Raw genomic sequence first — 115,343 nt, 5'->3', positions numbered from 1 at the left:
CGCGGCCAGAACAATCTTCCAATCGCTGTTATCCCCAGATTTTTTGATCCCTTTTTTAAAGGGGAAATCCGGTGATAGCGTATGCTTCCGATGTAGCTTTCTTGCAGAAAGCTTTTAGGCGAACGCTTCGCTTCTCCAGATTTTTTCTGTCCTCTCCGTTTATGTGTAATTGTGTAGTTCAATTTAAATATTTTGTCTTATTAATGTTTCTTACGATTGGAGCGGTTAGCTGAATTACATATTTGGAAGGAGAATGATGATGACGAATTTTAAATATCCTAAAGACTTTCTGTGGGGTGGAGCCATTGCTGCCAATCAGGCGGAGGGCGCGTATCTGGAAGATGGCAAAGGACTGAGTATCGTTGACTTGCTTCCGACAGGAGAGAACCGCAGAAGTATTATGAAAGGCAATGTTCCGGCTTTTACGCCGCTTGCTACCGAGTTCTATCCTTCACATGAAGCGATCGACTTCTATCACCGTTACCCTGAAGACATTGCTTTGTTTGCCGAAATGGGATTCAAAGCACTGCGTGTCTCCATTGCCTGGGCACGGATTTTCCCGACAGGAGAAGATGCACAGCCAAATGAAGCCGGATTGCAATTTTATGATAACCTGTTTGATGAATTGTTGAAAAACGGCATTGAACCTGTGGTTACATTGGCTCACTTTGATGTGCCTGTGCATCTGATCGAGAAGTATGGCAGCTGGAGAAGTCGTGAACTGGTAACGCTATTTGAAACGTACGCTACAACGGTATTCACTCGGTACAAAGACAAGGTAAAATACTGGATGACATTTAATGAGATCAACATGTTGCTTCATCTTCCGTTTCTTGGAGCGGGGCTGGCGTTTAATGAAGGGGATAACATCAAAGAAATTCAATATCAGGCTGCTCACCATCAACTAGTTGCAAGTGCATTGGCAGTCAAGGCATGTCATGAGATTATTCCAGGTGCCATGATTGGTTGCATGCTCGCCGCAGGAAGCTTCTATCCGTATACTTGTAATCCGGAAGATGTTTTCCAGGGCATGGAAAAAGATAGAGAGTCCTATTTCTTCATCGATGTGCAGTCACGTGGGGAATATCCGGGTTACGCCAAACGTTTCTTCAAGGACCACGAATTGAATATTGTTATGGAGCCAGGTGATGCAGAAATCTTGAAGAATCATACCGTAGATTATATCGGGTTCAGCTATTATTCAAGTCGTACAACCAGCACCGATCCGGAAGTTATCAAAAATATGACCAGCGGTAATGTATTTGGATCGGTAGCCAATCCATATCTCGCGAAGTCCGAATGGGGATGGACGATTGATCCCAAAGGATTCCGTATTACTGCCAATCAACTACATGATCGTTATCAGAAGCCGCTGTTTGTTGTTGAGAATGGATTTGGAGCCAATGACGTGGTTACCCCGGAAGGTGAAGTGGATGATGCGTACCGGATTGACTACTTGAAACGGCGTGTAGCTGAAATGGGTGAGGCTATTCAGGATGGTGTGAACATCATCGGTTACACCAGCTGGGGACCTATTGATATTGTAAGTGCATCCTCAGGTGAGATGAGAAAACGTTATGGCTACATTTACGTGGATCGTAATAATGAAGGTCAAGGAGAGCTGACACGGCTGAAGAAGAAGAGTTTTGAGTGGTACAAAGATGTGATCGAATCCAACGGAACAAACCTGGGTGACGCTTAGTCATAAAGGTAAATCGGATTAGCTCTAATTATAAGCAATCGGAAGAACCATGAATTCACGGAACTTCCGATTGTCCTCACATTGAAAGCGTTGACATATAGTCAGGTTCGCGCTATACTTGACGCAATTATATCGTTTCTGGGATTGTTACTACTTGAAGTAGGCAAAACCTAAGCACCAAAAAAAGCAGACCACCATGTCTTGTTTATTTTGTGATGCTTCAGGTTTTTTTTGTATGCCCAAAAGACGATGTATAACTGCCAAGAGAGTGGAACGTGACGGGGGGATTGAAGTGAAAATAGCAAAGGTTATCAACAATAACGTCATTAGCATCTATCAGGCGGATGGAGCAGAGCTTGTGGTGATGGGGCGTGGGATTGCCTTTAAGAAAAAGCCGGGGGATACAGTAGACGAGACCCGCATCCAGAAAGTATTTGCATTGAAAAACAAACAAACTTCCGATAATTTCAAGATGCTGCTGCGCGAAGTTCCGATGGAACTGATTGAAATTGTGGAAGAGATCATCACGTATGCGCGTGAGAACCTGGGCCGAAAGCTGAATGAGAACATCTATGTATCTCTTACAGATCATATTAACTTCGCCATCGAACGTTATCGGGAAGGCGTGGAGATCAAGAACGCATTAATGTGGGAGATCAAACAGTTGTACAAGCCCGAATTCGAACTGGGTCTGAGGACGCTGGAACAGATCAACACCCGAATGAATATTGAGCTTCCACCAGATGAAGCCGCTTTTATTGCCCTTCATATTGTCAACGCAGAGATGAACGAAGAAGTTATTACAACGATGAATATTACGAAGTTCATCCAGCAGATTATTAATATAGCGAAATATCATTTCAAAATGGAATTTGATGAGGACTCTCTCAGTTATTTTCGCTTTATCACACATCTGAAGTTCTTCTCCCAGCGTGTGCTCAGTGGTACGCATTACGACAACAACTATGATCATTTCTATGACATGATTAAGGAGAAACATCCGGATGCCGCAGCGTGTACGGAGAAAATTGAGTTGTTTGTCAACAAGGAATACAACCATGAGTTGACCAATGAAGAAAAATTGTATCTGACGGTGCATATCGAACGAGTGGTTAATCGATAATATTTAAATGTTGACAAAAATGGTTTAATTATAATAATATGTGATTAACAGGAATTAAATACGATTTAACTGGGATTGTTACTGGTTATGCAGGCAAAACCTAAGTCATGAGAAGGTCAGGACCATTGTGTCCCCTTGCTCAAGGCTTAGGTTTTTTGCGTGCAAAAAAATCGGTAAGGGCCTGTTTGAGAAAAGGTGGGGGTGCAGATCATGAGTCAAGAGAAACTGGCCAAAGAGATTGTAGAACTGGTCGGCGGTGAGAAAAATGTGGAATCGCTGGTTCATTGTGCAACACGATTACGGTTTGTATTGAAGGACGATGCCAAGGCAGACAAAGCCAAACTGGAGAAAACAGAAGGCATCATCGCAGTCAAAGAAAATGGAGGACAGTTCCAGGTGGTTGTTGGTAACAAGGTGCCTGAAGTCTATAGTGCCATTGGACAGATCAGTAACATTCTGGACGATTCGTCAGATAAAGAAAAACCTCGCAAAGCAGCCAAAGGGCTCGGGGGGATTATCGATATCATATCCAGCATCTTTGCACCACTTCTGGGTGTTATGGCGGGGGCGGGTATTCTAAAAGGGTTATTGTTGATTGCAAGCAATATCGGATGGCTGGAAACGACAGAAACAACATATACGATCCTGTATGCAGCAGCAGATAGTCTCTTCTATTTCCTGCCTCTGTTGTTAGCGGTTACAACAGCACGTAAATTCCAGGGAAATATGTTTGTCGCGATGACGATTGCAGGAGCATTGATCTATCCGTCCATCGTCACGTTGAAATCAGAGGGAACACCAACGGATTTCTTCGGTATCCCTGTCATTTTGATGAACTATTCATCTACAGTTATTCCTATCATTTTAGCTGTCATTGTCATGAGCAAGTTGGAAAAGTTCTTTAATAAAACACTTCACGATAGTGTGAAAAACTTTGTTACACCATTGTTTTTGCTAGTGATTATGGTACCACTGACACTGTTGGTATTCGGACCATTTGGTGTCTACGTTGGTAATGCAATTGCAGCCGGACTCGTTGCCGCATTTGGATTCAGTCCATTACTCGCTGGAGCCGTTATGGGTGCAAGCTGGCAGCTGCTCGTGATCTTCGGAATACACTGGGGTCTCATTCCGGTATTTATCAACAACGTTGCAGTGTATGGACAGGATGGTGTTAAACCCGCTGCGACAGCTTCGATCTTTGCTCAAACGGGTGCTGCTTTTGGGGTTATGCTGAAAACCAAGAACAAAAAACTGAAAACGCTGGCTGGATCATCCACGTTGACCGCATTGTTCGGTATTACGGAACCGGCCATTTATGGGGTAACATTACCACTGAAACGTCCATTCATTGCAGGAGTTATCGGTGGTGCAGTTGGTGGAGCTATTATTGGTCAAGCGGGTACATTGGCATTTGCATCCGGCGCACCGGGACTGCTGACATTGCCAATCTTCTACGGACCAGGTGGACAAGGCTTCCCTGGATTGATTCTGGGTATCGTAGTATCCTTTGTTGTTTCGGCTGTACTCACGTACATTATGGGCTTTAAAGATCCGGTAGAAGAAGAAACAAAAACCGAACCTGCTGCATCTGCCGAGCAACCTGTTCGTGCAACGAATGCTTCGGACGAAAATGTATTTAGCCCAATCGAAGGAACAATTGTTGAATTATCGGAAGTTCCAGATCCGGCCTTTGCATCGGGAGCCATGGGTAAAGGTATTGCGATTGAGCCAGCTGTGGGCAGAGTCGTAGCGCCTTTTGACGGTACAGTTACCGTTGCATTTAAGAAAAAACATGCCTTGGCTGTAGTATCAGACACCGGTGCTGAAATATTGGTTCACGTGGGGGTTGATACCGTTAAATTGGATGGGCAGCATTTTGTTTCCCATATCAAAGAAGGCGATCGGGTCCAAGCGGGAGATCTGTTGCTTGAATTTGATATTGCACAGATTAAGGCTGCTGGTTATCATACGGTAACGCCAATTATAGTAACCAACTCAGCCAACTACGAGGATGTAATTCCACAGGCTACAGGTCAGGTTCATAGCCAGGAGCTTCTATTGAAGTTGAATAGCGGAAAGGGACAGGAATAAAAGTAGATTGATGTATTAATCTGATGGTGAAGTGTTTTCATCGTTCCGTTGACATGGTGGAATTGGAAAATTATAATTAGGATTGTACATCTATACATGATAATGAAAGGTGGATTATTGAACATGACACATGCGATGAGACTGCGTTTCCTCCCTTTGAATCGGTAATTGAATACGTTCAAAGGCTCTGACCATTGGTTCAGAGTAAACGGGATCAGTCTGTCATTTTCAATCATCCTGACCTTAAAATAAGTGTTTTACTCGCTTTCCCGTTTACGTTGAATCACAGGCCGTGGCCTGTGATTCTTTGTTTTTTTCTTCTGATTATCTTAATCAGGTAAATAATTAGGTAAAGGCGCTCAATACAGACTACTGGAGGTAACCGCTATGATGACGTTACTGTTCTATTGATACGAGCTGGCACGATAAGCTCGTATCGATAGAAGTGTGATTCGCTATCGATACGATATAAATCTTATTTCGGAGGTAGCGAATATGGAAAAGATATGTTTTGAATTAGAACAGGTTGAAATGACCTATATGGATAAAGTAATACTGAACATTGAGCGACTGGCTGTGCATCAACTGGATCGTATTGGTGTAGTAGGTGGTAATGGTCAGGGTAAAAGTACACTATTGAAACTCATTACGGGGCAGATCCAGCCAACAGCCGGAAAGGTAAAACGTTTTGCAGAGTTTGGTTATTTGGAACAAGTGGAACCACCCCAGTCTAACGAAAGTATTGAAGTTGATGGGGCTTTACTCAGTAAATTAGCCATACCTCAACACGATCAACCATGGAGTGGCGGAGAACAGACCCGTCTAAAACTGGCTCAAATGTTCACTCATTATCATGAAGTACTGTTACTGGATGAACCAACAACACACCTGGATCAAGAGGGCATTACATTTTTACTGGATGAATTGCGTTATTACTATGGGGCGCTTGTGCTGATCAGTCATGATCGTGCGGTTCTGGATGAACTGGTGACCACGATCTGGGAAATCCATCAGGGAGAAGTACACGTATATTCTGGCAACTTCAGCGAATACCAGGCACAGAAAAGGCTGGAGCGTGAACAGCAGAACCAGGCCCATGAACAGTTCTCAAAGGAGAAAAGACGATTGGAACTGGCCGCCCGGGAAAAGATGAAGAAAGCCGAGAAAATAACGCAGGCCGGAAGCATGTCCAAAAAAGAATCCAAGGCAAAGGCAAACCGTATGGTTGAAACGAAATCCAAAGGTACCAGTCAAAAAGCGGTGCACCGCGCTGCCAAAGCGATTGAACAGCGGATGCAGCAACTTCAAGAGGTGAATGCGGTACAGCAGGTTCGGCCAATGATCTTCCGTCAGCCGAAGACATTAAAGCTGCACAACCGATTTCCAATTATGGCTGATCGCCTTACACTTGAGGTGGAAGGTCACATATTGTTGGAGGATGTAAGTTTTCAAATTCCATTAAAACAAAAAATAGCGATAACCGGAGCCAATGGCAGCGGGAAAAGCACATTGCTTAACCATGTTTTCCATGCTGGGGATCACATCACCATGTCTCCAAAAGCAAAGCTCGGTTATTTTCAGCAAATGAGCTATCGTTTCATGACAAAGGAGACCGTATTACAATTCCTGAAGAATCGTTCGGAATATGAGGAATCAGAGCTCAGAAGTGCGTTGCATGCGATGCAGTTTACAGGTAATGACTTGCTGAAGAATGTTGGGACATTAAGTGGAGGAGAAGCGATTCGTCTTCAATTATGTCACTTGTTTCTGGGCCAATATAACATTCTATTGTTGGATGAGCCGACGAATTTTCTTGATATGCATGCATTGGAAGCGTTGGAGCATTTTATCAAGGCCTATGAAGGAACGATTCTGTATGTATCTCATGATCAGAGGTTTATTGAAAATACAGCGGATCAACAATTTCAGATTACAGAGCGTCAATTAATTCAGGTGAATATATAAGTTGAACTAAAGAATATTTACACTGGACACTACGATGACAGAACAACCTTCCGATCGCTGTTATCCCCAGATTATTTTGATTCCTTTTATAAAGGAGTAAATCCGGGGATAAAGGCGAACGCTTCGCTTCTTCAGGCTCTTTCTGTCCTCTCCGTTTCGTGTAAATGTTTATTTCAATTTATATAGAATATAAATTTATAGGGGATGAGAAGTAACGAAACCGCCAAAGTGATTTTGGCGGTTTTGTCGTTTTCAAAGATAGGCAGATCGGATGCCTTATGTAGCTTCTATTAAGACTCCGCTTTTACAACCGCTGAATGCATGTTACCTGTGAGACGTTGAGGTGGGAAAACCATGCGCACGGGCGCAATGATGATGGCAGCAAATACAGCTTTAATCAGATCCCCAATAATGTAAGGATAAAACCCTTGAATCATGGCCTCAGGTAGGTCCATTTTGTAAGCATAAGCAAGCCAAGGGACACCCGATACATACACGAGCAGTGAACCAAATAGTTCAAATACAACAAAAGCGAGAATGAATCCTGTGACACCTTTGATATTGATTCGTGCAAGCAACAGTCCAATTAATAAAGCGGAGATCGGCCACATCATCACATATCCTCCGGTAGGTCCAAGAAGTACCGCAAGTCCTCCGGTCCCATGCAGCAAGGGGAAACCAAGAGCGGTGAGCAGAACAACCATGGTAACGCTAAGGAAACCATATAGTGGACCAAGTAATCCTCCGGCCAGCATGACAGCCAAGGTTTGTAATGTTATCGGTACAGGGGAGAAGCCAATGGGAATGCTTATGTAACCAAAAAGTACTAAAATTGCGGCCATAAGTGCGCTGAATACAATACCTCGCAAAGATAATTTCATGTTTGAACAATCCTCTCCATTTTGGTAATATGATTGTTAACCAATTATATAAATGTGGTTGACGATTAGGATCGTACCACATAAAAATAGAAAGGGAAAGGACTAATTTACGATGCAAGGCAACCTGCCTATAATTACATTAGAAGATGTTCGGGTGCATTATGTTTCCGAAGGTGGTCAAGTGAGGAAAGCGCTGGATGGGGTCTCACTTATGCTGCACCAAGGAGAATGGATTAGTATTGTAGGAGCGAATGGCAGTGGAAAAAGCACACTTGCTGGACTACTGATTGGATTCATTCCACTATCTGGAGGGGTACGGGATATCTCGGATGAACTTACCGTTCGGGGTGTATTGCAGCAACCGGATGCACAGGTACTAGGCGATACGATTGAAGAGGAGTTTCATTTTGCACTGTCACCATTGATGGATTCTGTAGAAGAGCAATTGGAGCGCAGGCAGGATGCATTACATACTGTAGGACTTCAATACCCCCCGGAGAAGGCTGTCTCACAATTATCCGGTGGACAGAAACAACTGCTTAATATTGCTGTAGCGCTCGCAGCCAAACCGGATATATTGATTCTGGATGAGCCAACAGCCATGCTTGATCCCGGAGCAAGAGACCGTATCGAGGCCATCGTTCAGAAGATTACCCAGCGAGGGACAACGGTGATCTGGATTACACACCATCTGGAGGAAGCAACCCTGTGTCATCGAATCATTGCTATGGAGAGGGGACGTTGTGTGTACGACGGGGAGCCGGAGTCCTTTTTCTATGAAACAGAGCTGAATGAGAAGGCTACACGGGAAAATGTACAGCTATCCCCCTGTGAATGGTTAGGGTTGGATCCTCCTTTTACTGTAAAAACTGCGTTATTGCTCAAGCAAAAAGGTATGATGTCAGAAGCCATGCCACTGCGACCTGAGCAACTGGCTAAGGAGGTCGCACGTTGGAGATCGAGCTAACCAATATACGTATAGAAGCATCGGAATCGAGCAAACGTGCACTGCTTGAAGATGTGAGTGTCCAGTTGAACAGTGGGGAAATCACCTTGCTGCTGGGCTGTACGGGTTCAGGAAAAACAACTTTACTACAGACGTTGGCTGGTCTGAGACCGCCCGATGCAGGAAGTATCACATTGGATGGCACACCTTTCTGGAAAGAAGGAAAAGTGCCGCAGTCGATTTTATTGCAAATGGGACTATTGTTTCAATTTCCGGAACAACAACTGTTTGCCCGAAGTATTCAGCGTGAATTCACATATTCTCTACGTCCCTATCGACTTTCAGAGAAACAGCAACAAGAGCAGATCACAAAAGCACTGAAGCAATGGGACCCGCCAGTGTCCTCAGAGTTGGACCGACGTTTTCATCTGGACAGGTCACCATTTGCTCTAAGTGGGGGAGAGAAGCGCAGGTTAGGTCTTGCTCTCGGAAGTGTGACCAATCCACACTGGCTTCTGCTGGATGAGCCAAGCGCAGGGTTGGAAGCGCAAAGTGTCGGGCTTTTGCTGGATGTATTGGAGCAACATCGTCTGGCAGGTGGTGGGGGCGTGGTAGCAACCCATGATCTGGATACATTTTTGCCTTGTGCGGATCGAGTATTGTTGTTGCAGGAAGGCCGTTTAATCGCCGATCTTACGCCGAGAGAACTTCACAAAAGGCCTGAACTGTTGGAGCAGACAGGAATCGGACTGCCACCATCGATGAGACTGGCACAGCAGTTTAGAGCAGCGGGTCTTGAGCTGCCTTTGACCGCGATGACGCCAGAAGAGATGGCTGAGTGTATTGTTCAGTCCAAGCCAGTTGAAGTACAGATTCAAAATGAATCGATAGAAGCATCATGGACGGTAACGAAGGAAGTCAAGAGCGTTGCAATGAAATATGAAGAAGAAGCACTGATGCTGTCGTCCATTAAAACGGTAGATGATCCAAAGCTTCTTCCGAACACATGGACTCATTCAGGCGGATTATATGGCGTCATGGACCCGCGTCTGAAATGGATTCTGTATATCTTGCTGGTCACTGCTGCGATGCTTCAACAGCGCTGGTTGGAATTGACGTTAACACTGGTGCCGGTAATAGCAGCACTTGCCGTGCTCCCGCGTCAGACTTTGGCTGGATGTATGAAATTAATGAAGCCACTGTTATTCTTTTTCATCATATCAACGGCGTTATCTGGGACAACCCTTTCAACAGAGGGAGGAGGTCTGCACTTTGGCTTTTCCCTGATGCAGGCGGAGGGCACTTTGCTGAATGTGTATCGTTTGTTTATCGTCACGTTGGCAAGTCTATGGTTTTCACTGACGACGCCTTATGGGCGAATGGTAGAAGGGCTTAACTGGGTACTCGGTATCGGTAAAAAGATCAGGTTGCCCGTAGCTTCGTTCGCTCTAGCTGTTTCGTTAATCTTTCGGTTTATCCCGATGATCTGGAGTGAGTGGCAGCGATTCTCACTGATCGTACGGGCACGTGGAAAGGCAGCTTTAAGACCAAATACCGTTCGAATTCGTGACCTGGGTCCGATGGTGATTCCCTTGTTAATGGCACTGTTCCAACGTGCAGAGGATATGACCATTGCGATGGAAATGCGTAAAGTTAGAGAGCACTCTATGCTCGGAGGACGTTCATCGTTATTAGTATGGTCCAAACGTGATACCTGGATTAGCCTCGCTGGCCTCATTGTTTTTGTACTATTAATATGGATTCGCCAATTGTGATGGCGATAATGATCGTGATGGATCCGGTAATGGATCAAAACCTAAACGCAGTGTTTTCCAAAGATCATGCATAAATGCGTTTGTCCTCGCTCACAATAAGTGGACGTTGATCATCTGAAGTGGATCAGGAGGGATAAACGATGAAAGATAAGTTTTTGCGTGAAGAACGGCAAGAATATACCGATGTGTCTACGGTGGAGTCGCAGCGAAACGATATCACTCTTGAAGAATTCCCGGAGGGTCCTTACGGTTCATCTCTGTTATCCGAGTCTATCGGGAAAAGTTCTCCGTGGCGGGTGGATCAGAGGTCTGCACATCGTTTTGATTATGAAAATCATGAACTTCACGAGGGAGAAGTACGGGATTATCCAGGTCAGGATGTTTTTGACGAAACGGTTCCGGATAACGTGTCCAAACCTCAATACCCGGAAGAATCGTAATGACAATTTGAGATAAATTAGAGTATAGCCTCCGACAGGTTTTGTCCTGTTCGGGGGCTGTTTTCGTTTGTGCTTAAATAAAACAAATCTCCTCCAACTCCACATTATGGGTTATTATGTTTGTAGCTCGAAGTAAAAATCTGGTTAAATATGCGGGGGGCTTGGGATGAGAGAGATCGATTATAGTCAATATTTCTGGCAGGATGATAAGGTCAGATTACGTGCTTTGCGTGAGGAAACTTGGATGTGTTCAGGAAGGTGTGCGTCGCCAAGTGATCTACACCGATGGAAAATACCAGGATATGATCCTCTTTGGATTAACCAAAGACGAGTTTATGGCAAAAGAGGGCCTTGTTTGAAGTAAAGGCTAATAAGGTGTAATTAAATGTGTAGTAGGAGGAACTATGAACCAACCCATACTAACCGATGAGTTAATCATCGACTGCAAGGATATTTATTTGCGCGAGTATCGAATTGAAGATTTAGAGAAACTGCAAGAAATTACGTGGCAACCTGAGGTGTATGAATTCCTACCGGGATGGAACGCTACGATTGAAGACAGGACCCTGTGGCTTACCGAATATGAAATCCCTGAGAATCAGCATTTTAAACAAGCTGTGATGGCGGGAGGGGATATCGGAGAGTTATATTTACGTATGGCTATTGTACTCAAAGAAACTGACGAGTTTATCGGATGGTGCTGCTCAGGAATTAAGGATGAGTTACCAGCACCTAATCGGGAGATTATGTACGGTATTTCGAAACACTTTAGGAATCGTGGCTATACAACGCAGGCAGTAAAAGGAATGACACAGTATTTGTTTGAACATACAAACGTTGAAATATTAAATGCCATCGCTTTGATTACCAATCAAGCATCCAATAAGGTGATACAGAAATGTAATTTTGAACGGTTAAATTTGATCGAAATCGAGGATGAACCCTATATCCATTATCAACAGTGTAAGCGAGAAGGTCATTTTTGATTGAACTTTTATCCTCATTGAAAATAGCTATAATATCAAAATTTCGGATCAGGTTAGACAGTTATTGCTGGCGCCTGATTTTTTCCTTATAGGACAAGTGTTAATAATTTTCTCCACGATAATAGCGTTCCAGTTTGTTATCCAAATGAACAAGCTGTGCTTTTTTCTCCTCGATATCATTCAGCAACTTTTGCTTTTGATCCTCAATCAGCTTGGTTCTCTCCTTCAGGGTGGAGGTTCCTTCATTGACCTGATCATAATACTTTTTGATGTCTTCCACACTCATCCCCGTTTCGCGAAGGCATTTGATAAAAACCAGCCAGTTCAGATCATCCTCCCAATAAAGACGGTTATTCTGCTCATTTCGTGCAGCAGGTTTCAGCAGTCCCTTTCTTTCATAAAAGCGAATCGCTCCAATGGAAATTTCAACTTTTTTGGCTACTTCTCCAATCGTTAACATGTGAATCTCCCTTTTATAAAAATAATTTGACCTACACTAAGTGTAGCATAGTAACTTATACATTGTTAAATAAAAATCACATTAGGGAAAGAAGGATTCGCATGAAAAAGACTGTTTTTGTAACCGGAGCAAATAAAGGGATTGGATATGAAATCGTAAAGCAGTTGGGTGAAGCAGGTTGGAAAGTTATCCTCGGCGCACGTAGTGTTGAACGGGGTGAAAGAGCTGTTTCCGAGTTAACTTCCAGGGGGTTAGACGTAGAATTTTTACAAATCGACATGAGTGACTTGAAAAGCATCGAGCATGCAGCTGATACGATTAACAAGACTTATCCCACAATAAACCTTCTGATCAATAACGCGGGTATGCCGGGTGCGTTTTCTCATTCCTTCACGGATACAAAAGAGGAAGATCTGCGGAACGCCTTTGAAGTGAACTTTTTCGGTACCTTCCGTTTGAATCAGCGCTTGTTCCCGTTAATCAAAGACAATGAAGGCACAATCATTAATGTATCAACCGATATGGCATCTCTGGACCATATGCAAAATGCGGAATTTACTTTAAATGCCTTCGACTATAACTCATCCAAAACGGCCAACAGTGCCATGACACTTTCGATGGCTTATGAAGTCAAAAACAGCAGGGCTCAAGTCTTTGCAGTAACGCCCGGATTCACATCAACAGATCTTAACGGCAATGCCGAAGGCGGTAAATCAAAAGAAGCTGGCGCTGCGATTATCGTGCGCTATGCGACGGATGGTAAACGCCATAACGGAGAATTCCTAGATGTGAATGGCGTGTACCCTTGGTAATCCACACGATGATAGGGATGAGGGTCTAAAAGTTTGAGCTCCATTCTGACTGATCATGTCCCTTGGATGATAGCGGAAAATTAGATGAAGCTATTGGCGTGGTTCCGTTATTTAGGTAGCAAGGAATATGAGAATACAACGTCGAATAAGAAAAATAGGTTAGTTCTAACTTGTTTATTTGTTGTAAGTGAAACAAACACCAAACGTAGACGAACATCTTTCTTGTACCAAGGTAACAGAGCCGTACTATAAAATCATATTTCTAACCAGCGTATCAATCGGAGGTATATTTTAATGGAGGTTTCACTATATAAAGCAGATTTAAAAGATGCAGTGAATATTCATGAAATGAAAGTCAAAGCATTTATGCCCTTGTTGGAAAAATATCAGGATTTTGCAACAAGCCCTGCCAATGAAACCGTAGAAAGAATTATTACTCAAATCAATCAATCTTTCACAGATTATTTCATAATTCAACATCTTGAGATTGCTGTTGGTGGAATTAGAGTCGTGAAAAAAGATAATCAAATCTACAGTATTAGCCCAATTTTTATACTGCCAGAACATCAAGGAAAAGGAATTGCTCAAAAAGTCTTAACAATGGTTGAGCAGATATATGATGATGCAAAGTCATGGAAATTGGGTACCATCTTACTAGAGAAAGGGAACTGTTATTTGTATGAAAAGATAGGCTATAAAAAAACGGGTGCAACAAAAGCAATTAACGACAAAATGACAATGGTATTCTATGAAAAGCATATATAAGCTTCAAATCCTTGAATAAGACGTCTCAGATTCGTTAGCCCGAAACCCATTGGACTACCACTATACTAATCGGATACAACAAAAGAATCCCCCATTCATTTCTAAACCGAAATGAATGGGGGATTCGTCATGCAATGAAAAGCCAAAATTAAAATGGAAGAAAAGCAGCGTTTGGAGAGCTTGACTAGTGCATGAGTAATGATCAAGTAGATCTTACGTAGCTCTGCTTATAGCCACCTTTTAGCTTACGTAGCGCCGAAGCTCAGCCTAGACATCAGCCTTATGCAGCGGCAGCAAAATCATAAGTTCAGTTCCCAAGCCTATCTGACTTCGTACTGTAATTTTCCCACCATTGGACTCCACAATCGAGCGGGTAATGGCTAGACCGAGACCTGCACCACCTTGTTTGCGCGAACGAGAACTGCTTGTGCGGTAAAATCGCTCAAAGATATGGGGCAGATGTGCAGGTTCAATGCCTGTGCCGTTATCCTTCACTGATAATTCAGCCTTATGATGCGTGGCATATAACGTTATGGAGATGGCTCCATGCTCTGGATCGGTGTGTTGCACCGCATTATGGAACAGATTCAGCACAACCTGCTTCAGCTTGTAAGGGTCAGCCAGTACATATACTTCAGCCGTCAGATCGAGATGAATGGATCTTCGTTGAGCCATCATGGCAAGTTGTGGTTGCATTTCGAGCAGCAGACTATCCAGCTGAATGACCTCCCGCTCCTGCCTTGGAGCCTGATCCAGCTTGGTTAGTAACAGCAAATCTTCAACCAGCTTGTTAATTCGTACGGATTCGCCGTGCATGCTGTCCAGTGCTTTATACAATTGATCTTGATTGGTCGCTGCACCCCGCTGTAGAACTTCAATGAAGCCGTGAATGGAGGTGAGCGGGGTACGAAGCTCATGGGAAGCATCAGACAAGAAACGCTGCATCTGCTCTTTCGATTCCCGCTCCGCTTCAAACGAGTTCTCCAGCCTTTCAAGCATGCCATTGAATGAAACTGCGAGCTGATCCACTTCTTCTTGTCCCTGAACGATGGGAAGGCGTTCTGCGAGGCTGCCTGCATCGATCTGCTGTACTTTATTCACCATGTTGGACAGGGGAACCAGCGTCCGGCGTAATACTTTAGTGTATAGAATCAGACCGGCTACCATGGCCAATAGCGATAACATGATGAAGATCAGAAGCTGTTTAATAATCAAGTCTCTCAGTGGCTTTGTAGCCGTGCCCATCTGGACCATTGGTAAACCGCGATTGCGTGGACCCGGCGATGCGAATACAATCAATTGCTCATTCCCTTTGCTATCCGTGACGATCCGGTAGGGAATGTGTTTTTGTTCTTTCAACTCATCTGTAATGTCCTGATATTCTACGGTTGATAGTTGAGGGGCTTTCAGACCGTCTTCTCCAAAAACATCCTCGAAAGTACCTTGGTTATCAAACAGGGCCAGTGAACGGTCAGGAATAAACAGCACCCGGTTACCAGACCCTTTTCCTGCCTGTCCACCGAAAGGAGTGTTAGAAGAGCCGCTACGTGACTGGATTCCGAGCCAAACCGGGGGCATGGACATGAGCTGTTCTTCCATGGTTTTTGCCTGATTCCGGTAAAGAAAGCTTTCCATGATCCAGAATTGCAGGATACCGATTAACAATAACAGCCCAGCAAGCACGAACAGAGAACGTGAGAGCAATTGAGAACGTAATGAACGAGGCCAGATCCATTGTTGCAGATGTCTTAAACGAAGTTTATTTTTCTTAGGCAGCGAGTTCATCAGAGATCCACCCTGTACCCGACACCCCGAAGCGTGCGAATGAGTTTATGCTCTTTATCCCCGAGTTTGTCGCGCAAGGAACGAACGTAAACCTCCACAATATTTTCTTCCCCGCCAAAATCATACCCCCACACCCGGCTTAGAATGGTCGCTTTGCTCAGTACAATCCCATGATTAAGCACAATAAATTTTAGTAATTCGTATTCGGTGGGAGACAGCTCCAGGACCTGATTCTGATAAGTGATTTCTTTGCGCTGATCATCAATTCGGAAAGGACCGTGGGTGACGGCTCCTATTAATAAAGGAAATTGATTACGCAGTCTGGCCTGAATCCGGGCGAGCAGCTCGTCAAAGGCAAAGGGTTTGATCATGTAATCATCAGCACCAAGCCAAAGGCCCTTAACCCGATTCTCGACCTCATCCTTCGCTGTCAGCATAATCACGCCAACCTGGGCTCCAGTCTTACGCAGACGTTCGACCACTTCGAATCCATCCATCTCTGGCATCATGACATCCAGAATAGCCATATGTGGCTTGAATTCAAGCGCCAACTCAAGTGCAGCTGCTCCATCGGGGGCGGTGCGTACATCAAAGCCCTCATTGCTTAATCCAAGCTCTAGAAATTGCAAAATATGCGGTTCATCATCAGCCAATAGTATTTTAATTCCGCTGCTAAGCTTCATAATGCGGGGCTCCTCCTTGCTTGCTTCCATGTTAGTTCTCCCTCAATTGAGAGGGACTGTATGTTGTATTATCGCTTGCCAAACTGAAATATAGCTGAAAGGATTGTGAATTATCCTCAGACAACATTCAGCGGGTACTCATCCCAGTTTTATTTTGGCATGTCACAATATTAGACATGAAGAACTTTGAAGGAGTGATTAACATTGAATAACACCAAAAGAAGGATGGATCTTGTCCTTCTGCCGATTGTATTACTGGCGGCGTTTCTGAATGGTTACGGTATCTGGAACGATCAATATGCCAATTCCTACTATACGACTGCCGTTGGTAGTATGCTCAGCAACTTCCATAACTTTTTCTATGCTTCATTAGACTCGGCAGGCTCGGTCACTGTAGATAAACCACCTGTTGTCTTCTGGATCCAGACGGCCTTTGCCTATGTCTTTGGATTGCACGGATGGAGCGTTATTTTGCCGCAGGTATTAGCGGGAATCGGTTCGGTGCTCCTGATCTATTTCATGGTGAAACATACATATGGTCTTGCAGCAGCACGAATCTCGGCACTTGCGATGGCGACTGTGCCTGTCGTGGCGGCAGTAAGCCGGACCAATAATATTGACAGCATGCTGGTGTTTACACTACTGCTGGGTTCATGGTTTTTGTTCAAAGGCAGCAAACAAGGCAATGCTTGGCGCATACTGGTTGCCTTTGGGTTAATAGGCGTAGCCTTTAATATGAAAATGCTTCAAGCCTACATGATTCTCCCGGCTTTTTATTTGTTCTATTTGCTCGCTTTTCAGGCGAAATGGAGAAGGAAGATCATCCTGATGATCGGCAGCACAGCAGTTCTGGCGGTCGTTTCCTTATCCTGGGCCGTCACTGTGGATTCCATACCCGAAGACCAAAGACCTTATATCGGCAGCAGTGAAACGAACTCGGTCATGGAACTCGCCTTTGGATACAATGGTCTGGCTCGCCTAACGGGCCAGCAGAATACGGCAGGTAACCCAGGTATGCCAAATGGGATCGGACAGGGAAACAATCGTGGCAATCGAGGGGATTCGACCTCATCTCCTAATCAGACGGGTAGTGGTGTTCCTGGCGCGGGGCGAGATGTCAATGCACCGGATAACGATAATGCAAATGTTTCGAATGGCACAAACACCATGGGCGGCATGAATGGGACGAATGGTAATTTCCCGAACGGACAGATGCCAAATGATATGGAAATGCCAAACGGAAGAAATTTTGGCGGAAATGGTGGCGGAGGCATGGGAGGCATGTTTGGTACGGGGGAGAAAGGTCCTCTGCGTCTGTTCCAGACTGAACTGTCAGGTCAAGCCAGCTGGCTTATGCCAGTTGTATTGCTTGGGTGCACTGCCATATTTGCAGGATTAAGACGGAGAAATATAACCAGCAAGCACAAGGAGGCCTTGTTCTGGCTGGCCTGGCTGCTTCCCGTTGCTGCCTTTTTCAGTGTGGCAGGTTTTTTCCATCAATATTATCTGATTATGCTTGCACCTCCACTTGCTGCACTGACTGGCGCAGGATTTGTAGCGATGTGGAAGTCATATCGTGATCGCGTTGGATGGCAGGCATGGTTGCTTCCGGTGTCCGTGCTGCTGACGACGCTGTTCGGCTGGTTTATCATGCAGGAGTATAACGATACGATTGGTGCAGGCTGGTCCATAAGTGAATTAATCGCAGGCATTCTGGTCACGGTCATCCTGGTCGTTATGCTTCATCGCACACATCGATGGAAACAGGGCTTCATTATTGCGGGATTCATGGTGATGCTGATCGGTCCAATTTACTGGGCATTTACCCCAATTACTTATGGTGGCAACAGCATGATTCCGGCAGCAGGACCTACTGATTCCAATGGAATGTTTGGTCGAGCCGGAATGGGGATGCCGATGGGTAACGGTGCAGAAGTCACAGAAATGCCCACAACGGATGGCCGTGGCGGAATGGGTGACCGTAACGAAGAAGTGGATACAGCCACATTGAATTATCTGAAAGAGCACAATACAGGCGAAACGTATCTCTTCGCCACTACGGACTATAATCAGGCAGCACCCTATATCATCGATGAGAACGCAGCTGTGATTACGCTTGGAGGTTTCTCCGGTTCAGACCCAGTGTACACAACAGAGGAACTGGAGCAACTCGTCAAGAGCGGGCAAGTGAAATACTTCATGGTTGGTGGCATGGGTGGCCGCGGAGGAAACTCAGAAATTACCGATTGGATCAAACAGCATGGAACCGAGATTCCAACGTCAGAATGGAAGACAGGCACGGACAGCGGATCTATGGATAACGGAGACACCGGAAACAGAGCTGGCTTTGGATTTAGCGGACAGACCACCTTGTACGAAGTGAAATTGTAGCTATATAAATTGAACTTGTCATTTACACAATAACGGAGAGGACAGAAAAAACCTGAAAAAGCGAAGCGTTCGCCTACAAGCTTTCTGCAAGAAAGCTACATCGGAAGCATACGCTATCACCGGATTTTCCCTTTATAAAGGGAATCAAAAAAATCTGGGGATAACAGCGATTGGAAGGTTGTTCTGTCATCGAAGTGTGCAGTGTAAATATTCTCTAGTTCAATTTATATAGAGTGAAAATCTCGAACGAAGTCCATTGGAAAAGGGAGGGGACAAACATGGCTCACGCGTACCGATACAGTATTATTATTCCCATGTATAACGAGGAAGCGGTGATTGAGGAGACTTATCGGCGTCTGAAGAAGGTCATGGGCAGCACAGGAGAGAGCTATGAACTGTTGTTTGTCAATGATGGCAGCATGGATCGAAGTGCACAGATGATCCGTGATTACGCCCGTTGGGACGAGAGTGTAAAACTAATTGATTTTGCCCGTAACTTCGGACATCAGATTGCAATAACAGCGGGCATGGATTACGCAGTGGGGGATGCGGTGGTTATTATTGATGCGGATCTGCAGGACCCTCCCGAACTCATACTGGATATGATTGCCAAATGGAAAGAGGGCTATGAAGTCGTATATGCACGTCGCACCAGACGAAGCGGGGAAACACGCTTCAAGAAATGGTCGGCAAGTCTGTTCTATCGTGTCCTTCGTGCCTCAACCGATACGGATATCCCGGTAGACACCGGAGATTTTCGCCTGATTGATCGCAAAGTATGTGATGAGATGAAACGTCTTCCGGAGAAAAACCGGTTCGTGCGCGGGTTGGTCAGTTGGGTCGGCTTTCGTCAGACTGCGATTGAATATGAACGCGATGAACGTCTGGCAGGCGAAACAAAATATCCGCTGAAACGCATGCTGAAGCTGAGCCTGGATGGCATTACGTCATTTTCGCATAAACCGCTCAAGCTTGCAGGATATGTAGGCGCGATCCTTTCAGTAGGCGGATTCATCTACATGTTAACAGTTATTGGTTCGGCTATCTTTACAGATTCAACGATTAAAGGATGGCCATCCATTGTGAGTATCATGCTGATGTTTAACGGATTCATCTTGATCATGCTGGGCATTCTGGGCGAGTACGTTGGCCGAATCTATGATGAGACCAAGGCGCGTCCGCTATACATTGTGAGAGATGTGGTGCAGGCCGAGAGCCAGCAAGCACAATCCCGATTGACAGCCCGAGTTGCTCATCATGACTAAGCGTCTGGTGACACTCTTCAAGTTCGGTATTGTAGGTGTTGCGAATACGGTAGTGGATGCGTTGGTGTTTGCTATACTCGCAGTGGTCGGTGTGCCGGTTCTGATTGCCCAGGTAATCTCGTACAGCTGCGGTGTTGCGAACAGTTATTGGCTGAACGGCAGGTGGACTTTTCGAGATACGGCACGAGGAGGTGGCGATAGAACAAAACTTATTCGTTTTCTAATCACCAATCTTATCGTTCTCGCGTTATCCGCCCTCATTCTGATGACTTTGCACGATGTGCTGGGTTGGAGTCTTGTGATGAGCAAGATCCTGGCGACCTTGATGGGGATGGTTCTGAACTATATGGCCAGCAGATATTGGGTGTTTCGTACAACTAACATATGAAAGGAGTGTATGATGAAATGCGAATTAAAAAAGCAGTTATTCCGGCAGCGGGTCTCGGAACCCGGTTCCTGCCAGCGACCAAAGCACAGCCCAAAGAGATGTTACCGATTGTAGACAAACCGGCCATCCAATACATTGTTGAAGAAGCAGTGCAATCAGGCATTGAGAATATCCTCATTGTGACTGGACGCAACAAAAAATCCATAGAGGACCATTTTGATAAATCGGTTGAACTTGAACATTCTTTATATGCCAAGGGCAAACAGTCTTTACTGGAAGAGGTGCAGGCCATCAGCGAGATGGCCAATATTCATTTTATTCGTCAAAAGGAACCGCTGGGTCTGGGGCATGCGATTGGGTGTGCACGGCAATTTGTAGGAGATGATCCCTTCGCTGTACTGCTCGGAGATGACATTATGGTGTCTGATCCGCCTGCACTTGCACAGATGGTTCATCTCCATGAAAAGACAGGCAACCAGATCATTGGTGTCCGTCAGGTAGACGCGGCAAATGTGAGCAAATATGGCATTATTGATTCGAATGGTGCTGAGGACCGGGTTCACCGGGTCACCAATCTGGTCGAAAAACCTTCTCTTGCGGAAGCGCCATCCCGTACAGCTGTAATGGGACGATACATATTGAAACCTTCTATCTTTCCCATTCTGGATCAGATCGAGAGAGGGGCTGGAGGGGAATATCAGTTAACGGATGCCTTGAAAGAAGTGAGTCAGGTGGAGGAACTGTTGGCCCTTGAACTGGCGGGGCGCCGCTACGATATTGGTGATCAATTCGGATATATACAGGCGATCTTGGAGATCGGACTGATGCGCAAGGAATTACAGCCCATGCTGACAACCTATCTTCAGAAGCTTGCAACCCAGTGGGCATAGTGATTGATATGTAGCAGAGGTTTATATCTGCTGTAGGACGGGTTCTCCTTCGTGCCATGGTTCTGTCAAGATTCTAACATTGTACAATTCTGCCTGTAACGCTACAATGAGCAAGAAGTTTAAGTTGCTCTTTGAGGGGTGAGGAATCATGAATGAATCTATCATCAGGGACCTTATTAAGTATATGGACGTGGAGGACAACGCCGCTATTCAGTACATTCAGACTGAGCATCGGATGAAACTGGGACTCTTCTGGGGGATACAGGAAGGCAGCCGCGTTCTGGAAATCGGTTGTGGTCAGGGAGATACAACGGCCGTGCTTGCACATCTGGTGGGGGAACATGGGTACGTTCATGGTGTAGATATTGCACCTGAGGATTATGGCGCACCACTGACGGTAGGCGAAGCGGCAGCCAAGCTGAGGAGTTCTCCACTGGGTGATCGAATTCGAATGGATTATGATTTCGACATTCTAAGTGATCAAGTTCAATTCTCTGAGAATGAGTTTGATATTATCGTACTTTCCCATTGTTCTTGGTACTTGAAATCGTTTGACGAACTCGCCCAGATTCTTAGCAAGGTTAGGACGTGGGGGCATCAGTTATGTTTTGCAGAATGGGATGCACGAGTTACAGATGTGAGCCAGCTCTCACATTGGTTATCCGTTCTAATTCAATCCCAGGTCGAATGTTACAAGGAGAACAGCTTCTCCAATGTGCGGACGCTCTTTACACCGGAGGACATCCAAGAGCTTGTCTCTGCGGCAGGCTGGACGATTAAGGAAGAGACTTCGATCCATTCTCCCGAGCTGCAGGACGGTCGCTGGGAAACCGAAATGACACTGGCCGAAGCGCCTGTGGAATTGAAACTGCTTCCGATCCCGGACAAAGTAAAAACACTTCTTCTTTCCGAACTAAAATTACTTAGGACACATCATGCCTCGGGGCCTGGGAGTCCACTTCGAACGTATGCAATGGTTGCCAACAAACGGTAAGGAAATACGAATAAATTCCATGATCTAAAAAAATGTGTTTACTTCATCACGGTAATTTTGATATTATAATCGCAATATCAAATGCGACGAAGAGACGAGTAGATAAAAATCATTCTTTCAAAGAGAGCTCCGGCAGCTGAAAAGGAGTAAAGAACTTTTTATTGAATAAAGACTCAGAGCAGCACATCGGAACTTGACATAAGGGATGGTGTGACAGGAGCTCCTGTTATAGAGCTAGAGTATGAACGGTCTACAGCCAGCAACATGGTTGTGTAACCTTTACTTGAAGAGGCGGATATGGTGACATATTGGCGAATCTGGGTGGTACCACGAGAGTTCAATCTCGTCCCTGAGACTATTGTCTTGGGGATGGGATTTTTTGGTTTTTTCGGGGCTGTGACTACACGCTTTGGAATTGCCTGAATAGTGTTAATTAGGAAGTCAATTTCATAATACGTTTTTGGTGAGTTATGAAATGGATCAAAGAGAAGAATCACTTAAACCGAAAGGAAATGATGATTGAATGTCAGCAAAATTGAAAGTTGGTATCGTCGGTGGAACGGGAATGGTAGGTCAGCGTTTTGTGGACCTGCTCGATCAACATCCATGGTTTGAAGTAACAGCTATTTCTGCAAGCGCCAATTCGGCAGGTAGAACATATGAAGAATCCGTACAAGGCAGATGGAAACTCGCAGTTCCTATTCCGGAAGCTGTGAAGAAAATCGTGGTTCAGGATGCTTCGCAGGTCGAAGCTTTTGCCAGCCAGGTTGATTTTATTTTCTGCGCGGTTGATATGAAAAAGAATGAGATTCAAGCGCTCGAAGAGGCTTATGCCAAAACAGGAACACCTGTCGTATCCAATAACTCGGCTCACCGCTGGACGGCAGATGTACCAATGGTAATCCCTGAGATTAACCCGGGGCATCTGCACGTGATTGAAGCTCAACGCAAACGTCTGGGTACGAAAACAGGATTCATTGCCGTAAAACCAAACTGCTCAATTCAGAGCTATGTGCCGGCATTGCACGCCTTGCGTGAATTCAACCCGACTCAGGTCGTTGCTTCCACGTATCAAGCAATCTCGGGAGCGGGTAAAAACTTTACGGACTGGCCAGATATGCTTGATAATGTCATTCCATACATCGGTGGCGAGGAAGAGAAGAGTGAGCAGGAACCACTTCGGATCTGGGGCAGCATCGAGAACAATCAGATCGTCAAAGCTTCTGCACCATTAATTACAACACAATGTATTCGTGTACCGGTAACGGATGGACATCTGGCTACCGTGTTTGTGAACTTTGAGAAAAAACCAAGCAAAGACGAAATTCTGGAGCGTTGGTTGCAGTTCAAAGGTCGTCCGCAGGAACTGGCTCTGCCAAGTGCACCAAAACAATTCATTACGTATTTTGAAGAAGAGAACAGACCACAGACGAAACTGGATCGTGATATCGAACGCGGAATGGGTGTCTCCACAGGCAGACTGCGCGAAGATTCACTCTATGATTACAAATTCGTTGGATTGTCCCACAACACGCTCCGCGGAGCGGCAGGTGGTGCGGTTCTGATCGCAGAACTGCTTAAAGCTGAAGGATATATCCAGCCGAAATAAGCATCAAAGTATCATGAACAGCAACAGATTTTTGCAAAGAATGATTAGATGAAAACCATCACTTGTTGATGGTTTTTTTTGTGGGCTATATCGGAAAACGGAGTGGAGTCATGGAGTGGTATGAAATATGTAAAGTGAAAAACGCCGACAGGATTGTCAGCGTTATTTACTGCGCAGATGCCGGGCACTGACTCGAAGCTTTGGTTTCAGGAAGAATACGACTCTTTAGCCGAGAAGCCGGACAGCTACCTTCTTCGTCGCGTTTGGTTTCCCAATTAATAGGATTGGTCATATCCGGGATGCGTTGCTCCAAAATGGCCTGATATTGACGTGCTTTCTCTTCCAAATGAGCAACACGGCTCTTGGCTTCTTCAAGCTGAATCAGCGCTGATTCCTTGTACTCCATCATAAGTGCGAATCGTTGTGCAACGGTTGAATCTCCTTCAAGACAGAGATCGACGTACGTTTTAATGTTTTCAATCGGTAAGCCTGTCTGTTTAAGGCATTTGACGCCGTGCAGCCAGTTGATGGATTCTTCATCAAACACCCGAATGTTATTTTTATTGCGTTGAATGCTCGGAATCAAGCCCTTATCCGTGTAAAAGCGTACCGCGTGCTCTGTGAGTCCCGTAAGCTGTGCAGCATCCTGAACCGTATACATAATATGTAATCCTCCTTGTGAAAAAATATATTAGAGTGCTTGACTTCGTGTAACACGAAGGAGCTAGGGTTATTGTAACGCAAGTCGGACGGAAGTGGAATCCCGCTTAGTTGCAGGATTCCGGCATACGTAGCCGGTTGCGATTCACATTTGAACCTTAGGAGGAGTTAATATGCAAACGGTAACCTTAAATAATGGAGTGAAAATGCCGATCATCGGCTTTGGTGTCTATCAAGTTCCCGATGCGGATGAATGCGAGAATACGGTATATGAAGCATTGAAGGCCGGATACCGCCTGATTGATACCGCCGCCGGATATCTGAACGAAGAAGCGGTTGGACGTGCAATTAAACGCAGTGGCATACCGCGGGAAGAACTGTTCATCACGACCAAGCTTTGGATTCAGGATGCAGGATACGAAAGTGCCAAGCGGGCGTTTGCCAAATCGTTAAGTAAGCTGCAGCTCGATTATCTGGATATGTACCTCATTCACATGCCGTTTGGTGATTACTACGGCGCATGGCGTGCGATGGAAAAACTATACCGTGAGGGCAAGATCAGGGCTATCGGTGTCAGTAACTTCCTACCTGACCGCCTGATGGACCTCATCGTCCACAACGAAGTTGTGCCTGTCATCAATCAGATCGAAACTCATCCGTTTCAACAGCAGGTCGACAGCGCTGTTTTCATGAAAGAACAGGGGATACAGCACCAGTCATGGTCCCCGTTCGCCGAAGGTCGCAACAATTTGTTCAGCAACGAAGTCCTGGTTTCCATTGCTGAGAAACATAACAAATCCGTCGCCCAGGTTGTACTGCGCTGGCTGGTGCAGCGGGATGTTGTTGTTATTCCAAAATCAGTACGCAAAGAGCGGCTTATCGAGAACTTCGATATTTTCGACTTTGTACTAAGCCAGGAAGAGATTGCAACCATTTCCACGCTGGACACCAAGGAAAGTCTATTCATGAAGATTGACGACCCTGAAGTTGCCAAGATGCTAGGTAATATGAAAGTGGATTTGTAAAAACAGAAATGAATGACTAGGTTTACGAAGCGTATCAGTATCACAGCCATGTTAGTAATCATAGCAACACAAATCAAAACGCCGACAATCATGTCGGCGTTTTTTAATCATCCAGTATTTTGTTAGGCCGCAGATGTCTTATCTGACTTATGCAGAAGCTGAGAGCGACGACCGAGCAGATAACCTGTCAGTGAAGCAAGCATCTGTTGAAATACCATGCCAAGCACGACCGGGACAGCAACAGGTGGCGGAAAATAAGAAACAGCCAATACTGCACCTGCGCTGATATTACGCATGCCTCCATTGAACACCAGAGCGACCTGATCGGCCTCGTTCCAGCCCAGCAATCGGGCGATGAAGTAACTTAGCGCATAACCGAATGATGCCAGGAAAATAATGATGACCGCAAGACCAGCCAACTTCCAGTTGAAATCAGCCAAGTAGGGCGCAACGACAGATCCGTTAATCGCGACGACTGATGCCATGAACAATTTGGACAACGGATTCAACCTTGGTCCCCAGACCGGGACAATGGCGCCTTTGGTCCACTCATTCAGCAGCATACCGAGCAGGGACGGCACCACAATCATCCAGAACAGACTGCTCATCATGGCTGCCATGTCCAGTGTAACACTGGTGCCGATTAACAGGGATAACACCCCGGGCACTACGAAAGGAGCAAGCATGGTATCAATCAGGATGATGGAAAGTGTAAGTGCGATATTGCCCCGATAGATGCTGACCCAGATGAAGCTGCTTATTCCTGTCGGAATCACGGCTGCCAGAACAAGTCCGGTTATGGTGTACGCATCTGTAGGGAAAACCAGATGACCCATACCAAGAGCAATTAGAGGCATCGCCAAATGCAAAATAAACAGACATACAAACAAGGGAAACGGCTTTTTCAGCACGTTCACAAAATCCCGTATCCCAAGACTGATACTTCCAGCGAACGTCATGAACGCAAAAAGCCAAGGGGATAAAAAGGTATAAGAAGAAAGAAAACTCCCGCATAACACGCCAATAATAATACTGATTGGGGTAATCAGTGGCATGATGCGGTTCAAGCGTTGGTTCAAGGCTTGAAGCATAATCATGACATCCCTTTACCGTGTGATTTTACTATTATACATGTTAATAACGTTGGCTGCAGACCCATTTGCAATGCAGCAGTCTGAACAGGTATCATAGACTTGGAACAAGGATTCCGATTAGGAGAAGGGGAGATGATCATGTTTATAAGAAAAAGAAAGCACACATTAATGATGACAGGCCTTATTGCATCAAGTATTCTTTTGATTTCGGCCTGTTCTGTCGTGGAACAAGCTAATCAAAGTTTAAATTATGTGAGTGGGGCTACTGATTATATAGAACAGGTATCAAACGCTGGGGCTGATCTGCAAGAGCTCGCATCGGGTGCGGTGAATAATCCGGAGATTACAACGCAGATTCAGGAGAAAATCGATCTGATCCAAGCAGAAGCAAGCGAATTTTCTCAGTTGACTGCTCCTGCAATAGGAGAGAGCATTCATGAGAATCTGGTCAGCTATAATACTCAATTAACAGAAGTCGTGGACAATTTCGAGAATACAATTGCAGAGCAAGGTTTTACGGCAGAAAATTGGGAGAAGACAGGCATTCCTGAACTGATCACCAACATCAATAATTTGAAAGATCCGCTTAGCGGACTTCAGGGTGAATAAGTTGAATTGATCTTAGCACCTTAGACAATCAGTTTGTAATCGAATACTTGAGAAGGGCGAGATATCGGAATGATTGAATTACCGTTATGCTCGCTTTTTTATTTTCCGAAAACGGATGCATATTTAATATCACAGGAGCTAGACTATATCATGTAAATAGGAGATGTATATGACATTTATCTCATATTTATGTGAAGATGATCTATGGTTTGACAAGGTTGGGACAGAGGCGTATGATAAGTATACAAGTTAATAAAGTATAGTTACTTACTATAAGTTTAGAACTGCACCTAAATATATTTTGCCAAAGGAGAACGGAGTCATGACGGAGCACAATGGAAAAGTAATCATTATTACAGGTGGAGCAAGTGGTATTGGTAAAGAGACAGCACTTCAACTTTCGGATCAAGGTGCGACTATTGTGGTCGCTGACTATAATGAAGACGGAGCGAAGAAGCTTGCGGCAGAGATTGAAGCAGCAGGCGGAACAGCGGGCGCGTACAAAGTGGATGTATCCAAAGGGGACGAGGTCAAAGCCCTGATCGACTGGACCGTAGAGCAATATGGTACGTTAAGCGGTATTTTCAATAACGCAGGCATTGGGCTTGTGAAGCCATTTCTGGAGATGGACCCGGAATCCTATCACAGAGTCATTGATGTAGATCAGCACAGTGTATACTACGGTATGTACTATGGCGCGAAAAAAATGGTTGAATTAAATGTACAAGGTACTATTGTAAATACAGCTTCGATCTATGGAAGTGTTGCTGCAGTAGGCAGCTTCAACTACAACGCAGCCAAGGCTGCTGTTGTTATGATGTCCAAATCCGGTGCATTGGAACTTGCTGAGCATGGAATTCGTGTAGTTGGTGTAGCACCTGGCTTTATCGAAACACCGATTCTGGGTGATGACCAAGCCATGAAGGATGCGCTTGCTACTCAACATATGCGTGGAGAGCTTATTCAACCGGAGAAAGTAGCCAGTGTGGTTACATTCCTGTTCAGTGATGCAGCAAGCGCAATGAACGGTACAACCGTAGCCGTAGATGATGGATTCCTCAGCTTCAAAACCAAATAAGTACCCTTTTATAATCAAGGCAACTCATCTCAAAAAACAGAAAAAAACGGTGCAGAACGATTTATTCGTTTTGCACCGTTTTTGTATTTTCATTATAAAGTAATCGTAGCATGTGAGATGGAAATAAGTTTGTCGAATCATCCCGAAATTTCAGAGATCGTGATACAATTAACAAGACTATAGCTATTTATCATTTTGTGGTGTCATATACAATTCGAACTCCGAGAGAGCCATAACTCTCTTCTTTGTAATGACATTGAGAACAGGTTTTGGTCGAACATAACGCATCGTTATGAACTTGTAATTTTTCGTTGCACTGTGGACATTTATTTTCAAAAAGAGTCTTCAACACGTTAAACATGCTTAATCACTCATTTCGGATTAATTTACTTGGTTTTAATTATAACCGATAATATTCGCTGTGTATAGCACTTTTAAGTGATATCGAAATGAGATTTATATTGCACGAAAGGAAGCGCATAACCGATGGATCTTCTGCTTTTTGTCATCATGTTTATACTGGGTCTGGTCGGTTCATTCTTCTCCGGTTTGTTGGGTATTGGTGGGGCCATTATCAATTATCCGCTGCTGTTATATGTTCCATCCTGGGTGGGACTGGAGCCATTCTCAGCACATCAGGTATCTTCGATCAGTATGTTTCAAGTGTTTTTCGCTTCACTTGCCGGTGTGGTTGCATTCCGCAGAAAATTAAAGACGGGTAGAAGTGGTGGGGCGATCGTTCACCGCGGTTTGGTGCTGTACATGGGCTCCAGCATTCTTGCTGGCAGTCTGATTGGCGGGTTCATCTCCGGTCATCTGGACGGAAGGGTTATTAATCTGATCTATGGCATCCTGGCAATTCTGGCAATTGTGCTTATGCTGATTCCCGGAAAAGGAAAGCTTGATACCTCAGCACCACTGGTGTTTAATCGATGGATTGCAGCAGGCACAGCTTTTGCAGTAGGCATTGTATCAGGAATTGTTGGTGCGGGTGGTGCCTTTATCCTTATTCCCATCATGCTGACGATTCTCAACATCCCCGTACGAACGACGATTGCTTCTTCACTGGCGATTGTATTTATCTCCGCTATTGGCGGCGTTATAGGGAAAATTACGGGTGGAGACATTCCGATGGAACCCATCATCTATACGGTGATCGGCAGTTTGCTCGGGGCATCCCTTGGTTCACGGGTTAGTTCGATGATCAATGTGAGGGTACTTCGATATGCATTAATCGTACTTATCGCCATCACAGCGGTCAAAGTCTGGTCATCCATTCTGTAAAATCACATATATGGGAATGAACAATGACGATTTCGTAACCAAACGGTTGGATCGCCGTATAAAGGTTATGAACATGAGCTGAAGCGTTGGATACACGATCAAATGAGTTCAGTTTTCGTCCATGGAGCACCTCATCTCATTTTCATGGATACATGTTTAACATTAATAGAATTTGAGGTATCCACCCTATGAATAACGTACTTACAGAACAGGCTGATGCAGGATATCGGCTAGCTGAGCAGAAAGCATCTCAGTATTTTACTTCTCTTCATAAGCAGCTTATGGATAATACGTATACGACAGCACTTACCCAAGATATTCATGTATGGCAAAAAAAACATATTCATCGTTTTGCATGGCTTTCTCTTTTATCACCTAGCAAAAGAAAACCGGATCCCCGGGATGTTCATAGATATATCCATTGGCTGAATGCTACAGGAAAACTGGATGATTACCTGGATCGGAGTATCTCCTATATTTATATGCGGGATTTGGGGCAAGCCCTTGATTCTCCGGATACGCAGGCCCGAATTCAGCACATTGTCCAGAATACCAAAAAATACTTTATGGGCTCTGCCACTGGGCGCAAGGGACAGCCCGATTATATCAGTCTGACTGCGTTGTACCGGTGGGGACAGAAGGAGCACATTGAAGCAGCTGTCATCTGGGTGATGAACAAATTAAAGAATGTAGCATTCAACATCCCGAAGGAGCTGGATGCAGAGCAGGCGCAGCGGAAGCTCATCAAGATCATTCTCGGCGTGGTCCTTCATGTGGACGATGAGATGAATGAGCAGACGCCACCTGAAGAACGTGCCCGGAGATTTGATGCGGCGATTCGACTTGGTTATTCGTACGGTTTGACGTATCCATTTGTGGATGATCTGCTGGATTCTCAAGCATTGACTGTTCAGGAAAAAGAACAATATTCCCTGATGATACGCGATGCACTTCTTACCGGGGTCGTCCCTGATCTGGGGGATTGGAAAGGCAGCAACCTTGAAGTAATTGAATATGTACATTCCGAGCTTCGGGAAGCATTTGAGTACATCAAGAACTACCAGCATCCAGAGAAACAGCGCACGTTTTTAGAGCAATCCTATGTGTTCTTTCAGTCCCAGGAGATCGATCGCAACAAGAAATTAGCCAATGCGAATTATACCAATGAAGAATTGTACATTCCGATTATTATCAAATCTTCTTCTTCCCGATTAATTGTCCGGTCTGTTCTCAGTGCACCAGTGGATGAAGGATTTGATCTGCGGACGTTCTATTACGGGATATATAATCAGTTGGCCGATGATTTTGCCGATATGTTTGACGATATGGAAAAAGGGGCAGTAACTCCGTATACGTACTATTTGAAGTATCGAGATTTGCGTCCTGACTTGATTAATCCATATGAATTGTATTGGGCAGTCATCTCTCATTTAATCCATGATGTATATAACTCGGATGCCAAGACCCGCGAGGTCATACTGGATCGTGCCATTAACGGTCTGAAGCGTTGTAAAGAACGGTTGGGGCAGCAGAAATATGATGAAGTGATGACGATCTTTGCCTCTGGGCAGCCTGAATTCAATCAACTGGTTCAACAGATGGTGCGAAAAGCAGATGACGTTGATTTCCTTGATAAATTGTTACGGGATCAGGTCGTGCTTCAATTGAAAAATGACAAGCAGGAGAAAGAGGAGTTCAAACAAACCATTCGAACGGTTCGCGAACAGATTAATGTGGAGTTGCAGATTGCCAAGCCCGGTGGCCTTCATGAGATGAAAGAAACACTGATCGATGCAGCTAACTACAGCTTGCAGGGAGACGGAAAAAGGCTACGTCCGATATTAACTTGGGTTATGGGCGTGCGCGAGTATGGTCTACCTGAGTCATCCATCGTTCCGCTGCTAAGATCATTGGAGTACATGCATACCGCTTCCCTGATCTTTGATGATCTGCCTACGCAGGATAATGCTTCGACAAGACGTGGACGATCCACGCTGCACCAGGTACACAATAGCGCCACAGCAGAGCTTACGGGTCTGTTTCTCATTCAGAAGGCGATTGGAGAGCAATCCTCATTGAATCGCTTTGATGCGGCAACCGTGCTCACGCTCATTCAGTATTCGGCTGAAAAAGCAGAGGATATGTGTATGGGGCAGGCCATGGATCTGAACTCCAAAGGTAAGGCACTGACGCTTGAGCAGTTGAACATGATCTGTTTTTACAAAACAGGCATTGCCTTCGAAGCTGCTCTGGTCATGCCAGCGATACTTGCCCAAGTGAAGGAACCGGAGATGGCTACGCTGAAAAAGTTCGCTTATCATGCGGGGATCGCCTTCCAGATCAAGGACGACTTGCTGGATTTCGAGGGAAATCACCTCATTCTTGGGAAACCTTCAGGTCAGGATGAGCGGAACAACAATTCAACCTTTGTGTCCATTCTTGGTGATGAAGGCGCGAAAAAAGAGATGTGGGAGCATTATTGTCTTGCTACTGATGCATTGAACGAGATGCCGAAACCTATTCCCTTCTTGAGACATTTATTGGATTATCTTGTTGGTCGCGAGCGCTAACCTTTTTATTTACGATTCCGTGTTGCGTATGACTTATTATGATATATAATGACAAAGGTCGGGATTCCATATGAATGGATTCCGGGCCTTGTTTGGTTTGAAAGACACAGATCTCTTAAAAAGATTTGTTTCAACGGCTGAAATTCTGGGTATTAAGCAGGTACTGTTGTTTTAAATCTGACTAATTTTTGTAGAACATCTTATATCAGTAAAAACTTTAGATTTCGACAATCTTTATATGGAGTCTATATGCCAAAAGGAGAGCTTACAATGCAGGTTCAAAAGGTCGATCATCATGAATTGTTCGAGCAGATCTATAACCAAGCACCTATTGGAATTGCACTCGTTGCTCCAACAGGACAATGGATGAAAGTGAACCCTGCTTTTTGCTGCATGCTAGGTTATACAAGTGATGAATTAATGGATCTCACGTACCAGGATATTACACATCCGGATGATTCACCGCAAGATATGATCTGTAGTTACGAGCTATTTGAAGGTAAAATAAAAGAAAATCAATACGAAAAACGTTACATCAATAAAAATGGTGACATCTTATGGACGTCATTGCATGTTTCATTAGTTCGTAGCGAAATTACGGATGAACCTATTTACTTTATTTGCCACATTGTTGATATTACAGACCGCAAAATGTCTGAACAAAAGCTTCTGCATACTGAAGAGATGTTCAAACTTATTACGGATCATGCTCAGGAGATCATCTATATTGCCGATCAGGAGGGTGTTTGTCGATTCTGCTCACCCTCAGTTCAAGGTTTACTGGGTTATTCGCCAGAAGAAGTAATTGGTCAAAATAATGATGCATATTTTCACCCACAAGATCTGGAACGGATTTCACAGATGGACTTGACCAAAGGTAATCTGTTGAATACTAGGGTCCGTCATAAAGATGGGCATTATCTGTGGTTTGAAACCACTTACAAGGTCTTTGGTGATGCTGAGCATGGACAGCAGATTCTTTCAATTGGACGAGATGTATCAGAGCGAAAAAAACAAAAGGATATCAGTGCTGAGGCTGAACGTATTGCCTTAATTGGTAGTTGGGAATGGGATATGGTCAAAGACCACATTACATTATCAGATCAGATCTTTGAGATTTTTGAACTTGAACGCACCTGCAAACCATATCGTATAAGTGATGTTTTTGATGTTATGGACGCCGAAGATATAGCCTCTTTACAAAAACATATTACAGGGGTAAAACAGGGTGAACCGCTTGATTTTGAATACAAACACATCGGCTCTGATGGAAATGAGAAGTATCTTCACCTGCGTGGATTGATTACGCTTGATGAGCATCGTCAGCCAGTCCAGTTAAACGGAACACTACAGGATATCACTGAACGCAAACGCATCGAATTTAAATTGCAAGAATCTGTGGAGCGATACACTTCGCTTAAGAAATACAATCATGACGCCATTATCTCGTTTAACATGGATGGTAATATTATGAATGCAAATCCAGTAGCGGTGAAAATGACGGGTTGTCCCGTGGCTGAAATGATTGGTACAAGCATATGCAGATTTATCGGAGCCAGTAATCTGTGGCTGATTCTGGGCAGTGATTATGAGATGGCTGAAAAGGAGATCAACGCTGTTCGGCACACGGATGGATCTGAGACAGAAGTCTTGGCTACGCTTGCTCCAATTATTATTAATAAATCCAATGTCGGGTTTTACCTGATTGCGAAGGATATTACGGAGCAGAAAAAACTGCTGGTAGCCAAAGAGACAGCGGAGAGAATGAATAAGGCCAAAAGTGAATTCTTGGCGATGATGAGTCATGAAATCCGCACACCTATGAACGGTGTAATTGGGATGACGGATTTGCTTCTGGATACTCCTGGACTTAGCGGCGAACAAAAGGAATATATTGAAATCATCCAGAAGAGTGGAGATTCCTTGCTGGCCATCATTAATGATATTCTTGATTTTTCCAAAATCGAGTCAGGCAAAACCGATCTGGTGGAGGATCCTTTTGATCTCGTAGAAATCGTAACCGAGACGGTGCAAATCGTAAAACCACTGGCTCGTGAAAAAAAGCTGGATGTTCGTATGTGCGTAGAAGATGCTATTCCAACTCCGGTGTATGGTGATGCTTATCGTCTCAAACAGGTACTTATCAATATCATCGGCAACGCCGTCAAATTCACTTCAGAAGGCGGCGTAGAAGTTAAAGTGGGAGTTAAGCAGCAGTGCGGCAATAACGTACAGCTTTATTTTCAGGTAAAGGATTCGGGCATTGGGATTCCGGTTGAGAGGAAACAACAATTATTTGAACCTTTCTACCAACTGGAGAATTTTATGACCCGCAAACCTCAAGGTACTGGTCTTGGCCTTGCCATTAGTAAGAAACTGGTAGAGCTTATGCAGGGCGAGATCTGGATCGAGGAATCGGATGAACCGGGTACAATATTTATATTCACCGCCCAATTTAAATTAAATAACGGTGAAGAGAACAGCAGGTTGGATCAACAGCAGAAGAAGAGCAGAACATCAGCCTTGCGGATTTTAATTGCAGAAGACAATGAGGTGAATCAGCTCGTCCTTAGCAGAATCGTTGAGAAAAAAGGGCACTTCGTGGATCATGTGGCGGACGGTGTTGAGGCAGTCGAGGCGGTCAAACACAATTCATATGATATCGTCTTTATGGATGTGCATATGCCAAGGCTTAATGGATTCGAAGCCACAAAAGCGATTAAAAATTCTTTGCACCCCGAGAGTTGTCCATACATTATTGCGGTAACTGCAAATGCGGTAAGAGGAGACATGGAAAACTGCTTGAAGGCCGGCATGGATGCGTATATCAGCAAACCGATCAAAATCGAGTCCATTATGCAAGCGCTGGAGACCTATTATATCAAAAATAATCTCTGAGTGTCCTAAAAATGGATTCATGAGAAAAAAGCTGCTAGCCTATCGTAAATAGGCTAGCAGCTTTTTTTTGGCACAAATCTCTAAGGATTTTTGATCCACAATTTGGAAATGTCCAGATAACCGAATTCTGCTATCTGCATGCCGAAGATGCTCTGATCCAGTTCAGCCTGCTTGTTCATGTGACAGCCATGTAAGATCCAGCAGTGATCACGTAGCAAGGCTTCAGCTTCATCCAGGAGCGCAGTTCGGTCTTCCCGATGGAGCTTTGCGAAATGATCCAGTTTGTCATCCAGTAGAGACTGGAATGCAGGAGACATACACATATGAAAATGGTTGGACAGGTTTTTGAAAAAATGAATCATGCCGTACTGCCAATCTTCCTCCAGTATCTCTTCAGCGAGGATCAATTGCGCGTTCGTGGTCTCCTCTGAGTTGAAGTAATCCACAACGGCTTGCATGCTGATGTTCAGACCGATGGACTCTGCACGACGTTGGAACCACTCCGCAACGTCGGCATCCTTATTATGCTTATACGATAATGTTACCGTCTCACCCTGGTACCCACAGTTATGCAGTAATTCACGAGCATGTTCAAGAGAAGCAATGGTCCAGTCTTGGGCTGCACTTTTCCAGGGAAGGAAGCTGCTGGCCGGTGTGATCCGATTCCCGCCGAGATCTCGGACAAGCGCGACCGAATCATAGACGATACGCAGGGCTTGTCGAAATCGGGGATGATGATGGATGCCTTCCTTGTGAAAATTGAACAGCATATACTGACAACCCAGCGCCGGATAATTGATGCTGTTCGTCTGATCACAGCCTGTTGCGAGACTCAATCGATCTGTACCCGGTAGCTCATAATAGCGATCATTCGGACTCAGGTCAGGCACAAACCAGAAATGGACTTGATCCAGATGTGGCCGGATGCCGTAGTACGCATCAAAAGCGGTAAGCTCCAGCACATCTTCATTCAGCTCAGAGATCTGAAAAGGACCGGTACCTATCAATGTATTGGCTACATTGTAATCGTAGGGCAGGATTGTCATCCGAATACAACTGAACAGATGCAGGAAGAACCTATTAGGACGATGTAGAACAAACTTGATGCAGTAATCACCAGCTACTTCCGCACGTTCAATATCCCGATATAACCAGATGGAGGGACTATTCACATCAATTAATCGTTGCAACGTCGCTTGGACATCCCGGGATGTCATGATACGTCCGTTGTGGAAACGTACACCTTTTCGGAGATAAAAGGTCCATAAGCGATGGTCTTCGCTGCATTCCCACATGTGAGCCAGTGCTGGCAGGAATGATTCTGTCTTGGCATCATAGGTAATTAACGTATTACAGACCTGGCTTAATAGGTAGGTTTCAAATGCAGTATAAACAAAGGCTGGGTCCAAATCACCTAACTGGCGTGACCTCATGATGCGCAGGATATCCTGACCAGAGGCAGTTTCATCATGACTGTGAAACCCCATCTGTTGATGGAGGGAGAGCATGAGCTGTTCTCGCAGTGAATCATCCATCTGAATGGTTCCGATGAGTTCAATGGCATCCTTCATTTTGCCCTTAGCCAGAAGTTCGGTAAAACTCACTTCCAGCGCTTCATTCATGCTTCGCAGCATCGTTAACTCCGAATGATGTCCACGACCACGCCCGGGTTGCCAATGGATAAAGCCTTGTTCCTCCAATTTTCTGAGAATGAATTTCACATTACGAGGGGTGCAGCACAAGGCAGCGGACAGGCTATCAATCGTTACCGCTACAGGTTCATGAAGTTTGAATGAAAGTTGTTCGGCCCCAGCAAGCCTTATAAAGTGTGTATGCAGGGTATCCATGTTCATGACTCCTCTATTAAAGGTGAAAAGTGTGATCATATGTTTACACTTTTACTTCCCCCTTTTATCCTTACAATTATACATTAGTAGAAGTTGTTCAAAAAGTCCGCTTTTGATTACGAAAGATGCCTAAAGGCATCATCAGCATCGAATATGGAATACAGCCGAAATGTCCGTTGCTCACGTAGCTTTCCCTACGCTCCGCTACTCCATTTCTAGCTTTATCCCATCTTCTCGGTACTGAAAACCGAACTTTTTGAACACGAATTAGTAGAAGTTGTTCAAAAAGTCCGCTTTTGAATCACTTAGAAAGAATAGGAGAAGTTCGCATGAAGCAATATTTAAGGCAAATTCACCCCTTGGCATGGACGATCATTGTCGGAACCATGTTTGGACGTCTTGTGACGTCAATGAGTATCCCGTTTCTATCCATCTATCTGACACGTGTACTAGAGGCTACTCCGACCCAGACCGGTATTACTGTGGCCGTTAGCTCGTTGGCAGGTGTAATGGTCAGCTTTTATGGAGGTTATATTTCGGACCGGATCGGGCGCAAAATCGTGATGTTAATCTCGGTATTTAGCTGGGCAGGTGTGTTTTTTATCTTTTCAGCAGCAGAGCATCTGTGGGTGTTCTTTGTTGCCAATACGTTAAACGGATTATGCCGCGCAGTATTTGAGCCTACCTCCAGAGCGCTGTTATCGGATATTACTTCTCCGGAGAACAAATTGCTGGTGTTTAACCTCAGATATGCTGCAATTAATCTCGGTGTGGTCTTTGGGCCAATTATCGGATTTCAGCTGGGATCATCTGAATCGACGTTTCCGTTTGTGATTTCCGGCTTGGTATACATAGCCTATGGACTTGTATTATTTCTGCAATTCAAGCTACAGCATGCCAATCTGCCAGAGCGTCATCAGGCAACTGCACCACGTTTGCGTGAAGCACTTATGACCACCGGTCGCGACCGGGTATTTCTGCCGGTATTAATCGGCACCACATTTTGTGTGCTGGGTTACGGACACTTCAGTTCTACGTTGGCACAGTACTTGGCAAGGAGTCCGATCTTTGAGAATGGAAGTCAGATGTTCTCGTACATGCTTTCCCTGAATGCCGTGACGGTACTGATTATTCAGTATCCTCTTGTGCGAACCTTCCGAAACTTTCCACCGCTTGTCCCTCTGATTGTGGGTAACCTGCTGGTGGCAACCAGTCTGATGATGGTTGGAATCGCTGAAGGTGTACTCATGATGATGATGAGTGTCATACTATTTACCATTGGGGAAGTATTGTTGTTCACGATGATGGATATGCTCATCGACCGGATTGCGAAGCCGGAATGGAAAGGGACGTATTTCGGTACCATCGGATTCAATAATATCGGTAGTGTCATTGCTCCTGTCATGGGAGGGGTGTTGTTAAGTCAATTTGGAGCGGAGAATGGGCTCGCTGTCTTTCTACCGATTGCGCTGACGACTGCTCTGGGAGTACCTTTTCTTCTGATCGCACATAGACGTCTTGTTGTTAGAGAGAAGCAAACAGAGCCTACATCATTAAGTATGTAGCGAGAATTAAAAAGATTAATGCCATGAATTAAATAACAATTCAGTTAAAATTATCTTGACGGATGTTAGTCCAGCGAATACAATAAACAACAAATATGTGAAACGGGTGGGATGATGATTATGTTTATGCCTATACAGATTTCGAATCGATAACTGAATACGCATGAGCATAGTGACATTAATCCAATTTTTTTGCAATGATCGCGTTGGGACAGTCATGTTTGTGCACCTCTGTCGTGGACGCTCATCATTATTGCGATGCAGAGGAGATAAGGGAAATGCTTTGCATTTCATTCGATCTCTTTTGGCTACAAGCTGTAGATGAACATTAGTTCATCTATGGCTTTTTTGCATGCATTCCACCTAATTTGTTCACATGGAAAGGAGCGTTTGGAGCGTTATTTTATAAAAAAACAAACTTGTTAAAAAGGAGAGTGTACAATGGTCAACTTACGTTCTACATATCAATTATGGGCGGGAAATCCCGATTTTAATGTCATTATGTATGACTCATCCTAGTGATCGTAAATTTGCTGTCGTTAAGATTATCAACAAATATGAACAGGAAAGAACAATTAAATAAACTGATAAAGAGGTGGGACCTGTGCCCAAAACAGAGAAACGCTCCATGTCATGGCTGCTGCGTTATCTGAAACCCGTTAAAGGACGGCTGGCCTTACTTTTAATCATGTTGCTCACATCAACGGGGCTTCAGCTTTTGAATCCACAGATCATTAAACGATTTATTGATACAGCAGCAAGTGGGGGAGTCCTCACCAATCTTGTTCAGCTTGCAGGAATATTTCTGGTTGTAGCCGTGTTTAATCAACTCATTACGGTAGCGGTCAGTTATTTGGGGAACGACGTGGCCTGGCGGGCCACGAATCAACTGCGCGGAGATCTGCTGAAGCACTGCCTGCGTCTTGATATGCGTTTTCATAATGTGAAAACACCTGGAGAGATGATTGAACGTGTGGATGGTGACGTAACGAGCATCTCCAATTTTTTCGCGATGTTCATTGTGCAAGTGATCGGGAGTTTTGTGCTGCTGGCCGGAATTCTCGGATTCATGTTCAGTGTCAATGTGCCCATTGCTTTGGTGATGACCGTGTTCACATTATTATCGATCCTGTTCATGGTCTTCATCCGAAATCTGGGCGTGGACTCTTCCAAAAATGAACGGGCGGCAAGTGCCTCTCTGTTCGGATTAATTGAAGAGCGCATTGCCGGGATTGAAGATGTGCAAGCAAATGGTCATGTGCCCTATGTGATGAACCGTTTTTACCGCACGATGCGCACGGTGTTCCGTAAGGGGAGAAAAGCCTGGCTGCTACGGGTTATTCCGTGGAATACCACAGTAGTTCTGTTCGCACTGGCGGTCACTGCGGTGCTTTTACTGGGTGTGCATTACTATATGGAAGGTCTAATTAGTATCGGAACGTTATTTCTGATCTACCAATATACGCAGATGCTGAATGATCCGATTGAGATGCTTGGAGATCAGGTGCAGGAGTTCCAAAAAGCAAAATCAGGCATGCTGCGCTCCAGAGAGCTGTTGTCCATGCAGAGTGTGATTGAAGAGGGTACAGAAGAGCAATTGCCGGAAGGACCTCTTGGTCTGGAATTCAGTCAGGTGCACTTCAGTTATAACCAGGATAAACCGGTATTGCAGGACATTACTTTTGCTATTAAACCTGGAGAACGTCTGGGAATCATCGGTCGCACAGGTAGCGGTAAATCGAGTCTTAGTCGTGTTCTTCTCCGGCTTTACAATCTGGATCGGGGCACGATCCGTGTAGGTGGAACGGATATCACAAAGCTTTCTTTACAAGCGCTCTATCGCCGCGTTGGCATGGTGACACAGGATGTGCAATTGTTTGATGGCACGCTGCGTGACAATTTGACCCTGTTCAATGGGGATGTATCCGATCAGATGATCAATGAGACGACGGATCGCCTTGGACTTAGCCAATGGATTAATTCACGACCAGAAGGACTCGATACGTATCTGGCAGCAGGTGGAGCTTCATTGTCGGCAGGGGAAGCACAGTTATTTGCCTTAACCCGCGTATTCCTGACCGAACCGAGTCTGGTTATTCTGGATGAGCCTTCGTCACGTCTGGATGCTGCGACCGAAGGTATGCTTCAATCTGCGATTGACCAGTTAATGAAACAATCCACAGGAGTCATTATTGCTCACCGACTAGCTACGCTGGAGAAAGTGGACCGGATTATGGTGCTAGGTGATGGGAAGGTACTGGAGTTTGGAGCGAGAGAAGAACTTGCCAGTAACCCGGCATCTCACTATGCCAGACTGCTCATTACAGGCCGAGAGGAGGAATTGGCATGACTGTAGCAGGATTTATAGGCCGTTTGTTTCGATTCAGGCTTTTGTTATTTGTAATCAACGGATTGTTATGGTGTATATTTCACTCCTTGCCGCTAGCCATTGGTATTGGAATGCAATGGTTTTTTGATCGCACAACAGTGGGGTCAAATGACTACATGTGGCTTGCTGTGCCGCTTATCTTTATTGCTTTGGTCCGAATGGCACGGGTGGGCACATTTTTTGTAGCCTTCTATGCATGGGTTACGTATCTGTATCATGTTCAGGCGATTTTGCGAACCAACATGCTCGCAGCGATCATGCGCTGGCCTGGGCGTAATCTTCCGGCTTCACCAGGGGAGGCGATGAGTCGCTTTCGGGATGATGTCGATGAAGTCGTCGAGTATGTAGAATCATGGGTGGACTTCTGGGGACGACTTGTATTTGCTGTTGTGTCCATCGTCATTATGGCGAACATTAATTGGCAGATCACATTGGTTGCCGTGCTGCCATTGGTGGTCGTGACCTTACTTAATAACCTGTCCGGAAATCGGGCCCGGAAGTATGCACAGGTTAATCGTGAAGCGACTGGGCGAATTACCAGTTTTATTGCGGAAACATTTGGAGCAGTGCAAGCCCTGAAACTGGGTCAGGCCGAAGAGAATGTCTCTTCACGTTTTAACCAGTTGAATGAGGATCGTCGTCAGGCTGCACTCCGGGATAATCTGTTTAAGCAGTGGATGAGATCAATGAATCAGCATGTGTTAAGTATTTGTACTGGACTGATTCTACTGATGTGTGCAGCCGAGATGAAAGCAGGGAATTTTACCGTAGGTGATTTTGCCTTATTCACCAGTTATCTGGCCAATATCGGATTTAGCATTTCACTGTTTGGTTATATGGTGTTTCAGCACAAAAGGCTCAAGGTATCCTATGATCGTATGCGTAAGCTATTCCGTCCAGGGGAAGAAGATCAGATCATGGATTCGAGGGAAATCTATCTGTATGAAGATCCGCCGGAGCTTGTAAGTGAACAGAGGGACCCTAATGAGAAGTTGCAATCTCTTGAGGTGAATAAGCTGACTTATCAATATCCGAATTCTGCAAATGGCATAGAAGAGATCAGTTTCCGTCTGAAACGCGGACAATTTCTTGTTATTACGGGACGGATCGGGTCAGGTAAATCAACACTTGTACGCACACTTCTTGGACTGCTACCCAAGCAAAAAGGGGACATTCACTGGAATGGAGCAGCTGTTGATCCAGCAACGTTCCTGATGCCGCCTAGAGCAGCGTATACCCCGCAAGTGCCAAGACTATTTAGTGATACGTTGAAAGAAAATATCGTCCAGGGCAAACAGGGTAACACCGAGAAAGCCCTTGAAAAAGCCATTCGTCTGGCTGTGATGGAGAAGGATATCAAACATCTGGATCAGGGGCTTGAGACCCCGGTTGGTCCCAGAGGGGTGATGCTGTCAGGAGGGCAGATTCAGCGCGCGGCCACAGGACGCATGTTAATGACGGAGGCGGACCTGTTTATCTTTGATGACCTGTCCAGTGCACTGGATGTGGAGACAGAACAACAAGTATGGGAAGGGCTGTTCCAAGAGCCGGATGTCACCTGCATCGCAGTTTCTCACCGCAGGGCAGCACTTTCCAAAGCAGATCACATTATCGTGATGAAAGATGGATGCATTGAAGCCGAGGGAAGCTTGGCCGAATTGCTTGCCACCAATGAAGAGATGCAGTTACTGTGGCAAGGGGAGCAAACCCCAGCCAAAGTCGGATAGCTTTAAAAATTTAGAAAAGATAATAAGAAAGCAAAAAAGCCTTACAGACGACTCCTTGAAAGAGTACAGTCTGTAAGGCTTTTATCGTTATAACGAGTGGAAAGATGGACTATTTTTATCTCATCATTTGAGCAATCAAGGAATACGCAATGATGACCAGGAAGATAATAGTGATATGGTTAATGGAGAAGATAAACATCCGTTTGGACCATTTCTCTGTTTCTTTCTTATCAAAGGTAGCCACACTAAGAATGAGCCAAGCCAAGCTAACCAGAAATGCCACAATAGCGACAAAAGGGCTCATCGGCCAGAATAAAAAGCTGGAGATGAGTAACAGTACCAGATACACATTTGTCTGAATGTATGTCCGTCTAATACCTTTAACAACGGGTAGCATGGGAACACCAGCAGCTTTGTATTCGTCAAAACGACGAATCGCAATCCCGTAGAAGTGAGGCATTTGCCATAAGAGCATCGTAACGACCAATGCCCAGATCTCGAAATGACCCAGTTCCGGTGAAATGGCTGCCCAACCGATGAGTGGAGGCACAGCACCCGAAAGACTTCCCACTTCCGTGTTGTAGATCGTTGTACGTTTGGTCCACATCGTGTAAGGGAACACGTAAAGCAACAGACCCAAAATACCAAATACAGCAGCGGATGGGGAAGCGATGTACAACATGATGCCCCCGATGATGGTAATTGCAATACCGAGAATTAGACCCGACTTGGTATCTACGCGTCCCGTAACGGTAGGACGTTTCTTCGTACGTTCCATGATCGCATCGATATCACGATCATACAAGTTGTTAAACACCCCTGCAGCTCCAATAATGAGAGAAGACCCAATAAAGGAAAGGATGATTGGTACAATATTAGCTAAGATTGAAGCATCAAATACATATAAAGCCAAACTTAAACCCGCAAACATGGCGATCAGGTTGGACTTGATGATTCCGATTTTGATCGTATCGAAGAATACTTTCGGAATCGAGCTATACTCCAGGCTGATATTGGTCTGTGAACCATTATTCAATGTTTTCAAGAACTCACTTCCTATATCTATACTTATATATTATGTCGCTATTATACCATTCAATACACTATGTGATTTAATTAACGTTTTAGTATTTAAAATAATGTCATTTGATTGTGAACAATTTAAAAACAAGGTTGTTTTTAATTGTTAAATAATAATTTCTGTGTTACAGGAGAGAATCCAAAAATCCGGGTATAACAGTAATTTAAAGTTTGCTCTGTCATTGTAGTGTAAGTGTAAATAATCTTTTATTCAACTCACACAGGCTGGACTGAAGAGGGGAGTTAAAGTTATATGTTGCAAAATGGTCAGATTTTGTTTATTGTAGATATAAGATATCTTTAATAGTCTTGTTTGAATGTGTTCCTGTAATTCTCCGATATTACTTTCTTAAGAGAAAGCGGAGGTTATTTTTAAAACTTAATTAGAGATATTAAATGTCTGGAAAGGGTGAATAATATGAGTGATATGAATCAACTCTTGGATGTACTTATTATTGGTGGAGGACCAGCGGGGCTTAATGCAGCCCTAGTACTCGGCAGGGCCCGTAAGAACGTTGTGGTCATCGATGATGAGACACCGCGAAACTGGGTAACAAGGGAGACTCATGGGTTTGTGACGAGAGATGGGGCTAGTCCACGCGAATTCCGCAAAGCAGCCAAAGAACAGATTGCAGCGTATCCCTCAGTTCAATTTGCATCCGATACGGCAACAGCGATAACAGGTAACGATGGTGATTTTGTAATAAAGACTACTCAGGGGGCAAGTTATCGCACGAAAAAGATTTTGTTTGCGGTAGGTAAGAAAGACCTTCCCTTGGATATTAACGGATTAACAGAGATTTACGGTAAAAGTGCGTTTGTGTGTCCATATTGTGATGGATGGGAGTTAAGAGACCAATCGCTGGTCATCATCGTTAGTGGAGATAAGGCATTACATATGGCAAAAGTCATATCCGGCTGGACAGAACGTTATACGATCTGTACGAATGGATCAGATTCCTTAACTGATGAGCAGCGTGAAGAGCTTAAGCAGCATCATGTTACTGTATTCGATGCACCGATTCAATCCATTAACTCTGAAGAAGGGATGGTACAGCAAGTTGTACTAAATGACGGTACAGCGATTCCATGCACAGGAGTTTTCTTCCAACCGAAACTGTTTACCGGATCAGAACTGCCGAAGACCATCGGTTGTGAAATTACAGAGTCAGGAACGGTTATCGTTGATGCTACCGGCAAAACATCCGTAGCGGGTGTATACAGTGCTGGTGATGCAGCATCCGAGTTGTATCAGGCAATCACAGCTGCGTCTCTGGGGGCATTGTCTGCGGTAAGCATTAATAATGAATTGAATTTCGAGAAGTGGGATGAGCCAAGTCATCGTTAGAATACATTAAAAAGCGTCATAGAATCAAAGCGTCATTGGTTCATACAGTAGGGGATTGCATATGCAATCCTCTACTTGTTGTTTTCAGCCTAACGTTGAACGATCCCAATGAGAGGGAATGCACTCGGAAGAAAATTTGATATCAAGTTAAAATTGATTTATTATATTATTAAATGATAGATATTACTATCAATTATAAAATCATTAAAGGAGAGATCACTTATGAATGAAAGCAGAGCAGCCATCATATGGCTAACGAATACCTTGCTCCACGGTGTACAGTTAAGAGGTGATCATCATGAGTGATGCAACTTACATTCCACAACCCAAAATGTATGGACCACTTGGCAATCTGCCTTTGATAGATAAAGATAAACCAACGTTGTCGTTAGGTGTTCTGGCTGAACAGCATGGTCCAATATATCGACTTACCGTTCCCGGTTATTCCGGTTTAATCGTATCTGGGCCAGATCTTGTCGCTGAGTTGTGCGATGTGTCCCGTTTTGACAAATATGTATACAATGAACTCGAAAATGTACGTGCCTTTGGAGGCGATGGTTTATTTACAAGCAGAACATCGGAGCCCAATTGGAAAAAGGCCCATAACATTCTGCTGCCCACCTTCAGCAAACAGGCCATGAAAGGTTATCATCCCATGATGGTTGATATTGCCGAACAGTTGATCAACAAATGGGTACGCCTCAATTCCAACGATACGATTGATGTTGCCGATGATATGACACGCCTTACGTTGGATACCATTGGACTATGTGGATTCAATTATCGGTTTAACAGTTTTTACAGACAGGACCACAGCCCTTTTATTGAAAGTATGGTTCGGGCATTAAATGAAGCTATGCAGAAGAGTTCACGTTTGAAAATTCAGAATCTGCTTATGGTGAAAACCAAACGACAGTTCCATGAGGATATTCAGACGATGTTCTCTCTGGTAGATCAGATTATAGAGGAACGTAAAGCGAGTTCAGCACCTGGAGAGATCGACTTGCTCGCACGTATGCTGAATGGTAAAGATCCGGAGACTGGCGAAATGCTGGATGATGAGAACATTCGTTATCAGATTATTACGTTTCTCATTGCCGGACATGAAACGACAAGTGGTCTATTATCTTTTGCTCTTTACTTTCTACTGAAAAATCCGAAATCGCTTCAAAAGGCGTATGATGAGGTGGATCACATATTGGTCAGTGAATCACCACAGTACGAGGAAATTCTTCAGCTTTCCTATATTCGCATGATTCTAAGTGAATCGTTACGTCTCTGGCCAACCGCTCCGGGATTTGACTTATATGCCAAAGAAGACACCGTCATAGGTGGCAAATATCCCTTGAAGAAAGGGGAAAGCTGCAGTATTCTCCTGCCTCAGCTACACCGTGATAGAGAGGCATGGGGAGAGGATGCGGAGCTTTTCCGTCCGGAGCGATTTGAAGATACGGCGAAAGTGCCTCATCATGCGTATAAACCTTTTGGTAATGGGGAGAGAGCGTGTATCGGCATGCAGTTTGCTTTATATGAAGCAACACTTGTGCTTGGCATGGTCCTCAAACATTTTGAGCTGATCGATTATAGCAACTATGAGTTGGATGTCAAACAGACACTGACATTGAAGCCGGGAGACTTCCGGATCCAGGTGAAAGAGCGCAAGGTGTCACAAAAGATGAATAAGTCTAAAGTATCCGTGGAAGAGAAACCTGCTCCTGTTGTTCATAAAAATATAGCAAGTGACAGCCGGAGGGGAGAAATCCTGGCCGTTGAAGCAGATGGTAACCCTTCGCTCATGGTGTTATATGGTTCCAATCTGGGAACGGCAGAAGGCATTGCCCGAGAGCTTGTGGAGAAAGGGCGTTTGTATGGAATCCCAAGTGAAGCAGCCACTCTGAATGAGTGGGTTGGTCGCATACCTCGCCAAGGTGTCGTTCTCATCGTCACTGCTTCGTATAACGGTAAACCTCCGCAAAATGCTACGACATTTGTAGACTGGTTGAAGGGAGCAGAGACAGAGGAAGCAAGGGATGTAAACTATGCAGTTCTGGGCTGTGGAGATCGGAGCTGGTCGGGAACGTACCAGAGTATTCCTCGATTGATAGATGAGAAGCTTGAAGAATTGGGAGGTAAAAGACTGTTATCCCGCTGTGAAGCCGATGCCGGAGGTGATATGGAGAAACAAGTTGAGGCGTGGCAGCTTATGTTGTGGCCTCAGGTGTTGAGTGTCTTGGGGATTAACGAGGAAGCAATCAAATCCTCCAAGCCAAGCACAAGCAGACTTCAAATGGAGTTTGTAAGTGAGGAAATGGATATGCCACTTGCACGAACTTTTGATGCCAGCTATGCCACGATTGTAGTCAATGAAGAGCTTCAGGCGCTGGGAAGTGGAAGAAGCACGCGTCACATTGAAGTGTTACTGCCTGAAGGCATAAGTTATAGAGAAGGCGACCATCTCGGTGTGTTGCCAAGCAATCAGAAGCAGAATGTGGATCGGATACTCAGTCGGTTCGGACTACGTGGGGATACTCCGATCCAATTAACTTCGGACGTCAGCCATCTTACACACCTACCACTGAACAGACCCGTCAAGATTCATGAGCTGCTCGCTCATTGTGTGGAATTGCAGACACCGGTTTCCAGAACACAGCTGCAGGAGTTAGCTAATCATACGGTATGTCCACCTCATAAGCGTGAACTGGAAGGCATGTTGGATGAAAACAGCTACAAGGATTATATTCTTGCCAATCGAATCACGATGTTGGATCTGCTAGAAAAGTATGAGGCGTGTGAGCTGCCATTCGAAAGGTTCCTTGAACTATTGCCTCCGCTTAAGCCCAGATATTATTCAATATCCAGCTCGCCAAGCCTGAATACCGAGCAAGCGAGCATAACGGTATCGGTAGTAAGAGAGCCTGCATGGAGTGGCAAAGGCGAATACCAGGGAGTTACTTCATCTTACCTTGCCGGTTGTCCATCCGGAGAACGTATTCTGATGTTTGTACGTACGCCGGAATCCGAATTTTATTTGCCGAAAGAGACTGACGTACCCATGATCATGGTGGGACCGGGGACGGGGGTCGCACCGTTCAGAGGTTTCCTCCAGGCGAGATCGGTCATGAAACAGAGAGGTTTGCCACTGAGTGAAGCGCATTTGTTCTTTGGGTGCAGGAATGATTCAGATTTCATATATCGTCAGGAGCTTGAGCATTTCGAACGGGAAGGGATTGTTAAGCTACACACTGCTTTTTCTCGTGCGGATGGCAAGCCCAAAACGTATGTACAGCATCTGATGAAGGAGGATTCCGAACAGTTGATTCACATGCTGATGAACAAAGGAAAACTCTACGTATGCGGGGATGGAAGCCAGATGGCTCCTGCGGTAGAAGAGACTTTACAGCAATTATATCAGGAGGTGCAGGGAGCAACGATACAGCAAGCTAAAAACTGGATTATTCAGCTTCAGGCCGAAGGACGCTACGTGCAAGACGTGTGGGCAGGTAAACGAACGGTTGAATCCTCTCAACGTATCTATTAAAAATTAAAAATGAAAGAGTAGTTCACATAAATTGCATCAAATATTTTCACTATATGACAAATATTACATTTTATTGGGGTGTTATTCTATATGATGAAAATGTACTTAAAATACGAAAGGAAGATGAAGATGAAAAAGAAACTTATGGTCGGACTTTTAACTGTCGTTGCATGTTTCACGCTTGGCTCCACATCTTTTGCGGCTAGTGTACCTTCAACTTCAATCAGTAGTTTACCAGAAAGTACACAAGTAGTACCTTACGCACAAAAGTATATAACTTGGCAGACCATTCTACCTAAGTCTCAATTTCCAACGCTTGGTGATATTCCGATGACAAGTTATAATGTTGATCCATATCGGGGACAACTTACACTACAATCCGTTGATGGTCAGACAGGTTATACATGGACCGTGACCTACGGAGGTTATGTAACCTATTAATTAATAGTGGAATAATGCTCTACTCATCCAAAAACAGCCGTTCGATCTGGAGTTCCGCATCCAAATCGGCGGCTGTTTTGATTAGGCGCTTTGTAAGAACGAGTATTGATTCTTATCTGGAATCCTGAATCGTTGCCGTACTGTTGTTGGCGCTCAGGGCGGAAATCGGATCGAAAGGGGGCCCTGTTATTGTACCTACGAGCAGTGCAATATCCACCGCATTGGCCGGGCTTCCCCATGAATTCCCAGAGAAGACCATGACGGCCCGGTCATTAACAAATCCTCGGGTATTATAAACAACATTGCTAATAACTTCTCCAGTCGTATTAGGGTTAAAGTAGGCTGGCTGACGTAAGGAATAAAAAATATTATTTTGTACAAGCAAACCAGTCATATTTCCAGTCTGGGTCACGAGACCACGATTGACAACCCAACCTGAAGAAGGGCCAGCTTGCGGAGGACCGAATATGGTATTGTTTTTTACGGTGTGGTTGGTTCCGCCTAATTGAATAAACTCAACAGCATAAGGATTGTCACTAGTGATCGTTAATCCGTCTACAGTTACTCCGCTTCCGATGATGGTGAAAGGGATAACAGCAGCTTGTAACAGGATGATTGTACTAGGATAGCCTTTTAGAGTTATTCCTACTTTATTAATGGTAATGTTCGCAATGATTGGGTATGTGCCACCAAGAATATGAACGGTTCCTGTTGGAGATACCGCGGTTACACCTTGTTGAATCGTTCCAAAAGGGCTAGCCTGCGTTCCATTTCCGCCCACCGCGCCTTGTAAAACATATACGTTAAAGGGATCGGGCAGTACAGTACCCGTAGCTCCAGTGGCTCCAGTGGCTCCAGTAGCTCCAGTAGCTCCAGTAGCTCCAGTGGCACCAGTGGCACCAGTGGCTCCGGTGGCTCCAATGGTCCCCGTAGAACCAGTAACTCCGATGGCACCTGTTCCACCTGTATTACCCGTTGCACCCGTAGGGCCTTCTGGACCGCCTGATGGACCAGTATCACCCGTTGCACCCGTGACACCCGTCGGACCTGTATCCCCAGTAGCGCCTGTTGATCCTGTAACACCTGTTGAACCGGAAATACCTGTAGCTCCCGTAGTACCTGATGCCCCCGTAATGCCGGTGGCCCCCGTAATGCCGACCGCACCCGTGAGACCTGTCGCTCCTGTATCCCCAGTGGCGCCCGTCACCCCTGTAACACCTGTTGAACCAGAAATACCTGTAACTCCTGTAACTCCAGAAATACCAGTAGCGCCTGTGATGCCCGTTGCCCCAGTAGATCCTGATGCACCCGTAGCTCCAGTCGTGCCGATGGCACCAGTGAGCCCCGTTGCGCCAGTAGCACCTGTATTTCCTGTAGGTCCAGTAGGTCCTGTAAGTCCCGTAGTTCCTGTAACGCCTGTAGCTCCTGTAGCCCCGGCAGCTCCATTAAAATTCTCGCTGCCAAATAATTCGGAATAAACGAGTCGGTGAGCAGCAACCAAAGAGCCGGCACTGTTTTTCCCCCAAAAAGAAACCAAAATGTCCTCAGGGGTTGCTCCTGTAACTGTAATAACGTATTCGAAACTGTTAAGATCGGCAAAATAAGTTCGTGTAGCAACAGCACCGGGTAAGATTGTGAATTGCTCACTTACGTATAAAGCTCTGTTTGTAATTAATGAATATCCCTGGACAAGTATAGTTGCGGCGTTCATGGCATTCTGATTTTCAACTTTAATGGAAACAATCTGAGTTGGCCTTACCCCATTTACGGGGCTATTATCGATAGGTCCAGTTAGCAGGATTGCCAAGTTTCTCACTCCTTTTCTCAAAAATCGAAATTAAGGCGATTCGCACTGATGTATGTTTATTCGAAGACAGGGAAAAGTTCCCTACTTTCTCAGAAGGAAATGTATAAAAGGTAATAATTAAAAAAGAGGATGTTATGATGACTCTGATATGAAAATGCTTTCAAATAAATTTTGAAATAAAAATGATTGACAGTCCTTATCTGAACGAGTTTAATTATATAGACCGATTGTTATAATTATTTGAAGGAAGTGGCTTTCGTTGAGTGAAAAGTCTAATGCTAGAGAGTCTATTGTCAGCACAGCAGCGAGACTGTTTTTTTCACAAGGATATCATGCGACCGGTCTGAATCAGATCATCAAAGAGAGTAGTACGCCGAAAGGGTCGTTGTATCATTATTTCCCGCATGGCAAGGAAGAGCTCGCGCACGAGTGTATTCAAAAAGCCAATGAACATATCCTGCAGACATTTGAGAAAATATTTGCAGCCCATGACAATACAGGGGACGCCATTCAGAGATTTATTCATGATTTGGCTCATGAAACAGAAGCAGCCGGGTTTACCGGATTTCTGCCATTCAGCTTCTGGGCAGCTGTGGAGACATCGTGTATTAGTCAGCAGTTGCGTATTGCATGTCAGGGTGTATTTGCAGATTGGCAGGATGTCATTAAGAAACATCTGATTCTGGATGGCGTTGGTGAAGAAAAGGCGCGGGAGACAGCACTTCTGATCATTTCTTTGATGGAGGGAGCACTGATTATCAGCCTGACAAATCAGGATAAACAGCCTCTGCTGACGGCTGCTGAGTATTTGTCGGTTGTGACGAAGAACGCCAAACAGATTCAATAAGTTATAGCAAGAGACAGAGAAAAAGAAAGTTCGATACGTTTGAGGAGGATGGGATCGTGGAGGTTTCCATGAAGGCTGATTCTGCACAGAATCAACAAGAAACTAAGCAATACAAGGTATTTCCGATTTTGTTCGCAATGCTGCTGAGCGGCTTTATAGGTCTGTTTGGTGAAACGGCATTAAACGTGGCTTTGACACCACTTATGGGTCTGCTTGAAGTTGGACCTACAACGATTCAATGGTTAACCACAGGTTACTTGCTTGTGTTGGGAATCCTGGTGCCGGTATCCGGTATGCTGTTGCAATGGTTTACAACCAGACAGCTGTTCACAACGTCCCTGATTTTCTCCATTGCAGGAACATTTGTTGCTGCACTTGCACCTAGTTTCGAAATTCTGTTGGTGGCACGGGTACTACAGGCGATAGGTACAGCGCTATTGTTGCCACTGATGTTTAACACCATATTGGTTATTTTCCCGATTGAAAAACGTGGAGCGGCCATGGGATTGATTGGTTTGGTTATCATGTTTGCACCAGCAAGCGGTCCGAGTATCTCCGGTCTGATTCTGGCTAATCTGAGCTGGCATTGGATCTTCTGGATCTCCTTGCCGTTCTTCCTGATCTCACTGGTATGCGGCTTGTTGTTCTTGCCGAATATTTCGAAATTGACCAAGCCCAAAATTGACGTACTGTCCATTATCCTTTCTACCCTTGGTTTTGGTGGTATCGTATACGGCTTCAGTAGTGCAGGGGGACACGGGGAAACTGGCGGAGGCTGGACGAGTCCGGTCGTTGTTGCCACTCTCGTTATTGGTGTGTTGTCCTTACTGTTATTCAGTATCCGTCAGTTGAGAATGAAACAGCCAATGATGGATTTGCGAGCGTTCAAATATCCGATGTTTACGATTGGCTTGATCCTGATATTCATCTGTATGATGATGATGCTGTCATCCATGCTGATCCTGCCAATGTATCTGCAACAAGGTATGGCCGTTACAGCGTTAACTGCCGGACTGGTTCTATTGCCGGGCAGTTTGCTGAATGGTTTACTGTCCCCGGTTATGGGTCGACTGTTTGACAAGTTTGGTCCTAAGTGGCTTGTGATTATTGGTCTGGTTGTCGTAACAATTGTACTCTTCATGTACACTGGAATTACACCTACAACAACACTGGCGAAAATCATTACGCTGCATGTGTTCATGATGGTCGGAATCTCGATGATTATGATGCCTGCACAGACGAATGGTCTGAACCAATTGCCACGTGAGTATTATCCTCACGGTACTGCCATCATGAATACGTTGCAACAGGTATCCGGAGCGATCGGTACGGCTGTTGCGGTAAGTATTCTGAGCGCAGGACAATCCCGCTTTTTGAGCGGAGTGGCGAATCCGGAAAGTCCAGAAAATCAACTGGCAGGTTTCACGTCAGGAGTACAGAATGCGTTTGTATTCGCATTGGTTCTGTCGATTATCGGTCTGATTACTTCACTTTTCGTGAAACGGGTCAAAGTAGGATCAACGCCAGGACAACAAGGTCCTATGCATTAATCCATTCACTAACAATAATAATTAAATATTGTATAAGAGCGATGTGTCCCTTAACTCTAAGGACGCATCGCTTTTTGCATATTTATTCTATCTTTTTTGGTGTTGACGTGAAACGGGTTACAGCCTTTAGAGTAAAAATGTAGCCGGAATACGGCGGTTCAAAGAATGAATTTCAGAGCAAATACTTCATGTTCCGGCAAAATTGTATATGTTCATACTAATATAAAAGGGTAATATAGAATGTATTAGTACAATTTTTAACCAATTCGAAAACGGTTTATATTTTATTTTTACTCAAGGAGACATCGTTATGATCATCATCAATCCCATTGGCAATAACATTGAAAAGATGCTGTTGCACTACGAAAAAAATGGCCATCTCACTCTACAGGCTTCGCTTATTAGTAATAGCTCGGTTGTATATAGATTGCAAGACTATTGTCTCAAGGTATATGCTTCACGTGCAAGATTGGATGGGGAGATGGAAAGTGAAGCACTTAGGGCATTGCAGAGTAATTCTTATGCACCTAAATTGTATGCGTATTCACCAGGTGAGTACACCCTGACAGAGTGGATTGAAGCATACAAACTGAAAGAGTACCGTGTGACATATGGGCACATTCCTCCCAACTTGATATACGATATGTTTACGACGGAACTTCAGCAGATTCATGCTGGATATTGGGACTGGGATGTCATCCGATATGAGAATTTGCTCTGGACCAAGACAGGTGATGTGAAGAGAACGAACTTTTGGTTGTGTGAGCCTGTAAACTCCAGACGTGAGAGCTTATATAACCAAGTCATACGAAGAATTGATAACATCTACAATGGCGATCGAACCGAAATGGAGGCGATGCAGCAGTACTTTTACCGTCACCGGCTCACCTCATCTGAAATTGAACAAGCCTTCAGCGATTTCCGGTCTCAACGGCCAAGACTGGCGAAAGCACAATAAATCTCATACTTAAAACCCCAAAGATATTAGAGATCTTTGGGGTTTCTTTCATGATATAACATAGCCCTACTTTAGTAGAGGGGACGTTACTTCTTCACCAGGGCCAATATTTCATCGGCAACGAGGTCAGGATGATATTGATGGATGTAATGGTCGGTATCTTTGATGGTTACCTGTTTCGAATCATCTGACCAAGATTTGAATTCTACTTGTGTTTTATCCCATTCGGGCTCACTTGCACCAAAGTAATCAGCCGTCAGTATGGTGAGTGGAAACGGTAAAGTTTGCTTGTGATCTACAACCACTTTGCCATTTTCAGCTATTTCACGTAATTCATCCAACGTGTTTGCATTGCCATAGTTGTGCAACAGCGCAGTTGTATCCAATTTTTTCAGATCGTCGGGTACAAGTTTCAGTTCATTACGATTGGCATTGGATGTTTCGACAACCAAGTCAGATTGCATGGAGAGGCGGAATAGTCCGGTTTGGATACGGAATTTATTCGCAAAACCACCAATTGTGTCTGCCAAAGAGTCATCGTCATTCGAATAATATTCGGGGCTTCCGCCATCAATCATGACAATACCCTTGACGAGATCCGGGTATTTTTGTGCGAAACGGATGGTTTCCAGCGAGCCGAGCGAATGCCCAACTAATACATAAGGTGGCTTCTGTCCAGATACCTGCAACAACTCGTGTAATTCTTCAGCTATGGTATCGACATCACGTTTTTTATCGGTCTGATCACTATACCCATAGCCAAATCGATCATATACAGCGAATTTTGTGTTGGGAGCAAGCTTTTCATATAATGGATAATAATCTACATAGGGATTAGCGGTACCCCAGCCGGAGGCGAGCACGACTGTTACATCGCCTTCTCCACCAGTATATAGATGCATATTGTCTTCATGTACTTTGTAGAGTTTTCCAGGGGGTACGAGTATTTTGGCATCTTGCCTTAAACCCACTTGTTGGTAGATCACGCCTGTACCCAGAAGCAACAGAATTACCGCGAGGTCAAATATCAAAAACTTAACTAATCTTTTACGCCATTTCTTCATGTTCTCTCACATACTCTCCATGTATTTTTCTCTATCATATATGCCCAATCTTATAGGAGAGAAAACAGAGTCTTAATTCTATCTTAATTGAGTTTATTTCCGATCATGGGGAATGGGCGTGTTCTAGTGAAAATTGAATATCAACGGCCAATGAATTAATATATAGCTACGATATGAATATTTCTCATCCAAATATTGAACCTAGATTGATTATATAGAACAGAAGGTATGTATAATGACAAAATTCGAAAATCAGCTCCCGACATCAGCAGGCATGAACTTCAAGTCCCTGATCAGTATATTGAGAGATTCCATGCGTGGCAATGTAGAGCGGAGGCCATCTGGCACGATGCCCATGGAGGTATGTGAACCTGCTGAATCATTCAGTGCATCTGATAAACCACAGGTTACATGGTTCGGACATTCGGCTTTTTTGCTTGAAATTGAAGGTCACAGATTGCTCTTTGATCCGATGCTGGGCAATCGTCCATCCCCCGTATCCTGGGTGGGTACCAAACGTTACAGTACCAATCTACCAATTCAACCGGAGGATTTCCCAACGCTGGATGCAATCATTATATCGCATGACCATTATGATCATCTGGATTATGACTCCATTCGCAGATTAAAGGATAAAACAAAGCGATTTATCGTGCCGCTTGGCGTCCGTCGTCGGCTGATTCAACTGGGTGTGCCTTCGGAACAGATTACCGAGCACAACTGGTGGGATGAGTTATCGTTCAAAGGTCTAACATTGGCTTGCACGCCAGCAAGACATTTCTCGGGCAGAGGATTATTCGACCGTAATTCTACCTTATGGTGTTCGTGGGTTATCGCTGGACAACATACAAGGGTGTTCTTTAGTGGGGACAGCGGATACGGTCCTCATTTCATGGAAATTGGCAGTAAATACGGTCCATTTGACCTGACCTTGATGGAATGTGGGCAATATGACGAGCGCTGGTCCAACATTCACATGATGCCGGAAGAAACGGTACAAGCACATTTGGATGTAGGGGGTAAGTTGCTCATCCCGATTCATTGGGCCGCATTTACGCTGGCCTATCATGCCTGGAATGAACCGGTTGAACGGATTACGAAGGCTGCAAATGCCTTGCAAGTTAAGATTGCAACACCTAAAATCGGCGAGAAGGTTGTGCTTCATACGGAGAAATACCCTACACATCCATGGTGGAGACCGGAATTAGGATAAAAAAATAAAAGCGTTCAGCTCATCAAATGAGTGGACGCTTTTTCTATTGCATTTTACATCAGTATTGATAATGCACTGTAAATTAACAACATACCCATGACGATATTAACAGGACGCTCGTATCTTAATAAAAAGCTTTGGAATAACATGCCACCAAACGCCCAGGTCATATTGGCACTAATACCGATGAAGGTGAGCAGTAAGGAAAATAAGATTAATTGTACATGGGACTGCCCAAGAGGCAGAACAAAAACGGATATGGCAGTAAGCCCATACAGAATGACTTTGGGATTGATGAATTGCAGGGTGAACCCAAATAGAAATGAATAATGATTGACCTTGTTTTCTTGCGAATCTGCAGGTTTACTTCGCATGATTTTGAGCGCCAGATAGAGCATGTACACACATCCTGACACGTTTAAGACGGGTGTGATCCTAGGAATATATTGATGAAGAATAAGGTTGAAATAACTGGACAGAAACATAATTAGCAGGCAGCCGGCTGCAACTCCACCGATAAACGGAAGGGTCTTGCGGAACCCCTGATTTTTGGCATGCGTCATGGAAATGATATTGTTGGGTCCGGGTGTAAATGAAGCAATAATTGCATAGGTCACTAAAGGTATAATGTTCATGGTTCCTCCACGTTTTCTTAGTTGTGTGATATAATGACTTAAAATGTACGTTATAGCGTACACGGTCTTTATTATTGTACAATATGTGCGTTATGAAGCACAATATAAATATAAAATGAGGAGGATGGATTTTGAAAAACATTAATAGTATTCTTGCTCAGAACCTCAAACAGCTTAGGGAACAAAGAAAACTTAGTCTGGACAAGGTCGCCGAAATGTCTGGTATTAGCAAGACCATGCTTGGTCAGATTGAACGTGGTGAATCCAATCCATCCATTGCAACCGTATGGAAGATTGCTAATGGCCTGAAAATCTCCTTCACTGCTTTGATTCACGAGCCAAAGTCAGATACTACCGTTGTAACGGGGGATGATATTCAAGTATTGATGGAAGATGAGGGCAGGGTTCGAATATATCCCCATTTTTCTTTTGAAGAAGGACGCCGCTTTGAAATGTACATGATGGAGATGGATCTTAAGTCTGAGTTGAATGCTGAACCGCATATCGAAGGAACTGAAGAATTTATTACTGTCTTTGAAGGGGAAGTTACGATTCGAGTAGGGACGGAAGATTATACGGTGAGTTCAGGGGAGTCGATCCGTTTTGGAGCGGACAAGCCTCACGCCTATGTTAACTCCGGTGCTAAGACGAACAAATTAAACATGGTCATTCATTATTCGAAGTGACAATAAAGCAGCCTGATGTAATGAACTGCAACACCGCTGTTAGTCGTCTCTAACAAATGGATGCAGTTCTACATTGGCTGCTTTATAGGTTTGTTCGCTATGGAGTCCAACGCCTATGATAGGACTCTAACTTATGGCCTTTCTTTGGACTGACGCTGGATTTCCTTGGCTGTTAAAGCTTTATCATATACTTTTACATTATCCAAGCTGCCTTTGTAGAACGGATCAGCCGTATAACGACTCTTGCCTACATAAGCTTCGGTTACCTGCAGATCTTTCGGGTTAAAGGTGATCTCAGTGCTGCTTGCAACCGATGTACCATTCACATACAGAGTTCCCACATCACCCTGAAGGGTTACAGCGACATGAACCCACTCTTTAGAAGGCAGTGGATCTGCGGCAATGATGCTCTGATCCCGTCCCTCATTATGAATGGTGAATTGTAATGCCCCATTATGCTGGGATGGTGTAAGGAACATATGCCTCGTCAAGCCATTTCCAAAGTCGAAAATACGCTGCCAGGGCCCGCCGCCATCCCAATTAACCCAAGCGCTAAACGTGAAATCTGTTGTGTCTGTAACGAGTCCAGGTAACTGAATGTAACTGTCGGTTCCGTTAAATGTGGCAGCCTGATTTTTGCCACTTGCAGCAGAACTGACCACGTTAAAGGCTTGACCGTGATATTCGTTTTTGCTGTAATCCTGTGCGACTTTGCCAAGTTTCTTGTGTTCAAAAGTATACTCCCCGAGCAATGGGCTTAGCGCTTGCTGTGGAATGATAACGTTAAACGTTTTGAAGCTTACCGCAGTTCCTTTACGAATCGTGGCGGTTAATTTCACTTTGGCATCGCCCTTACCAGCGCGTGGTCGCTGCACTACACCTGTAGTGGATAGAGCCGAAGCATTGGAGCTTTTCCACGTAATGTCTGCATCACTTGTTCCTTTGGTAGGCAGATACAGATTGAAGAACACGTGATCCGTATTGCTAATGTTCAGATCCTTTTTCACTGCATCTACAATGTCTTGATCACTCCGTTCAACACCTTGACTTCCCCAGATAGCAATCCCGGAGGAGGAGAGGGCGCTAAAGGTCAGAACCGTACTTTGAGATTCCGAGTTCCATTCATGTGTGAAGACGCCTTTGTACACAACGTTATTCGAAGTGATCTGAACCTTGTTGTCTGCACCAAGACTCCATGTTCCTGTCACGGCACCATGAATCTGCCCATCTGCCGTGAACTGAACGGTCTGGGATGGCTTGATGTCCGCTGTGATGTCCTTACCATGATTTACCCATTGGTACTGACCAGCGATCTCCTGAGTTGTCAGCTGCGTGGTATCTTCTCCCAAAGCCGCATAGCGATATGGAGAAACGACGGGCCAACCGTCTGCATTCATATGCATCTCATGTACGCGAACTTCATGCTCTTCGCCACGCCCTGGAAAGCGGGTATGGAAGATGAGAAATTGTTTGCCAGTCTCCGGATCAACATAAGCAGAGTTATGCCCTGGCGATACATAGCCGCTACCTAGGCCTGTGCCCGGATCACCGATCTGTCTCTCGAACAGGAAGTTCCCCATCAATTTGACTCCAAAAGGCTCAATAGAACGATCATCAAACAACGGTTTATCCTTGTCCGCTTTAACGTTGATCATATCGTTTCCTTCCGCATCGAGGAAAGGCCCATCCGGTGATTGGGAGCGAGCAACACGAATGTTGTATCCTCCATCAGCACCTAGTCCACCGTAAGACAGGTACAGATAATAATAATCGGTTTCGGGACTGTAGAGCATATAAGGGGCTTCAATACGACTATGATTGCCTCCGGTCAGCTTCTTGCCATAACCTTGATTTGGCAGTGGTTTACCTGTCGTTGCATCCATCTCCAGAATGAAAATCCCTCCGGAATACGAGCCATACACCATCCATAACTTGCCGTTTTTATCATAAAAGACATCAGGATCGACCACATTGGGATGGATCGTTGCATCGTAAATGGTACCATCCTCACTGATCTGATCCCACATGCCGGATTTCAACAGAATGCCTTGATCCTTATAAGGGCCTTCGATATTGTCTGCGACAGCAATGCCAAGCGCTGATCGCGGAGAGTCCCCTTTACAAGCATTGTAGTACATATAAAATTTGCCGTCCGCCAATTGAATGACATCTGCTGCCCATAACGTATCTGTCTGCGCCCATTCCAGCGCTTCAGCGAATTCCTTGGTTACATTGGGGACAACAGGATTGTTATCCGTAACACCCGATGCGACGAGATCCCAGTTCAGAAAGTCTTTAGACTTGGCCACTTGCAAGTGTGAACCAAAAATATAAAACGTATCATCCACCCTAATGACAGATGGGTCATGAACGGAAACATTTTTGAATGATGTAGCAGGATTTGCGAGAGGTATGGTGGAAGTCTGCGAGTTAGCCACGGTTGCCCCTGAACCATTTGCGAACACCGAGACCGGTGCCAAAGTTGTTGCAGTAAGTAGAGTGGTGCTTAGCACAGAAATGTTAAGTACTCGAACCCAATAACGTTTCATACGTTTCCCCTTTCCTATTCCCCGGAATGAAAAATCAACCGATACTTGGCAGCACACGATAAAAGGTTCGGCAGACCTCCTTTGAGTATTTCATTATATCAAGCGCTTTCATTTGTTATATTATCAATTGATTTATATGTTTGTAAACCATAAATGTAATGTTTATAAGAGTAAAATGAAAAATAAATAAGAGACGGGAAGAGGCAATAAAGGTCATTACATTCAAATAAACCAGTTGTCTTTCTCAAATTTAGGATTGAAATGGGGATCGATGATGCGATATTATTACGTTTAAGAAATGTGTTTAACTATTTATCAATCATTTTATATTAATACGAATCAAAAGCGTGAACCGACAATTCCCAACTACATAGGAGGTAAGAACATGAGCACATATCAAAATCAATTAATCGCACAATACACGTTCGAAGATGCCGGTCAGATCGGGAAGGACAGCTCCGGTAAGGGACATGATGGTATAGCCAAAGGTGAGATCCTACCTGTGGTATCCGAGTTGAAAGGAAGATCCGCGGTGACTTTCAACGGGGGAGCGAATGGAACTTCTTATCTGCAACTACCCTCGAATCTGCTTCGGGATGTAAGCGATAACACAGGAGTTACGATTGCCACTTGGGTGTTTCTGGGCAAGGGGTCCAATGTGTGGGAACGCATTTTTGACTTTGGTAAAGGGGAGAAGGGACCGTATTTATTTTTGACACGTCAGCTTCTGGGTACGTTATATGCCGGAGATAATCTGGTTGTTCATCCAAGTGGGGGAGTTGCAAGCGGTGAATGGATGCATATTGCACTCTCCGTGGCAGGCAGTCAAGGGGGGACGCTCAGCAGTGCGGGTCCGATTGTATATGTGAATGGGGAGAAGGCCGCAGACGGCTCGATCAGTCAGACATCCAGTGGCAATTATGCCAAACTGCGCGAATGGTTTGATTCGTTCACTGATCCTGAGAATTATAGCCAGAATTATATTGGACGCTCCCAGTATGCAGCGGATGTGGATTTTGCAGGTTCGTTATCCGACTTTCGGATCTATGGGGCAGCGCTCACCATGGATGAAGTTATTGAAGTGATGTGTGAATCACTGACAGATGAAGCGATTGTGAAGCTTGCGGCAGACAAGTATTTGTCCTTCCCCAACCGAATTATCACCAAAGATGTGTCACTGCCCGCACATTTGCTGGGTGATAAAGTGACGGTTCAGTGGAGTTCCAGTAATCCGGAAGTCCTGTCTGAGAATGGAGAGGTTCAGGCAATTACATCCGCACAAGAGGTTACGCTCCGTGCGCTTCTGAACAGAGGTGATCGTAAGCTGTACCACAGCTTTGACGTGTCTGTTGTGCCGGCGCATCTTCCGCCTTATACGGTCACCATCCATGGAGATCAGAAGGTGGCTGACATCAGTGAAGTGATGTATGGTTTGTTCTATGAGGATATTAATAACGCGGCAGATGGCGGTATCTATGCGGAGCTTGTCCAGAATCGATCATTTGAATCTTTTGCATTCGATACATACTCGCATGACTCTGGAGAGTGTGGTTGTTCGACTGGTCGAAATCGTGAGCCTTTGTTTGCTTGGTCAGGCGATACGGATAAAATGCTCGTGCAGCATACGGATGGACTAAACGTTCACTTTAACGTGGAAGATCCTGAAGTAAATGCTTATTATGTCACGGTTCAGGATGGGGCAACGATTCGGAATCGTGGATTCTCAGACTCTAACCAGTATTGTGCCATGTCCATCAAGCAGGGTGAAACATATGACTTTACCGTATGGGCAAAAGCAGAATTGGCAGGAACGATCACTGTTCAATTGCAGGATAGAGAAGACACTTCCATCAGTGATTCGGTAACGTTACATGTTGAAGGCGGAAACACATGGAAGAAATATGGCTTGTCACTTACCGGAACGGAAACTGTACTTGGTCAATTGGCACTTACGTTTGCAGGTGATATCTCCGTCGATATGGTGTCCTTAGTGCCTCAGAATGTATGGGGATCTGATCCGACAGAAAAAGGGATATCCGCTACAGCACATGCCAACTACACAGGTAATCCGAACTATCGATTGAGAAAAGATCTAATTCAGGCACTCGCAGATCTGCATCCAAAGTTCCTGCGTTTTCCGGGAGGATGTATCTCGGAAGGGTCCTTCATATGGGACAACGTATATGATTGGAAGGATTCTGTAGGACCCGTTGAGCTGCGCAAAGAGAATTATAATGTCTGGGGTTACATGATGACGATGGGGCTTGGTTATATGGAGTACTTCCAGTTGGCGGAGGATCTGAATGCTGCTCCGGTTCCAGTGATGGCTTGCGGTGTGTTATGTCAGGCACGTTCGGATTATGCTCATCCTGCGGGTGGGGCTTTAAGGGATTATTATATCCGCAACTTCACAGACCTGATCGACTTTGCGCTCAGTACAGATTTTGAACACAACGAATGGGCGGGGGTACGAAGCCAGATGGGACATCCTGAACCGTTTGATCTTCGTTATCTGGGCGTAGGTAATGAGAACTGGGGCACTGAGTTTTTTGCCAACTTCGAAGTATTCAAACGTTCGATAGATGACTACATGAAACAGAACTACCCTGATCATGAGCTGCACATTATCTCGACGGTTGGTGCTCAGGCGGATGATAATGCGTACCAGGAAGGATGGAAATTCCTCAGCGGGAACCTCACCGGTTCAGCTCAAGTGGCTTTTGCCGATGGTACTGAGGTGATTGAGGAGACGGTAACCTGGTATGAAAATCAGGACAATTATATGGACACCATCGCAGATGAACACTACTACCGCTCCAATGAATATTTGCTGAATAACGTAGATCGATACAACTATTATGACCGGGCTTATCATGAAGATGGAAGTATCGATTGGAAAGAAACATCCAAAGTGTTTGTTGGAGAATATGCTTCCACGGACAAAAACACGCTGGCAGGTGCGGTTGCGGAAGCTGCGATCATGACCGGATTTGAAAATAATGCAGACGTTGTTCGTTTGGCTGCCTATGCGCCATTGTTCAACAAAGTACTAACGGACGGTACCTATCGCTGGACGCCAGACTGCATCTGGTTTGATGATGAAACAGTATGGTATACACCGAATTATTATGTACAGCAGCTTTTTGCAAAATATGTAGGGGATCAGGTGCTTGAAACTTCATTCTCCACCTATAGCAAAGGCAAACCGCTGAGTCTCATTCCGCGTGGCGGCATCGAAATTGCAACAGGGAATGCAGAGATTGTGGTGAAACGAGTCACCGTCACTTCCAATGTGGATGGCAGTTTGATGTTTGATGAAGATTTCAGGGAACGTACAGCGCCTAGTGAGGCATGGAACCAGATTCCCGGATCGGAAGGATACACGTTAACCGAAGGGAAAGGGCTCATTTTGAAGGCACAATCAAGTGGATTGAATGGATTGTACCTGCTGAATGACGAATGGACCAACTACAAAGTTCACGTTGAGGCTGAGAGAACCTCGGGTGAGGATGGTTTTTACATTGGCGTGGGACTGACGGATATCTCACCTGAGAACAAGGATGTTATCGAGTACGCAATCAGTTACGGCGGGAATGCAACAGGCGTGAAGGTGTACAAACAAGGGATTGAAGGTTATACACTGGGAGACTATTCATCCAGCTCGGCAGCAGGTAACCTGAGAGCGGCCAATTATGAACCACTCGAGAATGGGACCGATTATACAATCACGGTTAACTATGGTGGGGATACAGGAAAAAATCTGATTTGTTCCTATACAGACGGACGTAATATCAGCAAGGTTCTGGATTACAAGCTGGAAGCTTACAACCGGGAAGTATTCCACTCTGTTACGAAAGATGAACGTCATGTGTATGTGAAACTGGTCAATGCAGATGGTGTAGATAAATCAACCCGGATTTGCCTTCAGGATCTGAAGGTTGATGCTTCAGCCAGACTGATCACACTTACTGGAGAAGATCATTTGGTACATATTCCAAATGTGAATCAGAAGAATGATGAGAAAGTGATTCCCCAAGAACAGGAGATAAAATTGAATGGTGAATCAGTGATCGTTGGTTTGTCAGCTCATTCGGTAAATGTTCTTATTATGGATCTTCTGTAAGCAAATATATAAATAAAGGCCCCCTTAAGCAGACATCTGTCGTTTGCGATAAGGGGGCGTTTTGCTATTGAACTTGTTTTGAAATAAAAAGGAATTACTTTTCCGCAATAAGATTAACATGTCAGTAGTCAGGAATGTTAACCAATAAGGACATGGTCCTCTGCATAACCGATTTTGGATGTGCGTTTCTTCTGAGCCAGTGCGAAAGCCAGAGTTAACGGTCCCAATCGTCCTGCAAACATCGTAATAGAGACTATAATTTTACCGGCAACACTCAACTCACTTGTCAGACCCATCGAGAGTCCAGTGGTGCTAAATGCTGAAGTGGCTTCAAACAGAACATCCAGAAAATGATTTTCAAGAATGCCTTCGGATATGGATAGCAGAATGGAGATCCCAAGCACAAAGGCGAGAGAACTTAAGACAACAGCGAGTGCACGCATTACTGTTTCTTCTGCGATTTTACGCTCAAAAGCATGAATCTGTCCACCGCCCCGAAATGTTTGTATGGTTGCAAGAACAAGGACTACAAAAGTATTGATTTTAATTCCTCCACCCGTTCCGCCGGAAGAAGCCCCAATGAACATTAGGATAATAATGAAAAATTGGGATGTGGCCAACATACTTCCAATGTCAATGGTATTGAATCCAGAGCTTCGAGGAGCAGTGCCCTGAAATAGAGAAGCCCATATACGTTCACTGTAAGATAAATCAGCGAACGTAGAAGGATTCCAACTCTCAAGTAAAAAAATGGTGAGAAATCCAAACAAGTACAGAGAAAAACTACCGATTAACACAATTTTTGAATGAAGGGAGAGCTTTCTCCATGAACGTTTGCGGAATACATCCACAACCACAATATAACCCAAGCCGCCTATGATAAAGAGCGTAATGACTGTAAGATTAACAATCGGGTCACCAACAAATGGGGTAAGGCTATCACTCCAAAGAGAGAAACCCGCATTATTGAAGGCAGAGATGGAATGGAATATGGCGTAATAGAAAGCTTGTCCCCATCCCAGATCGCTCTGCCAGCGCAATGTAAGAACCACGGTAGCCAGAGCTTCAAAAGCAAAGGCTATAAGTACAATATACATGGATAGCTTAACCAGACCTTGAGCAGAGGAGGTATTGGTGGCTTGTTGAATAAGAAGCCTCTGTTTCAAACCAATCCGTTTCCCCAGAATAATGGCAACCATTACACCTAGTGTCATGAAACCCAGTCCACCAACCTGAATCAAAATCATGATGATGACCTGTCCGAATGTTGAAAAGACACTCCCTGTATCCAAGACAATCAGCCCATTTACACATATAGCGGAGGTTGCTGTGAACAAGGCATCAAGTAAACCGATGGAAGTCCCGGTACTTGAAGATATCGGCAGTGCCAGCAATATGGCTCCGATCCAGATGAGAGTGAAGAAGATCATCATGATGAGTTGTGGAGGGCTCATATTATTTTTTAACTTGTTTACAATTGATTCAATGTTTATCAGAGTCGGAGTTCCCGTCACGCGTTTATCTCTTTCGTTCATAATCACTCTCCAGATTTCGAATGTCATCGTTACTGCCTATTAACAAGAGCATATCTCCCGCACGGACTGTGTCTTCCGCCATGGGTGAGATATTCAGGTTATTCCCCGTTTTAATGGCGATAACCGTACATCCATATTCAGCCCGAATATTGAGTTCTAGCAATGTCTTCTGATTCATACTTAAGGGAGCTTTGATCTCGACCAGATTATAATCTGAAGACAATTCAATGGAATCAATAATGTTGTCTGAGCTAAGCTGATTTCCCAGCCTTGTGGCCATGTCACGTTCAGGATAAACGATCTGATCCGCACCAATCTTGCTAAGCACACTGCCATGGTTATCATTTTTTGCTTTGGCTGTTACTTTGGGCACATTAAGTTCTTTCAATAACAAAGTGGTTAGTATACTTGCTTGCAGATCTTCGCCGATCGCGACAATGGCGTGTGAAAAGTTGCTTGCCCCAAGCTCCATAAGGACTGATTTGTCAGTGCAATCTGCCTGTACCGCATGGGTTGCCACCGTTGAAATCTCCTGAACAAGAATTTCGCTTTTGTCTACAGCGAGCACTTCATGCCCATTTTTAATGAGTGTGTGTGTCAAGCTTGAACCGAATCGTCCAAGGCCAAGTACCATAAATTGTTTTTTCATAATATCCCTCATTGTAATCAAAATAAATAACGGTTTCCTCTACACCCTAATGGTAAATATTACATTACGTACACTGGAATGTAAGGTTTCATATCGTAGTTAGCAAATCCTGTCCGCCATGTCTATGTTAAGCATATCTCAAAAGAGTTCATTCTAAAGGCTTAAGAATAGAATTGCAACTGATTCGTTTCTTTTTTGGTATAGCGGCTGAACTGAACTGTGGAAAGCAGTCAACAAAAGATACCCAAAGTAAATAGCCCACACTATTGCGGTGATCTGGCTACTCCTATAATAAACGTTGAAGGAGGAGTCAGCTATGCGTTCCAACTACAAACAATTTATCCGAAACGTTCCGCTTCATCTCATGATTCTGCCCGGACTGCTGATTATTATTGTATTCGGTTACATTCCGATGGCGGGGCTCTCTATTGCCTTTCAGAATTTCTCTCCCATTGCCGGATTCAAAAACATGAACTGGGTGGGGTGGGATAATTTCAGGTATCTGTTCGATCTGCCCGGTTTCTCGCAAGTTGTATGGAATACGGTATTTATATCAACGATGAAAATTGTGTCCGGCTTGGTCATTCCGGTACTTGTAGCCTTATTGCTCAACGAGGTTCGCAAGACAGGTTTCAAAAGAACGATTCAGACTGTAATTTATATGCCTCACTTTTTCTCTTGGGTTATTCTGGCGGGAATCATCGTGGATGTGTTATCTCCCAGCACGGGGATCGTTAATATGTTGCTCAAAGCCCTCGGAATTGACCCAATTCAATTCCTGGCCAGTAACGAGTGGTTTCCATACATACTTGTCATTACAGACCAATGGAAAGAATTCGGATTTGGTACGATTATCTATCTTGCTGCCCTCACGAATATTGATAAATCTCTCTACGAAGCTTCTGTTATGGATGGAGCGGGAAGATGGAAGCAGACATGGCATATCACACTGCCCGGCATTCGCCCGATCGTGATTTTGATGGTAACGCTTAGTCTGGGTAACGTACTTAACGGTGGCTTTGACCAAGTGTTCAACCTCTATAATCCATTGGTATATGAATCAGGAGATATTCTGGATACGATGATCTACCGGATTGGATTGCAGGATGCACAGTATTCCGTATCCACAGCGTTGGGTCTGATCAAATCTGTTGTTTCCTTCATTTTTATCGGACTTGGTTATTTCTTGGCCTATCGGTTCGCGAATTATCGGATATTCTAGAAAGGAGGCAGAGTCATGCACCACGCTTCAAGAGCCTATCGGTGGTTCCTAGGGTTTAACTACGTCATCCTGACGATTCTTGCCTTGTTATGCCTGTTCCCGATTGTGAATATATTAGCGATTTCATTTAGTTCAAGTGATGCGGTCAAAGCGGGAAGCGTCACATTCTGGCCTGTGGATTTTACATTGTCCTCATATCAATACATTCTGGAAAATCAGCAATTCCTGAACTCATTTGGAACGAGCCTTCTACGTGTCATTCTGGGGGTTACGACCAATCTGATCTTCACGATTCTGGTAGCTTATCCGCTCTCCAAAGAGGCTGCCAAATTCCGTTCAAGAACGTTCTATGCCTGGATATTCGTATTCACCATGTTATTCAGTGGAGGATTGATCCCGGGTTACCTGGTGGTTAAGGAAGCGGGATTGTTGGATTCCATCTGGGCTCTGATTCTGCCGGGTGCCGTTCCGATCTTCAATGTACTTTTAATGCTTAATTTCTTCCGGGGATTACCGAAGGAGCTTGAAGAAGCTTCCTGGATGGATGGGGCAGGACATTTCCGCACCCTATGCAGCATTTATCTTCCAATCTCTTTGCCAAGTATCGCGACCATTACGCTGTTCGCCATGGTGGGACACTGGAACGCCTGGTTCGATGGCATGATCTACATGAAAAGCCCGGAAGGTTATCCGCTTGCTACCTATCTTCAGTCCATGTTGCAGCAGGTGACGATGATTCAGAGCGAGATGATGACGCTGGAGGATGCAACGCTCTTAAGTCAGGTATCGGATAGAACAACCCAAGCTTCCCAGATCTTTTTGTCCGTTATTCCGATCCTGCTTGTGTATCCGTTCCTGCAGCGGTATTTCGTTCATGGGCTTGTCGTCGGAAGTGTAAAGGGATAAGATCGATAGGAGGAAGACCGATTGATGGAAGGAGCCGATTTCTGGCTCCTTTTTTGCTATTGATGAGAGAGCGTGAGGAGAGGAGGAGGGAAACATTGCGATTCATCCGGGGAAGATGGAGAGAGTCATCCATTGTTGTCAAACTGATGATTGCTTTTGTACTGGTCATTCTGCCCTTGTATGGGATAAGCATTATGATTACGCAAGTCAGCTCCAAGCAGATGCAGACTGAAGTCGAGAAGGCACATGAGTCCAAATTGTACTTCTACCATAATCATCTGCAATTCGAATTGGAGCGAATGAGTGCGCTGGTTACCGAATTTTCATTTGATGAAACCATGTCCACACTAAGTACACGAGCCGCAATTATGAACAGGTATGAAGTCACATCCAGTCTGAACAATATCCACAATAAGCTGGGTCAGATCATGGTGACAAGTCCCTATATTAGTGATGTGGTGTACTATGTTCCTGCTCTGCACAAACGGGTCAGTGCCGCGGACGGGATTCGCGACGTGGAGGATAACGAATGGCAGAATCTGCTCGCCACGATGGGGAATCTAAATGGCGAATTATCACATTCCAATAACGATCTCTATTTTCTGAAAAGTAATCCATATAACATGAACCATGAGGAACCACCCAATTTCATATTAGGGATACGCTTGTCTGCTGAAGAACTGAAACATCGTTTGCAGCAGCTATCGGAAACGGGCGAAAGTGAGATTACACTGAGTTTTGGTGAACAGCAACATGTAGTGATTTCTTCTTCCGAGCAGTCAGCACCTGTTAAACCGCTTCGAACAGTTTCACCTGAACCGTCCGAATCCATGCAAGTTACAAAGTTTCAATCTGATCCATATCTCTATTATTCGTTGCATGATAAGAATCACTCGTTCACCCTGACAGCTACTATACCGCAGGATGTGCTGAGTGCGCCGCTGGAACAATACAACGTATGGTTATGGATGGTCACCTTCATGTCGGTTGTGATCATTATTGTCTTCTCGTTTTCGATCTACAGATCAATTCACCAACCGCTAGCGGTACTCATTCGAGGATTCAGGATGGCAGAGCAGGGCCAGACAAGCGTACATATTCCTTCAGCCAGAAGGGATGAATTCGGCTATTTATACTCTCGATTCAACCATATGATAGAGCGCTTACATATTTTGATCGATGAGAATTATGTTGCACGCATTCGAACAAGTGAGGCGGAACTCAAACATCTGCAATCCCAGATTCAACCTCACTTTTTATACAACAGTCTGTTCAGCATCAAGCAGATGGCTGAGGTAGAGAATGTGGAGCTCATTCAGGAATTCACCGACTATCTGGGTCAATATTTCAGGTACATGTCTCGGGATTCTCATACAGAGGTATCGTTGGGTGCTGAAATTGATCATGCGCTGGTCTATGCATCCATTCAGAAAATCCGGTTTGGCTCGAGGATTCAATTGCAATTGGAGGATCTGGATGCAAGGTACAGAATGATTTCGATTCCCAGAGTTATTATCCAGCCGATCGTGGAAAATGTGTTCGAGCATGCACTAGCCAAGCGTAGTCAGGGAGGGATTTTACAGCTTTCATACCAACAGGATCAGGACAACCTATCCATTCGCATTGAGGATGATGGGGATCAGTTAACCGACGAAACATTGAATTACCTGAAATCTGCCTTTGAGAAAATAGAGCGGAAACATGGAAACGAAGAGATAACCGGGCTCTTGAATGTGAATCAGCGATTAAGAATCAAATTCGGGGCTGCCTATGGTCTTACAGCGCAGCGAAGTGAGCTCGGTGGGTTGTGCATTATAGTGAAGATTCCATGGAAAGGGGAGTAGCGTTATGCAACGAATGCTTATTGTAGATGATGAACCCGTTATTTTAGATGGACTGTATGCTTTCTTTCAAAAGGCGAACTTTCAGGATATGGAGATAATCAAGGCATACTCTGCCTATGAAGCTATCGATTGGCTGAACTCGGTCAAGATTGATATTGTACTCAGCGATATCTGTATGCCTGGTATGGATGGCATGCAATTGATCGAGCAGATTATGGATCGGTGGCCACGATGCAAAGTTCTCTTGCTGACCGGTCATAACGAATTCGATTATGCACACCAAGCCATTCGCAATCCGTGCGTTGTTGATTACCTGTTAAAGACAGAGGGCATGAATCATATACGGGCCGCGGTAGAACGGGCATTAACACAGATCTCGGAAGAGAATGATTTTCGCTACCAAGCTGCCTGGTTTCGCAGTAAATTGCCAAGAGCGCTGCCCCAGTTACAGCGTCAATTGCTGCTGGATGTGCTTAAGCAAACGGATAGACATGATATTGTTTCACTTCAGGAAGAACTGGATGCTGTGCAGTTACCTTTCGAATCCGATCAACTCGTTATTCCTGTGATCATCCGGGTAGAGGAGTGGAACAACTATCAATCTCAGGCGGATCGCAGTCTCATCCGCTATGCCGTTGCCAATGTTGCGGAGGAGCTGCTGCAAGACAAGGCTAAGGTGAAGGCGATTGATCTGGACACTCAGGTGATCGCGTGTTTTATTCAATCGCAAGAGACATATCCGTCACACGTATCTGATACACAAGGGGAACGAGGTAGTCAGCTGGAGAGCTGGGTGCAGACCCTTCGTTTTGTCTATGGCACTTTGGAGTCTGTACAGCAATCCTGTGCAGACTGCTTGAACCTGTCTGTATCCATTATGGTCAGCGAGCAGGCGGTAGAGTGGAGCAGGGTTAATCAGGCAATCGGGCAGTTACGCCTGTCGATTCATGAGAGTCCCGGGCTTGGGATGGAGAAGCTGCTTCGTGTAAATATCCAGGATGAGTTGCCTTACACCCCTAGCATTATGAATCAACAGGGTGTTGTAACACTGCATCTGGATCAGATCAAACAGCGAATAACCGCCGGGGATCGGGAATGGATGGAGCCTTTCCATAAATGGACCGAGGCTGCGAAGGAAGGGCTTCAAGATCCGTTCTTTCGCATGAAAACGTATACGGGTGCAGCCAATGTACTCATTGAAGTCCTGCACGAACTGGGGTTGTATGAATCGGCAATGGAAGAAATATCGCTTTCCCGAATGCTGCATTTTGACATCCATACCGCATGGTCTGATCTGGTCATCTTTTATCAATCGGCATACGAATGGATGATCTCCAAACGAAGTGATGCCCGCCTAAACGACCAATCACAGATTCTGATCACGATCCATCATTATATCAAACACCATCTGGAGGATGACCTCTCACTCACACGGATCGCACAAGAAGTCTCGCTTAACCCTTCTTATCTGTCGCGTTGGTATAAACGAATTACCGGCAAAGGCATATCAGACTACATCCATGACCGCAGAGTGGAGCGAAGCAAAGAGTTGCTTCTGGGTTCTTCCTGCAAGATGCATGAAATATCCGCGAAAGTTGGATTTAGCGATCAGCACTATTTTTATCGTTTCTTCAAAAAAGCAACAGGCTGCACCCCTCAAGAGTATCGGGATCAGAAAAGTTAAATGATTTCTCAAATGGTAAATCAAAGATACCAGATGTCAACGGGATACACTCGAAGTGATAGCGCTTTCTTTGTAATATAAAATTATACCTCACGGGAGGAGAAAAAAGGGGGATTCACATGAATATATCATTCAAGAAGTTCTCATTATTAACATTAACCATGGTACTGGCCACCACGCTTGCTGCCTGTTCATCTGGTGCGGGAAGTGCCGAGAATGAAGCTGAACCGAACACACAGCAGGATGCGGGAGGACCACTTACGAAATATGACCCACCCATTAAATTGACTTCCACCATGAATGAAACAGGGAAAGAATCGCTTGCGCAAGGAGATACACACGCCAATAACATCTGGACCAGAGGGTACAAGGATGAACTTGGTATTGATGTAACGTATGAATGGATTGTTCCAGATGCCAATTATAACGATAAGATGAATGTCACACTGGCGAGTGGTGATCTGCCGGATGTCCTGAAAGTGAGTGCTGTTCAATTCGAACAACTGCATGAAGCGGGAATGCTGGAGGATCTGACCGAAGTATATGACAAGTATGCATCCGAACTGGTGAAGGAGTTCATGTCTGCTGAAGATGGAGCAGGTCTGAAGCCGGTAACGAAGGAAGGCAAAATATACGCCATGGTGAGTTTCCCAGGCTCGCTGGATTCCTCGGATATGATCTGGATTCGTCAGGACTGGCTGAAAAAGGTTGGTCTTGAAGCGCCCAAGTCCATGCAGGATGTCATCCAGATTGCAGAAGCCTTTACCTTCGAAGATCCAGATGGAAATGGCAAAGATGATACGTATGGTATTGCCTTGAACAAAGATTTACCTATAAACGCGTTCTTGCTCGGCTATCATGGTTATCTCGAAACCTGGATTAAGGATGCTTCAGGTCAAGTCGTGAATGGAACGATCCAACCGGAAGTGAAAGAAGGATTGCGTGAGCTTCAGACTCTGTATCAGAAGGGTGTGCTTGATCCCGAATTTGGCGTGAAGGATTTTGCTAAAATGATGGAGGATGTGAATGCAGGCAAGTCAGGCATGTTCTTCCTGCCACAATGGGCACCATTTCAGGTTAGCAGCATGATTAAGAAAGACAAGAACATCGACTGGATGGCTTACCCGGTTCAATCGATTGATGATCAACCAGCCAAAACACAGAATCATCTTAGTCTGGGCGGTATATTTGCCGTTCGTAAAGGCTACGAGCATCCAGAAGCGTTGATTAAACTTCTTAATTTCCAGGCTGAAAAAATGTTCGGTGAGTCTGCCAAGGAAGAACGGGCTGCTTATTTGAATGGACTGACAGGTCTTGGTTTTCATAATGCAACAGTGTCCAACCTGCCAGCCAACAAAAATGTGAAAGCACAGGACGAAGTAGAGCAGGCGCTCAAAACTGGAGATACGTCCGGATTGGAACTCGAAGCGAAGCTATTCTATGACGATATTATGGATTATCGGAATGGGAATCTCGACAAGTGGCATATGGAGCGTATCTTTGGCCCAGAGAGTTCACAAGGTGTGATTAAATATTATCGGGATAATGACCTCATTGTCATGAATGAATTCATCTATGCACCGACGAGAACAATGAATACGAAGCAAGCTACACTGGATAAACTGAGAGCCGAGACGTTTCTGAAAATCATCTATGGTAACTTGTCGATTGACGAGTTTGATAATTTCGTAGCCAATTGGAAGAAACTTGGCGGGGATCAAATCACACAAGAAGTAAACGATACCATCGCAGCTAACCAATAAAGGATTAATTGATATAATCCAAGAATGAAAAATGAGAAAATGGTGCTCTCCTAAAGGGAGCACCATTTTTTCGGGTCTAATTATTTGCGTTTCAATAACAGAACTCCACTGATTGTTGACGTTTTCTGGCGGTATACCACTTTGAATCCAATATCATTGTCCAGCAAGCAGTTCAGTGCATTGATCAACCGTGCACCAGGAACCAGTGTGAATGTACATGGAGACGTATTACCAATCACACGTACACTTTGGATTCTGCGCGCAGAACCGGGAATGAGCGGATTTCTAGACCAATAGATTAATACCAGATCGGGTTGTGGAACAGCATTGACACGAGCCATACTAATCATCTCTTTTCTATTAAGGGTTCTTAATAGTAGATGAAAAGTAGAAGAAAGGGTGTTAGACGGAAGTCATGCTGTTCAATAAATAGACTCTACTTATTCGTAGAATGCTGCTTCGATGGCAACTTGTCCCCTGGTGTTCCCTTGCCGTTGTTTTTATTTTGACGTGCTTTTTCGGCATTTTCGTTAACTTTCTTCACAAAATCTTGAGTGCTTTCCATTGAAAATTACAGCTCCTTCCACAAGCAAAATGTGTATTCCGATTCTTAATATAACCACTGGAAAGTGATTTTATTTTGGGGACATCGCTTTTAATTTTGATTCAACAATCCAAGGTCAGTTGGGACATACTGGACATGGGAAGTGTAGCCGTCTAAACTAGATAGACCAGACATAATAAGAAGGGATGCGCCGATCCAAATATGTTGCAGAAATTCGGTTTTACACAATATGAGAGCCAGGTATACGAGGCTATATTTGCACAAGATGAACCGCTTGATGCCACATCCATTGTTAATTACTCCAACGTTCCCAAAGCTAAAATTTATGAAGTACTTAATCGCCTGATCGACAAGGGAACGGTGCTGACAACGATGGATGGGAAGAAAAAATTATATATGGCTGTGGATCTTCAGTCCATTATTCATAAGATCAAGGCTGAATTTGAGAAAGATATTGAGGAATTGAAAAGTTACAAAATCAAACGTACATTTACGGATGAGCATATTTGGACGTTAAAAGATGAGTCGTCCATCGCATCGAATATCGAACAACTTATCGAGGAAGCAGATTCATCAATTCTTTTTCTGGCCTGGAATGAGCGAATGGAGAAATACCGTGAACTGCTGGAGCAGAAGGAAAAGCAGGGCGTGTACGTTGAAGTGCTTGCCGTTGGGGGAATGGAGACATCCTTAAATCGGATATACTCGTTGATTCCATTGCTTGATGCGCCGGAACCTTCACAACTGCTTATTGTGGATCATGCATATCTGCTGTTTGCCGGTGTGGAGCACGATTCATGGCGAGCGATCAAGACGATGTCCAAACCGATTGTCAAAGCGATGACTGATTATTTCTACCATGATGTTGCGCTTACTCAAATTACCAAAAAATACGGTGACCAACTGTTACAGGATGCTGAAATCGAGAAACTGCTCACCAGATTGATCTATTAAAACTATTCTCTTGGAGAATAGTTTTTTTGTTATATCTTTGTTAAAAATAATCATGAAAATAACTATTGAAACTTTCAATCTTATGGGTTACTATCGTAGTTGTAACTTTCGAGGAGGATTCAAAAATGAATAAGAAAGTATATGTGCTTGCTATCGCAGCATTTGTGGTCGGAACCGTTGAACTGATCTTGGGCGGAATTCTGGACCTGATTGCTACGGATCTTCATCTTTCCCTGGCGAAAGCCGGGTATTTAATCTCTATTTTCTCACTGGTCTATGCGTTATCTGCGCCGATTTTATTAAATATGACGGCCAGATTCGAGCGTAAAAAAGTATATATGTGTACGCTATTTGTTTTTCTGATCAGTAACCTGATCTCTGCATTCAGTACCAGCTTTTATATGCTGATGGCGGGCAGAGCACTCGGAGCCGCCACGGGCTCTCTTATTTTTGTGCTCTCCCTGACCCTTGCAGCGCGCATTGTGGAACCACAATATAAAGGACGCGCCGTGGGGATCATTACCATGGGAGGTAGTGCATCACTTATCCTGGGTGTACCTCTTGGAATCTTTGTAGGTAACTTGGCAGGCTGGCGTGAGGTGTTTATGTTGATCGCTGTTCTGACCGTAGTGGTTATGGTGGCCATCTGGATTGCGATGGATCGTGTGCAGTCTATTCCTGCTGTATCCCTGAAGAAACAGCTTACGGCTCTGTGGAATCCAAAAATGTTGGCGATCCATGCTACGACTTTGCTTGTTCTCGCGGGTCATTTGACTTTATATGCGTATTTCACACCGTTTCTGCAAGAAACGCTGGGAGCCAGCGCAACGATGGTTACCTTTATCTATATGATGTTTGGGATCGCTGCTGTTGCAGGTGGAGGCATAGGCGGCATGTTATCCGATCGTCTGCATCCTGCTAAAGCCATTGTCATTGTGCTGATTCCTTTTATCATAAGTATGGCTGTCATTCCGTTCAGTGTGGGATTACCTTTGATCGCCTTCTTGTTATTGTTAAGCATCTGGAGTGCACTGAGCTGGACCGTTACGCCTGTACAAAATAGTCTGATTATCAAAACGTCACCGGAAACAGCCGAAACGCTAATCAGCACCAACTCAGGTATTGCACATGCAGGTATTGCACTGGGTACTTATATCGGTGGCATGGTAATTGAACACTCATCGATTCTGAACACCGGATGGGTTGGTTCTGTTCTGATTCTGCTTGGTTTGCTGTCTGCCATCTATGCCATTAGCGTTAAGGAAAAAACCGTTCAGGCGGTTGCTTAGAATAAAGAAATTAGACAAAAGCTTGAACCTCTGCATTCCCATAATCTAATGGGTGTAGAGGTTTTTTTCTGTTTCGCTAGAGTACACGTCAGTAGATTAAACCATTTTCATATCAAGCAAAACTTGCTTTATTCATACTAATCTATATAATTAAAAGAGTTTTAAAAAGTGTTATTTAATGTGGATTACATGATGTGTATTGAGGGAGCGGTGATCATGACTACGAAGACGGAAAAACAAAAAATGCTGGATGGCGAGCTGTACATGGCTTCGGATCTTCAATTGTCTGAGGACAGAGAGTATGCAAGGAAAATGACTCGGACGTTTAATCAAACGACGGAAACGGACGGTGAGCTTCGCACCAAGTTATTGAAGGAACTGTTTGGATCTACAGGTGAACACCTGGGCATGGAACCTAATATTCATGTGGATTATGGATATAACATTCATGTAGGCAACCATTTTTATGCCAATTTTAACTGTACGATATTAGATGTGTGTGAAGTTCGTATTGGAGACCATTGCTTAATGGGACCAGATGTACATATCTATACAGCTACTCATCCACTCCATCCGCATGAACGCAATACGGGTGCAGAATACGGCAAGCCGGTCACGATTGGCAATAATGTATGGATTGGTGGTAGAGCCGTTATTAATCCGGGGGTTACCATTGGAGACAACGTGGTCATTGCTTCCGGGTCTGTGGTTATAAAGGATGTTCCCGATAATATGATCGTTGGCGGCAATCCTGCCAGAATCATTAGAGAGATTGAGCTTTAATTTATTTTAGATAGAAGATGGGAAGTGCTTACGAAATGATGACTGAAAAAGAAAAATCCCAATTAGGGCTCTTGTATAACGCCAATTATGATCAAGAGTTAATTGAAGAGCGTTTACATGCCAAAGGGCTTTGTTACGATTATAACCAGCTCCATCCAGGGAAGATCGATGAAAGAGAAGCGTTAATCAAGAAACTGCTCGGGAAAACGACGGATCGTTTCCTGATTGAACAGCCCTTTGTATGTGATTACGGCTATAATATTGAAATTGGTGAGAACTTCTATAGCAATCATAATATTGTCATGCTGGATGGAGGAAAAATCAGTTTTGGAGATAACGTTTTTGTTGCTCCCAATTGCGGATTTTATACTGCAGGCCACCCTTATGATGTTGAGCAGCGCAATGAAGGTCTGGAGATCGTTGGCTCCATCACGGTGGGCAATAATGTATGGATCGGTGGCGGTGTGACAGTTCTTGCCGGTGTGACGATTGGAGATAATACGATCATCGGCGCAGGGAGCGTAGTGACCAAGAGTATACCGTCTGGTGTGATTGCTGCGGGTAATCCTTGCAGGGTCCTTCGCAAGATAACGGAAGATGACAAAACAAAGTACAGCAGGGATGTAGTGAAGAACATATAGTGAAGAATAAATTGTAAACAACGTGATAGTAGCTAATGAGAATGCTCGATGTGTATCAGCGGGTGTTTCTTTTTGAAAAAATAAAATCCCCCAGACAGAAAACATGCCAAGGTATCGTATAACCGACACTCTTTCATGTGATATGTCTGGGGGATAGAAGGATGTGAATGTATCTGTTACATTTGCTTAAAGAACTTTAACGCTGCAAACTTTTCCCGTTACTGCTGATCACTTCTTTGTACCAATGGAAGGATTTCTTACGATAACGTTCGAGTGTTCCTGATCCATCGTCATGACGATCCACATAGATATAGCCATAACGTTTTTTCAATTGGGCAGAAGACGCACTGACCACATCAATGCAACCCCATGATGTATAACCCATAATTTCAACGCCATCTTCAATAGCTTCACCAACTTGAACCAGATGATCATTTAGATACTGGATTCGGTAGTCATCTTCAACTGTTTTCTCGCCGTCAGCACCCGTGATCAACTCATCAACAGCACCAAGACCATTTTCTACAATGAACAGTGGTTTTTGATAGCGGTCATAGAACATGTTAAGCACATAACGCAATCCTTGCGGGTCAATCTGCCATCCCCATTCACTTGCTGGCAGATAAGGGTTAGGTACACCCCCAAGCAGATTACCTTCACCTGCGATTTGTTTCTCCGGGTCTGCTGTCTGACAGATACTCATGTAATAACTGAAAGAAATGAAGTCTACTGTATTCAACAACATTTCCTCGTCGCCAGCTTCCATCTGAATCTCAATTCCATTTTCACGGAAGTAACGTTTCATATAACCAGGGTAGCGGCCTCTTACGTGTACATCACCGAAGAAATAGTTGCTGTGCTCGAATTCCATGACTTTGATCATATCGTCTGGATTCGGTGTCAGCGGGTAGGTAGGCATACTGAGCATCATACAACCAATCTGTGCCGTAGGAATGATCTCATGACAGAGTTTCACAGCGGAAGCACTTGCTACAAACTCATGATGGATCGCTTGATACAGATCTTGTTTGCTAAGCTTTTCCTTCGGCGTGTAGATGCCTCCACTCATGAAGGGTGCTTCAAGAATCGAATTGATTTCGTTAAAAGTAAGCCAATATTTTACTTTGTTTTTATAACGTTTAAAAACTGCAGTTACATAACGCTCATAGAATCCAACCATTTTTCGGTTAACCCAGCCGTCGTATTCTTTGGACAAGTGAAGAGGTGTCTCATAGTGGGATAGCGTAACCAGTGGTTCTATCCCGTATTTGTGACACTCGTCAAACAGATCGTCGTAGAATTGCAGACCTTCTTCATTTGGTTCCAGCTCGTCCCCTTTTGGAAAAATCCGGGACCAGGCGATGGAAGTACGGAATACCTTGAAGCCCATCTCGGCAAACAGTTTCACATCTTCCTTGTAGCGATGATACAGATCGATACCGATCAGTTTCATGTTATCTTCGGTTGGTTCTTCCGTGATTGGACCCATGATGCCTTTGGGAGCTACATCCTGAGTAGATAATCCTTTGCCGCCTTGATTGTATGCACCTTCAGCCTGGTTGGCTGCAATTGCGCCACCCCACAGGAAATTTTCCGGGAATTGATAGATATGATTTTGAGAGTTACTCATGTGTATCCGCTCCATTCATCAAATTTATATTTAAGATGATTCATGTATGACATAAAAAAGCTTAAACGTTGTAACGGGTTACACGTCAAGTTTTACTTTTGACCCAGATTTGAGGCATACTATTATTCAAAATAATATTGGTTGAAAATTATCTAGTTCGTTAGCAAGAAGGGAGTCTCCGATGTCCAAGTTTGATGAAATTATGAAGCGGTCCGGTTACTCAAAAGCGACAGTGTCACGAGTGATTAATCATTCACCGCATGTCAGTGATGAAGCAAGACAGATCATAACGGATATTATGAAAAAGTTGAATTATATTCCCAACCGGAATGCGGTATCGTTATCTACAGGGCAAACAAAGCAGATTGGAATTGTGACCTCTACCACAGGTGAAATCATTCTTACATTCATGAATCAATTCATTGATACAGCCATGGATTTTGGGTTTCAGACGATTATCTATACATCCCGTGGAGATCCAGAGATTGAATTGCAGGCATTCGAAGATCTGCGCAGTAAACGAGTAGATGGGCTAGTTATTATTGCTTGTGTCAATGACCCTCGGAAATTAAAGGCTTATATGGAGTATGGGCCCATTGTCTCTTGGCAGCGAATGGGGAATGACGAGATTCCGTCTGTTGCGATGGATCAGGCAGAGGGGTATAAGTTAGCTCTGGAGCATCTGGTAACAAGAGGATACACTCGAATTGCGAATGCATTCGGAAGGGCTGAAAGTCTGAATACCCAGAGCCGCCGTGAAGCCTATGAATCTTTCATGAAGAGCAGAGGGTTGCATGTGTGGAATGAAGCATATCAATATTCCGTATTTAGCTCCTCCGATGGCGAAGAAGCGATGCGAAGAATGGCTGAGGGGTCAGAACTTCCACAGGCCGTATTATGTTCAAATGATTATGCAGCTATCGGCATTCTGAGTGAAGCACGCAGACGGAATATTCAGGTACCGGAACAACTCGCCATTGTGGGGTTTGATGATATCGAGCTTTCCCGTGTTCTTGGAATCACGACCATACACAATCCGATAGCGGAGCAAGCCACCCAGGCTTTTCATCACTTGTGGGCTGTATTGGGTAAAACTGAGTTGAAGACAGAACAGCTAACATACCAGCTGATTGAGCGTGAGACGACTTGAATCCGTAAGACCTGATGTGGGAATCTGGTTTTATGGATTCAATAATTATTCAAATTTGAAGCATCTTCGAATCGGACACATACGTTATACTGAATATGAGCTTCAGAACGACATATCTGTACAGAGATGTGGCGTGAAGTTTTTTGTTTCATGTTTCATGTTACAAGTTACATATTTCACAAACGATTAGCAGGAAAGGTGAGAATGGACTTTATGAAGACAGTGACAGGCCGATTCAGAATTGCGGGCATTTGGGAGGGCGTATCCTTACTTCTGTTGATTTTTATTGCAATGCCTCTGAAATATTTTGCAGATATCTCTTCCGCTGTAGCCGTAATGGGCATGATTCATGGTATTTTGTTTCCTTTGTACCTTATTGCCCTAGTGCATTTGGCTCTGGTCAAAAAGTGGAAGATAACACGTTGGTTAATGGGTGGACTCGCCGGTCTATTGCCGTTTGGAACTTTTGTATTTGAATCTTATCTTCGGAAGAGAGATTGGAAATAAAAATCAATATGACTAAATGAAAGCAGGCGACTAATTCAGATGTTATCCGAATTGTCGCCTGTTACTTTCTGTACAAGAACTACTTTACAGTACCTTGCTGACGATCGGACAGCAGGCTTACTCCAATATCACCAGAGGCATTCGACACAGGCGTATACGCCGAGAAGGAAGTAACAACAACCAGGGCAGTGAACAGAAATAAAAATGATTTTTTCATACCATAACCTCTTTCATATGGGGATATATTCCATTTGATTCTAACGCACATAGGTTATACTTGAAAAGAAAAAGTTTAAATGGGCAAGCTATTGAATGACTGAAAGGATTGAGCTTTCATGAAAGATATTCATGAGTTAACATCCATAGAAATGATTGAAGAAGCTATTCAACAATATGAAGTGGTTTTTTTGTATGTATCTCGTCCAGAGTGCAGTGTATGTCACGCTTTACTCCCAAAGATCAGGGCGTTGCTTGAACCTTATCCATCAGTATACCTGGGTCACATTAATGCTAATGAAGTGGAAGAGGTTGCATCCAAGTTTCTTATTTTTACCGTTCCAACAATGATCATGATTGTAGAGCAGAAGGAATATATTCGAGCGGATCGTTTTGTTCGCTTGGAACGTCTGGAAGAGCAGCTGCAACAGATTCACTCCATGTATATCCAGGATGAGGAATAGAAAGCTAAAGCCTCATGAACAGCGGCTCATATGAGCCGTTTTTTTTTGCGCCCGCAGTGGGCATATAGCTATGAATAAAGTACATGACGCCTGAACTCACAAATTAAAGTGTTGCCATGAAAACGGTTTTATGATAGTTTAAACATTATAAAAACGTTTTTATAGTAAAGGAACAAAACTTATGGCAAAGATAACGATTAAAGATGTAGCAAGGGAAGCGGGCGTATCCATATCTACGGTCTCCAACGCCTTGAATGGTGTGGATGTCTTGAACCCGGAGACAAAATCACATGTTCTTAAGGTGGCAGAGCGTTTAAATTATGTGCCCAATCTGAATGGCAAGCTGTTGAAGTCGGGTCAAACCAAAATGCTCGGTTTTTTCACTACAAGTGTATCGGGTCCGTATTTCTATAAGCTGGTGGAGTCAATGTCTCGTGAATGTGATCGTCTTGGGTATGGTTTGAATGTATTTGTGACCAAGGATAAACACGTTATTATGAGTAATATTCTGGGTCGGCGGGTGGATGGTGTCATTATCTACGAAGAGCTTCGGATCGATGAGCAAGATATTATCGCCATGGAGAAAGACAAGATCAAGGCAGTTTTTCTGGATCGGGTCTATCAGAGCGATACGATGGGAAGTGTCATTTTTGACTCCTATGTGGCGGCTTATGAAGCAACCAAGTATTTAATTGGGCTGGGGCACAAGAAAATTGCTTATATTTCGGGTGTGGACACGATGTTTGACAGTGTGCAGCGTAGAGACGGCTATCTGGCTGCCCTGCGTGAGTACCAGCTTCCAATCGATGAAGATTACATTATACAAGGGTATTTTGAGGAGGAGAGCACGTATAGTGCGATAAAATCTTTTCTTCACTTACACCCTGGCAAGCGGCCTGATGCATTTCTTGCAGGGAATGACTTGAGTGCAATTGGCTGTATGCATGCGTTGAAGTCTGAGGGTTTTGAAGTTCCTCAAGATGTGAGTGTCGTGGGTTTTGACGATATTGATATCGCACAGTATTTTTCTCCACCGCTTACAACGGTAAGAAACCAAATTGCAAGACAGGGTATCCTGGCCATCAATCAACTGGTGGGTATGATCAAGGATAAAGAACAAGGGGCTGCACAGAAATTGGCGGGTGAGCTGGTGGTGAGAGGTTCAAGCCATGTGAAGATCGACCGGAAAGACTACCGTACATAAGTTGATTCAGCGTCTTCTCCGGTCTTTTTTTATATAAATATAAACAAAGGGGTTTTTTATGTCGAAAAATAAAAACGTTTTTATAAACATGCATGCATGATGGAGGGGAGTAAAAAAACGTGGATAAATTAGCCGTAGAGACATCAATCGGTAAAAATGCGATCAGTCCCAATGGGAAGAAACCCATCGGACAACGGATTAAAGAATTCATAGTCGATTATCGGAGACAATGGGAGATTCAATCGATGATTATCCCGGGCATTATCTTTATGATTATTTTTTGTTACATCCCGATTTACGGTTTAACAATTGCCTTCAAAAATTACACGGTCATTGATACGCTGGCAACCGCTCCTTGGGTAGGGCTTGATAATTTCAGAATCATTTTATCAGATAAATACTTCTGGGATGCAGTCGTGAATACGCTGGGGATCAGTTTTTTGAAATTAGGTATTGGGTTCGTCATTCCCATCATTCTCGCGATCATGATCTACGAGTTAAACAGCGGACGATTCAAGAAGTTTGTGCAAACGGTTTCATATTTACCTCACTTTTTGTCCTGGATTGTACTTGGGGGAATGCTGATCACCTGGTTTTCGACAACGGGGTTATTTAATCAGTTGTTACTTAGCCTGGGGGTGATCTCGCAACCGCAGAACATCTTGCTGGATGCAGGCAAGTACTGGTGGATTGCTACGTTATCGGATATTTGGAAAGAAGCAGGTTGGGGAACGATTCTGTATCTGGCAATTATGGCGAAGATTGATCCTACGTATTATGAAGCGGCCAAAATTGATGGTGCAAGCCGTCTCAGACAGATCTGGAATATCACATTGCCTAATATGAGATCCATTATCAGCCTAAATCTGATTTTAACTGTAAGCGGTTTATTAGGGTCGAATCTGGATCAGACCCTGGTTCTCATGAACTCCCAGAACCGCGACAAAGCAGAAGTCATCAATTCGTACGTCTATCGTATGGGGATGTCTCAGGGTGACTTTTCATATGCAACGGCCGTTGGCTTGGGTGTCTCAATCATCTCTGTCATTCTACTCGTCACGGCAAACAAAATCACAAGCAAATTAAACGATAATCAATCTGTGTTGTAGAAGGAGGCATCCCGCGTGAATGGAAAGGTGGCAAAAGAAGATCTCGATAGTCGGATCTTTGATACCTTAAACATGATATTGCTAATCATCTGTACGGTCGTTATTCTGGTTCCGCTCTGGAATGTCATCATCTCTTCCTTTAGTTCAGGCAAAGCGTTAGCGGAAGGTGGGTTCATCTTCTGGTCACCGGAATTCTCGTTGGAGAATTACAGAGCTGTATTCAATGATCAGGGCATCTGGCAGGCATTCTTCATATCGGTGTCCAAAACAACGATCGGCGTTGTTACACATGTGTTCTTTTGTGCCATGGTTGGTTACGGTCTGAGCAAAAAGTACATAAGAGGCCGTAAATTATACGTTGCCATGGGTGTTATTACAATGTTCTTCTCGGGCGGCATGATCCCGACATACCTATTAATCAAATCACTTGGATTATTAAACAGCTTCTGGGTATACATTATTCCGGCGTTATTCAGCTTCTATGATGTCGTGATTCTGATGAATTTCTTCCGGAATGTCCCGGATTCGCTGGAAGAATCGGCCAAGATTGACGGCGCAGGGGATTGGCATATTTTCCTGAAAATCTTCATTCCACTCTCCATGCCGGCTATGGCTACGATTGCGCTATTTAATGGGGTTGGGCAATGGAACGACTTCATGACAACCAAGTTATACATTACCGATCAGTCACTGTATCCACTCCAGATGATGTTGTACGAGATTATCGTTCAGTCCCAGACACAGTCCATGCAAAATGTCGGTGGTTCGGCTGTCATTGAAACAACGACCAAAGGCGTGCAACTAGCCACGATTGTCATTACAACACTACCTATTGTACTGATCTATCCCATCGTTCAGAGATACTTTATCTCGGGAATGATGCTCGGAGCAGTCAAGGAATAGGAGCAACAAATATCCCATTTTGAGGAGGAACAAAAACATGTTGAAGTTGAACAAGGCATCAGGGAAAAAAGGGGTTAAATTGCTCGCAACACTACTCACAGCCGTACTTATGATTACAGGTTGCAGTGGTGGATCGGGGGGATCCAGTGAAGGGAACTGGGTTTCCATTGAAGATCGTTATACGGTTGACCCGGAAAAGCCAGCTTGGCAGTTGGATAAAAAGGAAGAAGCTACAGACCTGACGTGGTACGTCAATGCTGACTGGTGGAACACCGATTTTGGCAAGGACATTGTCACGAAGAAAATTAAAGAGGATCTGAACATCAATATTAAATTTATCACGGGTGATGATACCAAGTTAAACACCTTTTTCGCCGGCGGAGATATGCCTGACCTGCTAACCGTATTTGACTCGAATTCTCCAGTGGTACAAAAAGCTGCTACCTGGGCTCTGCCGCTGAACGATCTGGCGGAAAAATATGATCCTTATTTCAATAAAGTTGCGGCTGCCGATACATTGAACTGGTTCCAATTAGCGGATGGCAAAACCTATGGTTACCCGAACTATTCCAATACACAAGAGGATTATGATAGCGGTAACATTCCTGCAAAAACGGCATTTATCATTCGTAAGGATGTGTACGAAGCTTTGGGTAGTCCGGTCATTGGAACGCCAGAAGAATTCCAAAGTGTAATGAAACGTATTAAGCAAGAGTTCCCTGCGCTGATTCCGTTTGGATTCAACTCCATAGGTGAAGGAACAGGTTCACTCGGGGATACGTTGCAAGATTTCATCGGCGTTCCGTTGGAGACCGAATCAGGAGAATTCTATGATCGCAATCTGGATGAAGATTACCTCACGTGGTTGAAAACATTGAACACTGTGTATAGAGACGGCAATATCAGTGATGACAGTTTTGCCGATGATGGAACTGCTTTTGAGGAAAAAGTGAAGTCCGGTAAATATGCGACCATGCTGCTTGATGGTACACCTCAACAAGGAGGAAACTTGCAAATCTACATGAGTGCGAATCCAGGCAAAGAATATGTTGCTATCGATGGACCGCAGAGTACCAAAGGCAATGCACCAACATTGAATCAATCCGGGATAACCGGGTGGATGATTAATTTCATCTCCAAGGATTGTAAAGATCCGGCCAAGGCCATTCAGATATTCACGTACTTGCTGAGTGAAGAAGGACAGACACTCATGAATTACGGAATCGAGGGGGAAACCTACCAAACCAAAGCCGACGGTAGTGTAGAATTGCTGCCAGCAGTGAAAGACCTGCAACTCAATAACGCGGATCAATTCAAAAAGGATTATCGGATGGGTGAATTTATGTTCTTCGGTCATGATCGCCACAAAGCACTCAGTGCAGATGCTTTTCCGGAAGCGATCAAACAGATGCAGGAGTGGGGCAAAGGCAAGCTGAAACCACATTTCATTCTGGAGAATATTAGCCCGGATCAAGGTACACCTGAAGCTCGTGCGTTGTCAGCAATCAATACGAAGTGGAATACAACGCTGGTCAGTATGGTGCGGTCCAAGGATGATGCCTCGTATGACAATGCACTGGCTTCTTACAAGTCATTTTTAGGTGAGAACCGTTGGGAAGAAATTGTGAAGGTACGCAGTGAAAAGATGAAACTGAACAAAGAGAAACTGGGCATTCAATAATAGAAATACAAAGGAGAATCCTATGACTACATTCAAAATGTACAAATCAACAGGAGAAAATGAATTATTTGTACCCGTGTCCTCGGATCAATTGCAACCTCATGCCCCTGAGCTGGAGACAACGACCATTCTTCTGGATGATAAGCTATCGTATCAGGAAATGGACGGATTTGGTGCTTCTTTCACCGATTCTTCTGCCTATCTGATCAATCAAATCTTGAACGAGGAGCAGCGGGATGAGCTCATGTCCCGGTTGTTCCATCCGGAGAAAGGGATTGGGCTCTCGGTCATTCGTAATCCGATGGGCGCTTCGGACTACGCCAGAACGGTATACAGTTATAACGATATGCCAGAACAGCAAACAGACGCGGAACTAACCCAGTTCAGCATTGCACATGATGAAGAGGACGTTATTCCTTTAACCCAACAAGCATTAGGATTGAATCCTGAATTGAAACTGTTTGCTTCACCATGGAGTGCACCCGGTTGGATGAAAACGAGTGGATCCATGATTACCGGACAATTGAAGACGCAATGGTATCCCGTATATGCCGAATATTTTGTGAAATACATTCAAGCGTATAGAGAGCATGGATTACCGATCCATGCCATCACACCACAGAATGAGGCGCTTTATGAACCGGGGCATTATCCCGGTATGTTGATGCCAGCCGAAGCGCAAGCGGACTTTATCAAAAACCATCTCAAACCAGCCTTTGTTCGTAACGATATTCAAACTAAAATTCTCTGTTACGATCACAACTGGGATCAACCGGACTATCCACTGACCGTGCTGGAACAAGCGGGAGAGGAAGTTGACGGCGTGGCCTGGCACTGGTACGGGGGCGATGCATCTGCTCAAACGAAGGTATACGAAGCCTTTGCAGGCAAAGAAATGCACTTCACCGAAGGCTCAGGCGGAGAGTGGATCCCGCCATTTGAACAGGCCTTCTCGAATGTGATACGAACGGGAATTCAGATTCTTCGTAATTACAGCAAGTCATTCGTACTATGGAATATGGCACTTGATGAGAACAACGGGCCAACCGTTCCGGGATTTGGTCGCAGTACGTGTCGCGGGATCGTTCAGGTGAATCAGCAAACCAAGGAACTTATGTACACACTTGATTATTATGCCCTGGCACACTTTAGTGCATTGATTCGTCCAAAGGCTGTTCGGATTGAATCAACGTCCAATAATGATGGAATTTATTCTGTGGCTTTTAAAAATGTCGATGGTTCCGTAGCATTAGTCCTCTTCAATGATGGGGAGGCGATGGGCAACGTACAGGTTCAGCTGCGCGACGATGTATTGATGAAGTTCCAGCTGGAAAGCAAGAGTGTCTTGTCCATATTAATTACAGATGTATAAATGGATGAGTTATAAGTAGGCTTCATCAGAAAAGAAACCAAAAGAAGCGATATCCAGAGTGTACACGGATATCGCTTCTTTTGCTGACATTGGTCTGTGGATGGATCGCATTATAACGGTTGAATGGCGAGATGGGGTGTCCCACTACTCTCATCAACGAACAGAATATATTGATTGCCAGCGGTTCCGGTTAAGACCAGACCGGGTTGACCCGCAACACCAGGATTGTAATATCTGAACTGTTGTAGAGTTGGTAGAGACACGGGAAGAGAAGGCTGATTGAGTGCCATTAATTGTGTAGCAGCCTTAACGCTATCTCCAGCTTGAATCACTCCACCTACACCCAAATGATTAACAATCGAGGAGCTGGCATTGATTTGAAGGCTGCCTGTTATGGTCTGGCTACCATTGACGTTTAGATTGACACCAACGGTTTGATTACCATTAACGTGCAAATTCTGATTAATCGTCTGATTGCCGGTGACAAGGATGCTATCAAATGTTGGCAAAGATATCATCTCCTATATCGTATTCATATATTCTATGAGGACAAGATTTGAACCGACCCGGGTGACCACACATTATATGTACGAGTTAAGGCCCGTTTTGCTATGAAGAGCGAGTGAAGCGCTCAATAAAAGAAACCATGCCACGATTTCGTGCATATTGTAGGCAGAGAATGTTTACGTATGGAACGGGAGGGTTTGTTATCCGAAAGAAGTCCAAAATGCAAGTTAAGTCCATCAAAAAGAATCGTTCAGTTCACGATGCAAACCAGTTATTTCTGAGACAGATGCATGCAGTACTGAACAGAAAACTCAAATCCATGCGCAAACATATGGCAGTACAGCAGTTGGATCTCAAGCAACAATGGTTGAAAATGATGCAGGAGGAACATGCATCTAACCGCGTAAAGTCCAAAGTGATCTATAAGGAGTTAAATGTGCTTCTGATTACACCGTGTAATGACCGGGAAATGTCATCACATTGTGTACTGATTGAACAAAGCCTTAAACATCTCGTGAGGCATGTAAATGAGATTAAATATATAGAATCCGTTTCAGCCAGTCTGTCTGCGATGGAGGTTGACCTGATTCTCATTGTTGGAAGTGATGAAAGTTTGCCGAATGAGAATATCACAGCGTTAAAAGCATCCACCGCAAAAAAAGCAATCTGGTTATCTCCGAATCAAAATGTAAATCAAAGCGATGAAATGTTGCCATGGTTGGATCACTTGTTTGTACAGCATTCATGGTCAATAAGCGACCATCAGCATCATATGGGAAGCACTGGTAGTCATGAACTTTTAATGCCGCCTGATCCACATATATTCTGTCCTCAAGCTGTTCCCCCGGAGTACGAATCGGATGTTTATATCATCGGGGATGCGGAACTGGATAATATCCAAACGACTTTTGCCAAATCTGGTCTTCTGAATAACAAAATAGTTCGGGTGGATGGGAAGGGTTGGGCAAAGCTTGGAGATTTTTATCCCGTTCGCAGACATGAAGCTCGCCAGATTTTATTTAACGGAAGCAAACTGGTTATTCATAGTGGCGAATCAATCAAAAACGTGATGGAAATTGCCGCATGTGGGACGTTTCAGCTCATAGGACCATCTGTGAATCAGAGCAACGGGATAGACCTTAGTAACTTTCAACAATACAACTCTTGTGAAGAACTCACTCAGAAGTTTGAACATTACTGGCAGAGTGTTGATGCAAGGAGACTGGCCGCTAGCCAAGCTCTGGCATACATGAAATATAATCAATCCCATCTGCAAAAAACATTGCGACTGCTGGATATCATATTCACATAAACCATCAAGAAGCACAGGATGTAGGCTGAATAATGTTGCTGCATTGGAGGAGTTCTGTTTGAAGGTAATTGCTCTGCATCTGCCCCAATTTCACCGGATTGAGGAGAACGACCGATGGTGGGGGGACGGTTTTACGGAATGGACCAATGTAAAAAAAGCCACGTCTTTATATTCGGGTCATTATCAGCCTAAGCAGCCGTTTCAGGGGAAATATTATGATCTTTCCGATCCAGATGTACGAAAGTGGCAAGCGGAAACGGCTAAACAGCATGGTATTTATGGATTTTGTTATTATCATTATTGGTTCAAAGGCAAGCGTTTGTTGGAAAAACCAGTGAATGAAATTTTGGATCGTGGGGAGCCTGATTTTCCGTTTTGTTTGTCTTGGGCCAATGAGACATGGACAAGAAAATGGGATGGGCAAGAATCCGATATTCTCATGGCCCAGAACTATGGGGATCGAGATGATTGGGAAGAACATTTTAATTATTTGGTAAAAGTATTTAAGGACAAACGATATATTCGAGTGGAAGGTAAGCCGTTATTTCTGATCTATCGGCCAGCCAGCATTCCTCGATGTGAAGAAATGATACGGTTTTGGCGAGAATTGGCTCTGGGACATGGTCTGGAAGGCATCCATGTTGTGCAGACCATTGGCGGGTTCCCTACATTTAATCATCAGATCTTTGATGCAAGCATGGAATTTGAACCGCATTACACGTTTGCACATGGACATATGAATGGGATCTGGATCGAAATGAGCATCAGGGGCCGACAGCATATTGCTGTGAATTACGACAAGGTATGGTCCTCCATTCTCGAACGAACACCACACCGTAACGGAGAAATTGTCTATCCAGGGGCTTTTGTCAATTGGGACAATACACCGCGGAGAGGTGTTGACGGACAGAGTACGCTCGGTGCTACCCCGGAGAAATTTGGGATGTATCTATCAAGACAGATGGAGAGAGCAAGGACACTGTACCAAAGTGAATATCTTTTTGTTAACGCCTGGAATGAATGGGCCGAAGGGGCATATCTTGAGCCGGATCAAAACTATGGTTACGCTTATTTGAGAGAGCTCAAAAAAGCAACTCAGCACGAACTAGTAAACAGAAACAGGTCTATAGGAGGGAGTTCCAAATGAGGGAACTCCAAATGAGGGAACTCTCTCTGAACTGAGCTTATTTATAAACCGTGTTTCATTGTGACTATCGTTTTTTGTCTGCGGTATTCCGTTGGCGTGAGTCCTGTATGCTTTTTGAACTGTCTGGAGAAATAGTACAAATCACTAAAACCGAGATGCTCCGCGATGGCAGTTATTGTGTTAGGGGTGCAGGTTAGCAGTTCCTTGGCTTTATCGATTTTTTTGCCAGCAATGTAGAGGATCGGAGGAAGGCCGATCTGCTGTTTGAAGAATCGAATGAAATAATTGGGATGCATGTAAGCAATCTGGGCCAGATCCTGTACCGAAATATTCTCTTCGATATTGGAATCAATGTAAGCCAGGATGGCAGATAATTTCTCCATAACAGGCACGTTAATAAAAGAAATCTGTTCCAGATCCAAGTTCATAAGATAGTGGGACAGTAACTCGGTCAGTTTGCTCTTGGCCATCATATGAGCATAGACTTCATCGGATTTTGCATATGTAAGGATGCTGCTGAAAATTTCTTGGATCAACTTAGGTTGATCTATCGTGCAGATATGTGGGAATTTCAGAATTTGGAACAAATTGATTCCCCCAACCTTCGCGCTAAAGTGACACCAATATTTGAGAAAAGGACGGTCATTAATGGCAGCGTAGGATTGTTTAATCCCCTCAGGCATTAATATAAGCTGATTAGGCGCAGGGTAATACTCCTCATCCCCAATCTTGAGCCAACCTTCACCTTCACATATGAAATAAAACTTGCTGTAATCGGGCGTGTAATCCAGATCCCGCCAATCCGTATCGCACCGATTGTAATTGACCATAAATAATTCGACTTGGAGATTAGACAGGTAGTTCGTAAGCAAAGTTTGGTGATTCATACTTTTCATCTCCATACAAGGTTATTATTGTCCATCTAAAAGTTAGTGTTCTGCATGTTTATCCTTCGGCCGCAGCACTACAATACAACTACAGACGATATCAGAAGGGATGAGAATATTTCATGGACAAACACGAATATATGCAACAGATTGAAGCAACAATTGCGAACGGTAAATTCAAGGACAACTGGAGTTCGCTAAGCGCTTTTCAAGTTCCCGAATGGTACCCCAAAGCGAAATTCGGCATATTCATCCATTGGGGACTGTATTCTGTCCCGGCCTATGATAGCGAATGGTATTCGCGAAATATGTACATACAAGGCACCAAAGCTTATGAGCATCACCTTGCGGTGTATGGACCTCATAAGGAATTTGGATATAAAGATTTCATTCCAATGTTTCGTGCAGAGAAGTTCGATGCAGACGAATGGGCAACGTTATTCAAAAAGGCCGGAGCCAAATATGTTATGCCAGTGGCTGAGCATCATGATGGATTTCAGATGTACAAGAGCTCTATCTCTCACTATAACACATATGAAATGGGCCCCAAACGGGATCTTCTGGGTGAGATGAAGACTGCGTACGAGAAGCAGGGGCTGACCTTATGTGTGTCGTCTCACCGCGCCGAGCACTGGTTCTTCATGTCTCACGGGAAGGAGTTTGATTCCGATATCAAGGAACCCCTAGAGCGTGGGGATTTCTATTGGCCAGCCATGCCTGAGCCGGATCATCATGATCTGTATGGTTCGCCTCCAACCGAGGAGTATCTGGAAGACTGGTTGATTCGCTGCTGCGAACTGGTGGATCAATATCAACCGAAGGTCTTCTATTTCGATTGGTGGATTCAAACGGTTGCGTTCAAACCCTATCTTAAGAAATTCGCAGCCTATTATTATAACAAAGGCGACGAATGGGGCGTTCCTGTAGCTATCAATTATAAACATGAGGCCTACATGTTTGGAAGTGCCGTTCCTGATGTGGAGCGGGGGCAATTCGCTGAGCTCAAGCCCTATTTTTGGCAAACCGATACGGCTGTCGCTAAAAACTCATGGTGTTATACGGAAAATAATAACTATAAAACGGCCGAAGAGATCATTCGGGATCTCGTCGATATTGTAAGCAAAAACGGAAATTTGCTGCTGAACATTGGACCTAAAGCAGACGGCAGTATACCGGATGAAGATCGCGACATTCTGCTTAGCATCGGCAAGTGGCTGGAAGTGAATGGGGAAGCGATCTATGATACGACATTCTGGCGCACGTTTGGCGAGGGACCAACAGAGGTGAAAGAAGGGCAGTTCACGGATGGAGATACAAAGATATTTACAAGTGAAGATATTCGATTTACGTTAAAAGAAAGCAATCTGTATGCCGCGGTTCTTGCCTACCCCGATAACGGAGTGATTCACATTAAATCGCTGAAGGAAGGTTCTCATCATTTTCAAGGCGTTATTCAAGACATTCAGGTACTTGGATACGAAGAAAAACCGCAATGGGAGAGAACTGCGGACGCACTGACGATCACAACGACAACTGTGAAGAGTAATGCGCCTATTGTTTTCAAAATTAAATTGGACTAAATCAACAAAGATCATTTTCAATACGGTTATATAAAAAAAAGGGCGCATCCAGGAGTTTCGTACTCATTGGATAGCGCTCTTTGGGCTGCTTACTTTTTAAAAACAATCGACAACTCTTCCGTTTGCTTTCTTCCGAATTCTGGGCAAGAGCAAGAAATGGTTGTTCACTCGCAGTTAGAAATATTCAGTTCATATTGCGAATATAATTCCTGTAAGTGCTGTCAGTTTGGCTCGACCGACTTCGTATTAAGTAGTAAATTGACTCACTAAGGAGGAGATCCCGACAGATGAAGCCAAAGAAACGTATAAGATTTGGTGGAAATATATTTAAGAAAAATAGAGGAGGAGAAGAACATCACAAGTGCTTTGAAATTGAAGCTAAAGAACTCTTCAAGCTGATTGGTGAATTGAAAGGAGCCCTTGTACAGGTTTTTGCCAATCCGACACCGCATAATGTTTCACTTCTGATCGAGGTATTGCGTAAACTACTGGCCCTAATTCATCATTCGGACCTGAAAAAGGGAACCCGGGCAGATCTCGAAGCAGTCTTGGAGCTCACAATCGTATCAGCAGAGGCCGTTCCATTTTCTCCGATCAGTGTAGGAACCAATTTGCAGCAATTGCTGGATGAGCTACTCTCTGTCATTTTACAGGGAAATATCGATCCAGCTGAGAAAGATCAACTGGTCATCTTGATCCGGGCGACCGAATTGGCTATCACAACAGGGCTTAGAAACGTAGGGAGTCAAGGTCCGGCTGGACCTGCAGGACCTGCGGGTCCTCAAGGCGTACCTGGTCCACAAGGCCCGGCTGGAGCTACTGGTTCTCAAGGTAGTGTAGGTGCTGCTGGTACAACGGGAGCAGCAGGTAACACTGGAGCTACCGGCGCAACGGGTGCGGCAGGCCCGGCGGGTGGTGCAACAGGACCGACAGGTGCCGCGGGAGTCACAGGCGATACGGGTGCAGCCGGAATTGCAGGAGTAACCGGGGCTACCGGAGCAACGGGGATTGCCGGAGTTACTGGCAGCACTGGTATTACTGGGGCTACAGGTTCAGGAGCTATAATACCGTTTGCTTCTGGCGGACCAGCCATACTTACAACTGTTGCTGGTGGACTTGTAGGAACGACAAGTCTCATCGGTTTCGGCAGTTCCGCAACAGGAATTAGCATTATCGGAGGCACGCTTGATTTAACCGGAACGCTTGTCGGACCTCTCATCAACTTCGCTTTCTCTGCTCCTAGAGATGGTGTGATAACATCCATTGCGGCCTATTTTAGTACCACAGCTGCCTTGACCTTAGTAGGTTCAACGGTGACGATCACTGCGCAATTATTCAGTTCTCCTGCACCAAACAATGCATTTACAGCAGTCCCGGGGGCTTTAGTGACATTGGCTCCGCCACTTACAGGTTTAATTGCTTTGGGGAGTATTTCTAACGGCATAACAACCGGATTGGCGATACCTGTGACAGCAGAGACACGTCTGCTGCTAGTGTTCTCCGCAACGGCGACGGGGCTTACTCTTCTGAATACTGTTGTTGGCTATGCAAGTGGTGGCGTAAACATTACATGATGCGATATAAATTTTGATCTGGGGCCGACTCAATCGTTTCTTTCAAAATCATAAAGTAACCCCATGACTCATGAGAGCCATGGGGTTTGAACTTTTTATACATAGCTGTGATATCTATTACTACCAAGCATTAATAGTAAATGTCATAGCTTCCACCATAACCATTGGGTGAGTAAGCCACAATTTTATGATACCCTTTCAAGTTCTCAAGAGTGATGCTTTTCGTTCCAAAATCAGACACCATTACTCTTCCACTTCCCTTCAGGGTTCCACTCATATCTTCAACATTAAACACATATTCCCCTGTTGTAAGAGGATTAAATCTAAAGGTGACACTTCCACTCAAGTAGATATCGGTACTATATCCTCCATTGAAATATTCTCTTATGGGATTTTGAGCAAAAATATTAATATCTTGTGCTTGTGACTGTTGTTGTGTCTGAACTTCCTGGGAAGAAGGGTTCATTAGCGTAAGAGCTTCATCAGCGAATACCGCTGGAACAGATGCTAAGAGCATCGCCATGGAAGAAAGAGCTGCAATTGCTGTTTTTTGATATTTTTTCACAATCCAACATCTCCTTAGGGTATATAAAATTTAAATTAGAGTAGAGTTCGTACTTTTCACAAAAAGACAAAAGATCAATAGAGCAGTAGCTTTCCTCACGGTCATTTCCTAGGATGAGAGTAAGGTTGATCTGGCGCCAAATGTATGTTACAAGATAATCGTACATTTAATTCCAAATATATACAATACGATTTGCTGGATTCTTTATACTATTTTTGTTAAATATATACTTTATTCATATATAGTTCACAAATTAACATTTATAAGATCAGGTGATTACGGAGAAGGGCCCCGCAACCCAAACGCACCATGAACGAAAAAGGTAACAGCAGGATAGATGTCTACTTGGCCCCTTGGTTTGAGTAGTAGCCTTGACCATCAAGACGTAGTTTCATAGAACTACTAAATTTGATCATTAAGCAAAATAGAATGCATAATTGCGAAAAAAGAGTATGAACGCGTAAGCGACATGAGACACATAAAAGCATTTAATAGGCTTAATTTCTATATTTTTCAATAAAAGTGCTTGTATATATCGAATAATGATTCTATACTATACCAATAAAATCCAATTAAATTCCTAATTGACTATTATATGTAATTTAAATGTTTGCACACTCACTCGAATCACGATCGAAAGTCATATTCACCACTCCTTAGAAAGCGTTCTGCTAACGCTCCTGATTACCCTTCCACATGAATGCTTATAGACATTCACACTCGTTTGCACAACTCAAACACTCAAACCTTTACTTTCTTGGCTTACCCGACTTATTCAATCTCCTAAACTTCCAAGTAAAAAAACATAGATTGATCTGTATATCTCTTCTTGACTCATATTGCTCCCTAACCAAACCTGTAAAGGAGGTGAGGCTTCATGTGATATCCAGGGCGTTTATTTCGTCCGCAATAAAGGCTAGTCTACCGTTTTATTCTCCAGAGAAGGGCATATGTACCAGACTAAATTACAAAACCGGGTAAAAGGAGTGGAAAAGTTTGATAAAGATTAATCGGTTACGCAAGCCTATCTCCATGGGGCTCTCGCTTCTCCTTGCATTTTCGATCATTCATCCGGTTTCAGCTGAAAACTCCACATCATCCAAATTGGATATGAAATCTGGACTTGCCAAAGTTTCGGAGTCCAAAGTAAACGCCAAGTTGACCAAAGAATTTGAGGGTAGTGAATATGTTACCTATCTGGTGAAAATGAAGGAACAGGTGGATACAGCAGCAGTCTCCAAGCAGGCCCTCGAAAAGGCGACCATCGCCAAACAAACGGCTTCAGCCACAAAGCTGTCTGTTCGGAATTCGGTCGTCAGCTCTCTGCGAGAAACAGCCTCACGTACACAATATCCATTGGAAACTTATCTGGAAAAGGAAATTGACCTGGGCAAGGTCAAAGAATATAAAAGCTATTTTATTGTCAATTCATTGGCAGTGACGAGTACCAAAGAAGTCATGGAACAGATTGCGCTGCTGCCTGAGGTGGAGAAGATTCTACCGAATGAGACACGATACTTACAGAAAGCCGAAGTGAGTAAAGAACCGGCGAATGTGGCACCAGGCAAAGATGCTGTACAAACGCCAGCTAAAGACTCTTCAGTCGGAGTTAAAGACAAGGAGCCTGCTGCCAAGGACAAGCTTGCGACTGAAAACGTGGAATGGAACCTGGATTACATCAATGCGCCAGCCGTGTGGGATCGGGGCATCGATGGAACAGGGATTGTTGTTGCCAATCTGGACAGTGGTGTGGATTATACCCACCCGGCGCTTCGCAGCAAATGGCGGGGACTGGATGCTTCGGGCAATATCGTTGATCCCGAACTAAGCTGGTATGATCCGCACAGTAATGCTTCCCTCCCTGCGGACGAAGACGGACATGGTACTCACACGATGGGTACGATGGTTGGCTCTGAAGCGGATGGCACCAACCAGATCGGGGTTGCTCCCGGTGCGAAATGGATTGGTGTACGGATATTCAATCCGGAAACAACGGATGCCATTATTCTGGATGGCGGACAGTGGTTGATCGCTCCAGTCGATGCGGAAGGCAATCTGCATCCTGAACTTGCACCGGACGTGGTAAACAACTCGTGGGGCGGAGGTGCCGGACTGGATGAATGGTTCCGTCCTATGGTGCAAGCCTGGCGTGATGCGCAGATTTTTCCGGAATTCTCAGCAGGAAATGTGAGACTGGGTAACCCGGGCGGACCTGGTTCTGTTGCTAACCCGGCTAACTATCCTGAAAGTTTTGCTACAGGAGCAACTGATATCAACGGAAATCTGGCTTCGTTCTCCCTACTGGGCCCATCCCCTTATGATGAGATCAAACCGGAAGTATCTGCCCCTGGTGTGAATATCCGTTCATCAGTTCCGGGCGGTGTATATGAGGGAGGCTGGAACGGAACATCCATGGCAGGTCCGCATACAACTGCCCTTGCTGCACTGCTGCTTCAGGCCAATCATTCCCTTACAGTGGATCAGCTGGAGCAGATCATTACAGATACAGCCACGCCGAGAACAGATAGTCAGTATCCGACCTCTCCTAATAACGGCTACGGTCACGGCATTATTAATGCCCTTGATGCTGTGGGTTCTGTACTCGAAGGAATCGGCACAGTATCCGGCAGAGTGGTTACAGCCGGAGATGATCTGGAAGAGCCAGTACTGGCACATACCCCTGTCAATTCAGCCTTTACAGGCATTGATATACCATTAACCGCTCATGTGACAGATAACGTCGCGGTAGTGTCCGTCGAGGCTTTTGCCAAAACGACAGGTACCAACCAGTACGTCTATCTGCCGATGAATCGAATTGCTGGAGATAACAAAGATGGGACGTATACCGCGACAATCCCTGCTTTTCTTATTGAACCGCAAGGTGTGGAGTATTATATCCGCGTAAATGATTACGGCAACAACGGATTCGAAAGTCAGGTATATAAAGTGGCTGTGTCCAATGGTGTTCAGCCAGGATACCTTCAGGATTTTGAAGAAGATCAGCTGGGCTTTACGACTGGCGGAATCGGAAGTACCTGGGTATGGGGAGCACCAAGCAGTGGTCCTGGAAGTGCATACTCCGGTGACAAGGTGATGGCAACCAATCTGCAAGGAACTTATGTGGCGAATAGCAATGCATATCTGCTTGCGCCGCCAATTGATCTCACCGAGAGTCCCGAAGGGGCATTGTTATCCTTCAAGCACTGGTATGACTTGGAGAATAACATCGACTTCGGCAAGGTATACATCGCTTCCGAGGATAGCGATTTTGTGTTCCAAGAACTGTTAACCTTCACGGGTACAGGTGGCAATTGGAAGACACAATATGTGGATCTTCGCGAATACGCGGGACAGCAGGTATTCATCAAGTTCAATCTGACGAGTGATAATTCATTGCAAAAGGCTGGCTGGTACATTGATGATTTCGCTGTAGAAGAGCTGGATGAGATTGCTCCGGGCGCACCTGCCGGATTGTCTGCGACGGCCGATATTCTTGGTAATGTAGCCTTGAGCTGGACTGGTCCGAACGATGAGGATCTCGAATCCTATATCGTATATCGCTCCACAACCGCAGGTGCAGGTTATGAATCCATTGGAACTGCAACAGGAACAACGTATACAGATACGGCTACGGTGACAGATACGACGTATTACTATACCGTTGCCGCACTTGATTATAGTGGCAATGAAAGCGATAAATCGAATGAGGTCTCCATTACAGTAGAGGTGCCTCAGGATATCTACATCGATCATTTCGATGGCAGTGATGATAATGGCTGGACTCATTCAGGAACCAAGGATGAGTGGGAACGCGGCATTCCGGTAACGGGACCAGCCAGCGCGTTTTCTCCACCGAATGTCTGGGCGACTGATCTCGACAATACGTACGAGAGTGGCTCCAACTATTCACTCGTATCTCCGGTCATTGATTTGACGGACGTGTCCGAAGGAACACTCACGTTTAATCATTGGTACGAGATTGAGAGTGGATACGACTTCGGGTATGTGGAAGTCACCAAGGATGGTGGAACCACATGGTCAGAACTGGGCAAATTCTCACATAGTACAAACGGTAAACAATGGACACCCGTATTTTATGATCTGGATGCACTTACCGGTAATGAAGTTCAATTCCGGTTCCGCCTGTCCTCAGATAACAGTGTTGTGAAGACAGGCTGGTTCATTGATGATTTCCGAGTACTGGGAGTTGCTGCGGAGACGGTAACGGAGGACAGTGCGGTTGTGCTTAACAATGACAAACCTAAACCGTCCTATGATAATCCATGGTACAAAATTTCGCGGACTGACAAAGCAGAATTTAACAAAACGAAACAGCAACAACCGGAAGTTGAAAAACCGGAAACAGGTTCGGTTAATCCACAAAGCCTGCCTGCAAGTGCAACGGTTACCGTACTGGAAACCGGACGTTCGGTGAAGACGGATTCAGCTACAGGCAAGTATAACTTCACACACGTAGCAGGTGATTACACGTTAAAAGCTGAAGCATATGGATATTATCCTCGAACTCAGCAGGTAACGATCACCGATGGCAGTGGAGCCAAAGCCAACTTTAATCTGGAGGCAATCCCGCATGGGCAGATTGAAGGTGTAGTAACGGATGAGCGGACTGGACAACCTCTGGCTGATGCTTCCGTTCTCGTGGTGGAAGATGCCAATGTAGGCGAAGTCCACACAGGTTCAGATGGCAGCTTCAATATTCAGGTACTGGAAGGAAGTTATACTCTGTCCATCCGTGCTGCTGATTACTACAGTAAAACCGTTACTGTAACTGTACCTGGTAATGGTACGGCAGAGGCGAATGTTGCCTTGAAACCGTTCATCGGTTTTCCAGGGGAAATTGCTTATGATGATGGAACAGCAGAGAACGCACGAGCTTTTAACGCTGCGGATAACGCATGGGCAGTTCGAATGACACCAGAGCTGGAGACCGCTCAACTGACAGGTGCATCGTTCCGATTTTGGAACACCGAATGGCCTGTGCCTGGAGGTACAACGTTCCAATATGCCGTATATGATGCATCGGGTGCGGGTGGAGCTCCGGGACGACAGCTGGCTGGACCATTTGATGGCACTGCACTTCGCAATGATCAGTGGACAACTGTCGAATTCCCGGAACCGGTCATTGTAACGGGTGATTTCTATATCGTGTATGTACAGAGCGTAGCCGGAACAAGCGCTCCGGGACTCGCTACCGATGAGAATGGTACGAATGCTGGCCGAAGCTGGCAGCGTGTAAGCGGAGCATGGAGTACTTCACCGATAGAAGAAGGCAACTACATGATTCGTGCAGTCGTGAGATATCCGGTAAATGCACCTGTGCTCACAGTACCTGCAAACACGTATACGAATCAATCGACTTTCACTGTGTCGGGAACGTCTCCAGCATCTGGAGCTCAGATCAAGATCTACAACGGCAAGGATCTAGCTGGCACCACAACGGTGGCAAATGGGAAGTTCTCATACGATGTGAAGCTCCGTTCTGGCATTAATGCGATTACTGCTGAGGCAGTGGTAGATGGAAAAACAACGGACCGTTCACTCCCCGTTGTCATTATTCTGGATCAGACCAAACCACAATTGACGATTCTCACGCCAGCTCAAGGGGATCGCATCAATGCAGAAGTTGTTCACGTAACGGGTAATGTCGTGGAACAATTCCTCGATAAGGTAACCGTTAACGGACAAACCGTACAAGTGGGTAAAGACAGAAGCTTCAGTCACCGTGTATTGGTCAATGAAGGCGAGAACACAATTACCATCACAGCAACCGATATCGCTGGTAACAAAACGACCGTAACCCGCACTGTCTATGTGGAAACGGCGTTGCCAGAACTTACGAATATCACTCCGGCTGAGGATGTTCGAATCACATCAGGGGAGAGTGTTACCGTTTCATTTGACAGTAAACCTGGTCTGCAAGCCTCTTTCCGTATTCAATTACCTTTGAATCTGAATGCCCAAGGGGCAGGAGAGATTCCATTGGTAGAGACTGAACCTGGTCGTTACACGTGTACGTACACAACACCTTCATCCCTTGTTCTGGATGGTGGAATCATTGTGATTCGCGCTCAGGATGCAGCAGGCAACAAAGTAGAGGCTGAAGCAGCTGGACGATTGTTCGTCAGCGCAGCACAAGAACAATCAGTTCCAGAACCAGATTCCAGCCCTGAAGAAACTGAAACGGAAGTGGGTCCACCGTCCGCTGAGGGTCTGCAACCTTAATTATGCAAAGTGTGACATGGATGAAAACTACGTTTTGACCATTTAAGCAAGAAGCCGATAAGCCGAGGTATCAGGGCTTGTCGGCTTTTTGTTGTATCTCGATTCACATCTGACGCCTAAGATTAATGAAGCATCCATCGGGATGCTTTTTCTTTTACTCTCACATGGCAGCAGGTGAGTCGTCTCTTTCTTCACATTAATGATATAACATGATATATTAGGATGTAGAACATGAGAAGTATGGGTATTTATGGAGGTGTTTGTATTGGGGAAAGACTCGGCATCCAAGCCGATGTATGAACAGATCTTTGAATCCTTGCGCGAACGGATACAGCTTCATCAATATCAAGTGGGTGAGCGTGTTCCTTCGGAAAAGGAATTATGTGATGAATTCGGAGTTAGTCGGATTACAACTAAAAAAGCACTTGAAATGCTGGCGAGTGAACAATTAATTGTTCGTCAGCCGGGACGGGGTTCTTTTGTAGCCGACACAGCAGATGTGTTACAAGAATCTAACAGGACTGCTCCGCGTGCTGCGATTAAAGATTCAGAGAAGAAGCTGCTCATTGGTCTGGTCATTACTAACTTCAGCGACATGTATGGTACAGAACTGTTATATGGGATGGAAGAAGCTTCGCGAGAGCATGATTGTTTTCTCGTACTTAGACGCTCTTTCGGGATTCCCGAGCAGGAGGAACAGAGTATTCAGGAACTGCTGGAACTGGGTGTGGACGGATTGATTATTTTCCCGGCACAGGGTGAATATTTCAGTGATGAGATTCTTAAACTGGTCGTTAACAAATTCCCATTTGTCCTGATCGACCGATACCTGAAAGGCATTCCGGCTTCATCTGTCAGTACGGATAATGTAGGCGCGGCGCGAGAAGGGATGAATTATCTATTCGATCTCGGTCACCGACATATCGCTTTTCTGACGCAGCCTCCGGCGAACACTACACCGATTGAAGAACGAATTGAAGGAATCATTGAGGCTCATCACGATCAAGGGGTGCTGGTGAACAGGGAACTGTGGTTAGAATCGTTTCTTTCGACACTGCCAAGTGTGTTCGATCCTCAAGTCGAGGTCCGTGATGTGGAGACACTGGTGGAACATTTACAGAAATACCCCCAGATTACTGCACTCTTTGCTGCGGAGTATCATATTGCTTTACTTGCAGAACAGGCTGCGGATCGGCTTGGTCTGAGGATACCGGAAGATATGTCCATCATTTGCTTTGACAGTCCAAACGCTGCCGAAGGAAGCCGTGTAACACATATGAGACAAAGCCAGTTTGATATGGGAAAGCAGGCGTTCGAGATGGTGCTTCAGAGTATGCAGAACAACGAAATGGCAGTGAACAGGGTTATTTTGCCTGCCCGTTTGGTGAAGGGTAAGTCAACGAGTATGGTGAAACAAAAGGGTTAATTTTAGCAACTTAATATTCATTGTGTTCAATCAGGGACTTCGTGTAAACGAGGTCTCTTTTTTGTGCGGATAAAATGGGGAGAACCGCTTTAAATGGTATACTATTTAGTGTCCTTAAATTAAAATAACATGCTAATATACAAATAAATATATTGACATAACATTATATTCGTTTTAGGATGATGAAAGCGGTTAACAAATTGGATTACATAAGGAGGACAACATGCTGACACCCAGAGATGATCAAGAAATTTCCCCCTCGATATACGACATGATTGATCAGGTTAACAAACGTATGCCGGACCATCCGGAACTTAATCAAATGTTCAAAAATTGTTTTACCAATACGATGGCGACCACAATTCAGCGCAAAGAAGATGGAACCACTTTTGTGATTACGGGAGATATCCCTGCCATGTGGTTACGAGATTCTGCCGCTCAGGTCAGACCTTATCTGATTCTCGCTTCAGAGGATGAAGATATCGCCGACATGATCGCTGGGCTGGTTGAACGTCAACTGAATTATATTCTCCTGGACCCTTATGCAAACGCTTTTAATGAGACGGAGAGTGGAAAAGGACATCAGGAAGACCTGACGCAGATGAATGATTGGATCTGGGAACGGAAGTATGAAATCGACTCACTGGCTTATCCGATTCAGCTCAGTTATCTCTTGTGGAAGAACACGGGAAGAACAACTCAATTCAATAATACGTTCCGTAAAGCAGCCCAGATCATCATGCAGTTATGGCAAGTGGAACAGCATCATGAGACGAAATCACCCTACACGTTCCAACGTCTGGATGCTCCCGAAACCGATACGCTCAGTCGTGAAGGGCGAGGTACTGAAACAGTCTATACCGGCATGACCTGGTCGGGATTCCGTCCTAGCGACGATCGCTGTGAATATGGTTATCTGATTCCATCCAATATGTTCGCCGTTGTGGCGCTTCGATATCTGCAGGAAATTGCTGAAGCTGTGTTCGAGGATAAAGCGCTGGCAGCGACTGCACAGCAGTTGGAGGAACAAATCAACAAAGGAATTCAGGATTATGGCACCGTTGAACATCCGGAATATGGAACCATATATGCCTACGAAACGGATGGGAAAAACAATCACAATCTGATGGATGATGCCAATGTGCCGAGTCTGCTGTCTTTACCTTATCTCGGATATGTGGAAGAGAACGACGAGGTGTATCAGAATACACGCCGTTTCATTTTATCCACGAACAACCCGTATTTTTATGAGGGAACAGCAGCAGCAGGAATCGGTAGTCCGCATACACCAGAAGGGTACATCTGGCATATCGCTTTATCGATGCAGGGGCTGACTACAGCGGATCGCAACGAAAAACTGCGATTGCTCCAGCTTATCCAACAGACGGATGCGGGCACCGGACTTACCCATGAAGGCTTTTCGGCTAACGATCCACATGAGTATACCCGCCCATGGTTTTCATGGTCCAACATGCTCTTTAGTGAACTGATGATGGATTATTGCGGATTCCGCGTAGAGAAATAGGATTGCGCACAGAAATAGATAGGAAAGCAAGAGAGAACCTGCAAGTACATCATAACGTTCGGAGTTCGTTGAATTCCGACAAGAGGAGAGCAAATCATGAGAAAAATATCATTGAAAATGCCGGTAGCAGCAGTTATGACATCCTTGCTCATTCTTACTACAGCCTGTTCGGGCGGAAGCTCGAGCACAGGCACAACCAGTGACGGTAAGAAGGAAGTAACTGTATCGTTCCGTTCTTCAGGATCTGAAGATACACTTACGAAGTTTTTCCAATCCGGTTTGGTGGATCAATTCGAGAAAGAAAACCCGGATATCAAAATCAACATTGCGCCCGTACTGGCAAGTGAAGGCGATTATACCTCCAAAATGGTTCTGCAAATGAAATCGCCGGATACGGCGCCTGATGTTATTGCCGAAGATACGTCCATCATCAAATCTGATGCTGCTGCGGGATATCTGGAGCCGCTGGACACACAGGTTCAGGGATGGCCCGATTGGGAAGAACATATCATCGACAACCTGAAGGCAGGGGTTACCGGAGAAGACGGCAAAGTGTATGGCGTTCCTGCTACCTCGGATACACGCGGAATCTGGTACAACAAGGAACTGTTTCAACAGGCGGGCCTGGAAGTTCCATTCAAACCTGCAAGCTGGGCAGAGGTACTCGAAGCAGCACGTACCATCAAGCAAAAGTTTCCGGGTGTGACGCCACTTAATATGATCGTGGGCAAAGCAAACGGTGAAGGTGTCACCATGCAAACACTGGAAATGCTGCTCTATGGTACTGCGGATACGCTGTATAACGACACGAGCAAGAAATGGGTCGTTAACAGCCCGGGCCTGCTGGATTCTTTCAAATTCATAGATCAAGTGTTTAACACGGATAAAACAGGTCCGACCATGCAGGTCGCTTTGAATGGACAAGCTGGCAGTATTGCATTCCAGCAACAGTTCCCGCAAGACAAATTGGCGATGGCTGTAGATGGCAGTTGGGCAGGTTCGACATGGGCCGAGAACGGTGCTGCTCCAATTGCCAACGTTGAAGAGAAAATAGGCTTTGCACCATTCCCAACACATAATGGCGAAGAACCTGGGGCAACTACGATGTCTGGAGGGTGGGCTTGGTCTGTTCCTGCACAAGCGAAAAATAAGGAAGCAGCTTGGAAATTTATCGAGTTCCTGATGAATAAGGAAAATGCGACTGCTCGTGTAGTGGCGGAAGGCAGCCTCAGCCCACGTAATGATTCCACGGAAGTTGAAGGTTATACGGATCGTCCATATACCAAAGAAGCACAGGAACTCTTGAATGTGGCCCACTTCCGTCCAGCGAACGATCAATATGCAGCGGTATCCGCGCAATTGCAAAGCATTGTTGAGAGTATTGCATCTGGCAAGCTGACGCCGGAAGAGGGAATTACACAATTGAAGGACAACGTATCCCGTTCCCTTGGCGCGGACAGCATCGAAGAGAAATAAGGATATCGATATATTCGGAGGGGGAGGCACAATCTCCCCTTTTTCCGGTTCGAATGGAGAGTGACTTATGAAAAGGAAAGCACCAGGCTCATTTCTGTTTCTCATGCCTTCCGTACTGTTATTACTTGTGTTTTTCATTGTTCCCATCATTCTGACGATCTGTTTTGCCTTTACGAATATGGCTCTGACCGGTGCGGCAGCCAAGAGTTTGGAGTTTGTCGGATTCCAGAATTTCATTAATATGTTCCATGATCCGGACTTTCGGATTAGTGTCTGGCGTACGCTGGTCTTTCTCATCTTCTCCGCAGTGATTGGTCAGGTATTGCTTGGTTTCATTCTGGCTCTTCTAATGAAGGAGAAAAATGTGACGTTCCGCCGGGTCATTGGCATCATCGTCATTGCTGGTTGGGTGACACCCGAGATTGTTGTGGCATTCTGTATGGTCGCCTTTTTCAGTGACAATGGTTCATTGAATCAGATCCTCGGCTGGTTTGGAGCGAATCCGGTCTCCTGGTTGTTCAGTTTCCCTATGGTGAGTGTCATTATCGCGAATATCTGGCACGGCACAGCCTTTTCGATGATGGTCTATCAGTCGGCACTGGATGATATCCCGAAGGAAGTTGAAGAAGCTGCGATTATCGACAGTGCCACCGGGTTCCAGATTGTCAGACACATTACGATTCCAATGGTAAAAGGGTCCATCGTGACCAACATGATGTTGGTTACCCTACAGACACTCGGTGTGTTCACGCTGATCTATACGATGACCGGTGGTGGCCCGGGTACTTCGACACAAACCTTGCCGATCTTCATGTACAATCAGGCCTTTGTGAATTACCAATTTGGATACGGCACAGCCATATCTCTGGTTCTCCTGTTCATCGGTATTGTCGCCAGCCTGTTCTACATGCGATCCATGAAAGTGAAAGTGTAACCATGAAGGAGGTTCGATCCCTATGGTCAAACATGGGCTTCAACGCAAAATCCAGTACGGGATTCTAGTTTTTCTAGGGCTCTGTTTTTTATTGCCGCTGCTCTGGATCATTCTGGCTTCATTTGACCCGAACGCGCAACAGGGTATCAAAATGCCCAGTACCTGGACCATTCAAAATTTCAAGGATGTACTCGGGGATTCGAGCAATCTTCGTTCATTTGGTGTGGGCCTGATTCTGTCGGGAGGGCAAGCGATATTGGTTGTTCTGGTATCTGTTCTTGCTGCGTATCCATTATCCCGTTATGAAATGAGATTCAAAAAAAGCTTCCTGTTATCTATTCTGTTCATGACAGCACTTCCGATTACTGCCGTGATGGTTCCGGTATTTCAGATGTTTCTGTTCTTCAAAATGCAAAATAGCATCATTGCCACGATGCTGTTCCTGACCGCATCTTCACTCCCTTATGGTATCTGGATGATGAAAAACTTCATGGATTCGGTGCCCATTGATTTGGAAGAATCGGCTTGGATTGACGGCGCGTCCGTATGGAATGGCTTGAGACGAATCGTAGCACCATTGATGCTGCCGGGAATTGCAACAATAGCGATATTTACCTTTTCGGGAAGTTGGGGCAACTTCTTCGTGCCCTACATCCTGCTCCAGACACCGGAGAAACTTCCGGCATCGGTCACGATTTATCAATTCTTCGGCAGCCACGGCATGGTTGAATACGGCAGATTGGCTGCATTTTCACTACTTTATACGACGCCATCGGTTGTGCTATATATCTTCTCCCAGCGTTACATGTCCAAAGGCTTCAGCATGGGCGGGGCAACCAAAGGTTAATGACAGGAGGTACACAACATGACAATCAAAAAGACGGCACATCTCATATCGCATACCCATTGGGACCGGGAATGGTATATGCCTTATGAACACCATCATGTACTGCTCATTGAGCTGATGGATAAACTGCTGGACACGCTCGATCAGGACCCGGAATATCGTTATTTCCATCTGGATGGGCAGACGATTATTCGTGAAGATTATTTGCAGGTTCGGCCCGAACAACAGGAGAGGCTCGACCGTTATATCCGCGAAGGACGCATACATTTTGGTCCATGGTATGTTTTACAGGATGAGTTTCTGACCAGCAGCGAGGCCAACTTGCGTAATCTGCTCATCGGTCATCGTGATGCTCGACCTTTGGGTGTGATATCCAAGACGGGATATTTTCCAGACTCGTTCGGAAATATGGGACAGGCACCGCAGATTCTGCAACAGGCGGATATTCATAACGCGATCTTCGGGCGAGGGGTTAAGCCTACCGGATTCAATAATGCCGTGGTTGATGCGGATAGTTACGAATCTCCCTACTCCGAGATGATCTGGCGTTCGCCGGATGGTTCGGAAGTGCTCGGCATTTTGTTCGCGAATTGGTACTGTAACGGGATGGAAGTTCCGGTTGATCCAGAGAAAGCCCAAGTATATTGGGATAAAAATCTGGAAGATGCCGAGAAATTCGCCTCAACCCCACATCTGTTGTTCATGAACGGTTGTGATCACCAGCCGATCCAGACGGATCTGCCCGAGGCTTTACGTACGGCAGCTTCCTTGTATCCGGATGTGGAATTTATTCACTCCAATTTTGACGATTACATTGAGGCAGTTACGAAAGATGTGCCTGAACATCTGGCGACCATTGAAGGTGAGCTTCGCAGTCAGCACACGGATGGTTGGGGAACACTGGTGAATACGGCATCCGCACGGGTGTATCTGAAACAGTTGAATCAGCAGGGGCAGACATTGCTTGAAAAGGTAGCCGAACCACTGGCCGCCATGGCCCACATAGCCGGGGTGAAACATTATCCGCACCATCTATTGACGCATGCATGGAAGATGCTGATGCAGAACCACCCGCATGATAGCATCTGCGGATGCAGTGTGGATGAGGTCCACCGTGAGATGGTGACCCGCTTCGCCAAGAGCAGACAGCTTGCAGAGAAATTGGTTTCCCAGAGCGCGCAGGCGATTGCTGAGTCCATTCATGTGCAACCTGCTGAGGTTTGGGGAGAAGAAGCGGTACTGTTCACTGTATTCAACACGAGTGGATGGAATCGAAATGGCATCATGGAGATGGATCTCATTGTGGACAAAGCCTTTTTCCTGGAAGGGCCTAATCCTCAGGCGCTTGCACAGAAGGTGGAGAAAGATGCACTTCCAGCGTATCAACTGGTCGATTCGGATGGACACACGTACTCGGCAGAAATCAAGGATTTGGGTGCACATTTTGGCTATGAACTTCCGAAGGATCGTTTCCGACAGCCCTATATGGCTCGTAAAGTAAGAGTGACTTTCCAGGCGGTGGATGTACCTTCGCTGGGTTATAAGACATATGCTCTCATTCCGGTTCAGAAGCAAACAGAGAGTGCTGAGATTGTTGAAGTACCCGATACGAGCGAAGTCATCCAGGTGCAGGGAATGATGATGGAGAACGGTCAATTGAGGGTGACTGTTGAAGAGAATGGTACGGCAACGATTGAAGATAAGGTCTCCGGTGCTGTGTACAGGGGATTGAATTCATATGAAAATACCGGTGATATCGGCAATGAATATGTCTACCGTCAACCTGAGGGAGAGACAACGCTGACCACGGAGCATCTGAAGGCAGACCTTCGGATTGTGGAGCAGTCTCCGTATCGGGTGGTCATGGAAAGTGTATTACGCTGGGATATTCCTGCTGGAGCAGATGAACTGTTCGAGCTGGAGAAACGCCATATGGTTCCTTTTACAGAACGGAAGGCACAGCGAGCCCCGAACACTGTTCCGTTGGTTATTACGACAACGTATACATTGGAAGCAGGCAGTAATATGGTCAAGGTAAAATCTGACTTTAACAATCAGGCCAAGGATCATCGACTGCGGGCACTCTTTCCATCGGGATTGGTGACAGAGGATCATTATGCAGATTCCATCTTTGAAATTGCCAAACGTTCCAATACACCGGCCAAAGAGTGGGTGAATCCGAGTAATGCGCAGCATCAGCAAGCATTTGTACATGTGACCAATGGTGATTATGGATTAATGATTGCAAACAAAGGGCTGAATGAATACGAGATTTTACAGCATGAAGAAGGTAGTACGATTGCGGTTACGCTGCTGCGCGCCTCTTCGGAACTAGGAGATTGGGGTGTGTTTGAAACACCGGAAGCCCAATGTCTGGGACCTCAGAGTGTGGAATATGCGATTATTCCATTTGCAGGTGATGCGGCACAGTCAGGTGCATGTGCATCCGCATACGTGTATCCGATTCCGTGGACGACTGTGCAGCTAGGGGCACTCGCGTATACATTTGAGCAAGAAGGTCATGCCGGAGCTAATGGGCAGAAGGTTGAATTACCTCTAACGAAGCAATGGTTAGCGTGGAATTCGCAAGGTTCGACACTGGCCTTCTCCACATTGAAGATCGCAGAGGAAACCGGAGATTTGATTGCTCGCTGGTATAATCTGAATTCCGAACCGCTTGAATTGAACGTACAGCCTGGATTTGAATGTGCCTCTGTTTACGAGAGTGATGTGCTGGAACGTGTTAAGGGTGCCTTGAAGGAACATAGGCAGATGGTATCCGGGTACAAAATTGTTACACAAGGTTACAAGCTTTGTTGAGTATGTAATTACAAACAGCAGAGCACTCTTTCATGATGGCGTAATGTCGATGAACAGATTTTTCTTCATTAGAAGTCACTATTCAAGCAGCTTTTTCGTATTATCAGGTTAGCCAGTAATTACTGGTTGGCCTTTTTTTTGGTTGGTTTACGATGGGGGGGTGTCGGGAGAACGTGGCGGCTTTAGGGACGTGGACCTTGTAACAAAAACAGTTCCCATGACCTACAAAAAATCATGTTTGGATATGTGAAGCCCCGTTGAACATGGGGCGATACGTTTACAGAGCTCCAGCATGTCACCCGGCAACATGAGTTTGTTACCGGACTATACGTTCAAGCCAGGTTGAACAGCAGGGCCTTGGGTATATGTTTGTATTGAAAACCAAAAGCAGTCCCATTCAAACACCTTCCTGCCATTGGCATTGTATGAAAACGAGCGTTTAAATAATCAAGAAGCCTTCGTTCAGTTGAGTACCAAACGAAGGCTTCTTGATTAATCTGGAATGAAGTATTTATCTTACTGTATATTCAAACGTTTGATCCTGAATTTTAATTTCTGCTTTCAACGGTTTATCGCTTTTGGCCACTTCATTCGGGATCTCTACAAGATAGTAAATCGTTCCGGTTTTGAGCGGGTCTATATCAGTAATGTTCGTCTAGGTAAAGTCTTCGCCGCCCCGTTTTTCGATCGTACTAAACGTATCATAATCATACTTATTGTCGTATTTCAGACCGACCTCCGCGATTTTGTCTGCGGTAATACCTTCCGTACTCAAGTTTTTCGCTTTGAGGATCAGTGCAAAATAGCTAGAGTCCGCTTCTTTTGATTGATAGTATGTATAAAATCTACCTGGTTTGGATGGCTCTATCTTTTTAGCAATCTTATTCGAAGTCACGGTTATGTCAGCGAAATCGTCGACTGGCTCAAGAGGGGAGTCCCCCCCCCAAGAATCTATAGGAGTTTTGGGATATGTACTCTGTAAATTCAGTCTTTAGTAGGAGGTGAACGACGATAATGTCCATATAATTAAGAATTGAAAGGAGACGTCATATCATTACTTAGGATGGGCATCTTTATGACAAATTGGAGGTTGAAAAGATTGAATAGGCATGAAAAGGGCACCAATGCATCAAGCCTGTTTCGCAATCGGTTTCTGCAGACGATTTTATTATCAAGCGTGCTCCTGCAGATCGGCATCTGGGTACGTAATTTCGCTATTCTCCTGTATGTTGCGGAAAGAACAAACAATGATCCATACGCCATTTCACTAATCAGCGTAGCAGAGTTCGCACCTATTTTTGTTTTTTCATTCATAGGAGGTACATTTGCCGACCGCTGGCGGCCGAAGCGAACGATGATCTGGTGCGATTTATTATCCGCGGTATCGGTATTCGTAGTACTTCTGACCATACATTACGGTTCTTGGCAATCCGTCTACCTTGTCGCATTCATCTCGGCAATTCTTTCGCAGTTCTCCCAGCCTTCAAGCATGCGATTGTTTAAGTATCATGTGGCTGAAGAACAGCTTCAGCAAGGGATGGCTCTGTTCCAATCGCTGATGGCCATCTTTATGGTGCTTGGGCCGATGCTGGGCACGTTCATATACAGCACGTTTGGTCTTGAAACATCGATCGCTGTCATGGGTGTGGTTTTTTTGCTCTCCGCACTCGTCCTTATCCGTCTGCCAGAGGATAATATGGAAGCACAAACGGCCGCTGTAAAAGGGCAGTTCCGTAAAGAATTCATTGAAGGCTTCCGCTATGTCTGGCAAAGCCAAGTGCTGCGCATGCTCGGACTCGCGTTTATTCTCGCGGGACTCGCTGTTGGCATCGCCCAAGCTCTCAACTTGTTTATTGTAACGGAGCGGCTGGGCAGGAGTAAGGAGTTCCTGCAATATCTGCTGATGGTGAATGGCGCAGCCATGCTGATTGGTGGCGGAATCGTAGCTGTCTTCGCGAAACGGGTTCCACCGCAGGTTCTTCTTGCGATAGGTATGATCGCAGGCGCTTTCTGCACAGCTATTGTAGGGTATTCGACGAGCGTTCCGCTCACCCTGACTGTTCAATTGCTGAATGGGCTTGTGTTCCCATGCATCCATATTGGGATTAGCACAATGATTCTGAAATGGTCACATGCTTCCATCGTTGGTCGGGTCAATGGGGTTCTGAATCCGATGTTCGTTGGCATGATGGTCATTTCCATGTCCTTCGCAGGCGCTTTAAAGGATGCTTTTTCGCTGAGTACGATCTATGGCGGTGCAGGATTATTATTTCTTCTCGGCGCACTAGTCATGGTGCCGATCATGAACCAAAAAGCCCCGAATAACGCACATACTGTTGTAGAGACATAATATCGCGATATCTATAAGATTTTTATGAGAAGAGCCAGCCATGAAAAAGTGGTCGGCTCTTCTTCATTCCCTGGTGGTTCATCAGGGATTAGCCATATTTTATATCTAATCGTAGTAACTCATTGCATCCCGATAGTAGAGCCTATAAGAAGACGCTCATTTTCACACCTAAAATAATAAACAAAATGAGTGTAAAGAGGGCGTCGATTATAAACAACATGAGGGACAATGATACTTGCACACTGTATTTACAGTTAGAACGAACAGCGAAGTTATTTCGGAGCAGATGACAACATTACAGCGGCTGTTTCAACACTATGCCAAGGTTTATGGCGAAGAGCACTTGAAGAGATGAGAATTGAGTTTCAATGACTATCTGCATTGTCAATCCTGAAATTCAAGTCAAATCCTGTTATTGAGCATTAACTTCTAACACTATAATATGTCGTGATTTTATACATTTATTGTCGTGAGTTTCTATTAAAAATACATTAAGTCTATGATAACTTATAGATAAATGTCAGAATATTATATAGTATGGAGGTAAGATACATTGACCATTCGAATTGGGAAAATTAGCTTATGGCATGTTCACGCATGGGATTACATCAAGCAGGCACAGGAACATGAAGATACAGTCATCGCCGCTGTGTGGGATGAAGATGCCAAGCGGGGACAGGAAGCGGCTGAACGTTTAAACGTACCCTTCTATGCTTCACTCGAAGATATGCTGGCCAAGGATGACATCGATGCCGTTATTGTAGATGCGCCAACCCGCATCCATGAAGAAGTGATCACCGCTGCTGCAAAAGCAGGGAAACACATCTTCACGGAGAAAGTTATTGCAGCGACACAAGCGGAATCCAACAGAATCCTTCATGAGGTAAAGGCAAACAAAGTCAAGATGACAGTCTCTTTACCACGTCTGAATGCAGGGTATACACTCACGATTCAGGATGTACTTAACCAGGGATTGCTTGGCAAAGTGACTTATGTTAGAGCGCGTTTATCGCATGATGGAGCGATTTCGAACTGGTTACCTGAACACTTCTATGATCTGAAGGATTGTCAGGGCGGTGCACTGATTGATCTGGGCTGCCATCCAATGTATCTGGCCAAACTGTTTCTGGGTCAGGAAGTAACAGCGGTTAATGCAAACTTCGGATACATTACAGGCAAAGAAGTTGAAGATAATGCTGTTGCAACCTTGTTTACGGATTCCGGAGCAGTTGGCGTTGTTGAAGCTGGTTTTGTGAACAGCCATTCTCCATTTACGATTGAGGTTCATGGTACGGAAGGTACCCTTCTGTACGGGACACCTGATGATAAGCTGTTGATTCGTACAAAAGCAGCACAGGGACAGTATGAAGAGTGGACTGAACTTCCTTTGGCAGACAAAAGGGAAAGCGCATTCAATCAGTGGGTCGCACATATACAAAATGATACAGATGCAACTGAAAACGTGCAAATCGCTATGGAGCTGACCCGTTTGATGGAAGCAGCGAATCTCTCTGCCAAAGAAGGGCGCAGAATCACTCTG

The 115,343-nt window shown here is 44.8% G+C and carries 86 protein-coding genes and 1 other annotated feature (1 of these 87 cut by a window edge); of the genes, 65 read left to right on the top strand and 21 right to left on the bottom strand.

The window, feature by feature from the left end:
• Window positions 1-259: 259 nt before the first annotated feature.
• The 4 genes from FE296_RS30065 to FE296_RS30050 all read left to right on the top strand — a co-directional run bounded on the left by FE296_RS30065 (window position 260) and on the right by FE296_RS30050 (window position 6,884).
• A complete protein-coding gene (locus FE296_RS30065) occupies window positions 260-1,702 on the top strand; it encodes a 6-phospho-beta-glucosidase (RefSeq protein ID WP_150367715.1) in 1,443 nt (480 codons plus the stop codon).
• Window positions 1,703-1,994: 292 nt separating this feature from the next.
• Complete coding sequence (gene licT, locus FE296_RS30060) at window positions 1,995-2,825, top strand: BglG family transcription antiterminator LicT (protein ID WP_150367419.1); 831 nt, start codon at window positions 1,995-1,997, stop codon at window positions 2,823-2,825.
• A 210-nt stretch (window positions 2,826-3,035) separates the two neighbouring features.
• Window positions 3,036-4,919 carry a beta-glucoside-specific PTS transporter subunit IIABC gene (locus tag FE296_RS30055; protein WP_150367418.1) on the top strand — a complete coding sequence of 628 codons (1,884 nt, stop codon included), beginning with the start codon at window positions 3,036-3,038 and terminating at the stop codon, window positions 4,917-4,919.
• A 495-nt stretch (window positions 4,920-5,414) separates the two neighbouring features.
• Window positions 5,415-6,884: an Msr family ABC-F type ribosomal protection protein gene (locus tag FE296_RS30050; protein ID WP_150367417.1), complete on the top strand. Its 1,470-nt coding sequence runs from the start codon at window positions 5,415-5,417 to the stop codon at window positions 6,882-6,884.
• 290 nt (window positions 6,885-7,174) lie between these two features.
• On the opposite strand, the gene FE296_RS30045 is transcribed toward FE296_RS30050, so the two are convergent.
• On the bottom strand, window positions 7,175-7,765 hold the full coding sequence (locus tag FE296_RS30045) for a biotin transporter BioY (RefSeq protein ID WP_124114451.1): 591 nt from the start codon (window positions 7,763-7,765) through the stop codon (window positions 7,175-7,177).
• Between the two features lie 112 nt (window positions 7,766-7,877).
• Between FE296_RS30045 and FE296_RS30040 the strand changes: the two genes are divergently transcribed.
• The 5 genes from FE296_RS30040 (at window position 7,878) to FE296_RS30020 (ending at window position 11,912) form a co-directional block, all read left to right on the top strand.
• Window positions 7,878-8,732, top strand: coding sequence for an ATP-binding cassette domain-containing protein (locus FE296_RS30040; protein ID WP_124114453.1), 855 nt, complete (start codon window positions 7,878-7,880; stop codon window positions 8,730-8,732).
• Entirely contained in the window at window positions 8,717-10,486 is a 1,770-nt protein-coding gene (locus FE296_RS30035; RefSeq protein ID WP_150367416.1) for an ATP-binding cassette domain-containing protein, read from the top strand. The genes FE296_RS30040 and FE296_RS30035 overlap by 16 nt, the downstream gene beginning before the upstream one ends.
• A gap of 140 nt (window positions 10,487-10,626) precedes the next feature.
• A complete protein-coding gene (locus tag FE296_RS30030; RefSeq protein WP_150367415.1) occupies window positions 10,627-10,926 on the top strand; it encodes a hypothetical protein in 300 nt (99 codons plus the stop codon).
• 230 nt (window positions 10,927-11,156) lie between these two features.
• A complete protein-coding gene (locus FE296_RS30025) occupies window positions 11,157-11,285 on the top strand; it encodes a GNAT family N-acetyltransferase (protein ID WP_223869096.1) in 129 nt (42 codons plus the stop codon).
• A 45-nt stretch (window positions 11,286-11,330) separates the two neighbouring features.
• Entirely contained in the window at window positions 11,331-11,912 is a 582-nt protein-coding gene (locus FE296_RS30020; RefSeq protein WP_150367414.1) for a GNAT family N-acetyltransferase, read from the top strand.
• Window positions 11,913-12,012: 100 nt separating this feature from the next.
• Here the strand turns inward: FE296_RS30020 and FE296_RS30015 are convergent, their stop codons facing one another.
• Complete coding sequence (locus FE296_RS30015) at window positions 12,013-12,372, bottom strand: MerR family transcriptional regulator (RefSeq protein WP_150367413.1); 360 nt, start codon at window positions 12,370-12,372, stop codon at window positions 12,013-12,015.
• A 101-nt stretch (window positions 12,373-12,473) separates the two neighbouring features.
• Here FE296_RS30015 and FE296_RS30010 point away from each other — a divergent pair, with 101 nt between their 5' ends.
• On the top strand, window positions 12,474-13,184 hold the full coding sequence (locus FE296_RS30010) for an SDR family NAD(P)-dependent oxidoreductase (RefSeq protein ID WP_124114461.1): 711 nt from the start codon (window positions 12,474-12,476) through the stop codon (window positions 13,182-13,184).
• A 294-nt stretch (window positions 13,185-13,478) separates the two neighbouring features.
• Complete coding sequence (locus tag FE296_RS30005; protein WP_150367412.1) at window positions 13,479-13,949, top strand: GNAT family N-acetyltransferase; 471 nt, start codon at window positions 13,479-13,481, stop codon at window positions 13,947-13,949.
• Window positions 13,950-14,216: 267 nt separating this feature from the next.
• On the opposite strand, the gene FE296_RS30000 is transcribed toward FE296_RS30005, so the two are convergent.
• Both FE296_RS30000 and FE296_RS29995 read right to left on the bottom strand, forming a co-directional pair.
• A complete protein-coding gene (locus FE296_RS30000; RefSeq protein WP_150367411.1) occupies window positions 14,217-15,734 on the bottom strand; it encodes a sensor histidine kinase in 1,518 nt (505 codons plus the stop codon).
• Window positions 15,734-16,417, bottom strand: coding sequence for a response regulator transcription factor (locus FE296_RS29995; RefSeq protein ID WP_124115540.1), 684 nt, complete (start codon window positions 16,415-16,417; stop codon window positions 15,734-15,736). The genes FE296_RS30000 and FE296_RS29995 overlap by 1 nt, the downstream gene beginning before the upstream one ends.
• A gap of 225 nt (window positions 16,418-16,642) precedes the next feature.
• On the opposite strand from FE296_RS29995, the gene FE296_RS29990 reads away from it, so the two are divergent.
• From FE296_RS29990 to asd, 6 genes are all read left to right on the top strand, one after another.
• Window positions 16,643-18,808, top strand: a complete 2,166-nt coding sequence (locus FE296_RS29990; protein ID WP_411860618.1) for an ArnT family glycosyltransferase — start codon at window positions 16,643-16,645, stop codon at window positions 18,806-18,808.
• Window positions 18,809-19,086: 278 nt separating this feature from the next.
• Complete coding sequence (locus tag FE296_RS29985) at window positions 19,087-20,073, top strand: glycosyltransferase family 2 protein (RefSeq protein ID WP_150367409.1); 987 nt, start codon at window positions 19,087-19,089, stop codon at window positions 20,071-20,073.
• Complete coding sequence (locus FE296_RS29980; protein ID WP_124114469.1) at window positions 20,066-20,461, top strand: GtrA family protein; 396 nt, start codon at window positions 20,066-20,068, stop codon at window positions 20,459-20,461. The genes FE296_RS29985 and FE296_RS29980 overlap by 8 nt, the downstream gene beginning before the upstream one ends.
• Before the next feature lie 17 nt (window positions 20,462-20,478).
• Window positions 20,479-21,351, top strand: coding sequence for a UTP--glucose-1-phosphate uridylyltransferase GalU (galU, locus tag FE296_RS29975; RefSeq protein ID WP_124114471.1), 873 nt, complete (start codon window positions 20,479-20,481; stop codon window positions 21,349-21,351).
• A gap of 148 nt (window positions 21,352-21,499) precedes the next feature.
• Window positions 21,500-22,345 (top strand): class I SAM-dependent methyltransferase, encoded by an 846-nt coding sequence (locus FE296_RS29970; RefSeq protein WP_150367408.1) that lies wholly within the window; start codon window positions 21,500-21,502, stop codon window positions 22,343-22,345.
• Between the two features lie 77 nt (window positions 22,346-22,422).
• Window positions 22,423-22,699, top strand: a binding site (T-box leader).
• A gap of 169 nt (window positions 22,700-22,868) precedes the next feature.
• The gene (asd, locus tag FE296_RS29965; RefSeq protein WP_150367407.1) at window positions 22,869-23,954 is read left to right on the top strand and encodes an aspartate-semialdehyde dehydrogenase; all 1,086 of its coding nucleotides are present in this window, start codon (window positions 22,869-22,871) and stop codon (window positions 23,952-23,954) included.
• 166 nt (window positions 23,955-24,120) lie between these two features.
• Here asd and FE296_RS29960 read toward each other — a convergent pair whose 3' ends face one another.
• The gene (locus FE296_RS29960; RefSeq protein ID WP_124114475.1) at window positions 24,121-24,615 is read right to left on the bottom strand and encodes a MerR family transcriptional regulator; all 495 of its coding nucleotides are present in this window, start codon (window positions 24,613-24,615) and stop codon (window positions 24,121-24,123) included.
• Window positions 24,616-24,787: 172 nt separating this feature from the next.
• Here FE296_RS29960 and FE296_RS29955 point away from each other — a divergent pair, with 172 nt between their 5' ends.
• Window positions 24,788-25,639, top strand: coding sequence for an aldo/keto reductase (locus FE296_RS29955; protein WP_150367406.1), 852 nt, complete (start codon window positions 24,788-24,790; stop codon window positions 25,637-25,639).
• A gap of 122 nt (window positions 25,640-25,761) precedes the next feature.
• On the opposite strand, the gene FE296_RS29950 is transcribed toward FE296_RS29955, so the two are convergent.
• Window positions 25,762-26,730 carry a bile acid:sodium symporter family protein gene (locus FE296_RS29950; protein ID WP_150367405.1) on the bottom strand — a complete coding sequence of 323 codons (969 nt, stop codon included), beginning with the start codon at window positions 26,728-26,730 and terminating at the stop codon, window positions 25,762-25,764.
• 141 nt (window positions 26,731-26,871) lie between these two features.
• Here FE296_RS29950 and FE296_RS29945 point away from each other — a divergent pair, with 141 nt between their 5' ends.
• The 5 genes from FE296_RS29945 (at window position 26,872) to FE296_RS29925 (ending at window position 35,172) form a co-directional block, all read left to right on the top strand.
• The gene (locus FE296_RS29945; RefSeq protein WP_127545763.1) at window positions 26,872-27,342 is read left to right on the top strand and encodes a DUF6376 family protein; all 471 of its coding nucleotides are present in this window, start codon (window positions 26,872-26,874) and stop codon (window positions 27,340-27,342) included.
• 322 nt (window positions 27,343-27,664) lie between these two features.
• Window positions 27,665-28,420 (top strand): SDR family NAD(P)-dependent oxidoreductase, encoded by a 756-nt coding sequence (locus tag FE296_RS29940; RefSeq protein WP_150367404.1) that lies wholly within the window; start codon window positions 27,665-27,667, stop codon window positions 28,418-28,420.
• 486 nt (window positions 28,421-28,906) lie between these two features.
• Entirely contained in the window at window positions 28,907-29,704 is a 798-nt protein-coding gene (locus tag FE296_RS29935; protein ID WP_150367403.1) for a sulfite exporter TauE/SafE family protein, read from the top strand.
• 188 nt (window positions 29,705-29,892) lie between these two features.
• Window positions 29,893-32,274, top strand: a complete 2,382-nt coding sequence (locus tag FE296_RS29930) for a polyprenyl synthetase family protein (RefSeq protein WP_150367402.1) — start codon at window positions 29,893-29,895, stop codon at window positions 32,272-32,274.
• A gap of 270 nt (window positions 32,275-32,544) precedes the next feature.
• Window positions 32,545-35,172: a PAS domain S-box protein gene (locus FE296_RS29925; RefSeq protein ID WP_190945638.1), complete on the top strand. Its 2,628-nt coding sequence runs from the start codon at window positions 32,545-32,547 to the stop codon at window positions 35,170-35,172.
• Between the two features lie 80 nt (window positions 35,173-35,252).
• Here the strand turns inward: FE296_RS29925 and FE296_RS29920 are convergent, their stop codons facing one another.
• Window positions 35,253-37,019 (bottom strand): ABC transporter substrate-binding protein, encoded by a 1,767-nt coding sequence (locus FE296_RS29920; protein WP_150367400.1) that lies wholly within the window; start codon window positions 37,017-37,019, stop codon window positions 35,253-35,255.
• 329 nt (window positions 37,020-37,348) lie between these two features.
• On the opposite strand from FE296_RS29920, the gene FE296_RS29915 reads away from it, so the two are divergent.
• The 3 genes from FE296_RS29915 to FE296_RS29905 all read left to right on the top strand — a co-directional run bounded on the left by FE296_RS29915 (window position 37,349) and on the right by FE296_RS29905 (window position 42,700).
• Complete coding sequence (locus FE296_RS29915) at window positions 37,349-38,584, top strand: MDR family MFS transporter (protein WP_150367399.1); 1,236 nt, start codon at window positions 37,349-37,351, stop codon at window positions 38,582-38,584.
• Window positions 38,585-39,188: 604 nt separating this feature from the next.
• Complete coding sequence (locus tag FE296_RS29910) at window positions 39,189-40,934, top strand: ABC transporter ATP-binding protein (protein WP_150367398.1); 1,746 nt, start codon at window positions 39,189-39,191, stop codon at window positions 40,932-40,934.
• A complete protein-coding gene (locus FE296_RS29905; RefSeq protein WP_150367397.1) occupies window positions 40,931-42,700 on the top strand; it encodes an ABC transporter ATP-binding protein in 1,770 nt (589 codons plus the stop codon). Before FE296_RS29910 ends, FE296_RS29905 begins: the two co-directional genes overlap by 4 nt.
• A 115-nt stretch (window positions 42,701-42,815) precedes the next feature.
• On the opposite strand, the gene cyoE is transcribed toward FE296_RS29905, so the two are convergent.
• Window positions 42,816-43,745: a heme o synthase gene (gene cyoE / locus FE296_RS29900; protein WP_036608378.1), complete on the bottom strand. Its 930-nt coding sequence runs from the start codon at window positions 43,743-43,745 to the stop codon at window positions 42,816-42,818.
• Window positions 43,746-44,207: 462 nt separating this feature from the next.
• On the opposite strand from cyoE, the gene FE296_RS29895 reads away from it, so the two are divergent.
• The 3 genes from FE296_RS29895 (at window position 44,208) to FE296_RS29885 (ending at window position 49,107) form a co-directional block, all read left to right on the top strand.
• Window positions 44,208-45,128 (top strand): NAD(P)/FAD-dependent oxidoreductase, encoded by a 921-nt coding sequence (locus FE296_RS29895; protein WP_150367714.1) that lies wholly within the window; start codon window positions 44,208-44,210, stop codon window positions 45,126-45,128.
• A 298-nt stretch (window positions 45,129-45,426) separates the two neighbouring features.
• Complete coding sequence (locus FE296_RS29890; protein ID WP_150367396.1) at window positions 45,427-48,666, top strand: bifunctional cytochrome P450/NADPH--P450 reductase; 3,240 nt, start codon at window positions 45,427-45,429, stop codon at window positions 48,664-48,666.
• A gap of 144 nt (window positions 48,667-48,810) precedes the next feature.
• Window positions 48,811-49,107, top strand: coding sequence for a hypothetical protein (locus FE296_RS29885; RefSeq protein ID WP_223869095.1), 297 nt, complete (start codon window positions 48,811-48,813; stop codon window positions 49,105-49,107).
• A gap of 112 nt (window positions 49,108-49,219) precedes the next feature.
• Here the strand turns inward: FE296_RS29885 and FE296_RS33995 are convergent, their stop codons facing one another.
• Window positions 49,220-50,914 (bottom strand): collagen-like domain-containing protein, encoded by a 1,695-nt coding sequence (locus FE296_RS33995; protein WP_150367394.1) that lies wholly within the window; start codon window positions 50,912-50,914, stop codon window positions 49,220-49,222.
• Window positions 50,915-51,173: 259 nt separating this feature from the next.
• Between FE296_RS33995 and FE296_RS29875 the strand changes: the two genes are divergently transcribed.
• From FE296_RS29875 to FE296_RS29865, 3 genes are all read left to right on the top strand, one after another.
• Entirely contained in the window at window positions 51,174-51,761 is a 588-nt protein-coding gene (locus tag FE296_RS29875; protein WP_124114499.1) for a TetR/AcrR family transcriptional regulator, read from the top strand.
• A 68-nt stretch (window positions 51,762-51,829) separates the two neighbouring features.
• Window positions 51,830-53,311: a DHA2 family efflux MFS transporter permease subunit gene (locus FE296_RS29870; RefSeq protein WP_150367713.1), complete on the top strand. Its 1,482-nt coding sequence runs from the start codon at window positions 51,830-51,832 to the stop codon at window positions 53,309-53,311.
• A 310-nt stretch (window positions 53,312-53,621) separates the two neighbouring features.
• Window positions 53,622-54,269 carry a protein kinase family protein gene (locus tag FE296_RS29865; protein WP_124114501.1) on the top strand — a complete coding sequence of 216 codons (648 nt, stop codon included), beginning with the start codon at window positions 53,622-53,624 and terminating at the stop codon, window positions 54,267-54,269.
• A gap of 86 nt (window positions 54,270-54,355) precedes the next feature.
• On the opposite strand, the gene FE296_RS29860 is transcribed toward FE296_RS29865, so the two are convergent.
• Window positions 54,356-55,333 carry an alpha/beta fold hydrolase gene (locus tag FE296_RS29860; protein ID WP_124114503.1) on the bottom strand — a complete coding sequence of 326 codons (978 nt, stop codon included), beginning with the start codon at window positions 55,331-55,333 and terminating at the stop codon, window positions 54,356-54,358.
• A 235-nt stretch (window positions 55,334-55,568) separates the two neighbouring features.
• Here FE296_RS29860 and FE296_RS29855 point away from each other — a divergent pair, with 235 nt between their 5' ends.
• Complete coding sequence (locus FE296_RS29855; protein ID WP_150367393.1) at window positions 55,569-56,546, top strand: MBL fold metallo-hydrolase; 978 nt, start codon at window positions 55,569-55,571, stop codon at window positions 56,544-56,546.
• 53 nt (window positions 56,547-56,599) lie between these two features.
• Here the strand turns inward: FE296_RS29855 and FE296_RS29850 are convergent, their stop codons facing one another.
• On the bottom strand, window positions 56,600-57,181 hold the full coding sequence (locus tag FE296_RS29850; protein ID WP_150367392.1) for a LysE family transporter: 582 nt from the start codon (window positions 57,179-57,181) through the stop codon (window positions 56,600-56,602).
• A gap of 131 nt (window positions 57,182-57,312) precedes the next feature.
• Here FE296_RS29850 and FE296_RS29845 point away from each other — a divergent pair, with 131 nt between their 5' ends.
• Window positions 57,313-57,867: a helix-turn-helix domain-containing protein gene (locus tag FE296_RS29845; RefSeq protein WP_150367391.1), complete on the top strand. Its 555-nt coding sequence runs from the start codon at window positions 57,313-57,315 to the stop codon at window positions 57,865-57,867.
• A 131-nt stretch (window positions 57,868-57,998) separates the two neighbouring features.
• Here the strand turns inward: FE296_RS29845 and abnB are convergent, their stop codons facing one another.
• Entirely contained in the window at window positions 57,999-60,416 is a 2,418-nt protein-coding gene (gene abnB, locus FE296_RS29840) for an arabinan endo-1,5-alpha-L-arabinosidase AbnB (protein ID WP_150367390.1), read from the bottom strand.
• 385 nt (window positions 60,417-60,801) lie between these two features.
• Here abnB and FE296_RS29835 point away from each other — a divergent pair, with 385 nt between their 5' ends.
• On the top strand, window positions 60,802-64,539 hold the full coding sequence (locus FE296_RS29835; protein WP_150367389.1) for an alpha-L-arabinofuranosidase C-terminal domain-containing protein: 3,738 nt from the start codon (window positions 60,802-60,804) through the stop codon (window positions 64,537-64,539).
• A 137-nt stretch (window positions 64,540-64,676) separates the two neighbouring features.
• On the opposite strand, the gene FE296_RS29830 is transcribed toward FE296_RS29835, so the two are convergent.
• Together FE296_RS29830 and FE296_RS29825 are read right to left on the bottom strand one after the other, a co-directional pair.
• Window positions 64,677-66,074, bottom strand: a complete 1,398-nt coding sequence (locus tag FE296_RS29830) for a TrkH family potassium uptake protein (protein ID WP_150367388.1) — start codon at window positions 66,072-66,074, stop codon at window positions 64,677-64,679.
• Complete coding sequence (locus FE296_RS29825; RefSeq protein ID WP_150367387.1) at window positions 66,058-66,723, bottom strand: potassium channel family protein; 666 nt, start codon at window positions 66,721-66,723, stop codon at window positions 66,058-66,060. The genes FE296_RS29830 and FE296_RS29825 overlap by 17 nt, the downstream gene beginning before the upstream one ends.
• 316 nt (window positions 66,724-67,039) lie before the next feature.
• On the opposite strand from FE296_RS29825, the gene FE296_RS29820 reads away from it, so the two are divergent.
• The 5 genes from FE296_RS29820 to FE296_RS29800 all read left to right on the top strand — a co-directional run bounded on the left by FE296_RS29820 (window position 67,040) and on the right by FE296_RS29800 (window position 74,142).
• Window positions 67,040-67,945: an ABC transporter permease gene (locus tag FE296_RS29820; protein ID WP_105598577.1), complete on the top strand. Its 906-nt coding sequence runs from the start codon at window positions 67,040-67,042 to the stop codon at window positions 67,943-67,945.
• Between the two features lie 15 nt (window positions 67,946-67,960).
• Complete coding sequence (locus FE296_RS29815) at window positions 67,961-68,851, top strand: carbohydrate ABC transporter permease (protein WP_124114516.1); 891 nt, start codon at window positions 67,961-67,963, stop codon at window positions 68,849-68,851.
• A gap of 95 nt (window positions 68,852-68,946) precedes the next feature.
• On the top strand, window positions 68,947-70,695 hold the full coding sequence (locus FE296_RS29810) for a sensor histidine kinase (RefSeq protein ID WP_223869094.1): 1,749 nt from the start codon (window positions 68,947-68,949) through the stop codon (window positions 70,693-70,695).
• A gap of 4 nt (window positions 70,696-70,699) precedes the next feature.
• Complete coding sequence (locus FE296_RS29805) at window positions 70,700-72,379, top strand: response regulator transcription factor (protein WP_150367386.1); 1,680 nt, start codon at window positions 70,700-70,702, stop codon at window positions 72,377-72,379.
• A 119-nt stretch (window positions 72,380-72,498) separates the two neighbouring features.
• The gene (locus FE296_RS29800) at window positions 72,499-74,142 is read left to right on the top strand and encodes an extracellular solute-binding protein (protein WP_150367385.1); all 1,644 of its coding nucleotides are present in this window, start codon (window positions 72,499-72,501) and stop codon (window positions 74,140-74,142) included.
• Window positions 74,143-74,222: 80 nt separating this feature from the next.
• Here the strand turns inward: FE296_RS29800 and FE296_RS29795 are convergent, their stop codons facing one another.
• Both FE296_RS29795 and FE296_RS29790 read right to left on the bottom strand, forming a co-directional pair.
• On the bottom strand, window positions 74,223-74,483 hold the full coding sequence (locus tag FE296_RS29795; RefSeq protein ID WP_105598581.1) for a hypothetical protein: 261 nt from the start codon (window positions 74,481-74,483) through the stop codon (window positions 74,223-74,225).
• 95 nt (window positions 74,484-74,578) lie between these two features.
• On the bottom strand, window positions 74,579-74,707 hold the full coding sequence (locus tag FE296_RS29790) for a DUF4023 family protein (protein ID WP_124114522.1): 129 nt from the start codon (window positions 74,705-74,707) through the stop codon (window positions 74,579-74,581).
• Window positions 74,708-74,908: 201 nt separating this feature from the next.
• On the opposite strand from FE296_RS29790, the gene FE296_RS29785 reads away from it, so the two are divergent.
• From FE296_RS29785 to FE296_RS29770, 4 genes are all read left to right on the top strand, one after another.
• Window positions 74,909-75,661: a TrmB family transcriptional regulator gene (locus FE296_RS29785; protein WP_124114523.1), complete on the top strand. Its 753-nt coding sequence runs from the start codon at window positions 74,909-74,911 to the stop codon at window positions 75,659-75,661.
• 125 nt (window positions 75,662-75,786) lie between these two features.
• Window positions 75,787-76,950 (top strand): MFS transporter, encoded by a 1,164-nt coding sequence (locus tag FE296_RS29780; protein WP_150367384.1) that lies wholly within the window; start codon window positions 75,787-75,789, stop codon window positions 76,948-76,950.
• 216 nt (window positions 76,951-77,166) lie between these two features.
• A complete protein-coding gene (locus FE296_RS29775; RefSeq protein ID WP_150367383.1) occupies window positions 77,167-77,733 on the top strand; it encodes a sugar O-acetyltransferase in 567 nt (188 codons plus the stop codon).
• Between the two features lie 38 nt (window positions 77,734-77,771).
• Entirely contained in the window at window positions 77,772-78,374 is a 603-nt protein-coding gene (locus FE296_RS29770; RefSeq protein ID WP_124114526.1) for a sugar O-acetyltransferase, read from the top strand.
• Between the two features lie 196 nt (window positions 78,375-78,570).
• Here the strand turns inward: FE296_RS29770 and FE296_RS29765 are convergent, their stop codons facing one another.
• The gene (locus tag FE296_RS29765; protein WP_150367382.1) at window positions 78,571-80,004 is read right to left on the bottom strand and encodes a glycoside hydrolase family 1 protein; all 1,434 of its coding nucleotides are present in this window, start codon (window positions 80,002-80,004) and stop codon (window positions 78,571-78,573) included.
• Window positions 80,005-80,185: 181 nt separating this feature from the next.
• On the opposite strand from FE296_RS29765, the gene FE296_RS29760 reads away from it, so the two are divergent.
• Window positions 80,186-81,154 (top strand): LacI family DNA-binding transcriptional regulator, encoded by a 969-nt coding sequence (locus FE296_RS29760; protein ID WP_150367381.1) that lies wholly within the window; start codon window positions 80,186-80,188, stop codon window positions 81,152-81,154.
• Window positions 81,155-81,358: 204 nt separating this feature from the next.
• Window positions 81,359-81,661, top strand: coding sequence for a DUF3817 domain-containing protein (locus FE296_RS29755; RefSeq protein ID WP_306068467.1), 303 nt, complete (start codon window positions 81,359-81,361; stop codon window positions 81,659-81,661).
• 79 nt (window positions 81,662-81,740) lie between these two features.
• On the opposite strand, the gene FE296_RS33070 is transcribed toward FE296_RS29755, so the two are convergent.
• Complete coding sequence (locus tag FE296_RS33070) at window positions 81,741-81,878, bottom strand: hypothetical protein (protein ID WP_017688678.1); 138 nt, start codon at window positions 81,876-81,878, stop codon at window positions 81,741-81,743.
• Between the two features lie 118 nt (window positions 81,879-81,996).
• Between FE296_RS33070 and FE296_RS29750 the strand changes: the two genes are divergently transcribed.
• From FE296_RS29750 to FE296_RS29725, 6 genes are all read left to right on the top strand, one after another.
• Window positions 81,997-82,341: a thioredoxin family protein gene (locus FE296_RS29750; RefSeq protein WP_124114529.1), complete on the top strand. Its 345-nt coding sequence runs from the start codon at window positions 81,997-81,999 to the stop codon at window positions 82,339-82,341.
• Between the two features lie 181 nt (window positions 82,342-82,522).
• Window positions 82,523-83,545 carry a LacI family DNA-binding transcriptional regulator gene (locus FE296_RS29745; protein WP_124114530.1) on the top strand — a complete coding sequence of 341 codons (1,023 nt, stop codon included), beginning with the start codon at window positions 82,523-82,525 and terminating at the stop codon, window positions 83,543-83,545.
• Window positions 83,546-83,664: 119 nt separating this feature from the next.
• Window positions 83,665-84,654: an ABC transporter permease gene (locus FE296_RS29740; RefSeq protein WP_223869093.1), complete on the top strand. Its 990-nt coding sequence runs from the start codon at window positions 83,665-83,667 to the stop codon at window positions 84,652-84,654.
• A 15-nt stretch (window positions 84,655-84,669) separates the two neighbouring features.
• Window positions 84,670-85,557 (top strand): carbohydrate ABC transporter permease, encoded by an 888-nt coding sequence (locus tag FE296_RS29735; RefSeq protein ID WP_076211802.1) that lies wholly within the window; start codon window positions 84,670-84,672, stop codon window positions 85,555-85,557.
• Window positions 85,558-85,594: 37 nt separating this feature from the next.
• Complete coding sequence (locus FE296_RS29730) at window positions 85,595-87,238, top strand: type 2 periplasmic-binding domain-containing protein (protein ID WP_190945636.1); 1,644 nt, start codon at window positions 85,595-85,597, stop codon at window positions 87,236-87,238.
• Window positions 87,239-87,260: 22 nt separating this feature from the next.
• Window positions 87,261-88,610: a glycoside hydrolase family 30 protein gene (locus tag FE296_RS29725; RefSeq protein WP_150367380.1), complete on the top strand. Its 1,350-nt coding sequence runs from the start codon at window positions 87,261-87,263 to the stop codon at window positions 88,608-88,610.
• A gap of 110 nt (window positions 88,611-88,720) precedes the next feature.
• Here the strand turns inward: FE296_RS29725 and FE296_RS29720 are convergent, their stop codons facing one another.
• Window positions 88,721-89,128: a hypothetical protein gene (locus FE296_RS29720; protein WP_223869092.1), complete on the bottom strand. Its 408-nt coding sequence runs from the start codon at window positions 89,126-89,128 to the stop codon at window positions 88,721-88,723.
• A 209-nt stretch (window positions 89,129-89,337) separates the two neighbouring features.
• Between FE296_RS29720 and FE296_RS29715 the strand changes: the two genes are divergently transcribed.
• Window positions 89,338-90,429: a CgeB family protein gene (locus tag FE296_RS29715; RefSeq protein ID WP_150367378.1), complete on the top strand. Its 1,092-nt coding sequence runs from the start codon at window positions 89,338-89,340 to the stop codon at window positions 90,427-90,429.
• 58 nt (window positions 90,430-90,487) lie between these two features.
• Window positions 90,488-91,576, top strand: a complete 1,089-nt coding sequence (locus tag FE296_RS29710; RefSeq protein ID WP_150367377.1) for a glycosyltransferase WbsX family protein — start codon at window positions 90,488-90,490, stop codon at window positions 91,574-91,576.
• Between the two features lie 41 nt (window positions 91,577-91,617).
• On the opposite strand, the gene FE296_RS29705 is transcribed toward FE296_RS29710, so the two are convergent.
• The gene (locus tag FE296_RS29705; RefSeq protein WP_150367376.1) at window positions 91,618-92,463 is read right to left on the bottom strand and encodes an AraC family transcriptional regulator; all 846 of its coding nucleotides are present in this window, start codon (window positions 92,461-92,463) and stop codon (window positions 91,618-91,620) included.
• Between the two features lie 122 nt (window positions 92,464-92,585).
• Between FE296_RS29705 and FE296_RS29700 the strand changes: the two genes are divergently transcribed.
• Entirely contained in the window at window positions 92,586-94,043 is a 1,458-nt protein-coding gene (locus FE296_RS29700) for an alpha-L-fucosidase (RefSeq protein WP_150367375.1), read from the top strand.
• 287 nt (window positions 94,044-94,330) lie between these two features.
• Window positions 94,331-95,617, top strand: a complete 1,287-nt coding sequence (locus FE296_RS29695; protein ID WP_150367374.1) for an exosporium glycoprotein BclB-related protein — start codon at window positions 94,331-94,333, stop codon at window positions 95,615-95,617.
• A 130-nt stretch (window positions 95,618-95,747) separates the two neighbouring features.
• Here FE296_RS29695 and FE296_RS29690 read toward each other — a convergent pair whose 3' ends face one another.
• Window positions 95,748-96,182: a hypothetical protein gene (locus FE296_RS29690; RefSeq protein ID WP_150367373.1), complete on the bottom strand. Its 435-nt coding sequence runs from the start codon at window positions 96,180-96,182 to the stop codon at window positions 95,748-95,750.
• Window positions 96,183-97,178: 996 nt separating this feature from the next.
• Between FE296_RS29690 and FE296_RS29685 the strand changes: the two genes are divergently transcribed.
• The 9 genes from FE296_RS29685 to FE296_RS29635 all read left to right on the top strand — a co-directional run.
• Complete coding sequence (locus tag FE296_RS29685; RefSeq protein WP_150367372.1) at window positions 97,179-102,425, top strand: S8 family peptidase; 5,247 nt, start codon at window positions 97,179-97,181, stop codon at window positions 102,423-102,425.
• Window positions 102,426-102,681: 256 nt separating this feature from the next.
• Complete coding sequence (locus FE296_RS29680; RefSeq protein ID WP_317889441.1) at window positions 102,682-103,851, top strand: GntR family transcriptional regulator; 1,170 nt, start codon at window positions 102,682-102,684, stop codon at window positions 103,849-103,851.
• Window positions 103,852-104,074: 223 nt separating this feature from the next.
• On the top strand, window positions 104,075-105,376 hold the full coding sequence (locus FE296_RS29675; protein WP_150367371.1) for a glycoside hydrolase family 125 protein: 1,302 nt from the start codon (window positions 104,075-104,077) through the stop codon (window positions 105,374-105,376).
• Between the two features lie 96 nt (window positions 105,377-105,472).
• A complete protein-coding gene (locus FE296_RS29670; RefSeq protein WP_150367370.1) occupies window positions 105,473-106,852 on the top strand; it encodes an extracellular solute-binding protein in 1,380 nt (459 codons plus the stop codon).
• Window positions 106,853-106,919: 67 nt separating this feature from the next.
• Window positions 106,920-107,786, top strand: coding sequence for a carbohydrate ABC transporter permease (locus FE296_RS29665; protein ID WP_101314027.1), 867 nt, complete (start codon window positions 106,920-106,922; stop codon window positions 107,784-107,786).
• A gap of 22 nt (window positions 107,787-107,808) precedes the next feature.
• Window positions 107,809-108,633, top strand: coding sequence for a carbohydrate ABC transporter permease (locus FE296_RS29660; RefSeq protein ID WP_017688662.1), 825 nt, complete (start codon window positions 107,809-107,811; stop codon window positions 108,631-108,633).
• 18 nt (window positions 108,634-108,651) lie between these two features.
• Window positions 108,652-111,453, top strand: a complete 2,802-nt coding sequence (locus FE296_RS29655; RefSeq protein WP_150367369.1) for an alpha-mannosidase — start codon at window positions 108,652-108,654, stop codon at window positions 111,451-111,453.
• A 1,099-nt stretch (window positions 111,454-112,552) separates the two neighbouring features.
• The gene (locus FE296_RS29640) at window positions 112,553-113,803 is read left to right on the top strand and encodes an MFS transporter (protein ID WP_190945634.1); all 1,251 of its coding nucleotides are present in this window, start codon (window positions 112,553-112,555) and stop codon (window positions 113,801-113,803) included.
• 553 nt (window positions 113,804-114,356) lie between these two features.
• Window positions 114,357-115,343: the 5' portion of a Gfo/Idh/MocA family protein gene (locus tag FE296_RS29635; protein ID WP_150367367.1), read on the top strand. The gene runs 18 nt beyond the window's last position; the window shows 987 of its 1,005 coding nt (coding positions 1-987); it begins with the start codon at window positions 114,357-114,359; its stop codon lies off the right edge, out of view.

This window comes from Paenibacillus sp. UASWS1643, assembly GCF_008693195.1.
GTDB lineage: Bacteria > Bacillota > Bacilli > Paenibacillales > Paenibacillaceae > Paenibacillus > Paenibacillus amylolyticus_B.
The sequence above is the reverse complement of the archived record's forward strand: the minus strand, read 5'-3'. Positions and strand labels throughout refer to the sequence as shown.

Coding starts and splice junctions, on each gene's coding strand:
- FE296_RS29720 (WP_223869092.1), bottom strand. CDS start 89,128: ATGATATCTTTGCCAACATTTGATAGCATCCTTGTCACCGGCAATCAG.
- FE296_RS29890 (WP_150367396.1), top strand. CDS start 45,427: ATGAGTGATGCAACTTACATTCCACAACCCAAAATGTATGGACCACTT.
- FE296_RS29815 (WP_124114516.1), top strand. CDS start 67,961: ATGCACCACGCTTCAAGAGCCTATCGGTGGTTCCTAGGGTTTAACTAC.
- FE296_RS29855 (WP_150367393.1), top strand. CDS start 55,569: ATGACAAAATTCGAAAATCAGCTCCCGACATCAGCAGGCATGAACTTC.
- FE296_RS29780 (WP_150367384.1), top strand. CDS start 75,787: ATGAATAAGAAAGTATATGTGCTTGCTATCGCAGCATTTGTGGTCGGA.
- FE296_RS30015 (WP_150367413.1), bottom strand. CDS start 12,372: ATGTTAACGATTGGAGAAGTAGCCAAAAAAGTTGAAATTTCCATTGGA.
- FE296_RS30005 (WP_150367412.1), top strand. CDS start 13,479: ATGGAGGTTTCACTATATAAAGCAGATTTAAAAGATGCAGTGAATATT.
- FE296_RS29960 (WP_124114475.1), bottom strand. CDS start 24,615: ATGTATACGGTTCAGGATGCTGCACAGCTTACGGGACTCACAGAGCAC.
- FE296_RS29940 (WP_150367404.1), top strand. CDS start 27,665: ATGACGGAGCACAATGGAAAAGTAATCATTATTACAGGTGGAGCAAGT.
- FE296_RS29865 (WP_124114501.1), top strand. CDS start 53,622: ATGATCATCATCAATCCCATTGGCAATAACATTGAAAAGATGCTGTTG.
- FE296_RS29920 (WP_150367400.1), bottom strand. CDS start 37,019: ATGGATACCCTGCATACACACTTTATAAGGCTTGCTGGGGCCGAACAA.
- FE296_RS29915 (WP_150367399.1), top strand. CDS start 37,349: ATGAAGCAATATTTAAGGCAAATTCACCCCTTGGCATGGACGATCATT.
- FE296_RS29705 (WP_150367376.1), bottom strand. CDS start 92,463: ATGAATCACCAAACTTTGCTTACGAACTACCTGTCTAATCTCCAAGTC.
- galU (WP_124114471.1), top strand. CDS start 20,479: ATGCGAATTAAAAAAGCAGTTATTCCGGCAGCGGGTCTCGGAACCCGG.
- FE296_RS29925 (WP_190945638.1), top strand. CDS start 32,545: ATGCAGGTTCAAAAGGTCGATCATCATGAATTGTTCGAGCAGATCTAT.
- FE296_RS29730 (WP_190945636.1), top strand. CDS start 85,595: ATGTTGAAGTTGAACAAGGCATCAGGGAAAAAAGGGGTTAAATTGCTC.
- FE296_RS29775 (WP_150367383.1), top strand. CDS start 77,167: ATGACTACGAAGACGGAAAAACAAAAAATGCTGGATGGCGAGCTGTAC.
- FE296_RS30010 (WP_124114461.1), top strand. CDS start 12,474: ATGAAAAAGACTGTTTTTGTAACCGGAGCAAATAAAGGGATTGGATAT.
- FE296_RS30040 (WP_124114453.1), top strand. CDS start 7,878: ATGCAAGGCAACCTGCCTATAATTACATTAGAAGATGTTCGGGTGCAT.
- FE296_RS30055 (WP_150367418.1), top strand. CDS start 3,036: ATGAGTCAAGAGAAACTGGCCAAAGAGATTGTAGAACTGGTCGGCGGT.
- FE296_RS29905 (WP_150367397.1), top strand. CDS start 40,931: ATGACTGTAGCAGGATTTATAGGCCGTTTGTTTCGATTCAGGCTTTTG.
- FE296_RS29695 (WP_150367374.1), top strand. CDS start 94,331: ATGAAGCCAAAGAAACGTATAAGATTTGGTGGAAATATATTTAAGAAA.
- FE296_RS29770 (WP_124114526.1), top strand. CDS start 77,772: ATGACTGAAAAAGAAAAATCCCAATTAGGGCTCTTGTATAACGCCAAT.
- FE296_RS30020 (WP_150367414.1), top strand. CDS start 11,331: ATGAACCAACCCATACTAACCGATGAGTTAATCATCGACTGCAAGGAT.
- FE296_RS29670 (WP_150367370.1), top strand. CDS start 105,473: ATGAGAAAAATATCATTGAAAATGCCGGTAGCAGCAGTTATGACATCC.
- FE296_RS29970 (WP_150367408.1), top strand. CDS start 21,500: ATGAATGAATCTATCATCAGGGACCTTATTAAGTATATGGACGTGGAG.
- FE296_RS29995 (WP_124115540.1), bottom strand. CDS start 16,417: ATGAAGCTTAGCAGCGGAATTAAAATACTATTGGCTGATGATGAACCG.
- FE296_RS29700 (WP_150367375.1), top strand. CDS start 92,586: ATGGACAAACACGAATATATGCAACAGATTGAAGCAACAATTGCGAAC.
- FE296_RS29805 (WP_150367386.1), top strand. CDS start 70,700: ATGCAACGAATGCTTATTGTAGATGATGAACCCGTTATTTTAGATGGA.
- FE296_RS29850 (WP_150367392.1), bottom strand. CDS start 57,181: ATGAACATTATACCTTTAGTGACCTATGCAATTATTGCTTCATTTACA.
- FE296_RS29745 (WP_124114530.1), top strand. CDS start 82,523: ATGGCAAAGATAACGATTAAAGATGTAGCAAGGGAAGCGGGCGTATCC.
- FE296_RS29665 (WP_101314027.1), top strand. CDS start 106,920: ATGAAAAGGAAAGCACCAGGCTCATTTCTGTTTCTCATGCCTTCCGTA.
- FE296_RS29790 (WP_124114522.1), bottom strand. CDS start 74,707: ATGGAAAGCACTCAAGATTTTGTGAAGAAAGTTAACGAAAATGCCGAA.
- FE296_RS29820 (WP_105598577.1), top strand. CDS start 67,040: ATGCGTTCCAACTACAAACAATTTATCCGAAACGTTCCGCTTCATCTC.
- FE296_RS29990 (WP_411860618.1), top strand. CDS start 16,643: ATGGATCTTGTCCTTCTGCCGATTGTATTACTGGCGGCGTTTCTGAAT.
- FE296_RS29825 (WP_150367387.1), bottom strand. CDS start 66,723: ATGAAAAAACAATTTATGGTACTTGGCCTTGGACGATTCGGTTCAAGC.
- FE296_RS29885 (WP_223869095.1), top strand. CDS start 48,811: ATGGTCGGACTTTTAACTGTCGTTGCATGTTTCACGCTTGGCTCCACA.
- FE296_RS30030 (WP_150367415.1), top strand. CDS start 10,627: ATGAAAGATAAGTTTTTGCGTGAAGAACGGCAAGAATATACCGATGTG.
- FE296_RS29785 (WP_124114523.1), top strand. CDS start 74,909: ATGTTGCAGAAATTCGGTTTTACACAATATGAGAGCCAGGTATACGAG.
- FE296_RS29895 (WP_150367714.1), top strand. CDS start 44,208: ATGAATCAACTCTTGGATGTACTTATTATTGGTGGAGGACCAGCGGGG.
- asd (WP_150367407.1), top strand. CDS start 22,869: ATGTCAGCAAAATTGAAAGTTGGTATCGTCGGTGGAACGGGAATGGTA.
- FE296_RS33070 (WP_017688678.1), bottom strand. CDS start 81,878: ATGAAAAAATCATTTTTATTTCTGTTCACTGCCCTGGTTGTTGTTACT.
- FE296_RS29860 (WP_124114503.1), bottom strand. CDS start 55,333: ATGAAGAAATGGCGTAAAAGATTAGTTAAGTTTTTGATATTTGACCTC.
- FE296_RS30050 (WP_150367417.1), top strand. CDS start 5,415: ATGGAAAAGATATGTTTTGAATTAGAACAGGTTGAAATGACCTATATG.
- FE296_RS29750 (WP_124114529.1), top strand. CDS start 81,997: ATGAAAGATATTCATGAGTTAACATCCATAGAAATGATTGAAGAAGCT.
- FE296_RS29675 (WP_150367371.1), top strand. CDS start 104,075: ATGCTGACACCCAGAGATGATCAAGAAATTTCCCCCTCGATATACGAC.
- FE296_RS29725 (WP_150367380.1), top strand. CDS start 87,261: ATGACTACATTCAAAATGTACAAATCAACAGGAGAAAATGAATTATTT.
- FE296_RS29870 (WP_150367713.1), top strand. CDS start 51,830: ATGAAGGCTGATTCTGCACAGAATCAACAAGAAACTAAGCAATACAAG.
- FE296_RS29835 (WP_150367389.1), top strand. CDS start 60,802: ATGAGCACATATCAAAATCAATTAATCGCACAATACACGTTCGAAGAT.
- FE296_RS29930 (WP_150367402.1), top strand. CDS start 29,893: ATGAATAACGTACTTACAGAACAGGCTGATGCAGGATATCGGCTAGCT.
- FE296_RS29755 (WP_306068467.1), top strand. CDS start 81,359: ATGGACTTTATGAAGACAGTGACAGGCCGATTCAGAATTGCGGGCATT.
- FE296_RS30045 (WP_124114451.1), bottom strand. CDS start 7,765: ATGAAATTATCTTTGCGAGGTATTGTATTCAGCGCACTTATGGCCGCA.
- FE296_RS29950 (WP_150367405.1), bottom strand. CDS start 26,730: ATGCTTCAAGCCTTGAACCAACGCTTGAACCGCATCATGCCACTGATT.
- abnB (WP_150367390.1), bottom strand. CDS start 60,416: ATGAAACGTTATTGGGTTCGAGTACTTAACATTTCTGTGCTAAGCACC.
- FE296_RS29945 (WP_127545763.1), top strand. CDS start 26,872: ATGTTTATAAGAAAAAGAAAGCACACATTAATGATGACAGGCCTTATT.
- FE296_RS29830 (WP_150367388.1), bottom strand. CDS start 66,074: ATGAACGAAAGAGATAAACGCGTGACGGGAACTCCGACTCTGATAAAC.
- FE296_RS29955 (WP_150367406.1), top strand. CDS start 24,788: ATGCAAACGGTAACCTTAAATAATGGAGTGAAAATGCCGATCATCGGC.
- FE296_RS29655 (WP_150367369.1), top strand. CDS start 108,652: ATGACAATCAAAAAGACGGCACATCTCATATCGCATACCCATTGGGAC.
- FE296_RS29935 (WP_150367403.1), top strand. CDS start 28,907: ATGGATCTTCTGCTTTTTGTCATCATGTTTATACTGGGTCTGGTCGGT.
- FE296_RS30065 (WP_150367715.1), top strand. CDS start 260: ATGACGAATTTTAAATATCCTAAAGACTTTCTGTGGGGTGGAGCCATT.
- FE296_RS29795 (WP_105598581.1), bottom strand. CDS start 74,483: ATGGCTCGTGTCAATGCTGTTCCACAACCCGATCTGGTATTAATCTAT.
- FE296_RS30000 (WP_150367411.1), bottom strand. CDS start 15,734: ATGAACTCGCTGCCTAAGAAAAATAAACTTCGTTTAAGACATCTGCAA.
- FE296_RS29985 (WP_150367409.1), top strand. CDS start 19,087: ATGGCTCACGCGTACCGATACAGTATTATTATTCCCATGTATAACGAG.
- FE296_RS29765 (WP_150367382.1), bottom strand. CDS start 80,004: ATGAGTAACTCTCAAAATCATATCTATCAATTCCCGGAAAATTTCCTG.
- FE296_RS29980 (WP_124114469.1), top strand. CDS start 20,066: ATGACTAAGCGTCTGGTGACACTCTTCAAGTTCGGTATTGTAGGTGTT.
- FE296_RS29760 (WP_150367381.1), top strand. CDS start 80,186: ATGTCCAAGTTTGATGAAATTATGAAGCGGTCCGGTTACTCAAAAGCG.
- FE296_RS29715 (WP_150367378.1), top strand. CDS start 89,338: ATGCAAGTTAAGTCCATCAAAAAGAATCGTTCAGTTCACGATGCAAAC.
- FE296_RS29660 (WP_017688662.1), top strand. CDS start 107,809: ATGGTCAAACATGGGCTTCAACGCAAAATCCAGTACGGGATTCTAGTT.
- FE296_RS29800 (WP_150367385.1), top strand. CDS start 72,499: ATGAATATATCATTCAAGAAGTTCTCATTATTAACATTAACCATGGTA.